The following is a 112,564-nucleotide window of genomic DNA, read 5'->3' on the forward strand; positions in this document are numbered from 1 at the left end:
CGGTGGAGCGGATCTATCGCGATGTGCGCATTTGCCAGATTTACGAGGGGACCAGCGATGTCCAGCGCATGGTGATCGCAAGAAACCTTTGAGGATTGTTTCGCGGTCTGGAGGAGACCGTGACGGGAGGAGTAGAATGGATATAACCGAAACGCCACATCTCAGCCTGCATGTTCCAGAGCCTGCGGTGCGGCCCGGCGGGGAGCCGGATTTCTCCAATGTGAAGATACCGAAGGCCGGTTCCGTGCCGCGCCCGGAGGTTGACGCCGCGCCGGAAAGCATGCGCGATCTCGCTTATTCGATCATCCGCGTCCTCAATCATCAGGGCGAGGCCGTCGGACCCTGGGCCGGGCTGCTTTCGGATGAGGAATTGCTGGTGGGCCTCAAAAACATGATGCGGCTTCGGGCTTTCGATGCGCGTATGCTTATGGCGCAGCGGCAGGGCAAGACCTCTTTTTATATGCAGCATCTGGGCGAAGAGGCGGTGAGCTGCGCTTTCCGCAAGGCGCTTTCCAAAGGCGACATGAATTTTCCGACCTATCGGCAGGCGGGTCTGCTGATCGCTGACGATTATCCGCTCGTCACCATGATGAACCAGATCTATTCCAACGAGCTGGATCCGCTGCACGGGCGGCAATTGCCGGTGCTCTATTCCTCGAAGGAGCATGGTTTCTTCACCGTCTCCGGCAATCTCGCCACGCAATATGTGCAGGCGGTCGGCTGGGCGATGGCCTCGGCCATCAAGGGCGATACGAAGATCGCTGCAGCATGGATCGGCGACGGCTCGACGGCGGAGTCCGATTTTCACTCGGCGATGGTCTTTGCCTCCACCTACAAGGCTCCGGTCGTTCTCAACATCGTCAATAACCAATGGGCCATTTCCACCTTTCAGGGCATCGCGCGCGGCGGCTCCGGCACCTTTGCGGCACGCGGCCTGGGCTTCGGCATTCCCGCACTCCGGGTCGACGGCAACGATTATCTCGCCGTTTATGCCGTGGCGCGCTGGGCGGTGGAACGGGCGCGCCGCAATCTCGGCCCGACGCTGATCGAATATGTGACCTATCGTGTCGGCGCCCATTCCACGTCGGACGATCCGAGCGCTTACCGCCCCAAGACGGAGTCCGAGGCATGGCCGCTGGGCGATCCGGTTCTGAGGCTCAAGAAACATCTCATCCTGCGTGGCGTCTGGTCGGAGGAAAGGCACCGGCAGACGGAGGCGGAAATTGCCGATGAGGTGCTTGAGGCGCAGCGCGAGGCGGAAAGCCACGGCACGCTGCATGAGGGCGGCAAACCGCCGAAAAAGGATATTTTCGAAGGCGTCTACGCCGAGATGCCGCCGCATCTCGCCCGCCAGCGCCAGAAGGCAGGGTGGTAACCATGGCAAGAATGACGATGATCGAAGCCGTCCGCAGCGCCATGGATGTGTCCATGGAACGCAGCGACGACGTGGTGGTGTTCGGCGAGGATGTGGGCTATTTCGGCGGCGTCTTCCGCGCCACGCAGGGCTTGCAGGGAAAATACGGCAAGACCCGCTGTTTCGATGCGCCGATCAGCGAATCCGGCATTGTCGGCACGGCCATCGGCATGGCCGCTTACGGCCTGCGCCCCTGTGTCGAAATTCAGTTCGCCGATTACATGTATCCCGCCTATGACCAGATCACCCAGGAGGCGGCGCGTATCCGCTATCGCTCCAATGGCGATTTCACCTGCCCCATCGTGCTCAGAATGCCGACAGGCGGGGGCATTTTTGGCGGGCAGACGCATAGCCAGAGCCCGGAAGCGCTTTTCACCCATGTCTGCGGGTTGAAGGTGGTGGTTCCTTCCAATCCCTATGATGCCAAGGGGCTGCTGATCGCATCCATCGAAGACCCCGACCCCGTGATGTTCCTGGAGCCGAAGCGGCTTTATAACGGCCCCTTCGACGGGCATCACGACCGGCCGGTAACGCCCTGGTCCAAGCACGAGATGGGGGAAGTGCCGGAAGGGCACTACACCATTCCCATCGGCAAGGCGGAGATACGCCGGCCCGGAAACGCTGTCACCGTCATCGCTTATGGCACCATGGTGCATGTGGCGCTGGCGGCGGCGGAAGAGACGGGCGTGGATGCCGAGATCATCGATCTGCGCAGCCTGCTGCCGCTCGATCTCGATACGATCGTGAAGTCCGTCTCCAAGACCGGCCGCTGCGTCATGGTGCATGAGGCGACGTTGACCTCCGGCTTCGGGGCTGAAGTCGTGTCGCTGGTGCAGGAACATTGTTTTTATCACCTTGAGGCCCCCGTCGTCCGCGTCGCGGGCTGGGATACGCCTTATCCCCATGCGCAGGAGTGGGACTATTTTCCGGGACCTGCCCGTGTCGGGCGCGCGCTTATCGAAGTCATGGAGGCCTGATTATGGCGGAATTTGTTCTCACGATGCCCGATGTCGGTGAAGGTGTGGCGGAGGCCGAACTGGTGGAATGGAACGTCAAACCGGGCGATCTCGTCCATGAGGACATGGTGCTGGCCGCGGTGATGACCGACAAGGCGACGGTGGAAATCCCATCCCCGGTGACGGGCGTCGTCACCTGGCTCGCCGTGACGGTCGGAAATACCGTGCCGGTGAAGGCGCCGCTCCTGCGCATCGAAACCGATGTCGCGGCCGCTGCTCCCAATGGCAGCGTGCCGGAAGCGGAAGCACCGACCCAGATGACGGAAGCGCCTGCCGACATGACGGACACGCCGCCACCTGTTGAAACCCAGCCTGCGGCGCAAGAGGCCGAGGAGGCGCCGCCGGCGCCCGCCGCCGAACCGCATCATAAACCGTTGGCGTCTCCCGCCGTTCGCCAGCGCGCCGACGATCTCGATATCGATCTCACCAAGGTCAAGGGAACGGGGCCGGACGGGCATATCACCCATGCCGATCTCGACGGGTTTTTAACCGTGCGGGGACGGCCGGAACGCCCCGAGCCGATAGCGCCCCACGATAGCGCTGTCGAGGAGGTGAAGGTGACCGGGCTCAGGCGCAAGATTGCCGAGAAGATGGTGCTTTCCGCCTCCCTCATTCCGCATATCACCTATGTCGAGGAAGTCGACGTGACCGATCTGGAGGATTTGCGCGCGACCATGAACGGCAATCGCCGTTCCGGGCAACCGAAGCTGACGATCCTGCCGTTCCTGATGCGCGCGCTGGTGAAAGCCGTTGCCGATCATCCCGGCATGAATGCCACCTTCGACGACGACAAAGGAGTCGTCAGCCACTATGAAGCGGTTCATATCGGCATCGCCACGCAGACGCCGTCGGGCCTCACCGTTCCGGTCGTGCGCCACACGGAAACGCTCGGTCTTTGGGAATGCGCGGACGAAGTCGCGCGCGTCGCGGAAGCCGCCCGCACCGGCACGGCGCATCGGGAAGAGTTGATGGGCTCCACCATCACTATCAGTTCGCTGGGAGCCTTGGGCGGTGTGGTCTCGACGCCCATCATCAATCACCCCGAAGTGGCGATCATCGGCGTCAACAAGATCATGACGCGTCCGGTCTGGGATGGGACGCGGTTTGTGCCGCGCAAGATGATGAATCTTTCCTCCAGCTTCGATCATCGTGTTGTCGATGGCTGGGATGCGGCGGTCTTCATCCAGGCCGTCAAGGCATTGCTGGAGAAGCCCGCGCTTATTTTCATCGAGTGAAGGCGATCCGTGCTCCCTCATCCCTGTGCTCGTCAGAGGGATCCAGCCAGCCCAAGTCTTTGGGCTGAAAGGACTCTCTCCACCGCGCAGACGCGCGGCGGCTGGATTCCCGTGACGAAGCACAGGAGTGAGGGCGCATGCGTGTCATGACCGCATTTCTTAGCCCGCGTTTTCAACCTTCACGGAACTGTTTCGCTGTCGGTATAGGCTTGCGTTCGTGATCTTCGGGTATAGAAGAGAAGAACGAGAAGCATGTTTTCTCATCATGATCATAGTGGCGGAAGAGGGCGCTCCGGTGCCCGGCGGTCCGCCCTCCGCCGGCAACCGAATGAAGAAGAAGGTCCTCCCATGCGCACTCCCAAACCCGTTGTCCTGACTATTCTCGATGGCTGGGGGCTGAACGAGGACACATCCAGCAATGCGCCGGTGCTGGCGAATACGCCCACCATGGACCGGCTTTTCGCCACCTGCCCGAATGCGAGGCTCACCACCTTCGGCCCGAATGTCGGCCTGCCCACCGGGCAGATGGGCAATTCGGAAGTGGGCCACACCAATATCGGCGCCGGCCGCATCGTCGCCATGGATCTCGGCCAGATCGATCTGGCCATCGAGGACGGCAGCTTTTTCCGCAATGCGGCGATGCTTGATTTCGCCACCACGGTGAAGGCCGCGGGCGGTGTGGCGCATCTGATGTGCGTCGTTTCCGATGGCGGCGTCCATGGCCATATCCTCCACGGCCAGGCGGCGGTGAGGCTGATGATCAGCCACGGCCTGAAGGTCGTGGTACACGCCATCACCGACGGCCGCGATGTCGCGCCGCAATCGGCTGAAGATTTTGTTGCGGCGCTGGTGGCAAGCCTGCCGCAGGGGGCAAGCATCGGCACGGTGATCGGCCGCTATTATGCGATGGATCGCGACAATCGCTGGGAGCGCGTCGAGAAAGCCTATGACGCCATGGTTCTGGCGAAAGGCGAACACGCGCGCGATGCGGTGAGCGCCGTTGCCCAGAGCTACAAAAACAACGTCACCGACGAATTCATCCTGCCGACGGTGATCGACGGTTATGAGGGCTTCAAGGCCGGCGACGGCCTGTTCTGCCTGAATTTCCGCGCCGACCGTGCCCGTGAAATCCTGCTCGCCATAGGGGCGGACGATTTCGACGGTTTTTCGCGCGAAAAGCCAGTCCTTTCAGCGCTGCTCGGCATGGTGGAATATTCCACACGGCACAATGATTTCATGACCACGGCCTATCCCAAGCGCGATATCGTCAATACGCTGGGCGCATGGGTGGCGAAGCAGGGGCTCACGCAGTTCCGCCTTGCCGAAACGGAAAAATATCCGCATGTCACCTTCTTCCTGAACGGCGGCAAGGAAGAGCCGGAAGTCGGCGAAGACCGCTTCATGCCGAAATCGCCGAAGGTTGCGACCTACGATCTGCAGCCGGAGATGAGCGCGCCGGAAGTGACGGAAAAATTCGTCGAGGCGATCGGCAAGGGTTACGATCTGATCGTCACCAACTATGCCAACCCCGATATGGTCGGCCATACCGGCGATCTGCAGGCAGCAATCAAGGCCTGTGAAGCGGTGGATCGTGGGCTTGGTGCGGTCGTTGCCGCCCTCGAAAAAGTGGGTGGCGCGATGCTTGTCATTGCCGACCACGGCAATTGCGAAACCATGGTCGACCCGGTGACCGGTGGCCCGCATACGGCGCACACCACCAATCCGGTGCCGGTGATCCTTTTCGGCGGTCCGGAAGGTGCGAAGCTGCATGACGGCATTCTTGCCGATGTCGCGCCCACCCTGCTGCAACTGATGAATGTGCCGCTGCCGCCGGAAATGACGGGCAAAAGCCTGATCGACCTCTAATCACACGCCGTCGCGCGGGAGCGTTCCAGCCCCGCGCGACTGCCCGTTCCCCGCGCGCCGAACGAGCGTTTGCGTTATGGCTGCTTTGAATAGAGGCGGTCGTGGACCAGCATGCCGGCAATCATGGCGCCGACGAAAAGAACGACCGGCATCAGCCCGAGGGCGAGGGCCGATAGTGCCGGGCCGGGGCAGAAACCGGCAAGCCCCCAACCGACGCCGAAAATGGCCGAGCCTGTTATGAGCGGCCGGTCGATGCGGGTTTTTGCGGGAAGGCTGAAACCCTCTGCGAGGACCGGTTTGGCGAGACGTCGGCTGAGCAGCACACCCGGCACGGCGACCATCACCGCGCCGCCGAGAACGAACATAAGGCTCGGGTCCCAATGGCCGCCCGCCACGTCGAGAAAACCGGAAACACGAGCCGGATCGACCATGCCGGAGAGCGAGAGGCCGAAGCCGAACAGCGCTCCCGCGGCCAATGCCAGGACAACACGCGCCACGGCTGGATTTTTCATGACAGGGCTCCGGTTACCGTCGCGGCGCAAATGCCGGTGATCAGGAGGGTGGCAGTCGCGGCGATGGAGCGCCGGGAAAATCGCGCCAGCCCCATGATCCCATGGCCGGATGTGCAGCCGGAGCCCATGCGCGTACCGAAACCCACCAGCAGGCCTGCCACGAGGATGAGCGGCCATGGTGAAACTATGGTGACGGCAGGCAAGCGGCCGAATGCGGCGGCATGGATATAAGGCCCGGCGAGCAAGCCGGCGACGAAGGCGAGATCGGCAAGACGCCGCTCCCTGCCGAGCATTTTTCCCATGATCCCGCTGATGCCGGCAATGCGGCCGTTGAAAACAAACAGCAGAATGCTGGCAAGACCGAGCAGCATGCCACCGAAAAGAGAGGGCCAATAGGGGCTCACGGGGTCTCCTCCGGCGCGCAGAATATGGTGTAAAGGGCCTCGATCAGTTGCGCCGCTTTCGCTTCACTCAGTTGGTAGAAGATTTGCTTGGCATCGCGCCGGGTTTCGACCACACCGGCTTCCCGCAGGACGCCCAGCTGCTGGGAAAGCGTCGGCTGGCGAATATCCAGCTTGACCTCCAGCTCGCCGACGGAAAATTCGCCCTGCGCCAGCGTGCAGGCGAGCATCAGCCGCGCGGGATGGGCAAGCGTTTTCAGAAGCAGCGCGACCTCGACAGCCCGCTCTTCCATGGCGGGGAGAGGGATTTCTGCAATATGCGGGGGCTTTTCCAGCGCGTTTTCCTTTACCATATGCTGCCCTCCAGCACGTCGAGCGGGAATTTCAGGTAACGCTTGCCATTCGCTTCCGGCTCCGGCAGGCGGCCTCCGCGAATATTGACCTGCAGGGCGTGGAGAATGAGTTTCGGCATCGGCAATGTGCGATCCCGCGCTTCCCTGAGGCGGATGAAGCCCTCCTCCGTCATGCCGGCAAGATGCGGATTGCTGCGTTTCTGTTCGCCGACCGTGCTTTCCCATTTAGGCGCGCGGCCGCCTGGCTGATAATCGTGGCCGGTGAAAAGCCGTGTTTCGTCGGGAAGGGAGAGAATGTCCTGGATTGACGCCCAGAGTTCCCTGGCGCTGCCGCCGGGGAAATCGGCGCGCGCGGTGCCTGAATCGGGCATGAAAAGCGTATCGTGCACAAAGGCGGCATTACCGACCACATAGGTCACGGAGGCGAGCGTGTGCCCGGGCGAAAACAGCACGCGCGCTTCAAGGGAGCCGATATTGAACCGGTCGCCCGCCTCGAACAGCCGGTCCCATTGCGAGCCGTCGGTTTCGAGATCCGGCCAGTTATATTTCTCCTGCCAGAGCTTTTGTACGCCGGTGACTTTCGCGCCGATCGCCGTCTGCGCGCCGGTCTTCTGCTTCAAGTAATGGGCGGCGGAAAAATGGTCGGCATGCGGATGGGTATCGAGAATCCATTCCACCGACAGGCCTTGGCTCTCCACATAATCCAGAATGGCATCGGCATTCATCGTTCCGGTTGCGCCGGATTTCTCATCGAAATCATAGACCGGGTCGATAATGGCGCAACGCTTGGTCGAGGGATCGGACACGACATATTGCACGCTCCATGTGCGCGGATCGAAGAATGCCTTGACGTGTGGAACCGCCGCTGCGCGCCGTTCCAGCCAGCGGGTGGCGCCGGAAAGGTCAAAGCCATGCGCCTTGCCGAAAGCCTCGATATCGTCCCTTTCGATGCGCCCATCCAGTGCTTCCCCGAGAACATGAAGGGTGAGCGCGCGGGTGCCGCCTTTGCAATGGGCAAAAACAGGGCCTTCCGCTTCCGCCATTTTCTGCTGGAAGGCGCGGATATCGGCTTCGGTAATGGTAGGGCCGCTGACCGGGATGAAACCATAATCCATGCCCGCCGCGCTGGCGGCGCTTTTTTCCTGCGCATTGCCCGGCTGGCCGGGCTCTTCACCATCAGGCCGGGCGTTGATGATGCTTTTATAACCCTGGGCGGAGAGCGATGGGAAATCGGCGATCATCGGCTGGCCCGCAACTGTCAGACGCTCGTTGATCTTCACGGCATTCATCGGCATCTCCTGTTGTAATAATTTAATATATATTATTATATAATGTATATTGTGTGTTTGCAAGGGCGCGAACCGCCCTCGTTTCCGAATGTCTCCTGCCGTATTTTCAGGAAAGGTTCGGAAGGAAATCCTAGAGACGGGATTTCTTCGTTTTGTGACGGGTGGGTGGAGATTGCCTGTATTTGACATGCAAAAACATGCCTTGCGCCCGAAATATTGGGGCACAAGGCATGTTCGCGAAAACCGGCTCGAATTCAGGCCCGCTTCAGACGGCGAGCCTGCGGCGCGTCGCCTTCCAGCCAAGACAGATGGCTGCAACAAGCAGAACCGTCTGGGCGACCACGAAGGGCGGTTCATTGCCGTTCGGCGCCAGGTTGTTCAGTGTTTCGACTTTCAGAAAAGCCTGAACGATCAACACGAACATATTGAGATAAAGGCTGATCGTGGCGGTGATCGTATAAATGATGCGCGCCCTGCCATTCAGACCGTATCCATAAAGCGCAACCAGTGCGATTGCGAGAACGAGGGTAGAGATGATGCCGACGCCGAGTGCCGGTGTGAAATTTCCGATTGGAAACAGGAAGCCGGTAAGTGTGGTGGCGAGCGTGGTGACGAGGAAAATCGCCATCATGCGGGGCATCCACCGCCCCGCCGCATAAGCGGGCAGGGCGATCAGTCCGGTGGCAATGCCGATGAAGCTTAAGCCCACATGCAATGCCGTGAATTGGGGAATGGTCAGTCCGAGGATCATGATACGTCTCCCTCTATTCGGTTTTGGCTGCACGATACCGGCTGGCGGCAAGTGCATGCGACAGATTGGGCCTTAACGCCGCGCGCGCCGCAAGGAAATTTTCGAGATCGGTCGTATCCGGCAGGGAAGGAATGGTCAGCGCTTCGCCGAGGTCGAGACCTGCAAGAGCCGCATCCACCATCTCGTAAACGTCCATGACCATGGCGGCCGGAATGGCATCGAGCCGTTCCTCTTCCCAGATCGCCGTGCGGGTGATGCCCGGCAGGACGGCCTGAACCCGCACACCGGAGGGCGAAAGCTGCGCCTGCAGCGCCTCGGTGAAGGCAAGCACGAAGGCCTTGGTCGCCGGGTAGACGGCGGTGAATGCCGCCGGCATCAGCGCCGTGACCGAAGTGATGTTGATGATCGTGCCCTTGCCATCGGCGGCAAGGCGCGGTGCGATGGCGGCCGCAAGCCGGGTGACGGCCAGAATGTTGAGGTTGATCATCGTCGTCACATAGGCCGGGTCCAGCGCCGTGATTGCGCCTTCACCGGCAATGCCGGCATTGTTGACGAGACCGGTAATCCGTCGGTCGTCACGCAGCCGCACTTCCACCTTTTCGAGGTCTTCCGCCCTGGAAAGATCGGCGGAGAGAACCTCGACCGCGATGCGATGATCCTTTTCCAGCTGTGCTGCGAGCGCCTTCAGCTTTTCGGCACGCCGCGCCACGAGAATGAGATCATGGCCGCGTTTTGCCAGACGTTCGGCATAGACCGCGCCGATGCCGTCGGATGCGCCGGTGATGAGAAATGTATTCTGTGTCATGTCCGTGTCTCCTGTGTGCGGCGATTTCAGGCGTTGATGAAGGCGAGAAGGTCGGCGTTGAACCGGTCCTGATGGGTCTGCGTCAGGCCATGGTCGGCGCCCTCGTAGATTTTGAGGACCGCATGTTTGACGATTTTGACCGTGGAAAGCGCGGAAGCGCCGACCGGCACGATCTGGTCGTCATCGCCGTGCAGAACAAGCGTCGGTTTGTCGAAGGCCTTCAGATCCTGATGGAAATCGCTTTCCGAAAAGGCGCGAATGCTGTCGAGCTGGCCTTTCAGGCCGCCCATCATGCCCTGCCGCCAGAATTCGTCGCGGATGCCTTCGGATATCACCGCGCCTTCGCGGTTGTAGCCGTAGAAGGGAATGGTCAGGTCTTTGAAGAACTGGCTGCGATTGTCATAGGTGCCCTTGCGAATGCCGTCGAAAACATCGATCGGCAGGCCGATGGCATTGCTTTCCGTCTTCAGCATCAGCGGCGGAACCGCGCCGATAAGGGCGATTTTCGCGACGCGGGCCGTGCCGTGGCGGCCGATATAGCGCGTCACCTCGCCGCCGCCGGTGGAATGGCCGACCAGAATGATGTCGTGAAGGTCGAGCTGTTCGATCAGCTCGGCCAGATCGTCGGCATATTGATCCATGGTATTGTTATGCCAGACCTGATCGGAGCGGCCGTGGCTGCGGCGGTCATGGGCGATGGTGCGGAAACCGTGATTGGCGAAGAACACCATCTGCGCATCCCATGTATCGGCGCTGAGCGGCCAGCCATGGGAGAAGATGATGGGCTGGCCGTCTTTCGGGCCCCAGTCCTTGTAGAAAATATGCGTTCCGTCTCTGGTGGTGATCGTTGTCATGGCTCTCTCTCCTGTTGCAGGGAGCTTGCTTGCGTCCCGTGGGAATAGAGATACTCTGGAGGCCGCCGGGGCTGGATTGGCGCTTCTGACAGAAAACGAGCCGAAACTGACAAAACGGGGTGTGGGGCGCATGGCAGGTGTAACGGGAAGCGCGCTGGAAGTGGGGCTGGTCCTCTATCGGGACTGTCAGATCGCCATGGTGCATGGCATCACCGATCTTTTCACTATTGCGTCGGTATTTTCACAGGATCGCGGCGGGCCGAAATTGCGAGTCAGCCACTGGAGCATGGGCGAGGGTGGGGAATTTTCCCGCTCCTATGACACCGAATCCGGCCGACCCGGGCATCCCGATATCTTCGTTGTACCCGGTCGGTTGACGGGCCCTGCTGAAATCGAGGAAGCCGCGCCTTACGCCCGCTGGCTGCTGGATCGGCATGCGCAGGGGGCGACGCTGGCCGCCAGTTGCGGCGGTTCCTTCATGATTGCAGCCACGGGTCTCCTGTCCGGCCGCCCGGCCACTACCCACTGGCTGTTTGCCGAGCGGTTCCGCGAACGTTTTCCCGATATCCGGCTGGAGATCGACAAGATCGTCATCGAGGATGGCGATATCATCACGGCTGGCGGGCTGATGGCGTGGACCGATCTTGGCCTGCGCATCGTCGACCGACTGCTCGGGCCTTCGGTGATGATCGAGACCGGAAAGTTCCTGCTGATCGACCCTTCTGGGCGTGAACAGCGCCATTACAGCAGCTTCGCCCCGCGGCTGACGCATGGCGATGAGCCTATCCTGAAGGTGCAGCACTGGCTGCAGGCCCGCGCCGGGCGGGCGACGACCGTTGCCGACATGGCCGGCCATGCCGGGCTGGAGGAGCGGACCTTCCTGCGCCGCTTCAAGGCGGCGACCGGCATGAAGCCAATCGAATATGTCCAGCATCTGCGGGTCGGTAAGGCGCGGGAATTGCTGGAATTCACCCGCCGTTCGGTCGACCAGATCGCATGGTCGGTGGGCTATGAGGATGCCGCCGCCTTTCGCCGGGTGTTTCATCGCATTCTCGGCCTCTCACCGGGTGAATATAGAAGCCGCTTTTCCAGCGGTTCGGCCATGGCTGCGGCGTGAGGGCGGCCTGCCGTCCCGGCGGTGCGGAGGCCCGGCCCTTGCAATGTGGCGGGTGTTTGCTAACATGCCAGACAAGTTTAAAACAGGTGGGCCGGAATGGACGTTGAGAGCAGCACGAAACAGGGGGTATCGCTCGCGGCGAAAATCAGTTCGGCATTGCGGCGGGATCTGTCGGAGGGTGTGTTCCGCCCCGGCGACCGTCTTCCGAGCGAAAGCGAGCTGACGCGTGAATATTCCGTCAGCCGAACGGTGGTGCGCGAGGCCATTGCCATTCTGCGCGCCGATGGCCTTGTTGAAGCCCGCAAGGGTGCGGGCGTTTTCGCCGTCGAAGTAAAGCCGGCCAAGGAACTGCCCTTTAACGATCTGGCTGTGGGGCGAATTTCCTCGGTGATCGAATTGCTGGAATTGCGCACCGTCTTTGAGGTCGAATCCGCCGGGCTTGCGGCATCGCGCCGTTCCGCCGTGCAGGTGGAGGCGATTGTGGATGCGCACCGGCGCGTCGGTGATTGCCTCGCCGCCGGCCTGCCGACGCGGGACGCCGATTTCGAATTCCATCTGGCCATTGCACAGGCGACACAGAACAGGCGGTTTCCAGAGTTTCTTCAACTTATTCGCTCCGGCATCATTCCCCGCGGCGAATTGCAGGGTGCTGCGCCAGGGTCGCGTCCGAAGGACTACAACCTGCATCTCCAGGAGGAGCATGCGAGGATCGTCGACGCCATCATCGAAGGCGATGCCGATGCCGCCCGCCAATATATGGCGGCGCATCTGCGCGGCAGTCTTGAGCGCTACAAGGTGCTTCTGCGCTCCCGCACTGCCGCGGAGTGATCCGGAAATGGCCTATGGGCCAATGGGGTACGCGCTCGCTCGCCGATAGAGGGCCAGCGAGGCGGCGAGCGTGAGAAGCGCCCCGCCGCAAATCCGGTCGAGCCACAGGGCTCCGGATTTCCGCAGCAGCTGGACGGCCTGCGAGCCGAGCAGGGCATATCCGAACATCACGATGAAATCGATGCCGGCGAAGATCAGCGCAAGCGCTGCATATTGCTGGAGCTGCGGCGCGGCGGGATCGATGAATTGCGGCAGGAAAGCCGAAAAGAACAGATATCCTTTTGGGTTGGTCACCGCCACGAGAAAGCTCTTGAGGAAAATCGAGCGGGCGGAGGCGGCTCCGCTGGCGTCTGCCGATTGAAGGGCGCCATCGAGCGTGCCTCTGGAACGCAAGAGCATGAGGCCGAGGAAAGCAAGATAACAGACGCCCACCCATTTGACGACGCCGAACCAGAATTCGGAGGCCGCGAGCAGGGCGCCCAGTCCCAGCGCAGCCGCGCCGATCAGGACGAAATCCGAGAGAACAGCGCCAGCCATGCCGATCATGGCGCGGCGTATTCTGAATCTCGAGCCATTGGCAAGCGCCAGCAAAACGGTGGGGCCGGGTGTCGCAATGCCGATAAAGGCGACGACGGCAAATGCCAGAAGCGTCATGTCAGCCATATTTTCCTCCCCCTGAAGGCACGGACGTCATCGGCATCATAGCCGGGGGACAGGTATCCGCGCATTCCGCAAGGCGGAGAATACAGGCTTTGGCGGTTGCGGCAACGCAGGCACCTTTCCTAAAACAAAAACGAAAGCCAGGTGAGCCCGGTCTGAAATTTCCACCCCTGACACATATTTCGGAACCTCGACCAATACGGATTTCGCTGGCATGCGCTTGACAGCCCTCAACACCTGTGACAACTTGCGGATAGTTGTCAGACAGGATTGCGCCTTGGTCACTTGCGCGGTCGATCTCTGGCAAGGGAGGAATCATGTCAAAAAGACGCCTTTCGCTGTATGGTCTGTCCGGCCAGATCGGAAGTATTGCGGTTACGCTGCTTGGATTGCTGCTGCTGACCTTTTTTATCGGCCGCCTGATGCCCGCCGATCCCGTGCGGGCGATCGTCGGCGAGGATGCAACGCGCGAAACCTATGAACAGGTCTATCACGCGCTCGGTTTCGACCGTCCGCTGTGGCAACAGTTCTTCTATTATCTGGGAGACGTGTTCACCGGCGATTTCGGAACCTCGATCCGCACCGGGCGTCCGGTCATCGAAGACATCACCAGGGTCATGCCGGCGACGATGGAGCTTGCGACCTTCGCGATCCTGATCGGCGCCGGCCTCGGCATTCCCATGGGCGTTTATGCCGCTGTCAACAAGGATCGCTGGCAGGATCATCTGGTGCGGGTGCTCAGCCTGTTCGGCCATTCCATGCCGATCTTCTGGACCGGTATGATCGCGCTGATCGTTTTTTACGCGCATCTCGGCCTTGTCGGCGGCGGTGGCCGCATGGACCAGTTCTATATCGGTCTGGTGGAGGAGCGGACCGGCTTCCTGCTGATCGACAGCCTGCTTGCGGGCGATATGGAGGTCTTCTGGTCGGCCATCAACCACCTCATCCTTCCCGCCGCTTTGCTCGGTTATTCCTCCTCGGCCTATATCACCCGCATGACGCGCAGCTTCATGCTGGACCAGCTGGGTCAGGAATATGTGACGACCGCCCGCGTCAAAGGCCTGTCGCAGCGGCAGACGGTGTGGCTGCATGCATTCGGGAATATCCGCGTGCAGCTCGTCACCATTATCGCGCTTGCTTACGGCTCGCTGCTGGAAGGGGCGGTTCTAATCGAGACCGTCTTCGCCTGGCCGGGTTTCGGGCAATATCTCACCAGCAATCTTATCATCGGCGACATGAATGCGGTGATGACCTGCGTGCTCATCGTTGGCGTCATCTTCATCGGGCTCAATCTCCTGTCCGACATTCTCTACCGCTTTTTCGATCCGAGGACCCGCTGATGACGGCCCGTACAGAAACCTCCTTCCGCCTTCCGGTGCCCTTGAACGCGCTGAAGAACATCGTGGTTTTCCTCCTGAAAAGCCCGACATCGGCTTTCGGTCTGGCTGTGCTGCTGCTTCTGGTCATCGCCGCGATTTTCGCGCCCTGGCTTGCGACGCATGATCCCTACGCGCAGGATCTCGCCAACACGCTGCAGGCGCCGGGTAATGGCCACGTCTTCGGCACGGACGAGCTGGGACGCGATATCTACAGCCGCCTTCTCTGGGGCGCACGCATCACGCTCACCATCATCTCGCTGGTCTCGATCATCGTCGGCCCCGTCGGCCTTCTGGTCGGCACGGCTTCCGGTTATCTCGGCGGCAAGTTCGATACGGTGATGATGCGCATCACGGATATTTTCCTGTCCTTCCCGAGCCTCATCCTGTCGCTCGCCTTCGTCGCAGCGCTCGGGCCGAGCCTTAACAATGCGATCATCGCGATTGCGCTCACCTCCTGGCCGCCGATTGCGCGCCTTGCCCGTGCCGAAGCCATGACTTTCCGCAAGGCGGATTACATTGCCGCCGCGCGGCTTCAGGGCGCATCGCCGCTGCGCATCATCGTCAAATCGATCATGCCCATGTGCCTGCCCTCGGTCCTCATCCGCCTGACGCTGAACATGGCGACCGTCATCCTCACCGCCGCCGGCCTCGGCTTTCTCGGCCTTGGCGCGCAACCGCCGCTGCCGGAGTGGGGGGCGATGATCGCCACCGGACGGCGTTACATGCTGGATAGCTGGTGGCTCGTCACCTTCCCCGGCATTGCGATCCTCTCCGTCAGCCTCGCCTTCAATCTTCTGGGTGATGGTCTGCGGGATGCGCTCGATCCGAAGCAGATGAACCGGAGATAGGGCCATGGAAAAACCAATCCTCGACGTCGAAAATCTTCGCATCCGTTATGGCGGCTCACCCATCGAGGCGGTGCGCGGCATCTCCTTCACACTCGGGCGGGAACGGCTCGGCATCGTCGGCGAAAGCGGCTCGGGCAAATCCACCGTCGGCCGCGCCCTGCTGCGCCTTCTGCCATCGGCGACAATCACCGCCGACAGGCTGGATTTCGATGGTCTCGATCTTCTCTCGCTCGATGAGAAGGAGATGCTGAAGGTTCGCGGCCGGCGTATGTCGATGATCCTTCAAGATCCGAAATTCTCCCTCAACCCCATCCGCCGGGTCGGCGATCAGGTGACGGAAACCTATCTGCGCCACTTCAAGGCTTCGAAAGCCGAGGCACGGGAAAAGGCGCTGGCCATGCTCGATGCGGTGAAAATCCGCGATGCCGCCCGTGTTTACGAGCAATATCCGCATGAAATCTCGGGTGGCATGGGTCAGCGTGTCATGATCGCCATGATGCTGCTCGCCGAGCCCGATCTCGTCATTGCCGATGAGCCGACCTCGGCGCTGGATGTGACGGTGCGGCTGCAGGTGCTGAATATTCTCGACGGTCTGGTGCGCGATCGCGGCATCGGCCTCATCATGATCAGCCACGACCTCAATCTCGTGCGTAACTTCTGCGACCGGGTGCTCATCATGTATTCCGGTCGGGTGGTGGAAACGCTCGCCGCACGCGATCTCGATCAGGCGCAGCACCCCTATACGCGCGGCCTTTTGGCCGCGCAGCCACGCATCGGCGGCACGCGTGCGCCGCTTGCGGTTCTGGACCGCCGCCCCGAATGGCTGGAGGAGAACGTATAATGGCCGTTTCCGTTGAAACCCGCGATCTCTCCATCACCTTCGGCAGCGGCCATACGGCGCTGAAAGTGCTGCCTTCGGTGTCATTTCGAGTCGAGCCGGGGGAATGTTTCGGCCTTGTCGGCGAAAGCGGTTCAGGCAAATCCACCGTGCTGCGCTGCGTGTCCATGCTCAACGATTTCTGGACCGGTGACATCCTCATCGACGGCAGGTCGGTACGTGAGATGCCGCTGATCGAGCGGTGCCGCATGCTGCAGATGGTATTTCAGGACCCCTACGGGTCGCTGCATCCCCGCCAGTCGGTGCGCACCGTGCTTTCGGAATCGCTTGCGATCCATAAGCTCGGCGACCGCGAAGAGCGGATGCGCAAGGTCATCACGGATGTCGGCCTGCCCGTAGCCTTTCTGGATCGTTTCCCGCACCAGCTTTCCGGCGGCCAGCGGCAGCGTGTGGCGATTGCCCGGGCGCTGATCCTCGAACCGTCGCTGCTTCTGCTCGATGAGCCGACCTCGGCGCTCGATGTCTCGGTGCAGGCGGAAATCCTCAACCTCCTCCAGCGCCTGCGGGAAGAGCGCGGTTTCACCTATATCATGGTGACCCATGATCTCGCCGTGGTCGATCACATGTGCGACCGTTTCGCGGTGATGCTGCGCGGCGAAATTACCGAAATCCTGCCGCGCGACGCCATCGCCGGCAATGGCGCGACGCATCCCTATGCGCGCGAATTGATCGGCGCCTCGCTGGAATATGAAGGCGCGTGACGGCTTCCAAAACGTGACCGTCCTCCTCCGGGGCGTCACGGATAATAACATCCTCCTTCCTTGCCCGGCCTCCCTGCCGGGCATTTTTTGGGAATGGCTACGGCGGGGATGGCGGGCCGCCAACGACGCCTAGGCTACTGACATAGTGCGAGACCCGCTTCCGTCATGCCGGACTAGATCCGGCATCCAGCCACGGCGCGTCTGCGCCGTGGCTGGACTCTCTCGCGATCAAGGACTTGATCGCACTAGACCCCGGATCTAGTCCGGGGTGACGGAGTGCGGAGGCGTCGCTTGTGCCTAACACATTGGGTGCGTGGGGCTTTGTTACAGCAAAAAGGCGCGGGGTTAGCCGCGCCTTTTCTTATTCGAGCATACGCAGCGGGCTTACCGCTCCTTGCTCACCTCTTCAAACCGCGAAAGCCAGGGGCTGACGATCATGCCCTTCACGTCACTGCGGAAGGCGGCGGTGTCGATGACTTCGGAGAAGGGCTGAATGGACATGACGATCTCGTCCATATAGCCCTGCAGGTCCTCATAAAGCTTCGTCTGTTTCGCCACATCGCGCTCGACCAAGGCTGCCTCGATCATCTTGTTCAGCTTTTCATCGAAGAAGCTGGTGCGCCAGCTTTGGTAATTGGTGAGCTTGGCATCATCGGCGTTGTTGGGGTTATAGGCGATGGAGCGCAGATTGTTGTCCGGATGCGGCTGCTGGCCGCCACCGCCGCGACCGAGCAGCAGTTCAAAGTTGCGCTCGCGCATGGCGCCGTAAATCTGGTCGCCGGAGCCGCTGATCAGCTCGGCCTGAATGCCGGCCTGGGCGAGCGTGTTCTGGATAGCCGTTGCCGCTTTCATGAAGGGGTCTTCCGAAAGCACCCGCAGGGTGGTCTTGAAACCGTTGGGATAACCGGCCTCAGCCAGAAGCGTCTTGGCTTTTTCGATATCGAGCTTGTAGCCCTGATCCGGCAATGCACCCATGACGCCGGTGCTGAGGGAGCGCTGATGCAGCTTGCCGTAATAGGGCATGACCGCCTTGTCGAGACCGTCGTAATCGATCAGGTAACGCAGGGCCTCGCGCACCTTCTTGTTTGCGAATTTCTCATCCTTCATCGAAACGCTGAGGTAATAAAAACCGGAGCCGGGTGTGGATTCGATGGTGACGGCCTTGTCGGCCTCTAGCGATTTCAGGTCCGGGGCCTGCAGGGAATAGGCAACGTCGATATCGCCTTTTTCCAGCATCAGGCGCTGCGACTGCGATTCCGGCAGATGACGCATCAGGATGCGCTTCATCTTGGCCTTTTCACCCCAATAATCGTCGTTGCGGGTGAGGATGATATATTCGTTGGACTTCCACTGCGTCAGCTTGAAGGGGCCGGAGCCGGCGGAATTCAGCGTCAGCCATGCGCCGCCCAGATCGCCGTCCTTTTCATTCTCAAGCGCCGTCTGGCTGTCGATGATCGAGCCGGGACCGTTCTGCGCAAGGATCATCAGGAGCAGGTTGGGGTCGTCAGGCTTCGGAATATTCAGCACGAAGGTCTGGTCGTTTTCGGCGACGAAGAGCTTGTCGGCCTCTTCCAGCTTGAAGCCGCGGGTCTTGAGGAAGGACGATTGCGCCAGATTACGGGCGAGCAGCCGCTTCAGGCTCCACGCCACGTCCTTGGCCGTCACGGCGTTGCCGGAGGCGAATTTGGCATCGGCGCGCAGATGGAAGCGGATCGATTTGCGGTCTTCGGCAATTTCCCAGCGTTCGGCAAGGCGAGGCTGAACGCTGCGATCTTTCGGGGAAAGCACGACCAGCGTGTCATAGACGTTGTTCAAGACCTGCACGGTCTCGCGGCCGGTAATGGCGGCGGGATCGAGGGTCAGGATATTGCTCATGGTCGTGGCGACGATGAGCTGGTCCTTCGGTGTTTCGGCAAAGGTGCTGAGCGGCATCGCGCCGATCAGCAATGCGCCAAGCGCTGCGGTTGCAAGAAAATGTTTCATTTTTCCTCCCAATACGGCCGGTTCATACGGCCTTTCCACGTTTTGATCCACACGCCCGGTTCCTCCTCGGGCGTCGCAGGATCAGCCAAGAATCTCTCTGACCGGAGCTGCGAGCGCCCGGCCGATTGCCGCCGTTGCCGGCGCGTCCAGATGTACGCCATCGACCGGTGAGGCGCTGGCGACCGACCCGGCATCGAAGAAGGCATGTCCGAGTTCGGCAGCGAGTTTGCGGTAAAGCGGCGCAAGCCTGAGCGATTGCCCTATATCCCGCCCGCCGGCAGGTTCTCCGCCCGGGCCTGTGACGCAGGGCGGCGGGGAAACGATCAGCAGTTTCGGCACGGCCTCGCGCGGTTTGTAAATGAAGGTCTCGACGATCTGCGCCAGCCGTCGCATGCCGGAAACCGCCGCTTCCGCCCTTCCGCCATGCACTGGCTTGATATCGTTGGTGCCGAGCATGACAATGACGAGATCAAGCGGCATGTGGCAGGACAGTGCGATTTCCAGCGCCCGTGCGCCATTGCGGCAGGCCGGACCGGCGTGGTCGTCGTAGCAGGTGGTGCGCCCGCCAAGCCCTTCCGGGTGAACCTTCGCCTTCCCGGAAAGCGCGGCCTCCAGAACCTCCGGCCAGCGGTGTTCGGCAGGGTGCCGCAGACCCGTTGCCGGGTCCGCGCCCCAGGTGAGGCTGTCTCCGAAGGCGAGCACCGTCTTCATCGCCCGTTACCTCACCCGGTTGTTGTCGATGAAGGTAAAATCGATGTCCTCGCCAAGACCCGGCCGGTCAGGGACATGCACGAAGCCGTCGCGATCCATCGGGTCGGACAGCGACTTCAGATAATCGTGGCCGTCATCATATTCGAGGAAGGGGTGCAACAGGCCGCGCTCGTACCAGCGGCAATTCTTGGTGGCGGCGACAACGTGCAGGTTCATGGCCGTGTTGCCATGCACTTCGCACTCCATACCAAAGGCTTCGGCCAGATGCATGGTCTTCAGCGCCGGGGTGATACCACCGACATCGTTGACGCCGGTGCGCAGAATATCGCAGGCGCCAGCCTTGATCCATTCGGCGCGGTGCCAATGCTTGCCGGCCGCGCTTTCCGGGCCGACGACCGGAATATCGAGATTGTCGGAGAGCCATTTGTAGGAGGACAGCGACTGCTCATCCATCGGCTCCTCGATCCAGTCGAAGCCGAGTTTTTCGAGGCCACGTCCAAGCGCCAGCGCATCGGTGCGGGAATACCAGTGGAAGGCATCGATCATCAGGCGAATATCGGGGCCGACCGCCTCACGCACGGCCGCGCAGGCCTTGAGGTCCATCTTCACATCCGGCGCCCAGCTGACCGGGGGCATCCAGGTGTGAAGCTTGATGCCCTTGTAGCCGCGCTTCACCAGCGTTTCTGCAAAGCGGCCATAGTCTTCCGGCGTCGCCAGCCCGCCTTCCAGCTCATCGCCGCACATGATGGAGCCATAGGCGAGCACCTTGTCGCGATAACCCCCGATCAACTTGTATACAGGTTGGTTGAGCGAGCGGCCGGCAAGGTCCCACAGGGCGCAATCCACGACCGCCAATGTGCGGTCCGTCAGCTGTGAGGCCGAACCGCGCTGCCAGTGGGCAAGGTCCTGCCACAGCCGTTCGCGGTCGCGATGGTCCTCACCGATCAGGACTTTCTTGACGAATTTTTCGATGACATGCGGGCGAACGATCTCCGGCGCGGTGAAGGAATGGCCTTCCTGCCCATCTTCCGTGCGGATGGTCAGCATGGCCTGTTCCACCTGATGCGCCGGACCCGGATGCGCGTGACCGGCACTGTCCGAGTGCCGACGGGTCGTCGTGCGGAAAACACGGACCTCGACGTCGGTGATGATCATAATTCCTCCCTCATGCAGGTATGGCAGCGTTTGCGGTTGCTGCAATGTCATACATGTATGCGTTATTTGTCAACATATATGATAATCTGTATTACATGTTGAGGCGGAAAATCAAGGCTATTTGCGCACGGTGTTGCACAGGTCATCGGTGAGACCGGGCTCCGGAGGGAGATTTTGCGTCTTGGCGGAAGAAAATCTGAAGGGGGCATGAGAGTGGCCTATGCCGAAGGGGATGTAATCCATAATTTTAGTAGACTATTGAATCGCGCAATGATCTTTCAACAATGGTCGGGACTATAAACGAACATGCCGTGCCAGCCGTGCCCCTCATCATGCATTCTGCGTGAGTATGCGCCGCATTGAACGGCTGTCCGGAACGGGGATGGCCGCATCTGCGCTGCTGAGCTTCAACACTCGTTTCCGGATGTACAGCCATGCCACTTTCCCATATCTCCCACTTTGCCTTTCTCGTTCCCGGCAATTATCAGGACGATGATCCGGCGCGGGGGCTGGAAGAAACCCTGCAGCTTTTCGAAGCCGGGGAGGTGCTGGGTTATCACAGCGCCTGGGTTCGCCAGCGCCATCTGGAACGGGGCGTGTCCTCGGCGGCCACTTTTCTTGCAGCGGCATCGCAGCGCACGAAACGGATCGGCCTCGGCACTGCTGTCATTCAGCTTGGTTACGAAAATCCCTTCAGGCTGGCGGAAGATTTGGCCACGGTGGATGTCCTGTCGCGTGGGCGATTGAATGTCGGGGTTTCGGTGGGCGCACCGCCCTTCGCCCATCTTATTTCGGACTATGTCGATACGGTTCCCGATGCGGATTACAGCCACGCCCGCGCCGAAAAGCTGGCGAGGGCCTTGAGATCGGAACCGCTGTCCAGCGAGACGGAAGCGGGCAATGCGGCGGGTGCACAGGTGCCACGCCTTCGGCCAATCGCCAGTGGGGTGACTGACCGGCTGTGGTACGGCGGCGGGTCGCAGAATTCCGCGCGTTGGGCGGGGAAGGCGGGCTTCAATCTTCTGACGGGCAATATCGTCAGCGGCGAAAATACCGATGATTTCCTGACCGCGCAGGCGGCGCTGGTCAGCCGCTTCCGGCAGGAATGGTCGCATGAGCGCCAGCCGCGTGTCGCTCTTGGCCGCGTGATCCTGCCGACGGATAGCGCCAGCGCCGCGACCCGCCGCCGTTATCAGGAATTCGCCGCCGAGCGTGACAAGCGCACGACCTCGCCGCATGGGGCGCGCCGCACGCTTTTCCTGCCCGATATCGTCGGCACGACGGACGAAATTCTCGAGAAACTGTCGCGCGATCCCGTTCTTCCGCTCGTCTCGGAATTCCGTCTCGAACTGCCTTATGAATTCCAGCCGGAAGATTACCGCCAGATCGTCACGGATTTCGCCTCCGCCCTGCCGCAGCTTTCCGGCGGGCTGCCGGTTTTGAAAGTGGCGACGGGCCAATAATATGTCCCGTTCCCGCCCTTCCCGCTTCAAGCGGGAAACGGCGGGAGATCGACATTGCGATAGCGCCAGCGCTGCTATTCAATCTGGATAAGACAGGCCATAACGGTCGCGGATAGTCGCACCTTCGTATTCGCGCGGATAAACACCGCGATCCTGCAGCACCGGCACGACCTTTTCGACGAATTCAGCAATATCGTCCGGCGCGCGTGGCGGCTGCAGGGTGTAACCATCCACCGTGCCATCCTGCCAGAGGTCGATAATGCCATCCGCCACCTCTTCCGGCGTGCCGAGCAGCAGCCGGTGGTGCCCCTCGGAGCGGCGCACGGCCTCACGGGCGGTGAGCTTTTCGTGGGTCAGCAGTTCGGAAAGGCCAAGCCCCATGCCAACGGCCCATTGCCGGTTCTGGTCGGGAATGAAGCGCTCGCCATCGAGTTTTATATCCGGGTTGAAGTCGCGCGGATCAATGCCGTTTTCTTTGGCGAAACGCACCAGAAGCCCATCTTCCGAGCCTGTCCCGCTGAAGAGTTCATGCTTGCGCAACGCTTCTTCCCGGGTCTCGCCGAGAATGACGACAAGGCCGGGAACGATGCGGATGCCGGAGGGATCGCGGCCGAGGGAGACGGCGCGGTCACGGACCTTCTTGCCGAAGGCCTGACCTGCCGGGCGTGACAGGATGTTGCAATAGATGATCTCGCCATGGCGTGCCGCCAGATCGATGCCGCCTTCGGAGGCGCCGGCCTGCGCGATGACCGGATGCCCCTGCGGCCCGCGCGGAACGTTGAGCGGGCCTTTCACATGGAAATATTGCCCCTCATGATCGATGCTTTCGGCGGTCGCCGCATCCCAGAAACGCTCTTCCGGCACCTCGCCTTCGCGGCGCGGGTCCCAGCTCGACCAGAGTTTTTTCGCCACATCGAGAAATTCGGTGGCCTTGGCATATCTCTCGCTGCGCGGCGGCAGCGGATCGTTGCCGAAATTGGCGGCGACATTCGGGTTGAAGGAAGAGACGATGTTGACGATCAGCCGGCCGCCAGTGACGAGGTCGATGGATTGCGTCCGTCTGGCGAAATTATAGGGCGAATTATAGGTGGAGGACACCGTCGCCACAAAGCCGATATCCGGCACCTGTGCCGCAAGCGATGTCGAGAGAATGAGCGGATCGATGGTGTGAAACGGGCGGCTTGCGGGGTCGGTCAGCAGCGCCGGGTGGTCGGAAAGGAAAACGGCGTCGAACCGGCCCTTATGGGCCAGTTCCGTCAGCCGGCGATAATAGCCTATGTCGTTGATGTCGTGCCGGTCTCCGCTCCGGTATTTCCAGGCATTGGCGAGGTATCCGGTGGTGTTGATGCCGACATTGAGATTGAGCCGGCGTTTGGTCTTGCTCATGCTGCCACGTTTCTTTCAGGTCTGTTGGATTGCCGGCCTGTATGACCGGCGCAATTGCGGAAAGCGTAACAGCCGGGGGTCCGGTCGCGAGTTAAAAATCCTTGCTGCTTGGAGAAGAAAAACTTTCATCCGTGGCAGCCCCCAAGCGGTGCTCGAATGTGAGAAAGGGGTGATTCCGGCTGGGGAATCCGACCCGAAATCTTGCCATTCTCGAAAGGATATTCCGTCTTCTTGGCAAAGCACTCACAAGATGGAAACGAATTTCCCCAATCGCGCGTGAAATAGTACACTTTATCTATAGAAAATATTTTATGGCGTGTAGCGTGCCGTCTAGATCGTAATTTCGAGGACGAACGCCATGGCTGATGCCGCTCTTCGCCAGATAACCCAACCTGTAACCGTGTGGTACACACGCTGCCCGGCACCCACACCGCTTTCCATCGCGGCGCAACTGGGCTGGATCGAGGAACGTTTTGGCGCCCATGGCATCTCTGTTTCCTCCATTCGCGATGCGGCCGATCCGGCCATTCGCCAGAGCCATTTCGATCATCGCCTGGACTGGTCCTTCCGTCAGGGCGGCAATATTCCGCCGATCTGGGCGAAATCAGGCGGCCGGAAAACACGGCTGGTGGGGCTGACGAGGACCGACGAGTTTCAGGCCGTCATCGCCTTGCCGGCAAGCGGAATAAGCAAGGGCAGCGATCTGAAGGGACGGCGCATCGGCCTGCCGAAACGGCCGAATGAAACCATCGATTTCCAGCGTGCGACATCGCTCAAGGGCATCGTTTCGGCGCTGACGGTCTCGGGCCTCGCCGTTGCGGATGTCGAGCTTGTCGATCTCACGGCGAAAGAGCCGGTGTTGCTTAATCCTTCTGACGACAGGTTCCATGGCCTGCGCCGGCGGTTTCCTTATGGCGAGGAGATTGCAGCGCTGCATCGGGGCCAGATCGATGCGTTTTTCGTCAAGGGAGCGGAAGGTGTCACGGTCGCCAATCTAATCGGTGCGCAGGTCGTGGTATCGACGGGGTTTCACCCCGATCCGAAAATCCGCATCAACAATGGCACGCCGCGCCCCTTGACGGTGGACGCCACCTTTGCCGATGAGCGGCCCGACCTGGTGGCGAAACTCGTCGCCACCGTACAGCGGGTTGCCCAATGGGCAAATGACAATCCGGCGGAAGCCGTGCGCTTCATCGCCCGCGAGATCGGCGTCAGCGAGGAAGCGGTTCTGGCTGCGAATGGCCCGGATGTGCATCGCAATCTGAGGCTCGATCTCGATCCGGCCGAGCTGGATGCGCTCAGCCACTTCAAGGATTTCCTGCTGGAATGGAAATTCATCCCCGAAGATTTCGATGTGCAGGACTGGGCCGATCCGCGCGCCCTTTCTCTACAGCAAGATGCTGCGCAACGCAGTGCGGGAAAGTGAGGGCGTCATGGCGGCCACCATTCTTGTGACGGGCGCAACCGGCAAGCTCGGCAGACGTGTCGTCAGCCGTCTTTTGCAGAAAGAGGCGGAGGTTCGGGTGCTGACCCGCAGGCGGGACGATGCGCTGAAGCTTTGGGGCGACAGGGTCGAGATTGCGGAGGGTAATTTTTCCGATCCGGCCAGCCTTAAAGAAGCCGCGCGGAGAATAGACAGGGTTTTCCTGCTTTCCCCCCTCGGAGAGACGCTGGCGGCGGACCAGAGGGCGGTTATCGATGCCGCTCTCTCCGCCGGTGTATCACGGATCGTGAAAATATCCGGCTCCGACTGGACCATTAGAAATGCCGCGCGCTCCATTTCGGGGGCGGCGCATGCTGAAGTCGAACGGCGTCTGGCCGAAAGCGGCATCGCGCATACCGTGCTGCGACCCAATGCCTGGATGCAGGTTGCGCTGGAACCCGTCGTCGCCGCACTGCGCAAGGGGGAGGATGTACCGGCCCGCTTTGGCAATGCGGCCGTTTCCTTCATCGATGCCGACGATATTGCCGATGTCGCCGTTCATGCCCTGACATCGAGCGCACCGGTTTCCGGCACTTTCGTGCTGACTGGCGGCGAGGCCCTGACGGCGCTGGAAATCGCCCGTATCGCTGCGCGCATCCTGCATCGTCCCGTTGGAGTTTCGCATAATGCCGCCCCGGCCTTTCCGCCGCATGTCGGTGCGTTCGAGCAGAAGGCGATCGGGGAATTCGGGCAGCTCATTCGCGAAAATCTCGCGGCATCCGTCAACGACATTATCCAGCAGACTACCGGCCGATTGCCCCGCAGTGTGGAAGATTATCTGCGCGCCCGGCTGGCGGCTGCTGCCCCGCAGGGCGACAATTCCGAAGGAGAAAAGACATGGCGCTGACCGTTCCGCTGCCTGAAGGTCCCGAGCTGAAAGGTCTGGAACTGAAAAGCCCGACCGATTTCGAAGACAGCCCGCTCAGCCGGGCGGTGAAGCAGCCGCTGATGCTGGGCCTGTTCCTTAATCTGCAGGACATCAATTTCTCCAGCCTGCCGACGAGTAACAGCTGGACCTTCGATTATAATGTCGAACTGGTGAAGCGCGCGGAGGAGTTAGGTTTCGAGATCGCCTTCAGCCGCACGCAATGGCTGCCCAAGGGCGGTTACGACGGTGAATCCTCGCTCGACAGTTTCATCGCGCTTGGCGCCATGGCGGCCGTCACGAAGAACATTCTGCTGATCTCCACCATCCACGTGCTTTATGGGCCGCTGCATCCGCTGCATCTCGCCAAATATGGTGCGACGCTGGATCATATCGCCAAGGGACGCTGGGGCATCAACATCGTCACCGGCCACCGCGCCATCGAACATGAAATGTTCGGCTGGCAGCGTATCGACCACGACAAGCGCTACGACATGGCCGGCGAATTGTTCGATGTGCTGCATCGCCTGTGGGGCGAGACCGAGAATTTTTCCTATGAAGGCAAGCTCAATCCCTGGGCGATCAACAATGGCTGGATCACGCCGAAGCCTGCTTTTGGACGCTCGCCGCTGGTGACGGCGACAGGTTCGCCCGCAGGCATCGATTTCGCGGCCCGTCATTCCGATCTGGTTTTCGTCACCTCGCCCGGCGGCGCGCATATAGACAGCGCGCTGGAAACGCTTCCCGATCATGTCGCAAACATTAAAAACCGCGCAAAGGCCTATGGCCGGCAGGTGAAGACGATCATCAACCCGATCATCGTCAGCCGCGATACGGAGAAGGAGGCGATTGCCTATGCGGATGCCATCGAGGGCGGAAAACCGCAGCCCGGCACCCGCGCCTTCGCCACCAATAATTACGACAGCGACGCCCATGCCTGGCGCGGCCGTGGCGATGCGCGCCATAAGCAGGGCCGCAATCTCGGTGGCAATATCGAGATCATCGGTTCGCCCGAGCAGGTGGTCGAGCAGCTTGTCGGTCTGAAAAAGGCCGGGATCGATGGGGTTCAGCTGAATTTCTACGATTTCCGCGAGGACCTCGACTATTTCGCCGAGCGCATTCTGCCTTTGATGAAGGAGGCTGGCCTGAGGCTCTGACACCTCTTCCGCCTCTGCTTTCCAGTTTTGAAGCTTGCACTTCGCAATCGCCGAGATTGCGAGAACGATATTTTTTGCCCTGAGGAGATACCGTGAATATCGCCGTCGATCCCGTCAAAACACCCGCTCCTAAAATCCTGGATCGGATCGGAACCTATGTTCCCGAACTCGTCTCCATTCGCCACGATCTGCACCAGCATCCGGAAATCGGTTTCGAGGAGGTCCGCACCTCCGGCATCGTCGCCGAAAAGCTCGCCTCCTGGGGCATTGAGGTGCATCGCGGTTATGGCACGACCGGCGTGGTCGGCGTGCTGCGCGGCCGCCATGCGGGCAACGGCTCCATTGGGCTTAGGGCCGATATGGACGCCCTGCCGATGCCGGAGGAAACCGGGCTGCCCTATGCGTCGGTCTATCCCGGCAAATTCCACGGCTGCGGACATGATGTGCACACCACCATCCTGCTCGGCACCGCGCGTTATCTGGCGGAAACCCGCGATTTCGCCGGCACGGTGGTGTTCATTTTCCAGCCGGCCGAGGAGGGTCTCGGCGGCGCACGCGCCATGATCGCCGACGGGTTGTTCAAGGACTTCCCCGTCGACGAGATTTACGGGCTGCACAATTCAACCCATGCCGCGCCCAATCACCTCAAGGTTTCGCCCGGCACCATTCTGGCGGGGGCGGATTTCTTCGATATCCGGTTAAGGGGCAGGGGCGCACACGCCGCTCACCCCGATGTTTCGCGTGATCCGGTGCCGGCGACGGGTGAACTCATTCAGGCGCTGCAGACCATCGTCAGCCGCAACGTGCCGCCGACCGATCCCGCCGTCCTGTCGATCACGCGCATCGAGGCGGGATCGGCCTATAACGTCATTCCCGAAACGGCCGCGATTGCCGGCACGGTGCGGGCTTTTTCCGACAGCGTGCGCGAAACCATAAGGGAGCGCATCCGCACGATTTCCGATCACATTGCCGCAGCGCACGGCCTCACCGCCGAGGTGGATATTCGCGACATATTCTCGGTTCTCACCAATGATGATGCATCGGTGGAGATCGTCGCCGGCGTGGCGCGTGAGGTTCTGGGAGACGAGCGCGTTTCCACCGAGCCCGGCCGCTTCATGGGCAGCGAGGATTTTGCCGATCTCCTGAAACACGCGCCCGGCGCGTTTTTCACCCTCGGCCATTCCGGCACGGTGCCCGCCCATAATTCCGGCTTCATCGTTGACGACGCCATCCTGCCGGTTGGCGCCACGCTGTTTGCCCGGCTGGTGGAAACCCGGCTGAAGCCTGCGTGAAGATTTAAAAACAAGCCTGCAAGAGGAAACATCCATGGATATTACAAGACGTAAGACATTGCTTTTGAGTGCAGCGCTAACCGGGGCCATGCTGTTGCCCTCCCTGCCGGCTCTGGCGGCCGAAACGCCGAAAAAGGGCGGGATCGTCACCCTTGCAGGCCTTGGCGAGCCGACGACGCTCGTGCCGCTTTCCGATTCAAATACGCGCACCCGCGCCATTTCCACGAAAATCCTTGAAGGGCTGGTGCGGTTCGACAGCGAGTTCAAACCGCACCCGGTTCTGGCTGAAAGCTGGGAAACATCGGCCGACGGGCTGCGCCACACCTTCAAGCTGCGCAAGGGGGTCAAATGGCATGACGGCAAGGATTTCACGTCGCAGGACGTCAAATTTTCCCTGCTGGCCTTCAAGAAGGTCGGTCCACGCGGGCGCATCACCTTCGCCAATATTGCCGATATCGAAACGCCCGATCCGCTGACGGCCGTGGTGGTGCTTTCCAAGCCCGCGCCCTATCTCCTGCGGGCGCTGACGGGTGGCGAAACACCCATCCTGCCGGCCCATGCCTATGCTTCGGAAAATTACAATGAAAGCCCGAACGGTAACGCGCCAGTCGGCACCGGCCCCTTCGTCTTCGAGGAATGGAAACGCGGCAGCTATGTGAAGCTGAAGAAGAATCCGAACTACTGGCAGGCCGATCTTCCCTATCTCGACGGTTTCGTGGCCCGTTTCGTCGCCGATTCGGCTTCCACCACCATTTCCGTTGAAACAGGCGAGGCGGATTATACCGCCGATGTGTCCTACAGCGATCTGGAGCGTCTGCGGCAAAATCCGAAGCTTGCGGTGGAGGTTTATACCGACTCCTATCTCAACAATGCCGCCGTCTTCGAATTCAATCTGGAGAACCCGATCCTTGCGAAAAAAGAGGTCCGGCATGCCTTGGCCCATGCCGCCGACCGCAATTTCATCAACGACGCCATCTTTTTCGGCACGGCGAAACCCGCCGGTTCGAACATCCCGGCCGTCTTCACCGCCTATAATGACGAGAAGCCTTTCAATTATCCCTTCGATCTCGCCAGAGCGAACGAGTTGCTGGACAAAGCGGGCTATCCGAAGGGTGCGGATGGCACCCGGTTTTCGCTGCGGCTGGCCTTCCTGCCTTCCGACGTCTTTCGCAAAACCGCCGAATATCTCCGCTCATCCTTCGGCAAACTTGGCGTGAAGGTGGATATTGTCGAAGGCGATCTCGCCACCTTCATCAAGCGGGTCTATACCGAGCGCGGTTTTGACCTGACGGTGAATGGCATCAGCCGGCTGTTCGATCCGACAGCGGGCGTGCAGCGCCTCTATTGGTCCGACGGGATCAAGAAACCCGCGCCTTACGTCAACGCCGCTCACTACAACAATCCAAAGGTGGATGATCTTTTCCGTGCCGCCGCGATTGAGGTGGACGAAACGAAACGGGCGGCGCAGTTCCACGATATCCAGAAAATCACCGGCGACGATCTGCCGAATTTCTCGATCGTCGCTTTGCCGACCGTCATTCTGCGCAATACCAGCCTGAAATCGCTCGTGACGACCATCGATATTGCTTATGGCGATCTGGCGACGGCCTGGAAAGACGAGTGAGTGTTTGTCAAAAGGGGGCATCCAAGCTCCGTCACCCCGGACTGGATCCGGCGTCCAGCGCGATCAAGTCCTTGATCGCAAGAGACTCTTCTCACGGCGCAGACGCGCCGTGGCTGGATGCCGGATCTAGCCCGGCATGACGGATGAGGGGGGCTGCGATCATCAACATTAACCCGGCAATTCTGCCGGGTTTTTTATTGCCGAAGTCCGCCTTCCACCCTGTTTGCACCTTCGCGCGGCAAGCCCGTTTTCGAGAAAAACTTTGCGCATGAAACAGGTCGGGCGAAACAGCGATGCCACCCGTGAAAATTTCGAAAAAATAAGTTTCATCAATAATTTAGCGCAAAGCATTTCTTCGCCGCGAAGCAAGAATTGCTTTCTGGACCGACGCTTTGGCGGCCTGCACTGTGAGCTGGAAATCTCACCCTCACATGGATGGATGCCATGGCCAAGGATACGCTTTTTTTGATTGCCCCCGGTTTTGAGGACCCAAAGCACCCCGGTGTCCGCTTCGTCTGCCCGCATTGTAACCAGATCGAAGGCCTGCTTGCCGCCTTTCCTGATCTTGCTGCCGGGATCGATATCCGCCGCGTCGGTTTCCAGCGCCCGCGTGAGGCTGTCATCGCCGCCGTGGGAGAGGAAAACCAGTCGCTGCCGTTGTTCGTCTTTGCCGGCGACGCGCCCGGCGACGCTACGGCCAAGGGCGAGACGCACTTCATTCAGGACACCAAACGCATTTTGCAAATTCTCGCCGAGCGCCAGGGGTTCCCGCAGCTGCACTGAGTTGCCGCGCCCGCATATCGGATTTTTTTCGGAGACAGACATGACCATTTCCAGACGCCAGTTTCACAAAATTGCACTCGCTGTCGGGGCGTTCGTCGCGCTTCCGGGCGGTTCCTTTGCCGCTGCCGAAGAACCGGTTTCGGGCGGTACGCTCAAAATCGTCTATTTTCCCGAGCCGACACAGCTTGTGGCGATCAACACCAGCGCCGGCGGCCCGCAATTCATCGGCTCGAAGATTTACGACGGGCTTTTGACTTACGATTACGAGCTTTCGCCCAAGCCGAGCCTCGCCAGGGAATGGAGCGTTTCGGCCGATGGGCTGGAATATGTCTTCCATCTGCAGCCGAAGGCGAAGTTTCACGACGGCAAACCGGTGACATCGGCAGATGTGGAATTTTCCATTCTGCGGCTGAAGGAAGCCCATCCGCGCGGCCGGGCGACGTTCGCGAATGTCGAGAGCGTCGATACCTCCGATCCGCTGGTCGCGAAGGTGAAGCTTTCCAAGCCGGCGCCGGGCCTGATTACCGCGCTTGCCTCGTCGGAATCGCCAATCGTGCCGAAGCATATCTTCGAGACCTTCAAGCCGACAGATAATCCGAAACCCGCCCAGATCATCGGCAGCGGTCCTTTCGTGCTGAAGGAATGGGTGCCCGGCAGCCATATCCTGCTGGAGAAAAACGCCGATTATTGGGATGCGCCGCGCCCCCATCTCGACCGCGTCATCATTCGCCTCATCAACGATGCGGGCGCCCGTGCTGCCGCACTGGAAACCGGGGAAGGGGACATCGGCCCCAACCCGGTCGCACTAGCCGATCTGGAACGGCTGAAATCCATTCCGACGCTGAAGGTGGATGACCGCATCTATGCCTATGCCGGCCAGCAGAACCAGCTGGTGATCAACCTTGAGAACGAATATCTCAAGGAATTGAAGGTCAGACAGGCCATCGCCCATGCCATCGACGTTCCGGCGCTCATCGATACCGTGCTTTACGGTTATGCCGTGCCGTCGCCGACGCCGATCAGCCCCGGCCTTGCGAAGTTCCACAATCCCGATATCGGTTTTGCCAAGTTCGACGTCGCGCAGGCGGAGAAATTGCTGGATGAGGCAGGCTTCCCGCGCAAGGACGGCGGCAAGCGCTTCAAGCTTCGGGTTACCACCAACCCCTTCAACCCGCAGACCTATTCGGATTTCATCGCGCAGGCGCTGTCGAAGATCGGCATCGAGGCGGATATCCAGAAATTCGATTTCGGCACCTATGTGAAGGTGGTCTATACCGACCGCGCCTGGGACCTTTCGGTGGAGTCCCTCTCCAACACTTTCGATCCAACTGCCGGTGTGCAGCGTGTCTACTGGAGCAAGAACTTCAAGATCGGCCTGCCGTTCTCCAATGCCAGCCATTACGCCAATCCGGAGGTGGACCGGCTGCTGGAAGCGGCGGCAGTGGAGCCGGATATCGAAAAGCGTGCGGCCTTGTTCAAGGAATTTCAGGCTGTCGTTGCCAGGGATCTTCCCGTCATCAATCTTGTCTCTCCCATCCAGCCGGTCGTCGGCAGCGTGCGCATCAAGGACTATGCGACAGGCGCAGAGGGGCTGAGCGGCAATCTCGCCAAAGCCTGGGTGACGAAGGAGGCGTGAGCCTCCTTCGGTTTCAAGCCGCATCAGAGCGAATAAGAGGTCATTTCCATGAGCAGAAAATCCGAAAAGCTGGTTCTCAATGCCTTTATCTATCCTGGCGGACATCATGAGGCGGCATGGCGGCATCCGGATTCAGAGCCCCATCGCGTCACCGATATAAAGCTCTATCAGGATATCGCCCGCAAGGCCGAAGCGGCGAAACTGGATGCCATCTTCTTTGCCGATGCGCCGGTGCTGGACGCCAATATCCGCTACGCCGCCCGCCACCGGCTGGAGCCGATCACCATGCTGGCGGCGCTTGCCGCCGTCACCGAAAAGATCGGTTTCATCGCCACGGCCTCTACCACCTATTACGAGCCCTACAATCTCGCGCGGCTGTTTGCGTCCGTCGATCATATCAGCGGCGGCCGGGTTGGCTGGAACATCGTCACGACTTCGGCCGATGCTGCGGCCGGTAACTTCAATCTCCAGAAACACCCGCCGCATGCCGACCGTTACCGTCAGGCCATCGAGTTCGTCGATGTGGTGACGAAGCTCTGGGACAGCTGGGAAGACGATGCCATCGTCGCCGACAAGGAAAGCGGTCTGTTTGCCGAGACAGACCGCATCCACCCCGCCAATCACGATGGCGAGTTTTATCGGGTACGGGGCGCGCTCAACGTGCCGCGTTCACCACAGGGCCGGCCGGTCTATGTGCAGGCAGGCTCCTCGGAGGAAGGCCGTGGTTTTGCGGCTCACTATGCTGAGGCAATCTTTACCGCGCATCAGACTCTGGAGAGTGCGCGGTCTTTTTATTCTGACATCAAGCGGCGCGTGGCGGCCACGGGGCGCAACCCCGCCCATGTGAAAATCCTGCCTGGTATCAGCCCCTTCATCGCCTCCACCGAAGAGGAGGCGCGCAAGCTCGAGGCCTCCTTCAACGATCTCATCCAGCCCGCTTTTTCGCTGGGGCAGTTGCAGCGCATCACCGGCATAGACCTCTCATCGGCCGATCTCGATCAGCCCTTGCCGCAGGAGGCGGTGGAAGCGACACGGGCGCAGGCGGATAGCAGCCGACACCAGCTGGTTCTTGATGTCATCGACCGGGAAAACCCGACGATCCGGCAATTGTTGCACCGGCTTGCCGGCGGGCGCGGCCACAAGGTGATTTCCGGAACGCCGGAACAGGTGGCGGACTGGATAGAGACCTGGTTCCGCGAAGGCGCAGCCGATGGCTTCAACATCATGCCGCCATGGCTGAATGGCGGGTTCGATATCTTCGTGGATGAGGTGGTGCCGATCCTGAAGCGGCGTGGCCTGTTCCGTGAGGATTACGAAGGCGATACGCTGCGCGACCATTATGGCCTGCCCCGGCCGGATAATATCTACGCGGCCAGAGAGTTGCAAAGGGAACGCGCCTGAGGTGGGACGGGCGTGTTCAGGCGGCGGCTTCGAGGGAGCGTATATCCTCGCGCAACAGAGCGAGTAGAGATGCGACCTCCGGCAGCCGCCGCCTGTCCGGACTGGTCAGCAGGTGGTAACGGCTGGCAGTCGGCTGCGGTGAGCCAAAGGGGGCGATCAGGCGGCCGTTTTTCAGCTCTTCCGAAATCAGCGAGTGGCGCGCGAGGCCGATGCCATGGCCGGACAAGATTGCTTCTATCAGCGCCGTCTGGCGTGAAAAACGCGGACCGGTCGCCGAAAGCCGGAGTGGAATGCGGCAGGCGCGCAGCCAGTTCGCCCATTCGAAGGCGGCGTCCAGGCCATTGCCGCGCAACATCGCAAAGCCGAGATTTCGCAATTGGGCGGGCTCGCCTGCAAGCTCATGGCGGGTTGCGAACTCGGGAGTGCAGACTGCGCTGACGGTGTCGGCGAAAAGCGGCTCATGAATGAAGCCCGGAATTTGCGCGTGGGTGGCGACGATGGCGCAATCGGCATCAAAATGGGTGAGATCGACGGTTTCACCCTCGATGGATTCGATCGAAAGCTCGACGTCTCCGAGTGCCGGAACGATACTGCCCAGCCGCGGCGCCAGCCAGCGTGCGGCAAAGCAACCCTCCGCCAGAACCTTCAGCTGCGGTCGGGCATTCGAAACCATCAGGTCGGAAAGACTGCCGATCATGGTCTCGAAAGCATCGGCAAGGCCGGGATAAAGCGCGCTGCCGGCATCCGTCAGCAGCAATTCACCGCGCTGGCGGCTGAAAAGCGGCTGGCCGAGATGGGTTTCGAGAATTCGGACCTGCTGGCCGATGGCGGCGGTGGAGACATGCAGTTCCTCCGCTGCCCGCGAGAAGCTCGCATGGCGGGCGGCCACGACAAAGGCGCGCAAAGCGGTCAGCGGCGGCAGGCGGGAAAGTGTAGGCAGGCGAAAAGCTGCCCGGCTCGCGGCGGGAGCGACAAACTCCGTTCTCATTGCTGTTCCTCCTTTGCCGCCTGCATCTTCCGCATGGTCAGAACACCCGGCCTTCCCTGAGATGCGTCGTGGTGCCATTGAGGTAATAGTCACCAATCACCCGCGCCTTGTGGGCAAGTGGATTGTGATTGTAGACAGTGCGGATGTTGCGCCAGTGACGATCGAAATTCCGGTCGCTCGAGGTCGCCGAGCCGCCGCCGAGCTCATAGAGGTTGGTGGCGACGGTCAGCGAAAGCTGCGAGGCGATGATCTGGGTGCGGGCGGTGGCGAGCGAGCCTTCCAGCAGGGCTGCCTCAATGGCCTCTTCATCACCATTTGCAAAGGCGGCAGCTGTTCTGTCGAGCGTTCGGGCCGCTTCGCGAATGAGCGTCTTGACGGCGAAAGCGCCGGCACTGATTTCACCCAGCATCTTCTGCACGAAGGGATCCTGATTGGCGGTTTCCGCAGCGCTGTGAAGCGTGGTGCGTGCCTGGCGCAGAACATATTCCACACCGTCATTAAGCGCGCCCTGAACGGCGCCGGCGGCAGACGCGGCGAGATGCAGCTGCCGCATGGCCGAGCTGTGGCGGCCGATCTGGGTGCCGAGCCTGCGGGTTGTCAGCTCATGCGGCAGCACCTCGACATTTTCAAGCAGCACGCCGCCGCTTGCGGTCATGCGCTGGCCCATGCTGTCCCAGTCGTCGAGAATGGTGATGCCGGTGCGATCAAGCGGAATGAGCACGCCGATCGGCTGCTCGTCATCGCCAATGGCGCTGAAGGTGCCGAAATCGGCAAAGGCCGTACCGGTCGCATACCATTTGCGGCCGTTCAGCCGGTAGCGGTCGCCATCGGCACTCAGCCGCGTGGTGATTTCGCCGGGGCGTTTGGTGCCCTGTTCGGTGCTGGCGCCCGCAAAGAGCTTGCCGGCGAGGACCTGTTCAAGATGCCGCCGGTCCTCCAGCTCGATGGGTGCAAGGGCGAGATTTTCGGTGAAATTGAAATGGCTGCGAAGCGCGTGCGGAATATTGCTGTCGGCTTCGCCGAGGATCATCAGCACTTCGATATAGTCGGCAATCGAGCCGCCCGGTCCGCCCTTGGCTTCGGGGACACGCAGCGTGCCGATCTTTGCCTCCTTGATAAGGGCGAAGATATCGAAGGGCATTTCCCGTTGACGCTCGCGGCGGGCGGCATCCCGGGCCGCGATAGCCGCAATGTCCTTTGCCCGGGCCAGGATTTCGTCACGGCTCGGCACGCCGGAATTATCGGTGGTGGTTGTCTGTAGTTTCGGATTGGACATTGCGGTTTTCCCGTGAGCGGATGTGAGGGCCTGCGGCACAATCGCGCCGCAGGCATGTTCGTCTGGACGATCAGGCGACCGCGCGCGGCTTGAGCGCCGGGCGGTGTGCGGCCTCGAGATTGCGCGGCACGCGGCCTTCGACGGGATGGCTCGGATCGTTGAAACCGGGTGTCGAGGGATGGCCTGTCGTCACAAGGCTGTCGACCAGTGCTTCATCTTCGGCATCGATTTTCACATTGAGGGCGCGGATATAGCCATTCCAGTGCTCTTCGGTGCGCGGGCCGGTGATGGCGGCGGTGACGAACTTGTTGTTCAGCACCCAGGCGAGCGCGAAATCCGCCGCCGAAACGCCCTTCGAAGCGGCATGGGCCGCGACCTTCTGGGCGATTTCAACCGATTCCGGACGCCATTCCGTTTCCAGAACGCGCTTGTCGCCCCGGCCAACGCGCGTATCGGCACCCGGCTGTTCGCCTGGCTGATATTTGCCGGTCAGTACGCCGCGTGCGAGCGGTGAATAGGACACGACACCAAGGCCATAATGATTGGCCGACGGCAGCTGCTCGGCTTCGGCGGTGCGGTTGACGATGTTGTAGAGCGGCTGGCTGGCAACCGGCCGGTCGATGCCAAGCTGATCGGCCAGATGCGAAATCTCGGCGATGCGCCAGCCACGGAAATTCGACACGCCGAAATAGCGCAGCTTGCCGGCGCGGATGAGATCGGCGATGGCGCGCACCGGCTCTTCCAGCGGCGCATCGAAGACGGCGCGGTGGAAATAGAGGATGTCGATATAGTCGGTGTTAAGGCGGCGCAGCGAATTTTCGACGGTCTCGATCACCCATTTGCGCGAATGGCCGCCAAGGTTCGGGCCCTTGGTATGGGAATTGACGAATTTCGTCGCCAGAACCCAGTGATCGCGCGTGGACTTGATGCCGCGGCCAACGACCTCTTCCGACTTGCCGTCGTGATAGACATCGGCGGTGTCGATGAAGTTGATGCCCTGTTCGCGCGCCTTGTCGATGATGCGGAAGGCCACGTCATCCGGTGTCGGGCCTCCGAACATCATCGTGCCGAGGCTCAGCGGTGAAACTTTCAGCGCGCTGCGTCCGAGATAGCGATAGTCGACCATTATGGTTGCTCCTTTAAGTTATTGGGCATGGTGGCAGGCCACTGCGTGGTTCTTGCCGAAAAGGGTGTAATCCGGCGCTTTTTCGCGACAGAGATCGGTGGCGAGCGGGCAGCGGGTGTGAAACCGGCAGCCGGATGGTGGATCGTGCGGGCTCGGCAGATCGCCGGAAATGGGCGCGGCCTGCTTGCGGCGGGCGGGATTGGGAACGGCAGCGAGAAGGGCGCGAGTATAAGGATGTTTCGGAGAAGCCCAGAGTTCCGATGTCGGGGCGCTTTCGACGATCTTGCCGAGATACATGACCAGCACGCGGTCGGAGAAATAACGCACCACGGACAGATCGTGGGAAACGAAGAGATAGGACAGCGAAAGCCGTTTTTTCATCTCCACCAGAAGATTGAGGATCTGCGCCTGTATCGACAGATCGAGCGCCGAGACAGGCTCGTCGCAGACCACCAGTTCCGGTTCCAGAACCAGTGCGCGGGCAATGCCGATGCGCTGGCGCTGACCGCCGGAAAATTCATGCGGATAACGGTCGAGCGAATCCGTGGGCAGGCCGACCTGCGCGACGATGGCTTCAACAATCTCCCGCTGGCGCGCCCGGTCGCCGATGCCGTGCACTTTCAGCGGCCCGGTAAGGATGGTGCGCACCGTCTGTCGCGGATTGAGCGAGGCGAAGGGATCCTGAAAGATCATCTGGATGCGGCGGCGTATGCCGCGCAGCTGCGAAGGCGTCATTGCCGTGACATCAGCGCCCTTGAAGGTGATCCTGCCGGATGACGGTTCGACCAGACGCATCAGCGACTTGCCGAGCGAGGATTTGCCGCAGCCAGATTCGCCCACCAGTGCCACGGTTTCGCCCGCCTCGATATCGAGCGAGACGTCATCGACGGCGCGCACGGTTCCGCGTCCGCCCGAGTAGTGGGTGGAAAGACTATGCACTGACAAGAGCGTCATTGGACACCTCCTGGGATGTGGGGGATACGAAGGGGCAGGCGGCGTAGCGGCCTTCCGAAATCGGCCTTAGCGGCGGCACGAACTGCCCGCAGAAACCACGGGCGCTCGGACAGCGCGGTCGGAAGGCGCAACCGCGTTCCCCTGTGGCGGAAACGATGGAGCCGGGAATCTCGATGAGCGGCCCGTCGCGATAATGCTGGCCATCTTCCGCGCGCGGCGAGGCGGCAAGCAGGCCGCGCGTATAGGGATGGTAGGGGTTGGAGAAAACCGGTTCCGGCAGCCCTTCCTCCACTTTACGGCCGGCATACATGACCATCACCCGGTCTGCCCATTGTGCCACGATACCGAGATCGTGGGTGATGAGGATGACCGCCATGTTGAGATCGCGGCGCAGATTGTCGAGCAGTTGCAGGATCTGCGCCTGTATCGTCACGTCAAGAGCCGTCGTCGCCTCGTCGGCGATCAGGAGTTTCGGATTGCAGGCAACGCCGATGGCGATCATCACACGCTGGCGCATGCCGCCGGAAAGCTGGTGCGGATAATCATCCACCCGGCGACTGGCATCGGGAATGTTGACGAGGTCCAGCAGCTCGATGGCGCGTTTGCGCGCCTGATGCCGGTCGATCTTCTCATGGATGCGCAGCACCTCGATGATCTGTTCGCCGACCGTCAGCACGGGGTTGAGCGAGGTCATCGGCTCCTGAAAGATCATGCCGATATCCTGGCCGCGAATGCCGCGCCATTGCCGCTCGGAAAGCGGCAGCAGATCGCGGCCCTCGAGCAGAACCCGGCCGCCGGTATTGGCGTGGGAGGGCAGGAGGCCGATCAGGCCAAGCGCCGTCAGGGATTTGCCGGAGCCGCTTTCGCCGACGATCGCCAGCATTTCGCCGGGGCTGACATCGAAACTGACGCCTTTGACCGGTTGGGTTGAGCCGAAGCTGACGGAGAGATCATGGACTTCGATCAGTTTGCTCATCGGCGTTCCTCCGAAAAACGGGGGTTGAGCGCATCGTTGAGGCCATCGCTGATGAGGTTCAGCGAAATGACGGTAAAGACGATGGCAAGACCGGGAAGGGCGGTCAGATACCAGGCCGTGCGGATGACATCACGGCCGGAACCGATCATCGAACCCCAGGAGACACGGTTGGGATCGCCAAGCCCCATGAAGGACAGCGCTGCTTCCATGAGGATCGCGCCCGCCACCATGACCGAGGAGGTGACGATGATCGGCGGCAGCGCATTGGGCAGGATTTCCTGAAAAACGATGCGCGCATGGCCATAACCCAGACTGCGGGCGGCGAGCACATAATCCTTTTCGCGAATGGCGCGGAATTCCGCGCGGGTAAGACGCGCAACGAGCGGCCAGGTGATGATGCCGATGGCTGACGTGACCGTGGTGACAGACGGCTGGGCGATGGCGACCAGTACCACCAAGAGCACGAAATTCGGCAAGGTCTGGAAGATTTCGATCAGCTTGACGAGGATGTCATCAATGACGCCACCAAAATAACCGGCGAAGGCGCCAACCGCGATGCCGATGGTGAGGCCGATCAGAGTTGCCACGACACCGACGGTGAGCGAGATGCGCGCGCCATGCACGATGCCGGCCAGAACATCCCGGCCCATGGAATCGGTTCCGAGCGGATAGGCCGCGTTCTGGCCCGGCCACAGGAACGGGCGGGCCACCATTTCCAGGGGATCGCCAGGATAGATCAACGGGGCGATCAGTGCGGTGACGATGACGGTGGCGAGAAACAGCAACCCGACGATGGCATTGGGATTGGTGAGGAAGATTTTCAGTTCGCGCCGCAGTCCACGTCGCGGCACGGAGACGGAGCGGGCCGAAAGCGCATCCGGCGCATGGATATAAGGCCAGGTCTTTTCTTCAGGCTTTTTCGGTTTGGGATTGGTCTCTTCAGCGCCAAGTTCCGCCGTGTTGAGAACCGCTGTTGTGTGGGAGGAATTCATCGGCTTTCTCCGATGCGGGGGTCGAGCCATGCCTGCAACAGGTCCACGGCCGCATTGACGATGATGACGACGAGGGAGGAGAGAAGCAGAATGCCGAGCAGCACGCTGAAATCCCGCGCCATGACGGCTTCGAAGGCGAGGCGGCCAAGGCCCGGCCAGCTGAAGACGGTTTCAACCACAACGGCGCCGCCGAGCAGTCCGCCAATATGCATGCCGGCCATGGTGGTGATGGGGATGAGCGCGTTGCGCAGGATATGGCGCGTGGTGAGCCTGAGCGGCGAAACGCCCTTGGCACGCGCTGTGCGTACATAGTCCTGGGATTTCACTTCCAGCATCGCCGCGCGGGTGAGGCGGGCATAAATGGCCAGAAAATAAAGCGCCAGCGACAGGGCGGGGAGCACGATGTAGCGAAGCCTGTCGAGAAAGGCGGCGAAACCGGTAAGGCTGCTGCCGATGGTGCTGTCACCGCCGGACGGAAGCCAGCCGAGCTTGACCGAAAAGGTCAGGATCAGCATCAGGCCGATCCAGAAACCCGGTACGGAATAAAAGATCAGTGAGCCAATCGAAATGATCCGGTCCGGCAGCTTGCCGGAGAAGAGCGCCATGATGGAGCCGAGGAACACACCGACGAAGATCGCGATACCAAGGGCTGCGCCCATCAGCGCAAGCGTGCCGGGCAGGCGCTGGCCGATAAGGTCTGCCACCGGCATGCCGTATCGCGGCGAAAAACCAAGGCTGAACTGGGCCAGATTGCCGAGATAGTTCATCAGCTGATGCAGAACCGGCAGATCAAGCCCGAAGCGGGAGCGGATTTCCGCCATGGTCTCGACGGTTGCCGAACCCGCTTCCGCCGCCAGGACATCGGCGGCATCACCCGGTGCCAACTGCAGCAGGAAGAAGTTCAGGATGACGATACCGAGAACCGTCGGAATGGCCTGAATGGCCACCCGTCTTGCCTGCGATAAAATCCGTTTCGAATTCGACATCGGCTCCAGTCCGTAAGCGTGGGAAACATAAAATCAGCCTCGAAAGGCGCGAGCATTAGTTGACTAATTTTATGGAATTTGTCAAAGAGTAATAGAATTATTTTCTGAAATTTACGGAAATACGCGTCATAAAGAAAAGATAATTCCTAATCATGAGAATGGTTGGTTCTTCATGCCAAACTCACTCTCCTCTGCGGAACAAACTTCTTCCTAAGCGCGACCGTTCAGTTTGCCGGTTTTTCGCCGGTTCAATCAAGGAGAGGGTATCGCATGACTATTTTCAACCAGACGACGCGGCGAGGTTTCCTGCTGGCCTCGGTGGCGCTTGGCGTGGTGTCTTTGCCGGGGCTGAAGCTCCTCGCGGCGGAGCCGGCAAGTGGTGGCACGGCCACCCTGCTCATCTCATCGGAACCGCCGGTGCTGACGACGATCGCGCATACGGCCTATAATTCCGTCTATATATCGCCAAAGGTGACCGAAGGTCTGCTGACCTATGATTTCGATCTCAATCCCAAGCCGCTGTTGGCCAAATCATGGGATGTGAGTGCAGATGGCCTGCGTTATACCTTCAAGCTGAGGCCTGGCGTGAAATGGCATGACGGCAAGCCGTTTACATCAGCCGATGTGGCTTTCTCCATCAATACCATCAAGGAAGTGCATCCGCGCGGCCGTAATACATTCCTGAACCTCACAAGCGTCGAGACGCCTGATGAGTTGACGGCGGTTCTGGTTCTTTCCAAACCAGCGCCATACCTGATAACGGCGCTCGCCGCCGCCGAAACGCCCATCGTGCCGAAACATCTCTATGAAGGGACGAAAGTCACCGAAAACCCGGTCAATCTCGCCCCTATCGGCACCGGCCCGTTCAAGTTCAAGGAGTGGGTGCGCGGCAGCCATATCGTTTTCGAGCGCAATGCCGATTATTGGGATGCGCCGCGCCCCTATCTCGACAAGCTGATCGTCCGCTTCATTCCCGACGCTTCCGCCCGCGCGATTGCCATTGAAACCGGCGAGATCGATCTCGCCCCCAGCACGCCGGTCGCCTATAGCGATCTCGACCGCCTGAAAGAGCTTCCGAGCCTCGGTTTTGAGACAAACGGCTATCAATATTCGAATTCCGTCAGCCGCGTGGAGTTCAATCTCGAAAAGGATGTGTTCAAGGATGTACGCGTCCGTCGCGCCTTCGCGCATGTGATCGACCGCAATGTCATCTTCAACACCGTTAATTACGGTTACGGCGCGACCATCACCGGCCCGATCAATCCGAAGCTGACGAAATGGTTCGTGGATGATCTGAAAACCTATCCGATCGATCTGAAGGCCGCCGAAGCGCTTCTCGATGAGGCCGGATACAAGCGCGGTGCGGATGGCATCCGTTTCAAGCTCAATCTGGATTATGTGCCCAGCACCGAAGCCTATCCGCGCGGCGCGGATTATATTCGCCAGGCGCTGGCGAAAGTCGGCGTCGACGTGACGGTGCGCACGCAGGATTTCGCCACCTATACCAAGCGCATCTACACGGATCGCGATTTCGATTTTGCCTATGAGGGCATGAGCAATCTCTTCGATCCGACCGTCGGCGTGCAACGGCTTTATTGGTCGAAGAACTTCAAGAAGGGCGTGCCTTTCTCCAATGGTGCGGCCTACAGCAATCCGAAGGTGGATGCGCTTCTCGAAGCCGCCGCCATCGAGATCGATCCGGACAAGCGCGTTGCGCAATGGAAAGAAATCCAGCAGATTCTCGTTGAAGACGTGCCTGCAATCGACATCGTCGCAGCACCAGAAATTACCATCTTCAACAAGCGTATCGCCGATCACACCATCGGTGCCGAAGGTGTGGCGGGAAGCCTCGCCTTCGCGCATATCGCCGCATCCTGATCGTTTCACCAGACCCGGCCCCCTTTGCTGCGGGCCGGGACCTTTCCCTTTCATCAAGGACAAAGCCATGAGCACGTCACTTTCTGAAATCTGGTACACACGCTGCCCGGTGCCCACGCCCGTGGGACTGGCGGCGCAGCTCGGTTATCTCGGGCAGACCTTCGAGGAGGTGGGGATATCGCTGAAATCCATCATCGATTCGCCGGATCGCTCGGTTCGCCAAAGCCATTTCAACCACACGCTGGAATGGTCCTTCCGCCACGGCGGCAATGTGCCGCCCATCCGCGCCCGCTCGGAAGGGCGCAATACGCGCCTCATCGGGGTGACGTGGACGGATGAGTTTCAGGCAATCATCACCCTGCCGGAAACCGGTATCCGCTCTGTTGCCGATCTTGTCGGTCGCCGTTTCGGCGTTCCGCGCAGGCCGGAAGGCATTGTCGATTTCATGCGGGCTACGGCGCTGAAGGGCATCGTTTCGGCGCTTTCGCTGGAAGGGCTGAAGGTCGAGGATGTCGAGATCAAGGACATCGTCATCAAGGATTCGGTGCTGGCCTCGCAGGAAGGGCCGTCGCTGTTCGGCCTGAAGCGCCGGCAATCCTTCGGTGAGGAAATCATCGCGCTGCTGCGGGGCGAGGTCGATGCTATTTTCGTCAAGGGAACGGCCGGTATTGCCGCTGCGAACCTGATCGGTGCGGTGCAGGTGGCGGAGTTCGGTTTTCACCCCGACCCGAAGATACGCATCAATTCCGGTTCTCCCCGCGTATTGACGGTCGACGGACGGCTTGCCGATGAGCGCCCCGATCTGGTGCAGCGGCTGGTTGACGCCATCGCCCGGGCCTCGCTCTGGGCAGAACAGCACCCGGAAGAGACGCGCCGTTTCATCGCGCGCGAGGCCGGCGCGACGGAGGAGCAGGTTCTGGCCGCCAATGGCGCTGAGGTTCACCGCCATCTCGGTCTCGGCCTCGATGCCGACCTTGTCGGCGCCGTCGACCATTACAAGGACTTCCTGCATCAATGGGGCTTCCTTGAAAACGACTTCGATCTTGGCGACTGGATCGATGACCGTTTCGTCACGCCAAATGAAAGGGCGGTGGCATGAGCGTTGCACTTTCCGCCGTTGCGACCGCACCGGCGCAGCGGCCAGATCCCGTCGCCGTTGCAACCGCGCTGGCCGGGGATTTCAGCCTGACCGCAGCGGACCACGACAAAAGCGGCGAATTCGCCGCCGGTAATTTCGAGGCGCTTTTCAAGTCAGGCCTGCTGGGTCTCGTCACGGCTGAAAAGGATGGCGGCTGGGGCGAAGGCATGGAAACGGCCCATGCCGTCATTACGGCCATCGCCAGGGGCGATCCGTCGACCGCCCTCATCCTCGCCATGCATTACAGCGTTCATGCCGCGATCCGGCGCGGCAGGTGGCCGGCAGCACTTGCGGCAAGGGTACTGGCCGCCAATAGCAGGGAGCCGGCGCTCCTCAACAATGCGCAGGCGGAGCCGGGTGTCGGTTCGCCGGCCCATGGCGGCCTGCCGGAAACGACGGCGCGGATGGAGGGCGATTTTTGGGTGGTCAATGGCCGCAAGAGCTTCGTCACCGGCCTGCCGGGCCTGAAATGGGCAATCGTGCTTGCCGTGACGACGGAAGAGACGCCGCGTCTCATCCAGCTTCTGGTTCCTCTCGGTGCGGCTGGCATCGCTCAGGAAAAAGCATGGGAGGCGACCGGCATGTACGCCACAGCCAGCCATGATCTGGTGCTGGAAGATGTGAAGGTGCCGCTTGCCGATATCGTCGCCGAACAGCCGGCGGATGAGCCGCTGCGGCGCGATGAAGCGGATGGTTATAATTTCTTCGTGCTGCTGGCTTCCGTCTATCACGGTGTCGCGCTTTCGGCGCGGGACGATCTGTTGCGCCATCTGAATGGCCATGTTCCGGCAAGTCTTGGCGCACCGCTGTCCTCCATCCCCCGCATTCAGGAAGGTCTCGGCCAGATCGAGGTGCTGCTGGCGGCGAACCGACGCCTCCTTCTCTCCGTCGCCCGCGATGTGGATGCGGGGGAGCGGGTGGGAACCGATGCGCTGGCCGTTCGCCATGTGGTCATCGACAATGCGGTGGCGGTGACGGATCTGGCGCTGGAGCTTGGCGGCAATCGCGGCCTGCGCCGGGATTACGACCTTGAGCGCCATCACCGCGATGCCATCACGGCAAGGGCGCATGCGCCGCAGAGCCATATGATCCGAACGATTCTCGGCCGTCAGAGCATCAAGGCGGCGGGCGGTTGAAAGCAAAAGGGCGGCCTTGTCCGAGGCGGGTCGCCCATGTTCAAGCCACGCCCCTCAATCCCGCAGCAGCGGCAGCAAGCTCTCGCCCTGCCGCTCGATTTCCTTGAGATAGGGCGTGTCGGAAAGCACGAAATGGCTGATGCCCAGCGCACGGTATTTGCGCAGCGACGCGGCGACATCTTCCGCCGAACCGACAAGCCATGTGGTTCCCGCCCCGCCGCCGCCGAATTTGCCCGGCGCGGTATAGAGATTGTCGTCCAGCACGTCGCTCTGACGGTGCAAATCCAGCAGGCGGCGCTGGCCGACAGCTACGGCCTGAAGATGGTCGTTCCAGCGTACCCCATTGTTTGCGGCCATTTCGGCAACTTTTGCTTCCGCATCGCGCCATGCCTCGGCTGTGGTGTTTCGCACCAGCGTGGTGATCCGCAGGCCGAATTGCAGCGGCGGGAGATCGCGGCCGAGCTTTTCGCTGAAGTGCCTGAGCCGCTCGATCCTTTCGCGCACGCCGGCGAGCGGTTCTCCCCAGAAAAGCTGCACATCGGCCTCGGTTGCGGCAACCTGCTCGGCCGCTTCGGAAGCGCCGCCGAAATAGAGTTTGGGATGCGGCCGGCCTTCGCGTGCGGCGATGCGCGGCGAAACCGTGGAGTTTGCCACCCGGAAATGATCGCCATTAAAAGTGACGTTTTCCTCGGTCCAGAGCCGCCGCACCAGCCGCATGAATTCTTTCGTGCGGGCATAACGCTGCGCCTGATCGCCTTCTTCATCGCCATAGGCGGCAAGCTCATCCCTGCCGGAAACGATGTTGATCCGAACTCGACCGCCGGAAAGCTGGTCGAGCGTGGCGGCAGCGGATGCGAGGTTGGCCGGCTTCCAGTAGCCGGGACGGATAGCGATCAGCGGCTCGAATGTGGTTGTACGCGCCGCAAGCGCCGTCGCCACCGTAAATGTATCCGGACGTCCCCAGCCGGTGCCGATCAGCGCGCCCTTCCAGCCATGGGTTTCAAGCGCTTTGGCATGGCTCGTCAATGTATCGAGACTATTGTGGTTTTCGCTGACGGCGTCGCCCCGGTGACCGGGTTTGACGTCATTGGGGATGTACCAGAGAAATTCGCTCGTGCTGCTCACATTATCCGCCTGAATTTTCGTTTTATGGTGCGGTGGGTGGCCCTGCTGACGTTTGGCCTTCACCGCTTGTGGCTCCCGGGAGGCGCAAGCCTCCGCAGGTGCGAGAATGGCAAAGCGGCGGCGGCCCGGCGAAGCAGCGACGTTTCTTTTGTCGTGCGGCGGAGGAAAAGCTTTCCGTCTGGAAAGCCTATATTGCACATATTTTCTATATAAAAAATTTGAGGAAATGATTCCCTCTGATCGACATTATCTGCATCGTTGAGAACGCATTTTCTGCATGATTGAAATTGAATGGATCGATTTTTCGCGAGGCTTCGAAAGGTGAGCAAGGCAATAGTCGACGGAAATCGCGAAATTCACCATGCTTGCGACATACCGCCCACAACCCATGGAGCAGGCATGTGTACCACCTTGATTGTCCCTGGCCTGAATGGTTCGGATGAAGGACATTGGCAGCGGCACTGGTTGCTGGATGATCCCGACTCGCAGCTGGTCGATCAGGACAATTGGCAATGCCCTGTTCTCGAGGACTGGCTTGATCGTCTCGAGGCCGCGCTGGAGACAGTCGAAAGCGCTTATGTCGTCGCCCACAGCCTCGGTTGCCTGCTGGTGGCGAATATGGCGTCTCGCCCCTCGGCCGCCAAGATAAAGGGCGCGCTTCTGGTCGCACCCGCTCATCTCGATCACGTGGAGGCGATGCATCCCTGTATCGTCCGGTTCGGTGCGTTTCCGCTGCAACCGCTTGCTTTCCCCAGCCTCGTCGTGGGCAGCATGAACGATCCCTATATGGATTGCGAAGAGCTCGCGCACAGTGCGAGCCTGTGGGGGAGCGATCTCATCAATCTCGGCGCCGTCGGACATATCAATATTGCCAGCGGCTACGGACGATGGCCTGAGGGTTATGCTCTTCTCGAGCGGTTGAAGGCGGAGGGCGCATCGGCAAAGGCGGTGGCCGGATCGAGATTGCGTAGATTGAAAGCCCTGGGCGAAGCACATTTTTGAGGAAATGACTGATCGTTCAGTTCCGTGCCCGATTATCGGCGGCCGGAAACGGATTTTTTCCCACCGCCGCAACCTTAGTCCACATTTGCCGGTGATCCTCCAATTATAGAATAGTAATTTTATGGAAAATATTGACGATTTCGGACAGTCGCCCGAGGATAAGGGGAGTTGAGCAAAGGAGGCGCACATGCCGCAGGGACTTCATGCGTTTACTTTCGATCTGTTCGGTTTGACCCGGCGTCAGCCGCGGGAAGAGGAACAGGTTAGCCTTCATCCTCTGGATCATTCCGGACGCATCAGGCAGGAGAAAAGCGATCTCGAACTCGAACGGGAAGAGATCTGCGAAATGAACTTTGCGATGCTCGGCCTTTATCCGGTCTTCTGACGACCATCAGCGAGGGTTCCTTTTCCCTTCGCAGCGCGGTTTGTCCGGGAGAGAAACTCTCCTCGCCGGATGGAAATTGGAACAAAATTTCTTAAACGCGCCGGGGAATTGGCTACCCTTTTATCATCAAGCGCATTGCCCGAGGGCAGATTGCAAAGGGACCTGCCGATGAGCACATCCGATAAACCACTCGATTTTCTGTGGTTCATACCCACCTCAGGCGATGGCAGCTATCTCGGCTCGGATGATCTTTCGCGTCCTGCCGATCCCGGCTATTTTCGGGAAATAGCCCAGGCCGCCGATCGGCTCGGTTATTCGGGCGTGCTCATCCCCACCGGTGTCGCCTGCGAAGAATCCTTCATCCTTGCGGCCAATCTCGCCGCCTATACCGAGAAGCTGAAATTCCTCGTCGCCATCCGTCCGGGCGTCGCTTCGCCCGCTTATTATGCGCGGCTTGCTTCGACGCTCGATCGCGTTTCCCATGGCCGGCTGCTTCTCAACATCGTGGTTGGCGGCAGTGCGCAGGAATTGGCCGGTGACGGCATTTTCCTGCCGCATGACGAGCGTTACGATCACGCCGATGAGTTCTTCCAGGTTTTCAATTCGCTGATCGAAACCGGCAAGGGGAGCCTCGACGGCAAATATATCAAGGCAGTGGACGCAAGACTCGGCCTGCCGCCGGTGCAGGAACCGCGCCCGCCGCTTTATTTCGGCGGCTCTTCAGATGCCGGCATCGAGTTTTCCGCCGGTATCACCGACAAATATCTCACCTGGGGCGAACCGCCGGCGCAGGTGGCGGAAAAGATCGCCAAGGTGCGCGCCGCCGCCGCCAAAAAGGGGCGCAAGGTTACCTTCGGCATCCGCTTGCATTTCATCGTGCGTGAAACCGATGAGGAAGCATGGGCCGATGCGGAGCGGCTGATCTCGAAGCTCTCCGACGAAACCATCGCATCCGCTCAGGAAGTCTTCTCCAGGGCTTCGGATTCCGTCGGGCAAGCGAGAATGCAGGCACTGCACAATGGCCGGCGCGACCGGCTGGAAGTCTCTCCGAATTTGTGGGCGGGCATCGGTCTCGTCCGTTCGGGTGCGGGCACGGCCCTGGTCGGTTCGCCGAAGACGGTGGCGGCGCGGCTCAGGGAATATCAGGCGCTGGGCATCGATACCGTCATCGCCTCGGGTTATCCGCATCTGGAGGAAGCCTATCGGCTATCCGAACTGCTGTTTCCGGAAATCGGGCTCGGCGGACCCCGCAACCAGATACGATCTTCTTTCGGCGCGAAACAGGTTTTCGGTGGCGGCGGTCATGGCGGCAACGTCAAGCTGGTGTCCGGATCCTGATTCTTCGACGGGAGGCAACCTGTGCCTCCCACCTTTTCGGCAGATATCCTTCCAGCGGGACGAAGTCAGGCGGTAGCACATAAAACATTATTTCTATAGAATATTATCATTATGGAAAACGATGTCTATTTCACCCCCCGCTGCCGCTGCTAGCTATTGAACAATTCAGCTGTTTTCAGGAGCGACCCGATGACATTGCAATATGCGGCCAAGGATCAACAATTCATCAACCTCCGCGACCCGGTCGCCGGCAAGGCGGCGGATGCCGAAAGCCTCAAGGCGGCGCTGAGAACGCTGGGCGGCGGCGTCAGCGTGATTACGGCGGGTGAGGGTGACGAGCGAACGGGCGCGACCGTGACCTCGGCCACCGCTTTGTCGGTCGATCCGCCGCGCATTCTGGTGGCGCTCAACCGATCCTCATCCACATGGCCGGTGGTGCAGCGTTTCGGTCATCTCGCCGTCAACATCGTCGGGGCGAACCACCAGTTCGTCGCCAATCAGTTTGCCGGCATCGGCGGCCTGAAGGGCCCGGACCGGTATCGCGGTGCGGAATGGACGCGGCTGTCGAGCGGTGCGCCCATTCTCGAAGATGCAGTTGCCGCGATCGATTGCACCATTGAAGAGACGATCGAACGGCACAGCCATGTCATCGTCATCGGCAAGGTTGAAGCGATCCGCATCGGCTCCGGCCATTCGCTGCTCTATCAAAACGGGCGTTATCATTCTCTGGACTGAGCGTCGGTCGTTCGGCGCTTTCACTTTGTCATTCTTTGAGGGAGTTGAGCATGGGATCCGTCACGCCTCTCGGCGAAAGACTTCGTTTCGTTCCTCCACGCCTCGGCGCGGATGTCGATGTGCTGACCGTTGCCCGGACGATCGCCGAAAACTGCGCCGTTGAAAGTCCCGGGCAAATTCATGCGCGGATCGCCCGTTCCGGTCTTCTTGCTCTTTCCGTTCCAACGGAACTGGGCGGGACGGACATCACCAATGATGTTCTCTCGCAGGCGCTCGCCATCATTTCCGCAGCCGATGCGGCGGCGGCGCATGATCTCGTCGAACATTTCACCGCGCTTGAATTCATCAGGAATGCGGGTAGCGAAGACCAGCGCAAGGCGCTCTTCGCCCGTCTCGATCTTGGCGAGACCTTCGCATTGGCGATATCTGCCGCGGATCTGGATCAGGCGGTTACGGTGACGGAAGACGACTACGCCCTGCGGCTTCCCCATGACGTTGCGGGGGCGGTGAGGGGCGACGCGGACTGGATTGTGGTGCCGGCCGTCAACACGGCCGGGCAGCCTTTGCTTGTCGTTCTGCGCAACCGCCCCAATACGTCATGGGAAGGTCTGTTACGCGCCGATCAGGTGGTGTTCCTGGCTCAGGGTGCCGGAAATCTGGCCGTTTCCGTTTCTACCCTTTTGAAAGCCGCCGTGGCTCTGGGGCAGAAGCAGCGGGAGCTTTCGGCGCTGCTGATCAACAGGCTGGCCGGCGATGGCGCGGCGCGGCCCGTGATAGGCGAAATATTTCTCGCCATCGAGCTCCTGAAGGCGCAGATATCCAGCCTTGCGGCCAATATCGATGCGGCGCAGGTGGGAGCGGAAAACGTCACCTTTCGCTCGGTTCGCAACAATGCCATCACGCTTGAAATCCTGATGGCGCGCCTCGGTCTTGTCGAAGGCGTCAGTGAAGCCGGGCTGATCGCGTCGCTGGACGACGATCTGCGCAGGCAATAGGCAAAGCTCGAATGAAGGGCCGTGCGGAATCCTACTCGCCGGCCGGAATGGAGCGGGCGTTCTGCCCGTCCTTGGCCACGAATTGTGCAAGCGTCATATTGTCCAGAATGGTTGCGATGGCGTCACGCACGTCCGTCATCGAAACCCTGACCTGACAGGTCTCCGGATCATCGCAGTCGTCGCAGGCTTCAAAGGCCGTGCGGCTTGCACAGCGGATGGGGGCCAGGGGGCCGTCCAGCGTGCGGATGACCTGCCCGATCATGATTTCCGATGGCATTTTCGACAGCGAATAACCGCCATTCGGGCCCTTCTTGGAGCGCAGAATGCCGCTATTGCGCAGCTCCAGAAGAATAGTGTCCAGGAATTTTTTCGGGATATTGTTGCGGGTTGCAATTTCGGTCACGAAGGCGGTCTCGCCCTGGGGCAACCGCGCCAGATCGACAAGAGCCTTTAATCCGTATTTGCCTTTTTTGGTCAACATCGCATGATCCGAAAAGAGAGTCGGCACGTTTTGCAGCGCCGGGCCATATTATTCCTAACTTACTAAGTAGTTTTTAGCGAATTCCGGCGCAAGCCCGTTTCGTCCGGGTTTGGCGCGGAAAACGGCCTGTTGCAGCCTTTTTGGGCCATTCCTTCGGCTCTATCGATGGCTTTGCCAGGGCCGGTTCTCGAAAACATCACTGAAAACAATATTTTCTCTGATCGCGCTGCAACGTGGAACGATCATCCTTTATTAGAATATAAAATCGGTAGACAAAGTATGCATCAAAGACACGCGAGGTGATGATGTATACGCTCAGTTTGCTGGACAAGAGCCCGGTTCCGAAGGGTGAGGACGCGGCGAGTGCGTTCCGCGACACGATCAATCTTGCCAGACGCGCCGAAGAGCTGGGCTACCGCCGTTTCTGGGTGGCCGAACATCACAATTCGCCGGAGCTTGCCGGTTCCGCGCCGGAAGCGCTGGTTGCGTGGATATTGGCGAAGACCTCCCACATTCGCGTCGGCTCGGGCGGCGTCATGTTGCAGCACTATAGCCCTTACAAGGTCGCCGAGGTTTTCAACGTGCTGTCGTCGCTCGCGCCCGGCCGGGTCGATCTCGGCATCGGCAAGACGCCGGGCGGATTGCCGCTGGCGACGTCAGCCTTGCAGCAGGCCTATGATCCCGCCCGTAAACCGGATTTCGAAACGACTTTCGGTGAACTTACCACGTTTTTGTCCGGCGCCGCGCCGCAGGGTCACGCGCAGGCCGGACTGCAGGCGACACCTGCGCCGCCGGTCGCTGCGGAACGATTTCTGCTCGGCGCCAGCCCCGAAAGCGCAAGGCTTGCGGCTTCAAGAGGATGGAATTTCGTTTTTGCCGGCCATCTCAATGGCGATGCGGAGGTTCTTCGCCGCAGCCTCTCGGCATTCCGGGAAGAAAGCGGCGGAAGCGCTCCGATCCTTGCCCTGTCGGCTTTTGCGGCCAGCGACCCTGCCCATGCCGCGAGACAGGTGGAAGGTCAGCGCATCTACCGGGTATTCCTCAGCGACGGCAGGGCGTTCAACCTCGGCCGGCGTGAACAGGCGGAGGAATTCGCCCGCCAGTCCGGCGATACCGATTACCGCATCGAAGAGCGCAAGCCCAACGTCCTGCATGGCGGGCCGGAGGATATTCACAAGGCGCTTCGTGCGCTTTCCGAAGAGCACGGCATCGAGGAATTCATCATCGAGCCGCCGCATGTCGGTGCCGATCAGCGGCTTGCCTCGATAGAACTGCTTGCCACGCATCGCCTTTCCCGGGCGGCGTAATTTTCTCTGAGGAGGGAATGACATGACGAGAAAGAAAATCCGTTTCGGCATCATGCTTCAGGGGCCCGGCGGGCACATGAATGCCTGGCGGCACCCCAAAAGCCCGGTGGATGCCAGCGTCAATTTCGACTTCTTCAGGAAGACCGCGCTGAAGGCGGAAGCGGCGGGCATCGCCTTCGCTTTCGTGGCGGACGGGCTCTATATCAATGACAAGTCGATCCCGCATTTCCTCAACCGGTTCGAGCCGCTGACGATCCTTTCGGCGCTCGCCTCCGTGACCTCGAAGATCGGTCTCGCCGGTACGGTTTCGACCTCCTATAGCGACCCCTTCACCATTGCCCGCCAGTTCGCCTCGCTCGATCTCCTGAGCGGCGGCCGCGCCGGGTGGAATGCGGTCACGACACCGCTCGAAGGTACGGCGAAGAATTACAGCCGCAACCACCCCGAACATGCGCTGCGTTACGAGATTGCCGACGAATATCTCGAAGTGATCAAGGGCCTGTGGGATAGCTGGGACGATGACGCTTTCCTGCGCAACCGCGAGACGGGACAGTTCTTCGACCGCGCCAAACTCCATACGCTTGGCCATAAGGGCCGTTTCTTCCAGGTGGAGGGCCCGCTCAATATCCAGCGTTCGCCGCAGGGGCAGCCGGTCGTATTTCAGGCCGGCTCCTCCGATGCCGGCATCGGTCTTGCGGGCAAACATGCGGATGCCGTCTTCACCAATTCCGCTTCGCTGGAGGAAAACCAGACTTTCCTCAAGCGTGTGAAACAGAGCGCCGTCGCGCAGGGCAGGTCCGCTGCCGATGTGAAGATTTTCCCCGGCATCGGCCCGATTGTCGGCGAGACGCAGGAGGAAGCGGAGGCGAAATACGACGTCATCCGCAACCTCATCACCATCGAGGATGCGCTGGCCTATCTCGGCCGTTTCTTCGATCATCATGATTTCAGCGTCTATCCGCTGGATGAGCCTTTCCCCGAACTCGGCGAGATCGGCAAGAACAGTTTCCGCTCCACGACCGACCGCATCAAGCGGCGGGCCAAGGAAAAGAACCAGACGCTGCGCGAGGCGGCGCTGGAGGCAGCGACCCCGCGTGAAGGTTTCATCGGTACGCCGGACAAGGTGGCCGACGAAATCATCCGCTGGGTGGAGCACGATGCGGCCGATGGCTTCATTCTGGGCTTCCCGGTTATTGCCGAGGGACTGGACGATTTCATCCGCCTCGTCATCCCGGTGCTGCAACGGCGCGGTTATTTCGATCCGCATCTGGAAGGGGCGACGCTGCGCGACCATCTCGGCCTGCCTTTCAGGGAAAGCGTCTATTCCCGCCGCGAAAACGGGTCGGACAAGGCAATCGCCTGAGCTTGCAGCCGGGCGGAGACGATTGCCGCCCGGTGCAGATTTCAAGACGCGGCGCGTAGCGAGCCGCGCAGGAGACAGAACCATGAATATCCGCATTGACGGCGCGCGTCCGCAGGACGACGCCGAACGGGGAATCCTTGCCTTCATCGATGAGAGCATCGCCATCCGGCATGATCTCCACCGGCATCCCGAGCTTTCCCTCAAGGAAAAACACACGGCGGCGCTCATTGCCCGCTATCTCTTGTCGTTCGGATATGAGGTGACGGAAGGTGTCGGCGGCCACGGCGTTGTCGCCACGTTGAAACGCGGTCATGGCGACAAGCGCGTCGGCATTCGCGCCGATATCGACGCCCTGCCGATTATCGAGGAAACCGGCCTTGCCTATGCCAGCCAGACGCAGGGCGTCATGCATGCCTGCGGTCACGATGGCCATACGACGATCCTGCTTGCCGCCGCCCGGTATCTTGCCGAAACATCCAGTTTTTCCGGCACGCTGACGCTGATCTTCCAGCCGGCCGAGGAGATCGGCGCCGGGGCAAGGGCGATGATAAAGGACCGGCTTTTCGAGCGGTTTCCGGTCGATGCCGTCTTCGGGCTGCATAATTGGCCGGGTGTCGACACCGGGCAGTTCGGCTTCGTCGAAGGCCCCGCCATGGCCTCCGTTGATAAGGCGAAGGTGCGGATTGTCGGCAAGGGCGGGCATGGCGCCGCGCCGCATGAGACGGTCGATCCGGTTCTCGCCTCGGCAAGCTTCGTCACCGCCCTGCAGAGCATCGTTTCGCGCAATGTCGATCCGCGCGAGATGGCGGTGCTGACGGTCGGCTCCATCCACGGAGGAACCGCCTCCAACGTCATTCCCGAAAGCGTCGAGCTTCAGATCACCGCCCGGGCTTTTTCGCCTGCCGTGCGTGACAGGCTGGAGGAGCGGCTTCCGGCGCTGGCCAAAGCGCAGGCCGAAAGCTTTGGCGCGAAGGCCGAGGTCGCCTATTCCCGTGGTTTCCCGCCGGTCATCAATCACACCCCTCAGACGGTCTTCGCCCGCGATGTCGCCAAACGGCATTTCGCCGCCGGGCAGATCGCCGAAGCGTTCCAGCCGCGCACGGCGAGCGAGGATTTCGCCTTCATGCTGCAGGAGCGGCCCGGCTCTTATCTCTTCGTCGGCAATGGCGACAGCGCGCCGCTGCACAGCCCTCACTACGATTTCAACGATGCGATCATCGCGCCGGCAGCACGCTTCTGGGTGCGGCTGGCGGAAGCCTATCTCTCCTGACGCGAAAATTAGGACAAGGACATGAGCGACAGTTTTTTCTACACATCGGTCAAGGATCTGCTTGCAACCCCGCTTCTGGAGGAGTTGCTGTTCGAATATGACAGCCGTTACGGCACGTTCTTCAATGCGGAAGGGGCCAAGGCGGAGCTGAACAAATATCCGCCGGAAGCCTTCAGCCCGCCATCGGGCAATTTCCTGCTGCTCCTGCGTGACGGCAAAGCGATCGCCGGCGGCGCCTTCATGCGCTACGACGACGAAACGGCTGAATTCAAGCGGGTCTGGACCCATTCCGCCCATCGCCGGCAAGGGCTTGCGAAAATCGTGCTGCGGGAACTGGAGCAGCAGGCGATCCGGCAGGGTTACGCCCGCGTTTATCTGACCACCGGCTTCCGCCAGCCGGAAGCGGTCGGCCTTTATCTCACCAATGGTTATCGCGCTTTGTTCGATACCGCGGCCGATCCCGAGACGATCCGGTCGTTGCCCTTCGAAAAATGGCTGTCCGAACCCGCACCCGCCTCGGTTCCGGGTGGAGCGCCGATAGCGGCTGTCCGGCCGCAACCCTCTTCCGCCCATCCGTGAAAGGCTTTTTCCGATGACGATAGCCTCTGATTTTCCGCATGTCGCCGTGAGCGACAAGAAGAGTGAACCGATCACGGGCGGTTACTCCCATTTCCGCATCGTTCCGGCCCGCTACCCGCTGCGGACGGTGGGCACGGTTTTCTCCGTCCTCATCATTGCCGCCGTCGTGCATTCCGTTTTCGGCAACCCGCGCTGGGGCTGGGATGTGTTTGCCGAATGGTTCTTCGCCGAACCGGTGCTGGTCGGTCTCGGTCGGACGCTGCTCCTGACCGCGCTCGGTGCGTTGTTTGGTTTTGTGTTCGGAACCCTGCTGGCCCTTGCCCGCGTTTCCCGTTCGCCGCTGCTGGTCGCCGTCTCCTGGACCTATATCTGGATTTTTCGCTCCATTCCGCTGATCGTGCTTTTGCTGATCCTCAATAATCTCGGCTATCTCTATGAAACCGTGACAATCGGCGTGCCCTATACCGGCATCAATTTCTTCAGCTGGAATACGACACAGCTGATGACGCCCTTTGCAGCGGCCGTTTTGGGGCTGACGCTCAATCAGGCCGCCTTCGCCTCCGAAATCGTTCGCGGCGGAATCCTGTCAGTCGATCAGGGTCAGCTTGAAGCTGCCGCCGCGCTCGGACTTCCGCGCAGGCGGCAGGCGTCCCGCATCGTTCTGCCGCAGGCGATGCGCTCGATCCTGCCCACGGCTTTCAACGATATTATCGGCCTCGCAAAGGGCACGTCGCAGGTCTATATCCTCGCGCTGCCGGAGCTGTTCTATACGATCCAGATCATCTATCGCCGCAATCTGGAAGTGATCCCGCTGCTGATGGTCGCCACCGTATGGTATCTGGTGATCCTGACTGCGCTTTCGATCATTCAGCACCACATCGAGCGGCACTTTTCGCGCGGTGCGCTGCGCAATCCGCCGCCCTCGCTGTTTGCCACGCTCTATCGCACCTTTCTGCCGCGCAAGCCTTTGCCGGAAGCGGTGGAGACGCCAGCGCCCGCCATTGAAAGACCTGAACGACCGGCCGCTGCCAGGACGGAAAGTTTCCAGCTCGGCAATCGTGGCGGTTCGGTCAATATCCACGGCGTTTCCAAGTCCTTCGGAACACTGAAGGTGCTGGACGATGTCACGCTCTCCATTCCGGCAGGCAGCGTCACCACCATTCTCGGCCAGTCGGGCTCCGGCAAGTCCACCTTGCTGCGCTCCATCAATCATCTGGAGCGCGTCGATGACGGTTTCATCGCCATAGACGGGGAACTGGTCGGCTATCGTCAAAAGGACGACACGCTTTATGAACTGAAGGAACGGGAAATCCTCAAGCGCCGCGCTGAAGTGGGCATGGTGTTCCAGAGCTTCAACCTGTTCCCGCATCTGACCGCGCTTGAAAACATCATCGAAGCGCCCATCGCCGTTCGAGGCATTTCGAAAGAACAGGCGGAAGCCGAGGCGCGCGATCTTCTGGCCCGCGTCGGTCTGGCCGAAAAGGCAGGCGCTTATCCCCGCCAGCTTTCCGGCGGGCAGCAGCAGCGTGTGGCGATTGCCCGGGCTCTGGCGCTGCGACCGAAGGTGCTGCTCTTCGACGAGCCGACATCCGCGCTCGACCCGGAGCTGGTCAATGAGGTGCTGGATGTCATCAAGGAGCTGGCCCGCTCCGGCGTCACCCTCATCATCGTTACCCACGAAATCGGCTTTGCCCGCGAGGTCTCCGACAGGGTCGTCTTCATGGAACAGGGCCGCGTTCTCGAAACGGGCACGCCGGAGAAGGTGTTCAACAAGCCGGACCATCCGCGCACGGCCGAATTTCTCGCGAAAGTTCTCTAATCAACAACAAAGGAAACACTCACATGGCATTTTCATGGAAATTATTGTCCCTGCTTGCCGGCGGTCTTTTCACCGCCACCGCTGCGCTCATTCCGGCCGCGCATGCGCAGGAGGTCGACCTGTCGCCCGAGCAGAAGGGGCGGGTGCGCGTCGAAAAGGTGCAAGAGGCAATCAAGCTTCTGCCCGCCGGCCACAAATTCATCGCCGACGGAAAGCTGACGGTCGCGACCGTTCCCTTCCGCCTGCCGCTGGTGGATTATGCAAGCGACACGAAAACGCCGATCGGCGTGGAGCCGGATATCGCCCAGCTGGTCGCAGACAGCCTCGGCCTCGAGCTGCAGCTTGTTCCCATCGCCTGGGCGGACTGGCCGCTCGGTCTTGCATCCGGCAAATATGACGCCGTTACTTCCAACATCACGGTGACGGAAGCCCGCAAGGAAAAGTTCGATTTTTCCAGCTACCGCAACGATCTGCTCGGCTTCTACGTCGGCAATAACAGCAAGGTCACATCAATCGGCAAGCCGGAGGATGTCGCAGGGCTGAAGGTCATCGTCGGGGCGGCCACCAATCAGGAGCAGATCCTGCTGAAATGGATCAAGGACAACAAGTCGAAGGGGCTGGCCGATACCGAGGTGCAATATTATGACGATCAGGCCGTGCTTGACGTCGCCCTGCAATCCGGCCGCGCGGATGCCTATCTCGGCCCCAACGCGACCTCCGCCTTTCAGGCGGCAAGCCAGAAGAAGACGAAGCTTGTCGGCACCTTCTCCGGCGGCTGGCCGGAAGCGGCCGAGATCGCCGTCGCTTCGAAAAAGGACGCAGGCATAGCCGAGGCCATCACCGCCGCGCTGAACGCCCAGATCAAGAACGGCAATTACGGCAAGGTTCTCGCCCGCTGGAATCTCGGTTCCGAGGCCATCACCGAATCCCGCACCAATCCGCCCGGCCTGCCCAAGAGCTGAGGCCAGATTTTCCAAAGGCTGAGTTGCCAAAAGCTGAGTTGCCAAAAAGCTGAGTTGAAGGTGGGACATCACTCAGCCGGTAGCGCGGGCATCCTCCCGTCCGCGCTACCTCCGTCCCGCAATTATTCTATCGGGAAACCACAATGACCTTCACCTCTCGTTTCGCCACGGCCACGCTCGGCGTCTTTCTCTCCATCGCCGGTCTTGGGTCGGCTTTCGCAACCGATGTCTTCGACCTCTCGCCGGATCAGCCCGGCCGCATCCGGGTTGAGAAAGACCCCGGCGCAATTGCCGCTGTTCCCAAGGATTTCAAATTCGTTTCGCCGGGCAAACTCACCGTCGCGGTCGCACCCGGCGGACCGCCGCTCGCGACCTATGCGACGGATGCAAAAACGGTAGTCGGTGCAGATCCCGATTATGCGCTTGCGGTGGCTGACAGCCTCGGCCTGGAGCTGGAACTGGTGGCGGTCGCCTGGGCGGACTGGCCGCTGGGGCTCGCCTCCGGCAAATACGATGCGGTGATCTCGAATGTGGGCGTTACCGAGCAGCGCAAGGAAAAGTTCGATTTCTCCACCTATCGTCAGGGCCTGCACGGATTTTTCGTCAAGGCAGACAGCGGCATAACCGCCATCCGCGAGCCGAAGAATGCGGCGGGCCTGAGGATAATCGTCGGCGCCGGCACCAATCAGGAGCGCATTCTGCTGAAATGGAGTGACGAAAACGTCGCCGCCGGATTGAAGCCGATCGAGCTGCAATATTACGATGATGAAGCGACCCGGCTTGTGGCGCTTTCAGCGGGGCGGGCGGATGTGATCGTCCAGCCGCATGCGCAGCTGGTCTTCATCGCCGCGCGCGACAAGACCATCAAGCGTGTCGGGACCCTTTCCGCCGGCTGGCCGGAACGTTCCGATGTCGCCATCACCACCCGCAAGGGATCGGGACTGGCCGATGCGCTGACGCTTGCCACCAACGACCTGATCAAGAGCGGCGCTTACGCGAAGATTCTGGATCGCTGGCAGCTATCGGAAGAAGCCCTGCCGGAATCGCGGACCAACCCTCCCGGCCTGCCGAAAAGCTGACCGGTCGAACATATGCGGCGGACTGCAATACCCGCAGGCTCAGGCCTTGCGGGTATTGTTTTGTCCGTCAATTCTGTGCGGGAAGGGCGCGGAAAAGCTTTCGCAATTCACCGACGAAGGGTTTGAAGAAACGCGAGAGCGGCCGGGCCGTGTTGGTGGAAACGGCGACATTCATCGTTACTTCAGGCATGAACGGGCGCACCGTCACCCCCTCGAAACTGTTCCAGCGCACCAGACCGTCGACAAGGGCGATGCCGATGCCGCCGCGTACCAGCGGCACGGCACCGACCGATGAGGTGACCTGCACCGAAACGTCACGCACAAGCCCGTCGCGTTCGAAGGCTTCATTAAGCTGCGGGCCGATCTCGTCCGCATGGTTGCCATAGGAAATCAGCGGCCTGCCGGCGAGGTCGCGAGGCGTCACCGTCATCATTTCGGCGAGAGCGTCATCATGCCGCATCACTGCCACGACCGGTACGGAGGCGAGAATTTCGCTACGCACCGTCGGCGCCTGAATGGTGGAGAGCGTTACTGCAAAATCGATGTCGCCCAGCAGCAATTGTTCGGCAATCTCTTTTTTGGGCAGGGCGTTGAGGTGGATTTTGACGGTCGGATGCGCCTGCCGGAAGGCAAGCAGCGCCTCGGGCAGCACGGAATAGGTGACCGGCAGGCTGGCGCCGATGCGCAGAAGGCCGAGCTTGCGCTCGCCGATGGTGCGCGTCAGCTTTTTCAGAACTTCAAGTTCGCGAAAAACCCGGTCGGCATCCTCATAGATCAGATGCGCTTCCATCGTCGGCACCAGCCGCCCGCCAATGCGCTCGAACAGCTTGTAACCCAGTTGGCTTTCCAGATGGTGCAGCACCTTGCTGACGCCGGGCTGGGAAACGGCAAGCGAATTGGCGGCCGCCGTCACGGAGCCGTCGCGCATGATGGCGCGGAAAATTTCAAGCTGTCGGGCGTTCATGGAAACCTCCGGCGTCATCTCTTCCATAACCCAAGGTTCTGTTCAAGCGACCATTTGCGATTGGCGGCAAACCTTCTGCCGTGGAAATCTGTGAAGGTGCAGGAGAGGTGCCTGCGAAGGTTTCGGGAAAGGAAACGCGGATGCTGGCGAGATTCAGGCGCATCGCCGAAGAGCGACGCGCGGCTTGCGCAGTCCTGATCGACGGCATGCCGGTCGAGGCGCTGGAGGGAGACACAGTGCTGACGGTGCTGATGCTGTCGCGCGGCTTTGCCCGTTTGTCCGAGTTCGCCGATGGCAAGCGGGCGGGGTTCTGTCTGATGGGCGCCTGTCAGGATTGCTGGGTGTGGACGGGCGAAGGCGAGCGGCTGCGCGCCTGTTCCACCGCCGTACTCCCGGGCATGGATATCAGAACCGAGGTTCCGGAGGGGTTATGGCAGATTTGCGCATCGTGATCGTGGGCGCCGGCCCCGCCGGTACGCGTGCCGCCGAGACGCTGGTGCGGGCGGGGCTCCGCCCCGTCGTCATTGATGAGGGAGATCGCAGCGGCGGCCAGATCTATCGCCGCCAGCCGCAGAATTTCCGGCGTTCCTATGCGGCCCTTTATGGCACGGAAGCGGACAAGGCGAAGGCTTTGCACGAGACATTCGACAGGCTTTCGGACCATATCGATTACCGGCCGCAGACCCTGGCATGGGCAATCCGTGACAATCGCATTCATATTCAGCGGGGGGAGACATCCGAAGCTCTGGATTTCGATGCCCTTTTCATCGCATCGGGTGCGACCGACCGCATCATGCCTTTGCCGGGCTGGACGAGACCGGGTTGTTTTTCTCTCGGTGCCGCACAGATATCGCTGAAGGCGCAGGCCTGCGCGATAGGGCGGCGGGTGGTTTTCATGGGCACGGGACCGCTGCTCTATCTCGTGGCTTATCAATATATGAAGGCAAGCGCGGCGCCCGTGGCAGTGCTGGATACCACGCCGTTTTCCACGCAGATCAAGGGTCTGCCGGGGATGATGGCGCGGCCGTCGCAGCTCCTCAAGGGCATGCGGCTTGTTGCTGCGCTGTTTGCGGGCGGGGTAAGGATTGAGCGAGGCATTGTGCCGATAGAGATTATCGGTGACGGCGAGAGCGGCGTGACCGGCATTCGCTACCGGGATGCGTCCGGTGAGGAAAAGCGCCTCGCCTGCGATGCGGTCGGCATGGGTTATCATCTGCGGGCGGAAAGCCAGCTTGCTGATCTTGCCGGATGTCGCTTTTCCTTTCATCCGTCGATCCGGCAATGGTTGCCGGATGTGGACGATATGGGGCGCAGTTCTGTGCCGAATGTCTATCTCGCGGGCGATGGCGTGCGTATTCTCGGTGCAGACGGTGCGGAAGCCTCCGGCCGGCTTGCCGCCTTCGCGCTCCTTGAGGATCAGGGTTTGAAGCCATCCCGCGCGGAGATCGGCCGCTGCCGGAAGCAATTGAGAGCTGCGAGGCGCTTTGCGCAGGGAATGGCCCGGGCCTTCCCCTGGCCACACCAGTTGGCGCAGGCGCTTGCCGACGACACGATCATCTGCCGCTGCGAGGTTGTGACGGCGGGAGAGCTGCGCGCGAGCGTCACCGGCAAGGGCGCAACGGAAGTCAATCGCTCGAAAGCCTTCTCGCGGGCCGGCATGGGCCGGTGCCAGGGGCGGTTTTGCGGGCAGGCGGGACAGGAGATTGTCGCCGCCGCCTCTGGTCTGCCGGTGGAATCGGCGGGACGGCTGCGCGGGCAGGCGCCGGTAAAACCGCTGCCGCTGACGATTGTGAGGGGAGACGATGATGCGTAACGCGCTTGCGGAGGCGGATGTCATTATTGTCGGCGGCGGCATTGTCGGAACCGCCACGGCGTTTTTCCTGCGGCAACGGGGCGTCAGCGTCATTCTGCTGGAGCGTTTTCTTGTCGGCCAGCAGGCGAGCGGCACCAATTTTGGCAATGTCCGCCGTCAGGGCCGTTATCTCGGGCAGCTTCCGCTCGCCAACAGATCGCGGGATATCTGGAGCCGCATCCCGCAACTGACCGGCGCGGATGTGGAATTCATGCCCGTCGGCCATATCCGGTTTCTCTGGACGGAAGAACAGATCGCCACGGTCGAGAAATACCGCGACGATGCCGCGCAATATGGTCTGGAGTTGCATATCCTCCCGCGCGAGGTCATCCGGCAGAAATTCCCCTTCATCGGACCGGAGGCGGTTGCCGGATCATGGTCGCCGCATGATGGTCACGCCAATCCGCGCCTCGTCGCGCCCGCCTTTGCCCGTGCGGCGCGGCGGGATGGCGCAACGATCGTGGAAAATTGCGAGGTTCTGGCCATCCAAAAGGCCGGCGAGGATTTCCGGGTGGCGACGGCGGAAGGAGATTATCGCGCGCCCGTGGTGCTGGTCGCCAGCGGCGCATGGGGCGGCGGGTTTGCCGGCGCTTTGGGGGAGGCGGTGCCGCTGGAAGTGGCCGGCCCGCAAATGGGCGTGACGGAACCCTTGCCATGGTTCATTCACCCGGTCGTTGGCGTCTCCACCAAAATTCCCGGCGAAGTGATCTATATGCGGCAAATCCCGCGTGGAAATGTCATTTTCGGCGGGGTGAAACGATGCGCCGCCGCGCTGGATGAACGGCGGGCGAAATACGATCCCGCCGGGCTCGATGCCCAGCTGCGTCAGCTTCTGCGGCTGGCACCCGCCTTGCGCCATGCCCGGCTGATCCGCACCTGGTCCGGCGTGGAGGGCTATATGGCCGACGATCTGCCGGTCATGGGAGACAGTGCCGCGACCTGCGGCCTTTATTATGCCTTTGGCTTCAGCGGCCACGGTTTCCAGATCGGCCCGGGTGTCGGCGACGTGATGGCGGAGCTGATAGCGACCGGAAAGACCACGGCGCCGATTGCGGATTTTCACATCGGCCGTTTCCGCCGCGGTGAGCCTGTCGCATCCCACTAAGGGAGGGTCAGAAATCCGCGACCTTGCCCCAGGACGAATTCAGGAAACGGCTGGGGTGATAGGGTGCGGCATCGACGATCGGGTTCGAGCCCGTCACGATATCGGCGATCAGATGGCCGGCGCCCGGTCCGATGCCGAAACCGTGGCCGCTGAAACCGGCGGCGAGGATGAAGCCGGGCAATTCGCTTGTCTCGCCAATGGCGGGCACGCCATCGGGCGTACTGTCGATGAAACCGGCCCAGGCGGCGGAAATCTGCGTTTTGCCGAGGGCGGGCAGAAGCTCAAGCGCCCTTCTATGGGTCTCGCGGATGGCGGCGGCGTTGGGTTTCGGATCGAGAATACGAACCCGTTCCATCGGTGTCGGCGCATCAAGCCGCCAGCGTTTCAGCGTCTCGTGGCCGCCGCGAATGCCTTCCAGCCCGCCCGGCCGCAGGCTTCGCCAGCGCTTGAGGAACATCGGGATGAATTCACGGGCAAACCGCATCTGCTGCGCCGTCGGGTCGATGCGCCCCAGCCCGCTGATGGCGAGCGTGTAACCGCCGTCTTTTCTCTTCGTTGCCGAGACGGCGGCGGTGTGCAGCGCATCCGGCAGCCCTTCCGCACCCGGTGTGACGGAGAGGATGGAAGAGCGGACGGAGGCCTGCGGGAAACGAATGCCGAGCTGCCGGCAAAAGGACGACGCCCAGGCCCCGCCGGACATGATGGCGGTTTTGGTGCGGATCGTGCCTTTTTCGGTGACGACGGCGCTGACCCGGCCACCTTCCGTCTCAAGCCCGCGTGCGGCGCAATTCTGATGCACCGTGCCGCCCAGCTTGATGATGGCGCGCGCCACGGCGGGCGCCGCCATGGAAGGATCGGCCGTGCCGTCCGTCGGCGAAAATACGCCGCCCTTCCAGCGCTTTCCCGTGGATCGGCCGCGTTCGCTCGCTTCATCGGCGCTCAGCATATGGGTCGTTACGCCTGCGGTAATGGCAAAATCGCGCCAGCGCGCCCAGCCGGCAAGCTCGGCTTCATTGTGGCTCAGGTAAAACAGCCCGCAGCGGCGAAAACCCGTGTCTTCGCCGCTCTCTGCGCCAAACTCTTCCCAGAGCGCCAGGCTCTTGGTGGAAATCGGCAATTCGCGGGCGTCGCGGTTCTGCTGGCGGCACCAGCCCCAGTTGCGGCTGGATTGCTCCGCTCCGATCAGACCCTTTTCGACCAGCGCCACCTTCAGGCCGCGCCGGGCGAGATAATAGGCGGCGAAGACACCGACGATGCCGCCGCCGATAATGACGGCGTCTGCGGATGTCGGCAGTTCCGGCGATGTCGTGATCTGTTGCAGCGGGGCGGGCATGGTCGGACTCCTTATATTCGTCCTAATCTACCTCAGCCGGCGTGTAAACGCTGCCAGACTGGGCGTCTTGCCGGAATCTCCTGCTGTTGGGCGACGCCTCTGCAACTCTTTATGCTGCATCAAAAAAATATCCCCACGTCGACAGGGCTCGCCCATGTGGTAAGATTTCCTTTGCCGCGCCAGAATTTTATGCCGCGTCTTCAAAAAACAAAAAAGGGGTTCCGCACGTGATGAAACTTGACCGGATCGATATCAAGATCCTCTACGAATTGCAGAAAAACGGTCGCATCACCAATGTCGAGCTGGCGGAGCTTGTCAATCTGTCCCCCAGCCCTTGCCTGATGCGGGTGAAGAAGCTGCAGGCGGAAGGTTATATCGAGGGTTATTCGGCGCAGATCAACATCAACAAGCTCGGCCAGACGCTGACGGTGTTTACGGAAATCACGCTCAAGAACCATCGCCAGATCGATTTCGCCCGCTTCCTCGGCGTTGTCGAAAAGATCGACCAGGTAGTGGAATGCCACCTCGTTTCCGGCGGTTACGACTACCTGCTGAAATTCGTCACCTCTGGTATCGTCGAATATCAGTCGATCATGGAGCGGCTGACCGATATGGACGTGGGCATCGACAAATATTTCAGCTTCGTGGTGCTGAAATCGCCGATCATCAAGTCGCATATGCCGCTGACCAGCCTGTTTCCGCTGTGAGGTGGAGGGAGCGCCTCAGGCATCCGCAGAACCGATGGATTTGGCACGGGCGTTGCATTCACATTCCGTCACCCCGGACTTGATCCGGGGTCCAGCGCGATCAAGTCTTTGATCGCAATAGACTCATTTCACGACGCAGACGCGTCGTGGCTGGATGCCGGATCAAGTCCGGCATGACGGAGGAGAGGTTCTCATACCTCTTCGGCATTCGTCGAGCTCACCTTTTCGAAAACGCCCGCACCAGCTCCGCATCCTGCTGGAGATTGTCGAGCCATTTCGGGTCGAGTTTCGGCACCGAGGAGAACAGCAGTTTTGAATAGGGGTGGGAGGGCGATTTGATCGCTTCCGTTTCCAGATGCTCCACCTTCTGCCCGCCATACATCACGACGATCTCGTCGCAGATGGTCTCCACCACCGAAAGATCGTGGCTGATGAAGATATAGGAGAGGTTCAGCTCCCGCTGCAGTTCTCCGAGAAGATCGATGATTGCGGCCGCCACCACGGTATCGAGCGCTGAGGTGATTTCATCGCAGATGATGAGCGACGGTTCGGCGGCAAGTGCGCGGGCAAAATTAACGCGTTGTTTCTGCCCGCCGGAAAGGCCGGAAGGGTGGCGGTGACGGACCGAGCGCGGCAGTTTCACCATATCGAGAAGCTGATCGATCCGGGCGTCGCGCGCCTTGCCTTTCATGCCGTGATAGAAGGTCAGCGGCCGGCCGAGAATATCCTCGATGGGTTTCGACGGGTTGAGTGCGGTATCGGCATATTGGAACACGATCTGCATACGCCGTAGCTGGTCGCCGGTTCGACGCCGTGCATCCGCATCCAGTTCCCGGCCTTCGAAGATGACATGGCCGCCGGCCGCCGGCAGAATGCCGGCAATGGCGCGCGCCAGCGTCGATTTTCCGCAACCGGACTCGCCGATGATGCCGAGATTACGGCCGGGATAGACCGAAAGGCTGACGCTATCCACCGCACGCACCAGCGGCATCTTGTCGTCGCCCTTCGTTCCGTAACCGGCGATCAGCTTTTCGATATCCAGCAGTGGCGTTGCCTGCTCCTGTTTGGCGGGTGTGATGACGCGCGCCTTGTCATGAAAGGCCGTCAGCAGTTCCTTCGTGTAGGGATGCTGGGCATTTTCGAGGATATCCTTGGTCGTACCGGTTTCCTGAACCTCGCCGCCTTTCAGCACAACGATCCGGTCGGCGATCTGGGCGACGACGGCGAGATCGTGCGAAACATACACGCCGCCTATGCCGTTCTTGCGCATTGCCGATTTGAAGGCGCGCAGCACCTCGATCTGGGTCGTGACGTCGAGCGCGGTGGTCGGTTCGTCGAAGATCACCAGTTTCGGATTGCCGATCAGCGCCATTGCGGCGGAGAGGCGCTGAAGCTGGCCGCCGGACACCTGATGCGGGTAACGCTCGCCGATGGTCTCGGGGTTGGGCAACGACAGCGCCTTGAAAAGTTCCACCGCACGTGTCCGCGCTTCCTGCGGCGGCATCAGATGGTGGATGCGGGTGACTTCGATGACCTGATCGATGATTTTCTGCGCCGGGTTGAAGGCGGCGGCCGCACTTTGCGGCACATAGGCCACTTTCGTGCCGCGGATTTTGGCGCGTTCGGCTTCGGAAAGCTGCACCATGTCCTGGCCCGCCACCTTGACGCTGCCGCCGGAAATGCGGCAGCCCGGCCGGGCATAGCCCATCAGGGTCAGCGCGATGGTGGTCTTGCCGGAACCGCTCTCGCCGATCAGCGCGACGATCTCACCATCGGCGATGTCGATGTCCACGCCCTTGATGATGTCGATACGGCGGCCGGAATCGGTGGTGGCCTCGACTTTCAGTCCACGGATTTCAACGAGATTGCTCATTATTCGCTCCTGTCGCGGATTTTCTGCGGCAGATTGTCGATCAGCAGGTTGACGCTGATCGTCAGGCTGGCAATGGCCAGCGACGGGAAGATGACGGCAGGGGCCGCAAACGGCAGGCCGCCGATGTTCTCACGCACCAGCGCGCCCCAGTCCGCATTCGGCGGCTGCAGGCCGAGGCCGAGGAAGGAGAGGCCCGACAGAAGCAGCACGATGAACACGAAGCGCACGCCAAGATCGGCCAGTACGGGCCGGACGATGTTCGGCAGGATTTCGGAACCGATGAGGTAGAGCAGGCTTTCGCCGCGCACCCGGGCGACGGTGACGAAATCCATGGTGTTGACGTTGACGGCGAGCGCCCGGGCGAAACGATAGGCGCCCGGAGTATAGATGACCGAGAGCGTGATGATCAGCACCGGAATGGAAGAGCCGACAGCGGCGACGACCACGAGGCCGAAAAGCTTGCTCGGAATGGAATTCACCGCATCGAGAAACCGGCTGAGCGCCGCATCGAACCAGCCGCCGATGACGGCGGCGCACATGCCAAGCACGACGCCGGAGGTGCAGGCAATGGTGACGGCGGCGAGCGAGATGCCGACCGTGAAACGCGCGCCCATGAGAATGCGGGAAAATACGTCGCGACCGAGATAATCGGAACCGAGCCAAAGATCAGAGGTCATCGGCCCGAAATAATCGAGATCGACGATTTCACCGACGGGATGCGGAATGAGATAGGGCGCGAAGATTGCGACCATGGCCCAGAGAAAAATGACGAGAAAGCCGAAAACGCCGACTGCGTTGATCTTGTAACCCAAACGCGAGGTCCCCGAAGTTGTTTTGATATTGTCGGCCATCAGCGCAGCCTCGGATTGGACATGATGGCGATGATATCCGCCGTCGTGATGAGGAGGAGATAACCGACGCAGAAGATCATCGCGCAGCTCTGGATCAGCGGCAGGTCGCGGGTTGCGACGCCATCGACCATCAGTTTGGCGATGCCGGGATAATTGAAGATCGTCTCGACGATGATGACGCCGCCGACGAGATAGGAAAGCGATAGCGCCACCGCATTGACGATGGGGCCGAGCGCATTGGGAAGCGCATGGCGAAGCACGATGCGCATGCGCGGCGCGCCCTTCAAAAGCGCCATTTCCACATAGGGCGTATCCAGCGTCTCGATGACGGCGGCGCGGCTCATGCGGATCATCTGTGCGGAAACGACGAAGGTCAGCGTGATGACCGGCATGGCATAGACCCGCAGAACATCGAAAAGCGTGTGAACTTCGCTGACCAGCGACAGCGCCGGAAGCCATTTCAGATAGACGGCGAAAAGCAGTACGGCGAGTGTGGCGATCATGAATTCCGGCACCGAGATGACGCCGATGGTCAGCACGGTGACGGCCCGGTCATAAAGCGTGCCGCGCAGCATGGCGGAGCTGATGCCGAGGGTGAGCGCCAGCGGCACGGCGATGATGGTGGTAATGCCGGCAAGCTTCATGGAGTTGACGAAGCGCGGGCCGATAAGATCGGCAATCGCCATGTTGTTGGCGTAGGACGTGCCGAGTTCGCCCTGCAGCAGGCCGAGAAGCCAGCGGACGAAACGCAGGAGGGCCGGATCGTCGAGATGCATGGCGGTGCGCAGGCCGGCCACGGCCTCCGGCGTCGCCGCCTGACCGAGAAGGATCGTCGCCGTGTCGCCGGGCAGCAGGCTGGTGGCGGAAAAGACGATAAACGACACGATAAGCAGCGTCGTCAGCATGACGACCAGCCGCCTGGCGATAAGGGATAATATCCGGCTGTTCATTCACATGCTCCTGCGACGTGCCTGATGGTGGAGGCTTTCCGCAATGACGGAAAGGCTGCCGGGCGCATTTTCGCGCCCGGCTCCATGGTCTATCAGGCTTCGAGCCAGACGTATTCCGCAAAGGCATAACCCATCATGCCGCCGAGCGGATTGGCTTCCAGACCCTTGAGCTTGGAGCTGATGGCGTCGACGTTCGAAATATAGGCGGGAATGATGGTGCCGGCTTCGTCGGCGATCATCGTTTCCAGTTCGAAGTAGATTTGCTTGCGCTTGTCCATATCGAGCATGCCGCGCGCTTCCAGCATCATCTTGTCGAACTTCGGCGACTTGTACTGGCTTTCGTTCCACGGTGCGTCGGAAGCGTAGAGCAGGGAGAACAGGATGTCCGGTGTCGGGCGCGGGTTGATGTTGCCGAAATGGACCGGCGCCTTTAGCCAGTAATTGCTCCAGTAACCGTCCGAAGGCACGCGCTGCACATCCAGCTTGACGCCGATTTCGGCAGCCGAAGCCTGAATGATCATCGCCATGTCGACTGAAGAGCTTGCCGCATCCGATGCGATGACCGGAATGGACTGGCCGATGAGGCCGGCCTTCTGGAAGTGGAACTTCGCCTTTTCCGGATCAAAGGCCTTCGGCTTGAGGTCCGGATTGTGATAGGGGCTCATCGGCGGAACCGGCTGGTCGTTGCCGACTTCACCGAGACCGCGCAGGGCCGCCTTGACGATCTGCTCGCGATTGACGATCGACTTCATGCCGGCGATGAAATCGGCATTGTTGCCCGGTGCCTGGTCGAGGCGCATGTTGAGGTTGGTGTAGTTTCCGGATGTCGTCTTGGAAAGAACGACACCGTCCTGCTTGTCGAGCAGGCGCAGCGCACGCGGGTTAATGGAGGCCGCGAGCTGGATATCGCCCGAGAGAAGGGCGTTGACGCGGGCATTGTCGTCCGAAATCGCCATGAATTCGAAGCTGTCGATGTGCGGGCCGCCAGACTTCCAGTAATTGGCGTTCTTGCTCATGATCGAACGCACGCCCGGCTCGAATTTTTCGAGCTTGAAAGCGCCGGTGCCGTTGCCCTTGGAGAAATCCGTGGTGCCGTCGGCGACGATCATGAAATGGTGCAGGGCCAGAATGGATGGCAGGTCGGCATTCGCGTTCGCCAGCGTGATTTCGACCGTGCTCTTGTCGAGAGCCTTGAAGCCGGTCATCTGCGCGGCAATCTTGGCGACCTTGGAACCGACGGCCGGATCGAGATGGCGCTTCAGCGAATAGACCACGTCGTCGGCCGTCAGGGCCTTGCCGTCATGGAAGGTGACGCCTGAACGCAGCTTCACAGTCCAGGTCTTGGCGTCCTTCGTTTCGATGGCTTCGGCCAGCTCCAGCTGCGGTGTGCCGGAAACGTCCAGGAAGCTCAAACGGTTGTAGAGCGCGCAGCAACGAACATAGTCCGTCGAAAGCGAGGCCTTTGCCGGATCGAGCGTATCGGCGGTGGAGGAGGACCAGCCGGCAGCTTTCAGCGTGCCGCCGGATACCGGCGTTGCGGCCACGGCGGCAGAGGCGCGGCCGAGGATGGCCGAGCCGGCGGAAAGGGCGACGCCACCCGCCAGCAGCATGTGAAGCAGCTCACGCCGCGTTGCGCCGCGTCGGATCGCCTGTTCAACGGTGGCGTCGTCGGAGCGGGTCCAGTTTGTAATCCTGTCACTCATGGTCTTCCCCTTTTGTATGATTTGTTGAAATGCGTCTGAAGAAATTTCCGGCATGCCACATCCCAGTTCGCGGCACGCCATTGGCGGGGCGGCTCAGCCGCCCGTCTGTTTCACTGCTTCGGCAAGGCCGGCCATGGAGGTGAAGTGGTAGTCCGGCTCGGTAAAGTTTTCCGGCTCGATCGTGCCGCCATATCCTTTCTGGGCGTGGCGACGTTCGATCCAGCAATTGGTCATGCCCAGTTTTCGGGAAATGCCGATATCGTGGTACTGGCTTTGCGCGACGTGCAGAATGTCGTGCTTCGATGCGCCCTCGCTTTCCACAAAGGCGAAGACCTTTTCGAAAAAGGCGGGATCGGGTTTTTCGGTGCCGGTGTCATCCGCCGTGAAAGCGGCATGAAAGGGATTGCCGAGTTCCTTCGAGAAATATTCGAAGGCCCAGCGCTGGGCGTTGGTCATGGCGATGAGGCGATGCGTCTTGGCAAGCTCGGCCATGGCGGCGCGGCTGTCTTCAAAGCCTTTCCAGCTTTTTGCAGCATCGCGCAGGCGTTCACCGAATGCGCGTTCCGCCGGCAGGCCGAGTTCGGGAGCGATAATCAGGTATACGCGGACGAGGTCATCGGGAAACAGGTCGGTCGCGTCGGAATAACGGGCCGCGCGGTAGAGCGCCAGCGCTTTTTCACCATCGACCTCCACGCCGTTTTCCGCACCGATTGCAGCCAGCGTCGATTTCAGGCCGCCTTCGAAATCGATGAGGGTCCCCACCACGTCGAAGCTCATATATTTGAAGTCGCTCAGTTTTTTGGGCAATGTCGGTCTCCGCTTTGCCGCCTTAAGCCTCTTGGGGAGCCTGCGGCAGATTATTCTGTTCCCGGACGGGATCCTTGCCCCGTTCCCATTTGCGATTACGCCCTTTTTTATGGCGTTTAGTGCCGTTTGCATTAATAGTTTGGCACTTTCGGCACGCCGGATTCGCCGAAATGGATCGGCTCTTCGGCAGAATATTGCGAATATACGGTGCATTGCGACATTTCGAGAGGATGCCGCAACGCCACCCGGCTATCGCCTCAGGCCATGGCGGCCCGTACGGCGGGGTCTTCGAGCGTCTGGTCGAGGGTCTTCAGGGTCCGCTCGATGATGGCGTCGATCTCGCTGTCGGTGCAGCAGAGCGGCGGCGCGTAACCCAGAATACCGTTCGCAAAGGCGCGCACGATCAGGCCGTTTTCCCAGGCGCGGTCGAAAACCTTGCGTGCGGGGGCCGCGGCGGCTGGCAGCGGGGTCTTTTTGTCCTTGTCGGTCACGAGTTCGACGGCGGCGAGCATGCCGCGCCCGCGGACATCGCCGACCAGCGGATGGCTTCTCAGGCCCTCAAGCCCCGCCATCAACCTTTGACCGGCGCGGCGACCGTTTTCCAGTAGCCCGCCCTCGTAAAGTTTCAGCACTTCGAGACCGACGGCGGCGCTGACGGGATGGGCGGAATAGGTGTAGCCATGCCCGATTGCGGCCTCGCCTGCGAAGTCGGCTATTGTATCATAGACGTGGTCCGCCATGAAGACGGCGCCCATCGGCACGTAGCCGGAGGTGAGACCCTTGGCGGTGGTGATGAAGTCCGGCACGATATCCTCGTCGGCACAGGCAAACAGCGGCCCCGTGCGGCCAAAGCCGGTGATGACCTCGTCGGCGACGAAGAGGATGCCATAGGAACGGCAGAGGTCGCGCATGGCCTTGATCCAGCCGGGAGGCGGCACGAGAACCCCGCCGGAACCCTGGATCGGCTCCGCATAGAAGGCGGCGACGCGGTCCGGACCGATGGCCTCGATCTTATCCTTCAGGATTTGCAGGGAGGATGCGATGATGGCGGCCGGGTCGCTTCCCACCGGGTTACGGTAGGCGTAGTGCGACGGGATTTTGTGCTGCCAGTCGTAGGGCACGCCGAAACCGGCATGGAAAGCCGGCAGGGCGGTGAGGCCCGAACCGGCGGTGGTGGAGCCGTGATAACCCTGTTCGATGGAGATGAACTGGTCGCGCTGCGGCTGGCCCCTGGCATGCCAGTAATAGCGGATGAACCGAATGGTGCTGTCCACCGCATCGGAACCGCCGAGTGTGAAATAGACGTGGTTGAGATCGCCCGGTGCGCGGTCGGCAAGCTCGGAGGCAAGCCGGATGGCCGGTTCGCTGCCAATGTCGAAATAAGCCGTAGCATAGGGCAATTCCCGCATCTGCTTTGCCGCCGCCTCGACGATGCTGTCATGGCCGTAACCGGCATTGACGCACCACAGGCCGGCAAAACCGTCGATGAGCTGATGCCCGGTAATATCGGTGACGGTGGCGCCGCTTGCCGATTGCAGCACCCGCACGCCCAGCTTCTCATGGCCGCGGAAGGAGGAGACAGGGTGCACCAGATGGGCGCGATCCAGTTCGATCAGTGAATTGCTTAACATGGGGTCTCTCCGGATTCAGCCCAGCGCCTGGCTGGTCAATGCGAATGTTTTCAGTTTTTTGTCGGCGGGGATTTCGGTTTTCGACCGGCGCATGGCGATGCCGCCGCCGACATGGCCAAGACCGCGTTCGGCAAGCCAGGGGGCAAGGCCCGTATCGGCCGTGGTGTCCACACGAAGGAATGCGCCAGGACGCTCAGAAAACACGAATGCGATCAAATCTTTCGCGATTTCAGCATTTTCCGCCACGACCGGGCCGATGACGTCGCCGCGTCCGAAGGCGCGAAGTGCTGCAAAGCCCTTGATGACGCCCTGTTCCTGGACGAGTGCGAAACGCGCCCTGTCGGCAAGTGCTGCAAATAGGGCCGTGCGATCCGCACCGAAAGCCTGCGCATCGAGCGCGGCGAGTTCGGCCGGATCAATGGTTTCCGCCCAGGTGACACCTTCCGGCCTGTCGGTCGTGGCCGGAATGCCCTGATGCTGGAGCACCTCGCCGCAGGCGGCGAAGCCCAGCTTTTCATAAAGGGGCAGGCCGTCGGCCGTGGCTACAAGACGGCACTCGCGATTTTCTGCTGCGTCCATCGCCGCGCCCATCAACTGGCGTCCAAGGCCGCGGCCGCGCATGCTCTCGTCCACGATCACCATATTGACGGTGGCGCAGGTGTCTCCGAGAAGCGTCGCCATGGCGGTTCCGACGACGCGTCCGTTTTCCAGGGCGACGAAACCCTTGCTCAGGGAAAGGACCAGTGCCCAGTCTTCTTTCCGGTGCGGCCAGCCGGCCTGGCGGGAAAGTTCAACGGCCGCGTCGAGGTGGTCCGGTTGAAACGTTTGGATATCGATCAGGCTCGCCTGCATGCCGGAACTCCGTTTTTCTGCTTATTCATTGATAGACCGATGCCGAAAGAAGATTGTCCCGACAAATGGGAAGGTTCGATATGTTTCGCTGTTGCTTTTATCCGCCGCCGCATCTTATGCCGCATCTTGTCCGCACCCGGCCGTAAACCGGGGACCGGCGGCGGCTTCCGGTTTGCCTCGACGCAACTCTCTGCCAAACTGGCGGCTGCATACGCAACAATCTGCTTCCGCGAATGGCAATTGCGGTGCGTCGACCGGGCAAAGGCTTTCTATGATCAATTCATTCCGGCACGGCCGATCCCCAAGCAAGGATGACGACGACATGACCATCTTCCGCCCGAAATACATCTCCTTCGATTGCTACGGCACGCTGATCAATTTCCAGATGGCAGAGGCCGCCCGCGATCTTTATGGCGATCGTCTCGATGAAGCGCAGATGCAGCAGTTCATCAAGAATTTTGCGGCCTATCGTCTGGATGAGATCATGGGCGACTGGAAGCCCTACGCCCAGGTGGTTCACAATTCGCTGTCGCGCAGCTGCAAGCGCAATGGCGTGGCCTTCAAGGATGAAGACGCCACCTTCGTTTACGAGCGCGTTCCGACCTGGGGCCCGCATGCCGATGTTCCGGCCGGGCTTGCCAAGGTTGCGAAGGAAATCCCCCTCGTCATCCTGTCCAACGCCATGAATTCGCAGATCATGTCGAATGTCGAAAAGCTCGGTGCGCCCTTCCACGCGGTTTACACCGCCGAGCAGGCGCAGGCCTACAAGCCGCGCTTCAAGGCTTTCGAATATATGTTTGACATGCTGGGCTGCGGTCCGGAAGACATGCTGCATGTTTCCTCCTCGTTCCGTTACGACCTGATGTCGGCCCATGATCTCGGCATCAAGAACAAGGTCTGGGTCAATCGCGGTCACGAGCCCGCCAATCCCTATTACGGTTATGTCGAAATCGCCGATATTTCCGGCCTGGCAGGCGTGGTTGGATTGTAAGGAAAGGTCGGGACCATGAAGTTCGTCTCCTATTGGCACGATACCGCGCCGCAATTTTCAGGTGCCGCGCAAGGTCCCGTCGAAGGTCATTACGATGTCGCCGTCATCGGTGGAGGTTTCACCGGTCTCGGGGCCGCGCGCCAGCTGGCCAAGGCCGGCGCGCGGGTGGTCGTTCTTGAAGGGGAGCGGGTCGGCTGGGGCGCCTCCGGCCGCAATGGCGGGCATCTCAACAATGGTCTTGCCCATTCCTATCTCTCCGCCAAGGCCGAGCTTGGCAAGAAACGCGCGATCGCCCTTTACAGGGCGCTCGATTCCTCCATCGATACGCTGGAGGGGCTGATTGCGGAGGAGGGCATCGATTGCAACTTCCGCCGCTCGGGTAAGCTGAAGCTCGCGTCCAAGCCGCAGCATTTCGAAGGTCTGGCGAAGAATTTCGAGGCGCTGCATGCCGAGGTCGATCCCGATACGGCGCTTCTTTCCGCGGCCGATCTCAAGTCGGAGATCGGCTCGCCCTTTTATGGCGCCATGCTCTCGAAGAAGAGCGCGATGATGCATATGGGCCGCTATGTGGCCGGCCTTGCCGAAGCCGCCAGCCGTCATGGCGCGGTGATCTTCGAAAATGCGGCGGTGACGAAGCACATCCAGAACGGCAGGACCCATGAACTGGAAACCCCGAGCGGCAAGGTGACGGCCGACAATGTTCTGGTGGCGACCGGCGCTTACACGCCGTCCGGCTTCGGTTATTTCCGTCGCCGCATCATCGCCGTCGGCAGTTTCATCATCGCTACACGGCCGCTGACGGATGCCGAGGTTCAGGCCTCGGTTCCGGGTAACCGCACCTATGTCAACTCCATGAATATCGGCAATTATTTCCGGCTCGCGCCGGATAACCGGCTGATCTTCGGCGGCCGTGCACGCTTTTCCGCCACGTCGGACCAGCGTTCGGACGCCAAAAGCGGTGCGATACTGACGGAAAGCCTGCATCGCATCTTCCCGCAGCTTGTCCATGTGCCGATCGATTATTGCTGGGGCGGTCTGGTGGACATGACCAAGGACCGTTATCCGCGCGCCGGTTTCCATGACGGCGTCTGGTACGCCATGGGCTATTCCGGCCACGGTGCGCAGCTTTCCACCCATCTCGGCATGATCATGGCCGACGCCATTCTGGGGCGGCCGGATAACAATCCCCTGAAGGGGCTGGACTGGCCGGCGGTGCCGGGTCATTTCGGCAAGCCGTGGTTCCTGCCGCTGGTGGGCTTTTATTACAAGATGCTGGACAAGATTCAGTAGAGTGCGGTCGCTTCCTGTCGCTCAGGCTTCTTACGAACCATCCTCCACATTCAACGTCATCCTCGGGACAGGCCCGAGCATGACGGAGGAGAGGTTTGTGGGCGTTCCATCAGTTTAACAGCAACTGTCCGGCCGTTTTGTTATCTCCACACAAAAAGAAGGGCCGCAGAGCGGCCCTTTAGGCGGGGAGAAGGAAGCGGGCTCAGGAAAGCCCGCCAATATGAAACGTCTTGATCTCCAGATATTCCTCGATGCCGACCTGTGCGCCCTCACGGCCGAGGCCGGATTGTTTGACGCCGCCGAAGGGGGCGACTTCGGTTGAGATCGCGCCGGTGTTGAGGCCGACCATGCCGAACTCCAGCGCCTCGCCCACGCGCCAGGCGCGTTTCAGGCTTTCGGTATAGAAATAGGCGGCAAGGCCGAAGGGCGTGCCGTTGGCGATGGCGATGGCTTCTTCTTCCGTCTCGAAACGGAAAAGCGGCGCAACCGGCCCGAAGGTTTCTTCGCTTGCCAGCCGCATCCCGGTCGTGGCGCCGGTCAGCACCACGGGGGCGGTATATTGCGGACCTTCCGGCAGATCGTGCGGCCTGGTGATGATCTTTGCGCCCTTGGAAACGGCGTCATCGATATGGGCGCGGATCTTGGTGATGGCCGGTTCGTTGATCATCGGGCCGATGGAAACGCCTGCTTCCGTTCCGGGTCCGACCCGCATGGCGTCGACGCGATCCGCCAGTTTTTTGGCGAAGGCGTCATAAACGCTCGACTGCACCAGAATGCGGTTGGCGCAAACGCAGGTCTGGCCGCCATTGCGGAATTTCGAAACCAGTGCGCCTTCGATGGCGAGATCGAGATCGGCATCGTCGAACACGATGAAGGGCGCATTGCCGCCCAGTTCCAGCGACAGCCGTTTGACGCTATCGGCAGCACCGCGCATCAAAAGCGAACCGACGCGGGTGGAGCCGGTGAAGGAAATCTTCCGAACCGTCTCGTTGGCCATGATTTCATTGCCGATTTCCGTCGGCATGCCGGTGACGATGTTGATGACGCCCGCGGGAATACCGGCGCGTTCGGCAAGAACGCCGAGCGCCAGGGCCGAATAGGGCGTGAATTCCGAAGGCTTGATGACCACGGTGCAGCCGGCCGCAAGTGCGGGCGCGACCTTGCGGGTGATCATGGCGTTCGGGAAGTTCCACGGCGTGATGATGCCACAGACGCCGACCGGTTCTTTCAGAACCACGATACGCCGATCCGGCGTCGGGGAAGGAATGGTGCTGCCGCCGATACGCCGGGCCTCTTCCGCGAACCATTTGACGAAGGATGCGCCATAGCGGATTTCGCCCTTCGCTTCATCCAGCGGCTTGCCCTGTTCGGTGGTCAGGATCAGGCCGAGATCGTCGACATTGTCGATCATCAGCGCGAACCATTTTTCGAGAAGCGCTGCGCGCTCCGCGTGGGTCTTTTTCTTCCACGGTCCGAAGGCGGCATTGGCGGCTTCGATTGCCGCACGGGTTTCCGCGCCGCCCATATCCGGCACGGTGCCGATGACCGCCTGCGTCGCCGGGTCGATCACGTCGACCGCCTTGCCCGATGCCGCCGCCTTCCATGCGCCGCCGATCAAGCCCGTCTGGCGAAAGAGTTCCTTGTCCTTCAAGCCCTGCATCATAATTCTCCGAAATCAGTCGAGCGCCGCAAGAACCGCGGCGGTGATGGCGTCTGTCTTGTCTTTGCCCGGCACCGTGCCGATACCCCGGCCGGTCGCCGTTTCCAGCGCCGCCATGATACGCGCGGCCGCGTCCTTTTCACCGAGATGCTCGAGCATCATCGCGCCGGACCATATGGCGGCGATGGGGTTGGCGATGCCGAGATGGGCGATATCCGGGGCCGAACCGTGCACCGGCTCGAACATCGAAGGCGCGCTGCGGTCAGGATTGATATTGGCGGAGGCGGCAAAGCCGAGACCGCCCTGAATGGCCGCGCCGAGATCGGTCAGAATATCGCCGAAGAGATTGGAGGCGACGACGACATCGAGGCTTTCCGGGGCCATAACCATGCGGGCCGCCATGGCGTCGATGTGATAGCTGGAAACCTCGACGTCGGGATACTCCGTGGCGAGCTTGTGGGTCACCTCGTCCCAGAACACCATCGAATATTTCTGGGCATTGGACTTGGTGATGGAGGCGAGCTTGCCGCGACGCTTCTGCGCCTGTTCGAAGCCGAAGCGCAGGATGCGCTCCACACCCTTGCGGGTGAAGATCGAGGTTTCGACCGCAACTTCATCGTCAGTGCCCTGATGCACGCGGCCACCGGCGCCGGAATATTCGCCTTCCGTGTTTTCACGGATGCAGAGAATGTCGAAGCCATCCGCCTTCAAAGGCCCCTGCACACCGGGCAGAAGCCGGTGCGGGCGGATATTGGCATATTGCACGAAAGCCTTGCGGATCGGCAGCAGCAGGCCGTGCAGTGAGACCGAGTCCGGCACTTCCGCCGGCCAGCCGACTGCGCCGAGCAGGATGGCGTCGAAACCGCGCAGGGTTTCGATGCCGTCCTTGGGCATCATCGCGCCGGTTTCCTTGTAGAAGGCGCAGGACCAGGGGAATTCCGTTCCTTCAAGCGCAAAACCGGAGGCTTCGGCGGCGGCGTTGAGCACCTGCCATGCGGCGTCCGTCACGCTTTTGCCGATGCCGTCTCCGGGAATGAGTGCGATGCGATGCGTTTTCAAGACATTTCCCCTGTTACAGTCCGATAAGGACGCTTTTGCTCTTGCGGTTGGCGAGATAGGCCTCGCGTCCGAGATCCTTGCCGATGCCGGAGCGTTTGTAACCGCCGGTTGGCAATATGTGGTCGCGCGAGCGGCCATAACGGTTGACCCAGATCGTGCCCGCCTGAATGGCGCGGGACAGGCGCATGACGCGCGAGACGTCGCGGCTGAAAAGACCCGCCGCCAGACCGTAGGTCGGATGGTCAGAAAGCGCCAGAGCCTCTTCTTCCGTGCGGAAGGTCTGCAGCGTCAGCACCGGCCCGAAGATTTCCTCGGTGACGGCAGGAGAGGTCTGGTCGACATTGGCGATCAGCGTCGGCTGATAGAAATAGCCGGGGCCATCCATCACTGCGCCGCCCGTCAGGCATTCGCCGCCGTGGGCGACCGCCGCCTGCACGATGCCGTCGATGCGCTTGCGCTGCACCTCGGAGATGATCGGCGAATATTGCGTCGTCTCGTCCCAGGTCGGGCCGGGCTTCACCGCCTTCATGCGGGCGATGATGGCAGTGGAAAGGGCATCCGCCGCACTTTCCTCGACGATGATGCGCGAGCCCGCCACACAGGCCTGCCCGGCGTTGGAGAGGATATTGCCGGCGATGGCCGCTGCCGCCTTCTCGATATCGGCATCGGCGAAGACGATTTGCGGGCTCTTGCCGCCGAGTTCCAGCGTCATGGGCTTGATGCCGGTGCGGGCGATATTGGCCATGATGGCGGCGCCCGCGGCCGTGGAGCCGGTGAAGCTGACCTTGGAGATATCAGGGTGCCCGGTGATGGCATTGCCGGTCACGGGCCCGTCGCCCAGCACAATGTTGATGAGACCTGCCGGCAATCCGGCCTTGATCGCCAGCTGCGCCATGAAGATGCTGGAGAAGGGCGTCATTTCAGATGGTTTCAGCACCACGGCATTGCCTGCCGCGAGCGCCGGGCCGAGCTTCCAGCCGGCCATGGAGACGGGGAAATTCCACGGCGTGATGGCGCCGACGACGCCATAGGGTTCGGTCATGATCATGCCGAGGCTCGCATTGTCGGTCGGAACCAGATCGCCGCCTTCCTTGTCGGCAAACTCGGCGAAGAAACGGATCTGTTCGGCGGTGACGGCGATATCGCCGGCGATCAGCTGGCCCACCGGCCGTGTCGAGGAGAGCGCCTCGATTTTCGCCAGCGTCTCGGCTTCCTGTTCGATCAGGTCGGCCCAGCGCTGCAAGACCTTTGTGCGCTCGCGCGGGCGTACGCCGCCCCAGTTGCTGCTCTTCAAGGCGGCCTTGGCAGTCTGCACCGCCTCATCGACCAGCGCCGCATCCGCCTTGGGGCAACCGGCATATTCGATGCCGTCCGATGGGCGGTGCATGTCGATGCCGTTTGCCGCTGGAACCAGCCGGTCGCCGATGAAGTGGCCGATCGGCAGGGATAAGCTGTCTGGATCGAAGCTGAGCGTCATGTGGAATCCTCTTTGGATATGCCCCAACGCTAATCCCTGATGGCAAGCAGCATCGACCGACTGCGGCGCGGGCGGTGAATGAAAATCCTGTTTTGCCACCGGCAGACAGCGCAATCTTCGGCGGCCGGTATATGCCGCAGGTCAAACGCCGTAGCGGGCACTTATACGGTCGAAAATCCCGGTCATCCGCTCGCCAAGGGGGCGGGGATCATCGCCCTCGTTTTCGACCGCTTCAAACACCCGGTGTTTCAGGAAAAAGCGCCATCCCACCGGCGATTTTTGCAGGAATTGCGTCAGAAGATCATAACGTTCCCGGGTCCAGACCGCCTCGAAGGCGAGCCGCTCCGGTCCGTAGCTGATGATATCCTCCGTCTTCCGGCGCGGCGCGGCGCGCAGGGCAGCCGTCGCCTCTTCGTCGATCTCATCGCCGATGAGCGCCACTCCATAGTGTCTTGCAGCATTTTCTGCCGAGACCGCACCACGCCGCACATCGCGCAGCACGGCCTGCGGCGGGCGGGTGAAGGGGTCGCCGTAACCGCCGGCTCCCGGCCCGACGACTCGAATGACATCGCCCGGGCCGCAATGGACAATATCGGTATTGCCGAGCGAGATTTCGCCCTCGGTATCGGGATTGCGGAGGAAGCGGGAAATCAGTCCCGGCGCGGCGCCGTTCACACCCCAGCTCGCCATCAGCGAGCGATTGCGGTTGCGGGCCGTGACCACCGTTTCCGGGGAGGATATTTCAAACTCCATGACAGCCGAAAGCCCGCCGCGAAAACGGCCCGCCCCGCCGGTGTCGCGTTGCAGCCCATAACGGCGGAAAAGGATCGGTACTTCCGCTTCGCTTATTTCAATCGGCGTGTTGCGCAGAAAACCGGTGGCGCCGCCCGCGCCGTCGCTGCCGTCGCAGAAGGGCGTGCCGCCGCCGCCGCCGCCAACCGGGCCGATGGAGGCCATGACCGGGCGGCCGTTCCTGTCGCTGGTCTTGATGTTCATGATGGCGTTTCCGCCGGGTGAGGCGGCGGGAATAAGCTCCGGCAGCGCCTTTGCAAAAGCGCCGATGGTGACGATCTGGGTCATGGCGCAGGTCAGCGAACGCATGCCGACAGCGGCCGGGCGCTGGCAATTGACGATCGTGCCTTCCGGCAGCACGGCCCGCGCCGGGCGCAGGGTGCCGGCATTCAGGAGCAGGCTGTTGTCGAGCGTATAAAGCACATAGGTCAGGCCGACCATGACGAGTGAATGCCGCTCGCGGCCGCCGGTCGGCATGTTCAGCGACGAGCCGAGCTGCGGGTCGCTGCCGGTATAGTCGAGGACGGCTTCGCCGCCGCGGATTTTCAGCGTCAGCGCCACGCGGCATGGCCGGCCGCCGACGGAATCCTCATCGGCATAATCGGCAAAGAAATAGTCGCCATCGGGCACCCGGGTGAGGATTTGCCGGGTCTGCTCTTCCGCATAGTCGAAAATCTGGCGCACACCGTCCAGAAAATCGTCAAAGCCGAAACGGGCGACGATCTCCTGCATCTTGCGTTCGCCGATATTGACGGAGGCGATCTGGGCTTGGAGGTCGCCGATATTCTGCTCCGGCATGCGCACATTGGCCTTCATCATGTCGATGATGAAGGGGTCGAGCCTGCCTTTGCGAACGAGCTTGACCGGCGGAATGCGCAGGCCTTCCTGCTCGATTTCGGAAAGCGAGCGAGACAGCGAGGCGGGAACCGCGCCGCCGACATCGGTATTGTGGATGTGCCCGACCACGAAACAGGCAATTTTGCCCGCATGGAAGACCGGTTTCCAGATGTGGATGTCCGGAGAGTGGGTGGCGACGAAACCGCTATAGGGATCGTTGGTGATGCAGATATCGCCATCTTCATATTCCTCGAACATGGAAAGCAGCGGCGCGTAATCGATGCCGCTATACCAGGGCGCACCGAATTGCCGGGGATTGGCGAAGGCCAGCCCCTCGCGCGTCACCACCTGGCAGGAAAAATCCTCGGTTTCCTTGACGAAGGCGGAATGGGCGGTGCGCATCAGCGTAAAGGCCATGGCATCGGCGGCGGCCGAGCAGAAATTGGCGAGCACCTTGAGATTGCGGCGATCGATGGTCATGGGTCAAAACTCCCGCTTGGTAATGACGAGATTACCGAAACGGTCCACATGGACCGTAAAGCCGGGCGGCACCACGGTGGTGGTATCGTCCTGAAGGACGATGGCGGGGCCGTTGAAATCGTGACCGCTCGCCAGATCGTCACGGTGATAGATCGCCAAGTCGTGCTCCATGCCGCCAAACCAGCCTTTCGTGTGAAAGCGCGGTGTTGCGGGGCTGGTGGCCACGCCTGTCTCGCGAAGCGGCGGCTTCGGTGTTTTCCCGGAGACGACGAGCCTGAGATTGACCATCTGCACGGCCGCCCGTTCATCGGAATGACCATAGAGGCGGGCATGTTCTTCGTGAAATGCCCTGTTGATCGCGCTGGCGTCGCCGCTGCCCAGCCATTCCGGCTGGAGCGTGGTTTCGATTTCGTAGGATTGGCCGCGATAGCGCATGTCGGCGGAAAGCCGCATCTCGCAATCACCGTGAAAACCCTGTTCCTTCAGCCAGTTGAGGCCGGTTTCCTGCATTTCGGCGAGAAGGGGGGCGAGATCGGAGGCCTCCCTGTCGTTCACATCGCAATAGGTGGTGCGGATGAAATCGTTCTTCAGATCGGCAATCAGGCCGCCGAGCGCGGAAACGACGCCCGGGGTGGGCGGCACCACCACACCCTTCATATCCAGTTCGCGGGCGAGGAAACAGGCGAGCATCGCGCCGGCGCCGCCGAAAGCGAAGAGGTGAAATTCGCGGGGGTCGATGGCGAAACGGGAGGTGAGGGCGTTCACCTCCGCATACATGCCGGAGACGGCGATATCGACGATATTGCCGGCGAGCGCTTCGACGGAAAGGCCGAGCTTTTCGGCAAGCGGCGAGAGCGCGGCGCGCGATGCAGCGTGATCGACGGTCACCGCGCCATAACCGAGCGGCATATGGCCGATGAGATTGGCGGCCGCCATGGCATCCGTGATCGTCGGGCGGTCGCCGCCGCGTCCGTAACAGGCTGGCCCCGGCGTCGAACCGGCACTTTCCGGGCCTACCTGCAACAGCCCGAGACTGTCGACCCATGCGACCGAGCCACCGCCCTGGCCAACAGAGCTGACGGAAACGGAAGGGACATGAATCTGGAAATCGCCGATCAGCTCGCCGACCCCATATTGGGCCTCGCCATCAAGGATAACGGCCACATCGGCGCTGGTGCCGCCGATGTCGAGGCTCATCACCCGGTCAAAGCCGCTGGCCTTTGCCAGATAACCCGCGCCGATGACGCCGGAAGCGGTGCCCGACAGGATCATCTGCACACATTCCCGCCGCGCCTGATCGATGCCCATGACGCCGCCATTGGTCTTGGTGATGAGCAGCGGGCAGGCAATGCCTTGCCTGCGCAGCACCGTTTCGAAACGATCGAGGTAATGTGCGACGCGCGGCTGGACATAACCGCTGATGACGGCGGTGACGGTGCGCTCATATTCGCGGATGATCGGCCATGTCTCGGCAGAGGAGACCACCGGCAATTGCGGCGCGATGCGTTCGATCATCGCCTTCACGGCAAGTTCGTTTTCGGGATTGCGGTAGGAATGCAGGAAGGCGAGCACGATACCGTCGCAACCGGCTGCAAGGGCGCCGGCGACGGCCTGCGCCACATTCTCCTCGTTCGGCGCGAGCTTTACCTCGCCGGTCGCCAGCATGCGCTCGGCTATGCCGAAAACCCGTTCGCGCGGGATGAGCGGCTCCGGCCGCACGGAATAGAGATTGTGGATCTGCGGAATTTTCAGGCGTGCGACGCCCAGCACATCCTCGAAGTTTTCGGTGGTGAACAGCGCGACGTTCTGGCCGTTGCGCTGGATGACTGTGTTGACGCCGACGGTGGTGCCATGGGTGAAATAGGAAACGTCCTTCGCTTCGATGCCGTCGCGCTTTTTCAGCGTGTCCAGCGCGAGAAGGATTTCTTCTCCGGGCGCATCGGGGCGGGAAAACACCTTCAGGGTGGAAAGCGAGCCGGTGCCATCGTCGAACACGGCAAAATCCGTGAACGACCCGCCAACATCGACGCCAATGCGATATCCCATCTCTTCCGTCTCCTTTTCCAGTGCGGACGATGCTGTCATCGGGACCGGAAAAGGGCCAAGCATTTATGGGGTAAGGGTCATAGCCCCAGGTTATGAGGATGGCCGATGTGGCCCGTAGGGAGGGTTGCTCAACCCTCGCCGGGTTTCGGCACCGTCATGTAATATTCGGGATGAGGTGCTGCGCGATAACCGGCCTTTTCGTAAACGCCATGGGCGTCGCGGGTCGCCAGCATCCAGCTCGATACCGTCGAAAGCTCCGGGTGTTTGCGTATCTCGGTGGCGATCCAGGACGCAAGGCCGCGACCGCGATGATCCTCCACCGTGAAGACATCGCGCAGATAGCCGAAAACGGCATAATCCGTCACCAGACGGGCAAAGGCGGCCATGGAGCCGTCAGGGGCGTAAACGCCGACCGGCAGCGAATGCGAAAGCGCCCGCTTCAGCCGGTCGGCGGTCATTCCCTGCGCCCAGTAGGAATCGCGGGCGAGAAAACCATGGACCAGATCGAAATCCACCCGTGCCGGATCGGTGCTCAGCACATAGCCGTCGCGGGTGATTTCGAAAATGGCCGGTTCCCAGTTCATCCGTTCACCGTAACATAGATCTTGCGGACGGTTTCAATGGTTTTCCATACCCCGACGAAGCCCGGCTTCATGACGAAACTGTCGCCAGCCGTATAACGCAGCGGTGCGCCGCCTTCCGGCGTGATTTCGATGACGCCTTCGAGAATATGGCAGAATTCGAAGGTTTCTCCCTTGATCGAACGGCTTTCGCCCGGCGTCGCTTCCCAGATGCCGGTGTGGACGGTGCCGTTGCGGGCTTCGTCCAGCGGCCAGGTCTTGAAGGACGGATCGCCGGAGATGAGGCGTTCCGGCAGGGCCTTGGAGGCTTTCGGTTCGAAGGCGGGGTGCGTGTCGATGGTCTTGAGAAGCGGCATGGGTGTCCTTTCCTGGAACGGGATGATCAATATCCGCGATTGCGGTCGACGAGGCCGAGCGGCTCGAGGCCGGACTGGTATCGTTTGATGTTCTCGACAACGGTGCGTGCTGCCGAATGCGGCTGGGTGACGCTGGCGATGTGCGGCGTCAGGAGAATTTTCGGATGCGTCCAGAAGGGATGGTTTTCCGGAAGCGGTTCCGGATCGGTGACGTCGATCACCGCGCCCGAAAGCCTGCCGCTGCCCAGCGCATCGATGAGGGCGTCGTGGTCGAGCTGTTTGCCACGCCCGGCGTGAACCAGCCCCGCACCCTCGGGAAGCATCCCCAGGCGTTCGCCATTCAGAAGTCCCGTCGTTTCGTCGGTCAGCGGCAGCAGGCAAACGAGAATATCGCTGGTCGAAAGCGTCGTGGATAATCCGGCTTCGCCATGATGGCAGGTCACGCCATCGATCTCGCGCGGTGAACGGCTCCAGCCGGAAAGCGGAAAACCGAAGGGTTTCAGCCGTTCCAGCGCCGCAACGCCCAGCATGCCGAGGCCGAGAACGCCCACCCGGCAATCTTCCGCCTGACGCTGCGGCAGGGCCTTCCAGAGTTGCTGGCGCTGCTGCTTCAAATAGACCGGCAGGTTGCGGTGAAGCGCCAGCACGCCGAGGCTTACATATTCCTGCATCATGCGGATGATGCCTTCATCCACCATGCGCACGACTTTTACATGCGCAGGGACGGCATCGATGTGAAATTGATCGACGCCCGCACCGATGGAAAACAGGATTTCGAGATTGCGGTAGCGGCCGATATCCTCCGGCACGGTCCAGGCGATGAGGTATCGAACCGCATCCGGATCGACGCTTTCGGCATCCATCGAAAAGGGCAGTTCCGGCAGGTCGCGGGCCAGAGCCTGCCGGAAAATCTCGCCGCGCTTCGCGTCGGAATTGAAGAAGAAAGTCATCTGAAATCCGTGGTTCCGAAGGTTTAAGCCGTGCAGCGGCTCGCCAGTGTTTCCAGCATTGACTGGCAGGCCGACAGTTCGCCGGCCGTTATGAATTCGTCCGGCTTGTGGGCGCGGCCGATATCGCCCGGGCCGCAGATTATGGCGTCGATGCCGGCCGCCTGAAAAAGTCCGGCCTCCGTGCCGTAACTGACGGCGGCGATGCAGGGCGCGTCGGTCAATTCTTCCAGAAGCTTCACGAGCGGTGCATCGGCGGGAAGGGACAGCGCCGGATAATCGCTCATCGGCGTCCATTCTACGTCGATGCCCTCGGCGGCGAGCGCTTCGACACGGTTGCGCACCGGCTGGAGCAGGGCGACCGGCGATACGCCAGCAATCGCCCGCGCCTCCAGTTCGATGGCGCAGAAATCGGGGATGATGTTGATCGCCTGTCCGCCTTTCACCGTGCCGATCTGCAGGGAGGAATAGGGCGGCTCGAACGTCGCTTCGAAGGGACCCTCGGTGAGAACCTGTGCTGTCTCGACCGCCTTTGCCATGATGCCGGCCATCAGATGAATGGCGTTCACGCCCTGATCCGGCCGTGAGGAATGGCCGGAGCGGCCGCGAATGGTGATGCGTGCGGCGGCCTTGCCCTTGTGGGCGCGGACGGCGCGCAGATTGCTTGGTTCGCCGATGATCGCGCCCGCTGGTTTTGCGCATAGTTCCGGCAATCGGGCAATGAGATGCGGAACGCCGCGGCAGCCCGCCTCCTCGTCATAGGAAAAAGCGATGTGAACGGGCCGCTTCAGCGCCATGCGTGAAAATGCCGGTGCTGCGGCGAGAACCGTGGCCAGAAACCCTTTCATGTCGGTGGTTCCGCGTCCGTAAAGACGCTCGCCTTCGGCTCTGAGGGTAAAGGGATCGGAGGACCATTCCGGCTCACCGGCTGGCACCACATCCATATGGCCGGACAGGATGTATCCGCTGGCATCTGTCGGGCCGAAGCTGGCGAAGAGATTGGCGCGGTCGCCCTCAGGGCCGGCAAGCAGCGATACTTTCGCGCCGTGGCTTTCCAGATAATCGGCGATCCATCCGGCGATGTCGCCATTGGCGGTTCCGACCACCGACGGGAAGCCGACAAGACGCTCCAGAATGTCGATTGCGTTCATGGCTGTCTCCGTCGCTTCAACGCCGAAAAGCTTAGAGCGGCCTGCGGCGTTTATCTGCTGAAATACGGGTGATTTCAGTAGATTGTTGTGTCCTTCCAGCGCTTTCGGAAAATTCCTGCTGACGAGGCTGGTTATCTTTGGATGTCGTGAGCTGGGCTGCCGGGATCAAGGTTCCGCGCCGGAGGGAATGAGAGCCGTTTGTCATGGAGCTGCTCAAAGTCGATAGTTTCGAGTTGCGGACAGTGGATATCGCCGATGTGGAGGCCGATCATCTGCATGCTTTGTCCATGGCTGTCGGATGGCGATATCACGCGAACGAATGGCGTTTCCTGCGGCAGTGCGGCGTCGGGCTTGCCGCGCTTGACGAAATCGATCGCGTTGTCGCAACGGCAATGCTGTTTCCCTATGATGAGGCTTTCGCGACGGTCGGCATGGTCATCGTTTCCCCCCGTTTGCAGGGGCAGGGCGTCGCACCATGGCTGGTGGGTCAACTCATTGCGGGTTACCCTGACGCCGCCCTGCGGTTGAACGCCACGGAAGCCTCGCGACGGCTTTTCGCACGGCTGGGTTTTTCCGGAGATACGGAAAAAGTACATCTCCTGCGCGGCAAGGCGCGCTGCCCTGCCGAGATGCCGGCGCATGGAAGAAAACAGAGAATCGAGCCGCTGTCCGAGGATCATTTGTCCGCCGTGGCGGATCTGGATCGGGTGGCTTTCGGTGTTTCGCGCCGGGGCGTCCTGCAACGCCTTCTCCGGGAAAATACGGGTTATGGCCTGTTTGAGGCCGATCGTCTTGCCGCCTTTGCATTGCGGCGTGCGGCGGGGCGAGGCCATATTGTCGGCCCGGTCGTCGCCGGTGACGAGGCGGATGCGATTGCGCTGGTCAGGCGACATTTTTCCGATCTCGACGATCAGCTTGTCCGTCTCGATGCCGTGCGGGATAGCGGTCTTCTGACCGAGTTCCTGGCGCAATCCGGGCTGGTGGTGATCGAAACGCTCACCACCATGTCGAAAGGCGCGCCGCAACCGGCAGGCTCCGGCTCCGCAAAGATTTTCGCCCTGGCAGGCCCGTCTTTGTGCTGAGGTGCGGCACTATCGCAATTGACGCCCCGCCTCTTGCCCCTTATGTGAGAAAGCGACGGTTCCTGCAGCCGAAAGGCGAAGGGATTAATAGGGAACATGGTGCGGGCGATCTTTTTCGCCCAATGCCGTGGCTGCCCCCGCAACTGTAAGCGGATTGTCGTTCATCCCCGTGACGCTTCAAGGCGTCATGCCACTGTATTCTCCGGAATGCGGGAAGGCAGATGAGTGACGCAGATCCGTGAGCCAGGAGACCTGCCGTCGAAATATAAACCATCGTTACGGGCGGGGAAGCCCGGAAGAGGAGATTGTAATGTTATTTCATAACATTTCGTTTGCGTCCTATTGCCGTTCTCCGTACAAGACGTCCCGCTGTTGCTGCGCGTTCTGACGCCTGCTGCTCTGGAATAAGATTTACTTTCGACTGGAGAACACATGTTTCATTCTAGACGCCTGCCGGTCCATGCCGGCTTTCTGGCCGCTGCGCTTGCAGTTTTGCCTGTCGCCGGCGCCAATGCTGCCGAAACCACCTATCCCCTGACGATCAACAGCTGCGGTCAGGAGATCACCTTCAAGCAGGCACCCGCCCGCACCGTGTCCGTCGGCCAGAGCACGACCGAGGTTCTTTATCTTCTTGGCCTCGCCGACAAAGTGGTTGGCACGGCGCTGTGGATCGGTCCGGTTCTGAAGGGCTACGAGGAGGCCAATGCCAGGGTCGAGCGGCTGGCTGACAATGATCCGAGCTTCGAGGCGGTCATCGGCAAGAAGCCGGACCTCGTGACGACGCAGTTCCAGTGGCAGATCGGCCCGGAAGGCGTTGTCGGAACACCGGCGCAGTTCGCGGAACTCGGCGTTCCCGTTTATACCTCGCCCGCCGATTGCATGGGCAAGGACAATTCCGGCGGCGGCGACGGCGTGCGCAACACCGTCTTCACCATGGATCTGATCTACCAGGAAATCCGCGATCTCGCCAAAATCTTCAACGTGCAGGATCGCGGTGAAGAGGTCGTTGCCGACCTGAAGAAGCGAGAGGAAGCCGCCCGCGCCAAGATCGCCTCGGCAAATGGCAAGCTTTCTGCCGTCTTCTGGTTCTCCAGCGCCGAGCTGGATATCGATCCCTATGTGGCTGGCCGCAATGGCGCTCCCGGCTACATCATGTCCGCGCTGGGCTTAAAGAACGTCATCGAAAGCGATGAAGAATGGCCGACGGTCGGCTGGGAAACCATCGCCAAGGCAAATCCGTCAATCATCGTCGCCGGCAAGATGGATCGCCGCCGTTTCCCGGCCGATGATGTCGCCGTCAAGTTGAAGTTCCTTGCCACCGATCCCGTGGCCAGCATCATGCCAGCCGTCAAGGAAGGACATGTGTTCGAGATGGACGCGCAGGCGATGAACCCGACCATTCGCACCATTGAAGGCATCGAAACGCTGGCCGAGGCGATTTCGGCCGCCGGCCTCGCCAAGTGAACGGCCTTTCCATCCATCTTGGCAGGGCAGGGCTGGCTTTCGCCGCGCTCGCCCTGCTGCTCGTCGCGCTGATGGCCGGGGCGGCCATCGGCGAGACCGCCATTCCTTTCGACGTCGTGGCGAAAACAATCGCCAACCGCGTCTTCCATGCGGCCTATCCGCTGGAACCGCTGGATGAGGGCATCGTCTGGAGTTACCGTCTCAGCCGCGCGGTCGTCGCCGCCTGTTGTGGCGCTTCTTTGGCGCTGGCCGGGGCGGTGCTGCAATCGCTTTTGCGCAATCCGCTTGCCGATCCTTATATTCTCGGCATTTCCGCCGGCGCCTCCACCGGTGCCGTCGCTGTCGCGCTGCTTGGCTTCGGAGCGGGGTTCCTGACGATGCCGGCCGGGGCGCTTATCGGTGCTTTCGTCGCGTTTTCGCTGGTCAGCCTTCTGGCGGTGCGGGCGGGACACGGCAACAGCGCCATTATTCTGGCGGGGGTGGCCGGGTCGCAGCTGTTTAATGCCATGACCTCTTTCATCGTCACCAAATCCGCCAATGCGGAACAGGCGCGCGGCATCATGTTCTGGCTGCTGGGCAACCTCTCGGGCGTGCGCTGGCCGGATGTCTGGCTGGCGCTTCCGGTCAGCCTTGCGGGACTTGCGGTGTGTCTCTGGTATGCCCGGGCGCTCGATGCCTTCGCCTTTGGCGGTCAGGCGGCTGCCTCGCTCGGCATTCCGGTGCGCTGGGTCTATGCCGTGCTGATTTCCGTTTCGGCGATCATGACGGCTGCGATGGTGTCTCTGGTCGGCTCCATCGGCTTCGTGGGCCTCGTCATTCCGCATGCCGCGCGTATCTTCGTCGGGGTTCGCCATGGCATATTGCTGCCGGTAACGGCGCTGACCGGCGCGGTTTTCATGATCGTCGCGGATATTCTCTCGCGCATTGTCATTCCCGGGCAGGTGCTGCCCATCGGTGTCATCACCGCGCTCGTCGGCGCGCCCGCCTTTGCCTTCATCCTCGGGCAGAAGAGGGGGCGTTCATGAAATTATCCGCCCACGACCTGCATTTTCACGCCGGCAATATCGACATCGTGCGCGGCGTTTCACTCGATGTCGGTTCCGGTGAGTTTCTTGGCGTCATCGGACCGAACGGTTCCGGCAAAAGCACGCTGCTTTCCATGCTGGCAGGCATTCGCAAACCACGGCGGGGGCACGTTACGCTCGGGGATGAGCCGCTTGCCTCATTGGGACGGCGAGACCTTGCCCGCCGGCTCGCTTTCGTGGAACAGCAGGCCGAAACCACCGAACGCATCACCGCACGACAGGCGGTGGAGCTTGGGCGCACACCCTATCTCGGGCCGCTTTCCGCCTGGTCGCAGCAGGACGACGCCATTGTTGATGCAGCACTTGCCAATGTCGACATGGCCGACAAGGCGGAGCGCAATTGGCACCATCTTTCCGGCGGCGAACGCCAGCGCCTGCATATCGCCCGCGCATTGACGCAGGAGCCGCATATCCTGCTTCTGGACGAACCAACCAATCACCTCGACATCGGCCACCAGATCGGCCTGCTCGATCTGGTGCGCCGGCAGGGCCTGACCGTCGTGGCGGCGCTGCACGATCTCAATCACGCCGCCATGTTCTGTGACCGCGTCGCCATCATGCACCGGGGCGAGATGATCGCGGTCGGTCCGCCACGGGAGGTTCTGACACCGGCGAGAATAGCCGCCGTCTTCGGGGTGGAATGTGTCGTCACCACGGATGAGGGTGGCTTTTCCCATATTCGTTTTCTGCCGGCCCACGGGCGGGCCGAGCATCCAAGGAAAGTACTGGCACGATGATGCAACTGCTGACACTCGCAAACGCCGCTGCAAAGACCGGACTGTTTTGTGCCGCTGCCGTAATTGCCGTGGCGTTCACGGGCTTTCCGCTTCAGGCTTCAGCCGAGACCTTCGAGGTGAAAATGCTGAACCGGGGCGAAAAAGGCCCGATGGTATTCGAACCGGATTTTCTCGAAATAGCGCCCGGCGACCGCGTGCGCTTCGTGCCCACCCACAAGAGCCACAATGCCGCGACCATCGATGGCATGATCCCGGAAGGTGTCGAAGGTTTCAAAAGCCGGATCAATGACGAATTCGAGACCGGCTTTGAAAAACCGGGCTTTTACGGCATCAAATGCTCGCCGCATTACGGCATGGGCATGGTCATGCTGATCAAGGTCGGAGAGGCCACCCTGCCGCAGAGCTACCGGACGGTGGACGTGCCGGGTCGGGCGAAGCCAAGGTTCGAGGACCTCTTCGAGCAGGCGGAAAAATGAAGCTGCACTGAGCTCTCATCCGTTATGCCGGACTTGATCCGGCATCCAGCCACGGCGCGTCTCCGCCGCGGGAAGAGTCTTTTGCGATCAAGGACTTGATCGCACTGGACCCCGGATCTAGTCCGGGGTTACGGAGTTGTCTCCCGGCTTCACCGCGCACACGGCATAACGATGCTGCAGCCCGCGCAGAATACCTTTCAGCAGGCTGAAGTTTTTCGCCTGGGCACGGTGAATGGCCTGAAGCTCCTGATCGATTGCGACAGGTTCGAAGCCGGTCGCACGCAACAGCGCCGCGACATCGCCGGCCCGTGCGCCCTTCGAAAAATAAACGCGGGAAAGAATGCTGTTGAAGGTGTTTTCCGGGTCCGCCGGCTTGTGCGGCTGGTCCGGCTTGACGAGGCCGATGCTTTCGAGGCCGGCCGCCAGTTTCTTCACCAGTTTTTCGCGCCAGCCGGTATTCACGAAATCGCCGTCGACGATCAGAAGCCGTCCGCCCGGTTTCAGAACGCGGAACCATTCGGCAAAGCTTGCCTGCGGGTCCACCAGCGTCCAGACCAGATGACGGGTGATGATGACGTCGGCACTTTCATCCGGCTCCATCGTGTTTTCGGCATCGCCGACGAAAAAGCGGATGCTGCGGCCACGGCTTTTCGCTTTTTCACGGGCAAGCGCCAGCATGGTTTCCGACCAGTCCATGCCGGTGACCTGAAAACCGAGATCGTCCATCAGGTGCGAGATGACACCGGTGCCGCTGGCAAGATCGAGCGCCCTGCGGCCCTCTCCGTGGCCCAGATGTTTCAGGATAAGCGCGTGCCAGGCCTCGCGCTCGTCCTCGGAGAAAATTTCATGTCCGGGGGAAAGGTCGAAAGTCGCGGCGCGGCCGGACCAATAGGATTTGATTTCGTCTCTCAGACTGTCGTTTTTGCCATATTGGATTGTGTCGATCATCGGTCTTCAACTCATGTACCGGTCAGTTAAGAATGGCTCTAAAACATAAATGTTGACTAGTACAGTCAGAAAATAATACAGCCGCGCCAGTCAACACTGGAGAGCAATATCCGATGCGCATCTCAGCCAAATCTGCGGCACTTGCCCTTGGCCTTCTCGTATCCGCCGCATGGCCGGCATTCGCCGAAAAGGTCACCGTCAAGGATGTGACGGGCCGCGATGTCGAGGTGAATGTGCCGGTATCGCACGTCATCCTCGGTGAAGGTCGCCAGATTTATTTCCTGGCTGCACTCGACAAGGAAAACCCTTTCCAGCACGTGGTCGGCTGGCGCGACGATCTGGCGAAGGCCGACCCGGAAACCTATGCGGCCTATCTCGCCAAGTATCCGGAGATCGCCAAGCTGCCGACTTTCGGCGGCATGAAGGACGGCACCTTCGACATAGAGCAGGCTGTCGCCCTGAAGCCTGACGTGATCCTGATGAATATCGACGCCAAGACGGCGACCGAAGAAGCGGGCTATATCGAAAAGCTCGCCAAGGTCGGCATTCCGCTGGTCTATGTCGATTTCCGTGAAAAGCCGATGGAAAATACCGAGCCGAGCATGCGCCTCATGGGCCAGCTGACGGGCAAGGAAAAGATCGCCGAGGACTTCATCAAGTTCCGCGCCGACTCCATCGCCAAGGTTACCGATACGCTCGAAAAGGCCAATCCGAAGAAGCCTGTCGTGTTCATGGAGCGCGCCGGCGGTTACTCCGACGATTGCTGCATGTCCTTCGGCAACGAGAATTTCGGCAAGATGGTGGAGCTTGCCGGCGGCGTCAACATGGCCAAGGACATCATTCCCGGCACTTTCGGCACCGTCAATCCGGAACAGATCATTGCCTCCAACCCGGAGCAGATCATCATCACCGGCGGTAACTGGAACGGTTATGTTCCGGGCGGCAACTGGGTCGGCGTCGGTTATGGCGCGGATCTGAAGGAAGCCCATCGCAAGCTTGAAAACCTGACCAAGCGCCCGGCTTTCACCGGCGTACAGGCGGTGAAGGACGGTAATGTCCACGCCATCTGGCATCAGTTCTACAACAACCCCTATCAGTTCGTGGCCGTTCAGGAAATCGCCAAGTGGCTGCATCCGGACCTCTTCAAGGACCTCGACCCCGAGGCGACCTTCAAGGAACTGCATTCCCGCTTCCTGCCGCTCGACTACAAGCCCGGCTACTTCGTTTCGCTGAAGGACGCCAAGTAATAAAGGGACGGTGAAGGGGAGCGCCGTCCGACCGATGGATAAAGCCGCAGCCATGCGGCTTTATCGCTTTGTTTTGGAACTCAATGAGGACTTCTCATGCGGCTCAACGCTCTCAGGCATCTTGCGGTGCTGGCTTTCTCCCTTCTCGCCGTGCCGGTTCTGGCGGCCGAGATTACCGATGTCACCGGTCGCAAAGTCGAGCTGGACCTGCCGGCCAGACGCGTCATCGTCGGTGAGGCGCGCCAGGTGCATGTCATTGCCGCGCTCAAGGGCGACAAGACCTTCGACACCATCGTCGGCTGGCGTGACGATCTTCTCAAGAAGGATCCCGACAGCTACGCCGCCTATGTCGAGCGTTTTCCGCAGATCGAGAAACTGCCGCGCTTCGGTTATGTGCCGCAGGGCGATTTCAGCCTGGAAACGGCCATCACCCTTTCGCCCGATGTGATCACCCTCAATCTGGAAGCGGAGAAATCCGCCAAGGAAAGCGGTTTCGAAGAAAAGGCCGCCGCCGCCGGCATCAAGATCATCTATCTCGATTTCCGCATCGATCCTGAAAAGAACAGTGAAGCCTCGGTCGAAATTCTCGGCAAACTCTTCGGCGCCGAAGAGCGGGCGAAGGAATTCATCGCCTATCGCCGTGCCGAAATCGCCCGCGTGACCGACCGGCTCGCCAGCGTCAAGGACCTGAAGCGCCCGAACGTCTTCATTGAACGCGCGCCCGGCATTTCCGGCGAAAACAATTGCTGCCGCACTTTCGGACCGGTCAATTTCGGCGCGATGGTCGATCTCGCCGGTGGCCACAACATTGCCGACGGCATCATCAAGACAACCTTCGGCGATCTCAATCCCGAACAGCTCGTCGTTGCCGATCCGGATCACGTCATCGTCACCGGCTCCAACTGGGCCGCCGAATCCGACATCAACCAGTTCGTTCCTGTCGGACGCGGGGCGGATATGGCTCTCTCCCGTGAGCGACTGGCCAACCTGATGAAGCGCACGCCGTTTCCGGAACTGAAGGCCGTGAAGCAAGGCAATGTCCATGCCGTCTGGCACCAGTTTTATGGCGCGCCCTACGAATTCTTCCCGATCCAGCAATTTGCCAAGTGGTTCCATCCCGATCTCTTCGCCGATCTCGATCCGGAAAAGAATTTTGAGGAGTTTCACCGCAAATTCCTGCCCGTCACCTATAAGCCGGGCTATTTCGCCTCGCTCGAAAAAGGTTTGAACCAATGAGTTCGCTGAATGAAAGCGCGGTTGGCATCAGTGGGCGCGATCAATATCGCGCCCTTGCCGCGCGCAGGATAATCATCCTCTTCGGGCTTTTTATCGCGCTGTGTTTCAGCATGGCCGCCGACATGGCGCTCGGTCCGGCGCGCTATACGCTCTCCGAGGTTCTGGCGACGATTGCCGATCCGGCCGCCGTCGGAAACCAGCTTCGGGTGGTGATCTGGGATATTCGCATGCCGATCGCGCTGATGGCGGTGACCGTCGGAGCGTCGCTTTCGGTCGCGGGTGCGCAGATGCAGACCATCCTGTCGAACCCGCTCGCCAGCCCCTTTACGCTCGGCATTTCGGCGGCGGCAAGTTTCGGTGCGGCGCTGGCGCTGGTTGGCGGCGTGGCGATCTTTCCGGGCGCCGTGCATTACATGGTGCCGATCAATGCCTTCATCATGGCCATGGTCGCGGCTCTCTTCATCCATTTCGCCTCGACGCTTCGCGGGGTGACGGTCGAAACCATCGTGCTGCTCGGCATCGCGCTGGTGTTCACCTTCAATGCGGCGTTGTCGCTGCTCGAATATCTGGCCTCCGAACAGGCGCTTGCCGCCGTGGTTTTCTGGACCATGGGCAGCCTGACGAAGGCGACCTGGGACAAGGTCTATATCACCGCCGCCATCCTCCTCGTCACCGTGCCGCTGTTCATGCGCAATGCCTGGGCGCTGACGGCGCTGAGGCTTGGCGATGACAAGGCGGCCAGCATGGGCATCAATGTCCGGCGGCTGCGGTTGACGACCATGCTGACGGTCAGCCTGCTGGCGGCCATTCCGGTTTCTTTTGTCGGCACAATCGGTTTCGTTGGGCTGGTCGGTCCGCACATCGCCCGCATGGTGGTGGGTGAGGACCAGCGTTTCTTCCTGCCCGGCTCGGTGATCTGCGGTGCGCTGCTTCTGTCGGCAACCTCGGTCATCAGCAAGATTCTCATTCCCGGCGCTATTCTGCCGATCGGCGTCATCACGGCGCTCGTCGGCGTTCCGTTCTTCTTCGCGCTTATTTTCGGCAACAGGAGGCGCGCATGGTAGCGCTCGCACTGAAAGATGTCGGCGCCGCCTATGGGCGCATCACGGTTCTCTCCAAGGTCGGCATCGATACGCTGGAAAGCGGCAGTGTGACGGCCGTTATAGGCCCGAATGCCGCCGGCAAGTCCACGCTTTTCAAGCGCATCGCCAGCCTGATTTCCGGTCCCGGACTGGTCGAGCTCTCCGATACGGCCCGCGGTAACCGCGCCATCTGCTACATGCCGCAGGATACCGGCGCCAACGCCGTGCTGACCGTCTACGAATCCGTGCTTCTTTCCGCCAAGCAGGGCGGCGGCTGGCGGGTCCATGACGATGAGCTTTTCGAGATCGACGCCATTCTCAAGGCGCTGAAAATTCACGACCTGGCTTTCCGGGGGCTTGGCGAATTGTCCGGCGGTCAGCGACAGCTTGTTTCGCTGGCGCAGGCGCTGGCGCGTAAGCCGGAAGTGCTGCTGATGGACGAGCCGACGTCTGCGCTCGATCTTCATCGGCAGATCGAGGTTCTGGGCTTCGTCACCGATCTGGCGCAGAAGACCGGCATGATCGTGCTGATCGCCCTGCATGACCTCAACCATGCGCTTCGTTATTGCGCAAATACGATGGTTATCGCGCGTGGTGAAATGGTGGTGAGCGGCAGCACGGAGGCGGTTATAACCCCGGAGATGCTGCGCGATATCTATCGCATCGATGCCCGTATCGAGCCCTGCTCGCAGGGCAGACCCATGGTCATCGTCGACGGGGCCATCTGACAGGTCAAGACCCGGCCGCCTTCGCTGCCGGGTCCCCTCGATGCGGCCCGCACAAATTCTTGATGATAATAGTCATGAAATATCTGTTCGATCCACGGTTTGGATGCTAGAGCTTTGAGCGGCAGAACTGCGCGGCCATTCGGGGGCGGCAGGGCTCGTCGATCCTTGAAATTTCTCTCGGTTGAGACATGGGCATACGGGAAGATGACAAGCGTTATAACGCTTACGTCGCGCATAGGGTCGACCTGATCAAATACGCCACCCTCATTCTGGGGTCGCGGGCGGATGCGGAGGACGTGGTTCAGGAAGCATTCCTGAAATTCGTTCCCGAAGCCTCCGGCAATCCTTCCAATCTCAAATCCTATCTCTTCCGCATCGTTCGCAATCTTGCGCTAGACAATCGCCGGCGCAGCCGCCAGGACCTTCGGGAACGGCCGGACGATACGCCGTTCTGGGGCATGCCGCAGGACAATGGTACGCCGGAGGAGCATGCCCTTTTCTGTGACGAAGTCCGGCAGATGCGGACTATTTTGGCCGGCCTGCCGGTTCAGGCAAGGGTGGCATTGGAAATGCACAGATTCGGTGGTTACAATATGGAAGAGATTGCGCGTCACCTCGGCGTGTCCGTGGCCAGCGCACATCGTCTGATCAAGGGCAGCATTGCCGCGATTACCAAAGAAATGAAGTAAAATAGTCCCGATTGTCCCGCCCTGTGAAAAAAATCTCTTCCTCAAACGTCTTTATAGCAATGCAGAAGACGACGCTGCTGCTGCGCCCCGCAAAGGAACTGGCCCGGTTCAATGACCATTGATCCAGAGAAAAAAATTGAATTGCCGGCCGGTAAGGCGGAAGAGGCGGCCGACTGGCTGCTGCGTTTGCAGTCTGGCTCGGCGGAACCGCGGCTGAAGGCGGAATTCGAGCAATGGCTGGCGGCAGCGCCGGCAAACCGTCTCGCCTGGGAACGAACATGCAGGACATGGCGGAACCTCGGCCTGGTGGAGCCGGAATTTAAGAACCTCTGGGAAGATGCGCCGCATCTGCCCGGCAAGGCCGCGACAAAGCCGCAACGGCGGCGCTGGTCCGTGCGGCATTATGCCGGCGCGGCCGTGGCGGCGGCGTCCCTCTGTCTTGCGGTGCTGTTCGTTCCGGCATTTTTCGTTCGTCTGGAGGCGGACTATCAGACCACCACCGCCGAAAGCCGCACGATCACCCTCGAAGACGGCAGCAAAGTGCAGCTTGCCGCCGCGAGCGCGCTTTCAACGGATTTCACGAATGACCGTCGCAATGTGACGGTGCTGAAGGGGGAAGCCTTTTTCGACGTCGTGCCGGACAAAACGCGTCCCTTCGTCGTGGAGGCAAAAAACGTGACCGTTCAGGTGCTGGGCACAGCTTTCGACGTCGACCTGACGGATGGCGTAACCCAGGTGGCGCTGGCGCATGGTTCCGTGGAAGCGTCCTTCCGCAATGCGCCGCCAACGCGGCTGGTGCCGGGCGAGATGCTGATTGTCGACGCTTCCGGCGCGATCCGCAAAGAGACTGTTTCCGTCGAGGATATTGGCGGCTGGCGCAATGGCGAACTCTATGTGGTCGATGCGACGATAGGCTCGGTCGTGGAGCAGATCCAGCGTTACCATCCGGCGTGGTTGACCATGGCCGACAAGCGGCTTGCGGAGCAGAGGGTGACAGGGTTTTACGATCTGCGCGACCCGGATCGCGCGCTGGAAGCCCTGGTGGAACCCTATAAGGGCAAGGTGCATGCGATTGGCGGCAGCGCCCGTATCATCACCCGCTTCTGAAACATTCTGAAACAAAAAATCATATTTATTTTCAGTAATTTATAAAATTTCTTCCGAAAGCCTGAAAAAAATCGACGAGGCAATCGTCTTTTTGTTGAGTAATCCGGTCAAGATATATCCGGAGCGAAAGACAGGAAGACAAAAGCAATATGCGCCTCCAGACATGCAAGACCGGTTCAGGGGAAAAAGCAGCAAAGCAGGCTCGCAGGGCCGTGCTGCTGGCGACAACGGCGGTCGTCGTTTCATTCGTGACGCCCGTTCTGGCCCAGACCGGAGCAGATACCGCCAATTCCCAGCGTGCAGGCGGCGAGCAGGGGGTGACGCGGCCGTTCAATATTCCCGCCCAGTCGCTGTCATCGGTCGTGGGTGCTTTCGGGCGGCAATCCGGCCTTCAGGTCACGCTGGCCACGCCGGCGGCGGGCAATGTGCGCACCAACGCCGTCACCGGCAGTTTCACGGTGCGGGAGGCGCTGTCACGGTTGCTGGCGGGAACGGGCGTCAATTTCCGTATCGCCGGCAATGGCAGAACCGTCGTCATCGGCACGGGGCAATCGACCGTCGATCTTTCCGCGGCGGAGGGTACGACGGTTCTGGAGACCATTACCCTGACCGGCAAGACCGGGCGCAACTCCATTGCCGGTTCCGGTTATCAGGGGACGCCCGACTGGGTTTATGAAACGCCCGCCAGCGTCAGCGTGGTCGACCGTGAGGCGATCCAGTCGGCCGGCGTGCGCAACACCCGCGACGTTTTCAACCGGGTTTCCGGGGTTTATGCCGGCGAGGGCAATGGCAGCTTCCCAACCGTTTCGCCCAATGTGCGCGGTTTGCAGGAAAGCGGCCGCGTGGTCGTCTCCATCGATGGCGCGCGGCAGAATGCGCAGCGTGGTGCGGCCTTCGGCGGCGCCACGAGCTACACCGCAAGCGCCGGGCAGGGTTATGTGGATGTCGCTTTCATCCGTGCCGTCGAAATCGAGAAGATAACCAATGCACGGTCGGGTAATGCCGGCTCTCTGGGCGGCAAGGTCGAGTTCCGAACCGTCAGCGCCGACGATCTCATCGCCGAGGGTGAAAACAAGGGCGGGGAAGTGAATGTTTCCCGCGGCACCAATGGTTATGATTTTCAGGGCTCGGTTCTCGGCGCCGTTCGTTCGCCGGATGGTCCTCTATCTTTCGTCGCTGGCTACAGCCGCACGATCATGGATGAATACAAGATCGGAACAAAAGGCGAGGCTCGCAGCACCGCGCTGACGATGAAGGATCTGCTTGGCCGCGACGGCTGGTCGACCTTTTTCAAGGGCGAAGGCGACTTCGGCGACGTGAAGGCCTCGCTTTCCTGGATGCATCAGGAGAATGATTTCGTTCAGGGCGCTTCCACGGTGATCGACCGGGAAAGCGTGCGAAACGACAGCGTCGTCGCGAAGCTGGACTGGGACCCCGAGAGCGAACTCATCGACTTCAAATCATCGCTGTGGCTGAACGATAATATGACGCATGAACTGCGGGCGGAACGAGAGAGATACGCGGCCGAAACGAACCTTGACATGGGCCTGCGCAGCTTCGGTGGCAGCCTGGAAAATACCAGTCGCTTTGATACGGCGGCGGGCGCGCTCAGTCTGAACTATGGGGCAGAAGCCTTCCGGGACATTGCCACATCCCTTGCAACAAGCGCCAAAATCGCGGAAAATCCTTCTTTCGCCAGCAGCTACACGTCATTCAGCCCTGCCGGGCGGCGCGATGTCGCCAGCCTGTTTTTGAATGGTGAGCTTGAGCCGGCCGATTGGATCACGCTGAGTGGCGGCGTGCGTTACGATTGGTCGCGTCTCAAGGGATCGGCGACCTATTATAGCGTTCGCGATTACACGGTGACCACGACCGTACCCTGCGATGCGATCCGCAATCACTATACGGCTCTCGATTATTTCAATCAGGTCTTCGCCCCCGCCAACCCGAGCTGGGCGGCACGTTATGCCCTCTATCTTGCGCGCGTCTGGCCCACGACCTCGGCCAACTGCATGCCGGGCACCGGTACAACCACCAATACGCCGGTCACCGAATACCCTGAGCACAATGTCGATATCGATCGCACCTACAGCGCCTGGCTGCCCTCCGCCACCATCGAACTGAAACCTGTCGACTGGTTCCGCCCCTATGTGAGCTATTCCCAGAGCCTGCGTCCGCCGACAATTCTCGAGGCGTTTTTTGCCGGTGCGCGTCCGGGCGATAGCCCCGGATACGAATACGCTCCGAACCAGGCCCTGCGTGCCGAAAAGGCGACGACCTATGAAGTCGGCGCGAATATGAGCTTCGACGGCGTGCTGCTGGACGACGATTCCATTCGCATCAAAATGGCCGCCTTTCGCCGTGAGGTGAAGGACTATATCGCACTCGGTTATCTCGTTACGGATCAGGTCCTCGACCGCACCTATACCAGCTTCGTCAATCTGGACGGCACGACCTATATGCGCGGGCTTGAATTCGAGGGCAATTACGATGCCCGCAGTTTCTGGATCGGCGGTTCGGCAACCTTTCTGAAAACAGAATGGCCTGAAAAGACGCAGGTTTTTTCCAACGGCACGACCACCACAACGGGCGAAATCGTTGCCTGGCCGGGCGACGTCGCGCCCAAGGTGAAGCTGACGCTCGATGGCGGCATGCGTTTCTTCGATGAAAAATTCTCGCTGGGCGCAAGGCTCAACCATGTCACGCCGACACAGTCGCGTACGCTGGATACGGAAGGCAATCTGCGCGAGGTGACCGATCCCTACACGACGGTGGATCTCTACGGTTCCTATGCCTTCAACGACAAGGCCACGCTTCGCTTTGCCGTCAACAACCTGACGGACCGCAAATACATTCCGGCAGCCAGCGCTTACACGGCGCCGGGCCGCACCTTTATCGCGACGATGAACGTGAAGTTCTGAACCGTGGAAGAAATTCTCCGGGCTGGGTTGCAGCCCGTCCCGGAGATGAAACGCCTTCGCCACAGGACGAAGGTATCGATATTGGCCAGCAAAGGAGTACACCTATGGCTACCACAATTCAACTGACGCAGTCTTCCTCCGATCTGATCGGCTACCTCAACGGTTGGACGAGCGGTTTCGGTTCGACCTATGGTGCGTTCTACGACGCTCAGACCAGCTCTCTCGCCACCACCACCATCGATCCGAACACGACCTATGAGGCGTGGGGCGATGGCAGCTCCGGCGGCAAGGGCATCGTCATGAGCGGCGCTCTGCAGTACTCCCAGGGCAACCTGACGGGTTCGGTCGACAGCATCGTTCTGGGCACCGGCTACAGCCAGTCCACCAGCGGCATCGCCGTCAGCCAGCAGGAACTGCTGATCGATCCCGACAGCGCCTATTCGCTCGCCGGTGCCCGCGATCTTCTCGATCTCGCCGTCTACCAGCTTGCCCGCTTCGGCTCGCTGGCGGGCTTCTATGATTACTTTGCCGCCACCGGCACGGTGATCGAGGACACGGCTGCCTCCAACACCCTGACCGGCTTTGCCGGCGCAGACACCTTCGTATTCTCCGGCGGCAACGATGTCGTGCAGGCCGGCCCGACCGGAACCTACGGCTATCAGGACGGCACGGATACGCTCGATGTCTCCGCCTGGGGCGCAACTTCGGTGGACGATTTGTTGTGGTATAACGATAACGGAAATGCCGTTATCCTTTCGGCCACAGACACGTCCGTCTCCGTCACACTGAATGGCGTCGATGCAAATGTGCTCGACGCATCGGACTTCATTTTCGCCAGCGCATCGGCGCTTGCCGCGTAAAGGAAAATCAGGCTGTGGGCTTTCAAAACCACCAGCAGACGCCGCCGCAGTCCCTCACTGCGGCGGTTGTTTCGCCCCTTAAAAGCACATTTCTCGGCGTTGCGCTGGTCAGCGGCGTGGTCAATATACTCGCGCTCACGTCGCCGCTCTTCATGCTGCAGGTTTATGACCGGGTTCTGGCAAGCGGCAGCCTGCCGACGCTGGTCGGGCTCGCCATTCTCGCGCTTGGCCTTTATGGCTTCCAGTGCCTGCTCGATATAATCCGCGCCCGCGTTCTGATCCGCATCGGTGAAGATTTCGACATGCGTTATTCCGGCAGGGTGCATGATGCGGTGGTGCGTCTGCCGCTCGTCAACCGCATGCCGGGCGACGGTCTGCAGCCGCTGCGCGATCTCGACAATGTGCGCGGTTTTCTCTCAGGCACGGGGCCGACCGCCTTTTTCGATCTACCGTGGATGCCGCTTTATCTCGGCATATGTTTTCTGTTTCACTTCTGGATCGGTGTGACGGCGCTTGCCGGCGCGATAGTGCTTGTCTCCCTGACGATCCTCACCAATATCTTCTCACAGAAGCCGATCCGCGACACCATGGTCGAGAATATGGCCCGTAACCGGCAGCTGGAGGCCTCGCGCCGCAATGCCGAAGTCGTGCAGGCCATGGGGCTTGGCGGCCGGCTCGGAAAACGCTGGCAAAATTCCAACGAGGCCTATCTCGCCGCCAATCGCAAGGCGGGCGATGTGGCCGGGGGTCTCGGTAATATTGCGAAGTCTTTGCGGGTCGTGCTGCAATCGGCCATTCTGGCGGTCGGCGCTTGGCTCGTCATCAACCAGGAAGCTTCGGGCGGCGTGATGATCGCCAGTTCGATCATGATGGGCCGGGCGCTGGCGCCCGTCGATCTCGCCATTTCCAACTGGAAGTCCTTTGTGGCCGCCCGGCAAAGCTGGGCGCGGCTGAGGGAGCTTTTTGCACAGATGCCGGCCAATGCCGCCGCCATGGCCCTTCCGAAGCCTGAAAAGGAATTGAGGGTTGAAAACGTCACCATCGTTCCGCCGGGAGAAAGAAAACCGACTGTCACCGGCCTTGGCTTCATCGTGACCGCCGGAAATGCGCTCGGCGTCATCGGCCCCTCCGGCTCGGGTAAATCCACGCTCGCGCGCATTCTCACCGGCGCGTGGATGCCGGCGGCCGGCAAGGTGCGGCTGGACGGTGCAAGTTTCGAGCAGTGGGATCGTGAGGCGCTGGGCCGCCATATCGGCTATCTGCCGCAGGGCGTGGAGCTGTTCGACGGCACGATCGGTGAAAATATCTCCCGTTTCGAGGATAATCCCGATCCTGACGCCATCATCGCGGCGGCCAGGGCTGCGGGCGCGCATGAACTGATCCTGCGTTTCGAAAAAGGTTATGACAGCGATATCGGCGAGGCGGGTTCGGCGCTTTCCGCCGGGCAGCGCCAGCGCATCGGCCTTGCCCGCGCGCTATACCGCGATCCTTTCATCGTGGTGCTGGACGAACCCAACGCCAATCTCGATGCGGAAGGCGAAGCCGCCGTGGTCAAGGCGATTTCCTCGGTGAAGGCGCGGGGCGGTATTGCCGTCGTCGTCGCCCACCGGCCGAGCGCCATCGGTGCTGTCGATTTCATTCTGATGATGGAAGAGGGACGGATGAAGGCCTTCGGTCCGCGTGACGAGGTGCTTTCGAAGGTACTGCGCGTTCCGCAGGCGCAGGCGGCCAAGGGATTTACCGCATCCGCCCAGACGATCTCGCCCCTGCGCGTCGTCGCCAATACCCAGCCGCAGGCGTTGGTGCTGGAAGACGTCCGTGAAGAGAACAGCCAGGAAGGAGATGCGGATGTCAAACATTGACCAGCGCAGCCATGTGTCCCGCTCCATCCGCAAACATCTTGTTGCTGGCCTTGCCGCGGGTGTAGCGCTGCTGGCCGGTGTCGGCGGATGGGCTGCGACGACCAATCTAGCCGGCGCGGTTGTCGCCTCCGGCCATCTGGTGGTGGATTCCTACAGCAAGAAGGTGCAGCACCCGAGCGGCGGTGTCGTCGGCGAAATTCTGGTGAATGAGGGCGACAGGGTAAAGGCCGGCGATGTGGTCATGCGCCTCGACGCGACCCAGACCCGCGCCAATCTCGCCATCGTCACCAAGCGTCTGGATGAGCTGAATGCGCGCATGGCAAGGCTGGAGGCCGAGCGCGACGATCTGCCGGAACTCGTTTTTCCGCAGGCGTTGATGGCGAGAAAAGACGATGCCGATGTCGCCTCCGCCATGCGCAGCGAGACCAAGCTGTTCGAGTTCCGCAAATCCTATCGCGAGGGGCGCAAAGCACAGCTTTCCGAACGCATCACCCAGTTCGAACATGAGATTGAAGGGCTGAAGGCGCAGGAAGTCGCCTATGATAACGGCCTTGCCGTGCTGCAGGCTGAAATCACCTCGCAGAAATCCCTGCGCGAACAGGGTATCGTTTCGGTGCAGAGGCTGAACAGCCTGCAGACGCAGGCCGCGACATTCGGCGGCGAGCGCGGCGAAAAAATCGCCTATCAGGCGCAGACGGCAGGGCGCATCACCGAAACCAGGCTGCAAATCCTGCAGATCGACCAGGAATTGCGCACCGAGGTCGGGCGGGAACTGCGGGAAATACAGGCGCAGATGGGCGAATTCGTCGAGCGCAAGGTTGCCGCCGAAGACGAGCTGAAGCGCATCGATATCGTCGCGCCGCAATCCGGCATGGTGCATGAAATGGCCGTGCATACGGTGGGCGGCGTGGTGACGCCGGCGGATCCGATCATGCTCATCGTGCCTGACGGAGACGAGCTGGCGCTGGAGGTGCAGATCGTGCCCAAGGATATCGATCAGCTTCAGCTGGGGCAAAAAGCCATGCTGCGCATGACCGCTTTCAACCAGCGTGTCACGCCGGAACTGGAAGGCCATGTCAGCCGCATTGCGGCGGATATCACCACCGACCAGCGCAGCGGTCTCTCTTATTATCTGGCGCGGATTTCCGTGCCGGTTTCCGAGCGGCAGAAGCTGAACAATGCGCCGCTGGTGCCGGGCATGCCGGCCGAGGCGTTCATTCAGACCAGCGAAAGGACGGCGCTGTCCTATATCGTCAAGCCACTGACCGACCAGATCAGCCGCGCCTTCCGTGAGGAGTAGGAATCCGGGTCCGGTTTCCGGGCTTTATCCGCCTTCGCCAAAACGGAAGGCGGCAAAGCCTTTCGTCTGTGTCGGGATTGCCCAGACGCCGCCTGAAAACGGTGCTTTCGCCAGCCGGTCTTCGGACATGTTGTGGCGGTGTGATGTCAGGAAAAGGATGCTGAAATCAGGTCCTCCGAAGCACGGCATGGTGGGGTGCGGGACGGGCGCTGCGAGCACCTCCGCATGCCTGCCGTCTGGCGTGAAAACGTTCAACAAGCCGGCGGAAACGCCCGCGCTGTAATAGGTGCCGCCGATATCGAGACAGCCGCCGTCGGGTCTTCCCGTCTCTTCCGTCATCCGGGCCACCAGCACGCCCTCATCGAATGTGCCGTTTCTGCTGTCGAATTTTCGCCGGCGTATCCATTTCTGGACGGAATCGCTCTGCCACATGATGGAGCCGTCCGGGGAAAAGGCGAGGCCGTTCGGGCATGTCAGGCCGGTCTGCATGCGCTCGGCGCTTTTTTCGGTGATCCGCCAAAGTTCACCATGGGGCTCCATGTCCGTGAGTGGCACATTGTGCATGGTTCCCACCCAGAAGGCGCCGTCGGGGCCGACCCGTCCGTCATTCAGCCGGCAGGGAATGCCGTCCGGTGACGGGAGGGAGTGGAGAAGGCGTGTTTCGCCGCTCTCCGGATTGAGGATGACAATATCCATGCCGCAGGCGACGATGAGGTCGCCGTTCTGACAGAGACCGAGACTCGAGACCGTATGGGGAAACGCCCATTCGCGATAGAGGCCGGGCTCAAGCGCTGCGGACCGCACCGTCCCGCCGAGTATATCGCACCAGAAAAGCACCTGTCGCCGCTCATCCCAAACGGGGGATTCCGCAAGTGTGCTCATCGTATCGCACAGAAGTTTCGCCTGCGACATGGCAAGCGCTTTTTCGGGAGTTGCCGTATTCATGATGCTCGAACCGTTGAAGATGATGGCGCGGAATTATTCGAAATAGTCCTGGTGGTTTTCGAAAACCTGCGAAAGAATGCCGAGGACGCGTCTCAGGTGCTTGCGCAAACCATCGGTCGCACGGGCTTCGTCCCCGGCCTTGATCGCATCGTAAACCGCCTCATGTTCGGAGAGCAGCCGCGCCATATGCGCCTCGTCGGTGATGGCGAGCGCGCGCAGGCGGTCCAGCCCCGCCTTCTCGCGGATCAACAGCGTCTCCAGCCTCTCAAGCCCCGTCGCTGCGGCAAGCGCGCTGTGGAACTGGTCGTCATGCACACGAAAAGCCTTTCTGTCTCCGCGGTGCATGGCTGCGCGCTGGCCGGTGAGGGCGTGTTCGATCTCCTGCTCGGCCTCCGCCGTTATGCCGATCTGGCACAGCCTGCAAACCGCAGCGACCTCCAGCGCCTCGCGGATGAACTGCGCGCTGCGAATGTGCTTTTCCGATAATCTGGAGACATAGGTGCCGCGGCTTGGCAGGGTGACGATCAGGCCATCATCCCGCAGGCGGCTCAGCGCTTCGCGCACTGGCGTTCGGCTGGAATTGAACAACTGTCCGATTTCGTTTTCCGAAACCGCCTGGCCGGGAAAAAGCTCCCGGGACAGGATGGCCGATTTTAGCGCGGAATAGATCTGGTCCACGACCGGACGGTTAAGGTCCAGTCGCTCCATTGTCGGCACGGTGCCACCTGTTACGGGAATTTTCGGCATATACCCTCCAGCGTTTTCATAACCGGTATACCGGAACACAAGTCTGTTGACAACCGGCATACCGGTATGCAAATGATCGCTTATTGGGAAGGAGGCTCCCGAAATGCAAAATATCAAGACCTGCGTCATCGTTGGCGCCGGAATGGTGGCGAAGACGCATGTGCTCGCCTGTGCGGCAAGTCCGGAAAAAATTCGCCTGAAGGGTTTAGTCGATGGCGGCTCCGGCCGCGCCAGGGCGCTGGCCGCCGAAGCGTCGAAATACGCCGGATATGAGGTCGTAGTTTATTCCTCGATCGAGGAAGCCGCACGCGATGCGGATGTCGATTTCGCCATCGTCGCGACGCCGCCGAATGCCCGCATCGATATCGTCGGACAGCTCGCAAAGGCGGGCAAACACATTCTGATGGAAAAGCCCGTCGCCCGGAACACGCAGGAGGCCGGCGGCCTTGTCACCCTCTGTCGTGACGCCGGCGTCACGCTCGGCATCATCTTCCAGCACCGTATGCGGGCTGCATCGCAAAAAGCCCGTGAGTTGGTCGATGGCGGGACGCTCGGAGCGCTCGGTCTCTGCGAAATTTCCGTGCCGTGGTGGCGCGCGCAATCCTATTATGATGAACCCGGCCGCGGCACCCTGGCGCGCGACGGCGGCGGTGTTCTGATCTCCCAGGCAATCCACACCATCGATCTGGCGCTGAGCCTCGCCGGGCCGGTCTCGCGCGTTCAGGCCATGGCGGCGACGACGCGGTTTCATCGCATGGAAACCGAGGATTATGTCGCGGCCGGCCTGCGCTTCAAAAATGGCGCCGTTGGCTCGCTGGTGGCAAGCACCGCAAGTTTCCCCGGTGCTCCGGAAACGATTGTCCTGCATTTCGACAATGCCAGCCTGCGGCTCGCCTCGGGCCTCCTGCATGTCGACTGGCGCGATGGCCGGCAGGAGACCTTTGGCGGCGCGGCATCCGGCACGGGCGGCGGCGCCGACCCCATGGCTTTCACGCATGAATGGCATCAGGGCGTCTTCGAAGATTTCGCAGACGCTATCTCCTCAGGGCGCGCGCCGGTCGTCACCGGTGAAGCGGCTCTTTTGTCTCACAGATTGATCGACGCAATCATCAACTCGGCCGATACCGGCAAGGAAGTGGAACTGCAGGATGACTAAAGCAATCAAGTTCGTCGCTCTCGGGATTGAGCACCGGCACATTTTCGGCATGGCCCAGAACCTGCTGGACGCCGGCGCGGAATTCGTCGGCTGGTGGACCGAAGGCGAACCCGACGTGGTGGAAGGCTTCGTCAAGCGCTTCCCGACCGTGCCGCGCGCGGCATCGAAAGAGGCTCTGCTTGCCGATGGCACCGTCGATCTCGTGGTGATCGCTGATATTCCTTCCAAGCGCGCCGATCTGGCGATCGCCGCCATGGAAGCAGGCAAGGACGTCATGTCCGACAAGCCCGGCTGCACCACTTTCGAACAGCTCGACCGCCTTCGCCAGACCGTGGCAAAGACCAAGCGTATCTGGACCGTCGATTTCTCCGAGCGTTTTGAAGTTCCGAGCGTGACCAAGGCGGCCGAACTCGTTGCGCAGGGTGCGATTGGCCGTGTGATCCAGACCGTCGGCCTCGGTCCGCATCGCCTGAACCGCCAGATTCGTCCGAAATGGTTCTTCGAGCGTGAAGCTTACGGCGGCATCATCACCGATATCGCCAGCCACCAGATCGACCAGTTCATGTTCTTCACCGGTTCGACCGAAGTGGAGATCGTGGCTGCCACCGTTGCCAACTATGCCAACCCGCGCGACCCCGGCCTGCAGGATTTCGGCGAAGTGGTGCTGCGCGGCGACAAGGGTCACGGCTATATCCGCGTCGACTGGTACACGCCCGATGCGCTGCCGACCTGGGGTGACGGCCGCCTGACGATCCTCGGCACCGAGGGTTACATCGAACTGCGTAAATATGTCGATGTCGGCAACAAGGAAGGCACCGACCGCCTCGTTCTCGTGAATGGGGACCGCTGCGAATATATCGACGCCTCCGGTGCCGGCCTGCCCTATTTCGGCCGCCTGTGCGACGACATCCGCAACCGCACCGAAACGGCGATGACGCAGGAGCATGTGTTCAAGGTATGCGACCTGTCGCTGCAGGCGCAGGCCAAGGCCGAAGGAGCAAAGGCATGATCGGCGTCGCAATCGTTGGTGCCGGCATTGGCGCCCTGCATCTGAAGGGTTATCAGGCTCTGCCCGAGCGCTTCTCCGTCAAGGCTATCTGCGACCTCGATCTGGAGCGCGCGCGCTCCGTGGCGGGTGAGGATACGTCCATCCGTCTGACGACCGATCTCGATGAGATTCTGGCCGATGAGAGCATCCAGCTGATCGACGTCTGCCTGCCGCCGCACCTGCATTTCCCCGTAACGTTGAAAGCGCATGCGGCCGGCAAGGATGTGGTCTGCGAAAAGCCGCTGGTCCGCTCGCTTGAAGAGGCAAATGCGCTGATCGACTCCGTAAAGAAGACCGGCCGTGGCGTGTTTCCGGTCTTCCAGTACCGTTTCGGACATGCGATGCGGCAGCTGCGTGCGCTCATCGATGCCGGCCTTGCGGGCAAGGCCTTCGTCGCAAGTTCGGAAGTTCACTGGAACCGTGGCGCCAGCTATTACGACATTCCCTGGCGCGGTACGTGGAAGGGCGAATGCGGCGGTGCGATCCTCGGCCATGCCATCCACGCCCATGATCTTCTCTGCCACGTTCTCGGTCCCGTCGACGAAGTGTTCGCCATGGCCGATACGCGCGTCAACACGATCGAAACCGAAGACTGCGCGGCACTCAGCTTCCGCATGAAAAGCGGTGCGCTGGCGACGAGCTCGGTGACGCTCGGTGCCGCCGAAGATACGTCCCGCCTGCGTTTCTGCTTCGAAGGCTTCACCGCCGAGAGCGGCACGCTGCCCTATCGCCCGGCTGAAGACACATGGCGTTTCATCGCCCGTGCGCCGACCACGCAGGACCAGATCGACGCCGTTCTGGCAACGGTCGCCGATGGCGAAAACGGCTTTGCCGGTTTTGTCGAAGCCATTGCCGACGCGATGGAAGGACGCGGCGGCAAGGAAGTGACTGTGAACGATGGCTTGCAGTCCATCGAACTCGTCACCGCCATCTATCGCTCGGTGCGGGAAGGAAAGCCGGTCCGCTTGTCCGACGCCGCAGAAGGCGAATGGATCAAGGGCTGGGCTCCGCGCGCATCCGCCAACGCATAATCATCTAAGGGAGGAAAAGAGATGATCGGTAAATACAGCATGGCATTGGCGCTCGCCATTGGTGCGGCGTCCTTTGCGGGCGCCGCCCAGGCGGCGCAGGAAGTGCGCTTCACCTGCGCTTATGACGGCAACGGCTGCGAAATTCTGAAAGATATTCTCGCGCGTTACGAAAAGCAGCATCCGGACGTGAAGATCGTCACTGACGTCGTGCCCTACAAGGCGCTGCTGGAAGGCCTGCCCGTGCAGCTCGCCGGCGGCAGCGGCCCGGATTTCGCAACGGTGACCGACCTTGGCGGCCTCAACCGCTATTATCTCGATCTCACGCCCTATGTGGATGCGAAATACTGGGAAGACAATTTCTCCAACGTGCTGAAATGGTATCGTAGCGGCCCTGACGACAAGGGCATCTACGGCATGCATACCCAGCTCACCATTACCGGCGCCTTCATCAACCGCACTTTGTTCGATCAGGCCAATGTGGCGGTACCCGGCAAGGATGCGACGCTGGATGACTGGGCGAAGGCTGCCAATGCCGTCGCCAAGGCAACCGGCACGCCATACCCGATGGCCATCGACCGTTCCGGCCACCGTATCGCCGGTCCGGCCATTTCCTATGGCGCGAAAATTTTCGATGCGGACGGCAAGCCCATTCTCGTCGATGAAGGTTTCACGACTTTCGTGAAGAAATTCGTGGAATGGAACAAGGACGGCACCATGGCGCGTGACGTCTGGGCCGGGCAGGGCGGCAATACCTATCGCGAT

At 61.0% G+C, this 112,564-nt stretch carries 103 protein-coding genes and 1 riboswitch (2 of these 104 only partly in view); of the genes, 61 read left to right on the forward strand and 42 right to left on the reverse strand.

The annotated features are described in order from the left end of the window. The 5 genes from ACIK7D_RS12210 to gpmI all read left to right on the forward strand — a co-directional run. Positions 1-92, forward strand: the final stretch of a protein-coding gene (locus ACIK7D_RS12210; RefSeq protein WP_400156422.1) for an acyl-CoA dehydrogenase family protein. Its footprint begins 1,036 nt before the window's first position; 92 of the gene's 1,128 nt are visible here — the last part of the coding sequence; its start codon lies off the left edge, out of view; the stop codon is at positions 90-92. Between the two features lie 44 nt (positions 93-136). Next, positions 137-1,375: a 3-methyl-2-oxobutanoate dehydrogenase (2-methylpropanoyl-transferring) subunit alpha gene (locus ACIK7D_RS12215; protein ID WP_400156423.1), complete on the forward strand. Its 1,239-nt coding sequence runs from the start codon at positions 137-139 to the stop codon at positions 1,373-1,375. A gap of 2 nt (positions 1,376-1,377) precedes the next feature. Then, a complete protein-coding gene (locus ACIK7D_RS12220) occupies positions 1,378-2,391 on the forward strand; it encodes an alpha-ketoacid dehydrogenase subunit beta (protein ID WP_137453828.1) in 1,014 nt (337 codons plus the stop codon). Between the two features lie 2 nt (positions 2,392-2,393). Then, positions 2,394-3,665: a dihydrolipoamide acetyltransferase family protein gene (locus ACIK7D_RS12225; RefSeq protein ID WP_400156424.1), complete on the forward strand. Its 1,272-nt coding sequence runs from the start codon at positions 2,394-2,396 to the stop codon at positions 3,663-3,665. Positions 3,666-4,013: 348 nt separating this feature from the next. Then, positions 4,014-5,531 (forward strand): 2,3-bisphosphoglycerate-independent phosphoglycerate mutase, encoded by a 1,518-nt coding sequence (gene gpmI / locus ACIK7D_RS12230; RefSeq protein WP_400156425.1) that lies wholly within the window; start codon positions 4,014-4,016, stop codon positions 5,529-5,531. Between the two features lie 74 nt (positions 5,532-5,605). Here the strand turns inward: gpmI and ACIK7D_RS12235 are convergent, their stop codons facing one another. The 7 genes from ACIK7D_RS12235 to ACIK7D_RS12265 form a co-directional block, all read right to left on the reverse strand. Next, positions 5,606-6,043, reverse strand: coding sequence for a YeeE/YedE family protein (locus tag ACIK7D_RS12235; RefSeq protein WP_127755693.1), 438 nt, complete (start codon positions 6,041-6,043; stop codon positions 5,606-5,608). Then, positions 6,040-6,447 (reverse strand): YeeE/YedE family protein, encoded by a 408-nt coding sequence (locus ACIK7D_RS12240; protein ID WP_400156426.1) that lies wholly within the window; start codon positions 6,445-6,447, stop codon positions 6,040-6,042. The genes ACIK7D_RS12235 and ACIK7D_RS12240 overlap by 4 nt, the downstream gene beginning before the upstream one ends. Further along, positions 6,444-6,797, reverse strand: coding sequence for a sulfite-sensing transcriptional repressor BigR (gene bigR, locus ACIK7D_RS12245; protein ID WP_174023075.1), 354 nt, complete (start codon positions 6,795-6,797; stop codon positions 6,444-6,446). The genes ACIK7D_RS12240 and bigR overlap by 4 nt, the downstream gene beginning before the upstream one ends. Next, positions 6,791-8,086: a bifunctional sulfur transferase/dioxygenase Blh gene (gene blh / locus ACIK7D_RS12250; protein ID WP_400156427.1), complete on the reverse strand. Its 1,296-nt coding sequence runs from the start codon at positions 8,084-8,086 to the stop codon at positions 6,791-6,793. Before blh ends, bigR begins: the two co-directional genes overlap by 7 nt. Before the next feature lie 265 nt (positions 8,087-8,351). Beyond that, the gene (locus ACIK7D_RS12255) at positions 8,352-8,837 is read right to left on the reverse strand and encodes a hypothetical protein (protein ID WP_003524730.1); all 486 of its coding nucleotides are present in this window, start codon (positions 8,835-8,837) and stop codon (positions 8,352-8,354) included. Between the two features lie 13 nt (positions 8,838-8,850). Further along, a complete protein-coding gene (locus ACIK7D_RS12260) occupies positions 8,851-9,642 on the reverse strand; it encodes an SDR family NAD(P)-dependent oxidoreductase (RefSeq protein WP_400156428.1) in 792 nt (263 codons plus the stop codon). A gap of 26 nt (positions 9,643-9,668) precedes the next feature. After that, positions 9,669-10,496, reverse strand: coding sequence for an alpha/beta fold hydrolase (locus tag ACIK7D_RS12265; RefSeq protein WP_080819259.1), 828 nt, complete (start codon positions 10,494-10,496; stop codon positions 9,669-9,671). A gap of 130 nt (positions 10,497-10,626) precedes the next feature. Here ACIK7D_RS12265 and ACIK7D_RS12270 point away from each other — a divergent pair, with 130 nt between their 5' ends. After that, entirely contained in the window at positions 10,627-11,613 is a 987-nt protein-coding gene (locus tag ACIK7D_RS12270) for a GlxA family transcriptional regulator (protein ID WP_080820959.1), read from the forward strand. A 96-nt stretch (positions 11,614-11,709) separates the two neighbouring features. Continuing rightward, positions 11,710-12,441, forward strand: coding sequence for a FadR/GntR family transcriptional regulator (locus tag ACIK7D_RS12275; protein ID WP_080854449.1), 732 nt, complete (start codon positions 11,710-11,712; stop codon positions 12,439-12,441). A gap of 12 nt (positions 12,442-12,453) precedes the next feature. Here ACIK7D_RS12275 and ACIK7D_RS12280 read toward each other — a convergent pair whose 3' ends face one another. Continuing rightward, positions 12,454-13,104: a LysE family translocator gene (locus ACIK7D_RS12280; protein WP_400156429.1), complete on the reverse strand. Its 651-nt coding sequence runs from the start codon at positions 13,102-13,104 to the stop codon at positions 12,454-12,456. A gap of 314 nt (positions 13,105-13,418) precedes the next feature. On the opposite strand from ACIK7D_RS12280, the gene ACIK7D_RS12285 reads away from it, so the two are divergent. The 4 genes from ACIK7D_RS12285 to ACIK7D_RS12300 are packed head-to-tail and all read left to right on the forward strand — an operon-like array spanning position 13,419 to position 16,927. Next, positions 13,419-14,441 (forward strand): ABC transporter permease, encoded by a 1,023-nt coding sequence (locus tag ACIK7D_RS12285; RefSeq protein ID WP_400156430.1) that lies wholly within the window; start codon positions 13,419-13,421, stop codon positions 14,439-14,441. Further along, positions 14,441-15,328, forward strand: a complete 888-nt coding sequence (locus ACIK7D_RS12290; RefSeq protein WP_080819256.1) for an ABC transporter permease — start codon at positions 14,441-14,443, stop codon at positions 15,326-15,328. Before ACIK7D_RS12285 ends, ACIK7D_RS12290 begins: the two co-directional genes overlap by 1 nt. Positions 15,329-15,332: 4 nt before the next feature. Further along, complete coding sequence (locus ACIK7D_RS12295) at positions 15,333-16,169, forward strand: ABC transporter ATP-binding protein (protein ID WP_400156431.1); 837 nt, start codon at positions 15,333-15,335, stop codon at positions 16,167-16,169. Further along, a complete protein-coding gene (locus ACIK7D_RS12300) occupies positions 16,169-16,927 on the forward strand; it encodes an ABC transporter ATP-binding protein (protein ID WP_080819254.1) in 759 nt (252 codons plus the stop codon). The genes ACIK7D_RS12295 and ACIK7D_RS12300 overlap by 1 nt, the downstream gene beginning before the upstream one ends. Before the next feature lie 384 nt (positions 16,928-17,311). On the opposite strand, the gene ACIK7D_RS12305 is transcribed toward ACIK7D_RS12300, so the two are convergent. The 3 genes from ACIK7D_RS12305 to ACIK7D_RS12315 form a co-directional block, all read right to left on the reverse strand. Beyond that, on the reverse strand, positions 17,312-18,910 hold the full coding sequence (locus ACIK7D_RS12305; protein WP_400156432.1) for an ABC transporter substrate-binding protein: 1,599 nt from the start codon (positions 18,908-18,910) through the stop codon (positions 17,312-17,314). A gap of 81 nt (positions 18,911-18,991) precedes the next feature. Then, a complete protein-coding gene (locus tag ACIK7D_RS12310) occupies positions 18,992-19,621 on the reverse strand; it encodes an SGNH/GDSL hydrolase family protein (RefSeq protein ID WP_137453842.1) in 630 nt (209 codons plus the stop codon). 6 nt (positions 19,622-19,627) lie between these two features. Then, complete coding sequence (locus ACIK7D_RS12315) at positions 19,628-20,776, reverse strand: mandelate racemase family protein (RefSeq protein ID WP_400156433.1); 1,149 nt, start codon at positions 20,774-20,776, stop codon at positions 19,628-19,630. A 434-nt stretch (positions 20,777-21,210) separates the two neighbouring features. Between ACIK7D_RS12315 and ACIK7D_RS12320 the strand changes: the two genes are divergently transcribed. Next, positions 21,211-22,239, forward strand: a complete 1,029-nt coding sequence (locus ACIK7D_RS12320) for an LLM class flavin-dependent oxidoreductase (protein ID WP_400156434.1) — start codon at positions 21,211-21,213, stop codon at positions 22,237-22,239. Positions 22,240-22,317: 78 nt separating this feature from the next. On the opposite strand, the gene ACIK7D_RS12325 is transcribed toward ACIK7D_RS12320, so the two are convergent. Then, positions 22,318-23,625, reverse strand: a complete 1,308-nt coding sequence (locus ACIK7D_RS12325; RefSeq protein WP_400156435.1) for an NtaA/DmoA family FMN-dependent monooxygenase — start codon at positions 23,623-23,625, stop codon at positions 22,318-22,320. A 358-nt stretch (positions 23,626-23,983) separates the two neighbouring features. Here ACIK7D_RS12325 and ACIK7D_RS12330 point away from each other — a divergent pair, with 358 nt between their 5' ends. From ACIK7D_RS12330 to ACIK7D_RS12365, 8 genes are all read left to right on the forward strand, one after another. Further along, complete coding sequence (locus ACIK7D_RS12330; RefSeq protein ID WP_137453845.1) at positions 23,984-25,051, forward strand: ABC transporter substrate-binding protein; 1,068 nt, start codon at positions 23,984-23,986, stop codon at positions 25,049-25,051. Between the two features lie 7 nt (positions 25,052-25,058). Next, positions 25,059-25,955 carry an NmrA family NAD(P)-binding protein gene (locus ACIK7D_RS12335; RefSeq protein ID WP_400156681.1) on the forward strand — a complete coding sequence of 299 codons (897 nt, stop codon included), beginning with the start codon at positions 25,059-25,061 and terminating at the stop codon, positions 25,953-25,955. Then, positions 25,946-27,130 (forward strand): LLM class flavin-dependent oxidoreductase, encoded by a 1,185-nt coding sequence (locus tag ACIK7D_RS12340; RefSeq protein WP_400156436.1) that lies wholly within the window; start codon positions 25,946-25,948, stop codon positions 27,128-27,130. Before ACIK7D_RS12335 ends, ACIK7D_RS12340 begins: the two co-directional genes overlap by 10 nt. Before the next feature lie 92 nt (positions 27,131-27,222). Then, positions 27,223-28,422, forward strand: a complete 1,200-nt coding sequence (locus ACIK7D_RS12345) for a M20 aminoacylase family protein (RefSeq protein ID WP_400156437.1) — start codon at positions 27,223-27,225, stop codon at positions 28,420-28,422. 34 nt (positions 28,423-28,456) lie between these two features. Further along, positions 28,457-30,046, forward strand: a complete 1,590-nt coding sequence (locus tag ACIK7D_RS12350; RefSeq protein WP_400156438.1) for an ABC transporter substrate-binding protein — start codon at positions 28,457-28,459, stop codon at positions 30,044-30,046. A 444-nt stretch (positions 30,047-30,490) separates the two neighbouring features. Then, positions 30,491-30,829 (forward strand): DUF3088 domain-containing protein, encoded by a 339-nt coding sequence (locus ACIK7D_RS12355; protein WP_400156439.1) that lies wholly within the window; start codon positions 30,491-30,493, stop codon positions 30,827-30,829. A 40-nt stretch (positions 30,830-30,869) separates the two neighbouring features. After that, complete coding sequence (locus ACIK7D_RS12360) at positions 30,870-32,465, forward strand: ABC transporter substrate-binding protein (protein ID WP_400156440.1); 1,596 nt, start codon at positions 30,870-30,872, stop codon at positions 32,463-32,465. Between the two features lie 48 nt (positions 32,466-32,513). Continuing rightward, entirely contained in the window at positions 32,514-33,866 is a 1,353-nt protein-coding gene (locus ACIK7D_RS12365; protein ID WP_400156441.1) for an LLM class flavin-dependent oxidoreductase, read from the forward strand. Positions 33,867-33,882: 16 nt separating this feature from the next. On the opposite strand, the gene ACIK7D_RS12370 is transcribed toward ACIK7D_RS12365, so the two are convergent. From ACIK7D_RS12370 to ACIK7D_RS12400, 7 genes are all read right to left on the reverse strand, one after another. Continuing rightward, on the reverse strand, positions 33,883-34,854 hold the full coding sequence (locus ACIK7D_RS12370) for a LysR substrate-binding domain-containing protein (RefSeq protein WP_400156442.1): 972 nt from the start codon (positions 34,852-34,854) through the stop codon (positions 33,883-33,885). 37 nt (positions 34,855-34,891) lie between these two features. Further along, a complete protein-coding gene (locus tag ACIK7D_RS12375) occupies positions 34,892-36,130 on the reverse strand; it encodes an acyl-CoA dehydrogenase family protein (RefSeq protein WP_400156443.1) in 1,239 nt (412 codons plus the stop codon). Between the two features lie 70 nt (positions 36,131-36,200). After that, positions 36,201-37,256: an aldo/keto reductase gene (locus ACIK7D_RS12380; RefSeq protein ID WP_400156444.1), complete on the reverse strand. Its 1,056-nt coding sequence runs from the start codon at positions 37,254-37,256 to the stop codon at positions 36,201-36,203. Between the two features lie 18 nt (positions 37,257-37,274). Beyond that, entirely contained in the window at positions 37,275-38,210 is a 936-nt protein-coding gene (locus ACIK7D_RS12385) for an ABC transporter ATP-binding protein (protein ID WP_400156445.1), read from the reverse strand. Next, complete coding sequence (locus tag ACIK7D_RS12390) at positions 38,188-39,186, reverse strand: ABC transporter ATP-binding protein (RefSeq protein ID WP_400156446.1); 999 nt, start codon at positions 39,184-39,186, stop codon at positions 38,188-38,190. Before ACIK7D_RS12390 ends, ACIK7D_RS12385 begins: the two co-directional genes overlap by 23 nt. Beyond that, on the reverse strand, positions 39,183-40,178 hold the full coding sequence (locus tag ACIK7D_RS12395; RefSeq protein WP_135397140.1) for an ABC transporter permease: 996 nt from the start codon (positions 40,176-40,178) through the stop codon (positions 39,183-39,185). Before ACIK7D_RS12395 ends, ACIK7D_RS12390 begins: the two co-directional genes overlap by 4 nt. Continuing rightward, positions 40,175-41,164, reverse strand: coding sequence for an ABC transporter permease (locus tag ACIK7D_RS12400; protein WP_080829596.1), 990 nt, complete (start codon positions 41,162-41,164; stop codon positions 40,175-40,177). The genes ACIK7D_RS12395 and ACIK7D_RS12400 overlap by 4 nt, the downstream gene beginning before the upstream one ends. 270 nt (positions 41,165-41,434) lie before the next feature. On the opposite strand from ACIK7D_RS12400, the gene ACIK7D_RS12405 reads away from it, so the two are divergent. The 3 genes from ACIK7D_RS12405 (at position 41,435) to ACIK7D_RS12415 (ending at position 45,316) form a co-directional block, all read left to right on the forward strand. Beyond that, a complete protein-coding gene (locus tag ACIK7D_RS12405; RefSeq protein WP_080819236.1) occupies positions 41,435-43,042 on the forward strand; it encodes an ABC transporter substrate-binding protein in 1,608 nt (535 codons plus the stop codon). A gap of 67 nt (positions 43,043-43,109) precedes the next feature. Next, entirely contained in the window at positions 43,110-44,141 is a 1,032-nt protein-coding gene (locus ACIK7D_RS12410; RefSeq protein WP_400156447.1) for an ABC transporter substrate-binding protein, read from the forward strand. After that, positions 44,138-45,316 carry an acyl-CoA dehydrogenase family protein gene (locus ACIK7D_RS12415; protein WP_400156448.1) on the forward strand — a complete coding sequence of 393 codons (1,179 nt, stop codon included), beginning with the start codon at positions 44,138-44,140 and terminating at the stop codon, positions 45,314-45,316. The genes ACIK7D_RS12410 and ACIK7D_RS12415 overlap by 4 nt, the downstream gene beginning before the upstream one ends. Before the next feature lie 54 nt (positions 45,317-45,370). On the opposite strand, the gene ACIK7D_RS12420 is transcribed toward ACIK7D_RS12415, so the two are convergent. Next, positions 45,371-46,441: an LLM class flavin-dependent oxidoreductase gene (locus ACIK7D_RS12420; protein ID WP_400156449.1), complete on the reverse strand. Its 1,071-nt coding sequence runs from the start codon at positions 46,439-46,441 to the stop codon at positions 45,371-45,373. A 399-nt stretch (positions 46,442-46,840) separates the two neighbouring features. Here ACIK7D_RS12420 and ACIK7D_RS12425 point away from each other — a divergent pair, with 399 nt between their 5' ends. The 5 genes from ACIK7D_RS12425 (at position 46,841) to ACIK7D_RS12445 (ending at position 50,896) form a co-directional block, all read left to right on the forward strand. After that, a complete protein-coding gene (locus ACIK7D_RS12425) occupies positions 46,841-47,443 on the forward strand; it encodes an alpha/beta hydrolase (protein WP_400156450.1) in 603 nt (200 codons plus the stop codon). Between the two features lie 187 nt (positions 47,444-47,630). After that, positions 47,631-47,828 carry a hypothetical protein gene (locus ACIK7D_RS12430; protein ID WP_003524684.1) on the forward strand — a complete coding sequence of 66 codons (198 nt, stop codon included), beginning with the start codon at positions 47,631-47,633 and terminating at the stop codon, positions 47,826-47,828. Between the two features lie 168 nt (positions 47,829-47,996). Next, positions 47,997-49,166, forward strand: a complete 1,170-nt coding sequence (gene ssuD, locus ACIK7D_RS12435) for an FMNH2-dependent alkanesulfonate monooxygenase (protein ID WP_174023095.1) — start codon at positions 47,997-47,999, stop codon at positions 49,164-49,166. 189 nt (positions 49,167-49,355) lie between these two features. Continuing rightward, positions 49,356-49,901: a flavin reductase family protein gene (locus ACIK7D_RS12440; protein WP_080819231.1), complete on the forward strand. Its 546-nt coding sequence runs from the start codon at positions 49,356-49,358 to the stop codon at positions 49,899-49,901. A gap of 50 nt (positions 49,902-49,951) precedes the next feature. Next, positions 49,952-50,896 carry an acyl-CoA dehydrogenase family protein gene (locus ACIK7D_RS12445; RefSeq protein ID WP_400156451.1) on the forward strand — a complete coding sequence of 315 codons (945 nt, stop codon included), beginning with the start codon at positions 49,952-49,954 and terminating at the stop codon, positions 50,894-50,896. Between the two features lie 31 nt (positions 50,897-50,927). Here ACIK7D_RS12445 and ACIK7D_RS12450 read toward each other — a convergent pair whose 3' ends face one another. Beyond that, positions 50,928-51,377: an Rrf2 family transcriptional regulator gene (locus ACIK7D_RS12450; protein WP_059753414.1), complete on the reverse strand. Its 450-nt coding sequence runs from the start codon at positions 51,375-51,377 to the stop codon at positions 50,928-50,930. A 302-nt stretch (positions 51,378-51,679) separates the two neighbouring features. On the opposite strand from ACIK7D_RS12450, the gene ACIK7D_RS12455 reads away from it, so the two are divergent. The 7 genes from ACIK7D_RS12455 to ACIK7D_RS12485 all read left to right on the forward strand — a co-directional run bounded on the left by ACIK7D_RS12455 (position 51,680) and on the right by ACIK7D_RS12485 (position 59,756). Continuing rightward, positions 51,680-52,684 carry an LLM class flavin-dependent oxidoreductase gene (locus ACIK7D_RS12455; RefSeq protein WP_400156452.1) on the forward strand — a complete coding sequence of 335 codons (1,005 nt, stop codon included), beginning with the start codon at positions 51,680-51,682 and terminating at the stop codon, positions 52,682-52,684. A gap of 22 nt (positions 52,685-52,706) precedes the next feature. Beyond that, positions 52,707-54,047 carry an LLM class flavin-dependent oxidoreductase gene (locus ACIK7D_RS12460; RefSeq protein WP_196380572.1) on the forward strand — a complete coding sequence of 447 codons (1,341 nt, stop codon included), beginning with the start codon at positions 52,707-52,709 and terminating at the stop codon, positions 54,045-54,047. 82 nt (positions 54,048-54,129) lie between these two features. Continuing rightward, the gene (locus ACIK7D_RS12465) at positions 54,130-55,317 is read left to right on the forward strand and encodes a M20 aminoacylase family protein (RefSeq protein ID WP_400156453.1); all 1,188 of its coding nucleotides are present in this window, start codon (positions 54,130-54,132) and stop codon (positions 55,315-55,317) included. A gap of 21 nt (positions 55,318-55,338) precedes the next feature. Beyond that, positions 55,339-55,896 carry a GNAT family N-acetyltransferase gene (locus ACIK7D_RS12470; protein ID WP_400156454.1) on the forward strand — a complete coding sequence of 186 codons (558 nt, stop codon included), beginning with the start codon at positions 55,339-55,341 and terminating at the stop codon, positions 55,894-55,896. 13 nt (positions 55,897-55,909) lie between these two features. After that, positions 55,910-57,715, forward strand: a complete 1,806-nt coding sequence (locus ACIK7D_RS12475) for an amino acid ABC transporter permease/ATP-binding protein (RefSeq protein WP_400156455.1) — start codon at positions 55,910-55,912, stop codon at positions 57,713-57,715. Between the two features lie 23 nt (positions 57,716-57,738). Beyond that, positions 57,739-58,677, forward strand: a complete 939-nt coding sequence (locus ACIK7D_RS12480) for an ABC transporter substrate-binding protein (RefSeq protein WP_400156456.1) — start codon at positions 57,739-57,741, stop codon at positions 58,675-58,677. Between the two features lie 143 nt (positions 58,678-58,820). Continuing rightward, the gene (locus ACIK7D_RS12485) at positions 58,821-59,756 is read left to right on the forward strand and encodes an ABC transporter substrate-binding protein (protein ID WP_400156457.1); all 936 of its coding nucleotides are present in this window, start codon (positions 58,821-58,823) and stop codon (positions 59,754-59,756) included. A gap of 67 nt (positions 59,757-59,823) precedes the next feature. Here the strand turns inward: ACIK7D_RS12485 and ACIK7D_RS12490 are convergent, their stop codons facing one another. Then, positions 59,824-60,747 carry a LysR substrate-binding domain-containing protein gene (locus tag ACIK7D_RS12490; protein WP_400156458.1) on the reverse strand — a complete coding sequence of 308 codons (924 nt, stop codon included), beginning with the start codon at positions 60,745-60,747 and terminating at the stop codon, positions 59,824-59,826. 113 nt (positions 60,748-60,860) lie between these two features. On the opposite strand from ACIK7D_RS12490, the gene ACIK7D_RS12495 reads away from it, so the two are divergent. Genes ACIK7D_RS12495 through ACIK7D_RS12505 form a run of 3 tightly spaced genes read left to right on the forward strand, consistent with a single transcriptional unit; the run spans position 60,861 to position 63,677 of the window. Beyond that, complete coding sequence (locus ACIK7D_RS12495; RefSeq protein WP_400156459.1) at positions 60,861-61,172, forward strand: (2Fe-2S)-binding protein; 312 nt, start codon at positions 60,861-60,863, stop codon at positions 61,170-61,172. Beyond that, a complete protein-coding gene (locus ACIK7D_RS12500) occupies positions 61,151-62,533 on the forward strand; it encodes an FAD-dependent oxidoreductase (RefSeq protein WP_400156460.1) in 1,383 nt (460 codons plus the stop codon). The genes ACIK7D_RS12495 and ACIK7D_RS12500 overlap by 22 nt, the downstream gene beginning before the upstream one ends. Further along, positions 62,526-63,677 (forward strand): NAD(P)/FAD-dependent oxidoreductase, encoded by a 1,152-nt coding sequence (locus ACIK7D_RS12505; protein WP_400156461.1) that lies wholly within the window; start codon positions 62,526-62,528, stop codon positions 63,675-63,677. Before ACIK7D_RS12500 ends, ACIK7D_RS12505 begins: the two co-directional genes overlap by 8 nt. Before the next feature lie 7 nt (positions 63,678-63,684). On the opposite strand, the gene ACIK7D_RS12510 is transcribed toward ACIK7D_RS12505, so the two are convergent. Next, positions 63,685-65,010 carry an NAD(P)/FAD-dependent oxidoreductase gene (locus ACIK7D_RS12510; RefSeq protein ID WP_400156462.1) on the reverse strand — a complete coding sequence of 442 codons (1,326 nt, stop codon included), beginning with the start codon at positions 65,008-65,010 and terminating at the stop codon, positions 63,685-63,687. A gap of 230 nt (positions 65,011-65,240) precedes the next feature. Here ACIK7D_RS12510 and ACIK7D_RS12515 point away from each other — a divergent pair, with 230 nt between their 5' ends. Beyond that, on the forward strand, positions 65,241-65,717 hold the full coding sequence (locus ACIK7D_RS12515) for an Lrp/AsnC family transcriptional regulator (protein ID WP_003506856.1): 477 nt from the start codon (positions 65,241-65,243) through the stop codon (positions 65,715-65,717). Positions 65,718-65,934: 217 nt separating this feature from the next. Here the strand turns inward: ACIK7D_RS12515 and ACIK7D_RS12520 are convergent, their stop codons facing one another. The 7 genes from ACIK7D_RS12520 to ACIK7D_RS12550 form a co-directional block, all read right to left on the reverse strand. Continuing rightward, positions 65,935-67,590: an ABC transporter ATP-binding protein gene (locus tag ACIK7D_RS12520; protein ID WP_400156463.1), complete on the reverse strand. Its 1,656-nt coding sequence runs from the start codon at positions 67,588-67,590 to the stop codon at positions 65,935-65,937. Next, positions 67,590-68,441 (reverse strand): ABC transporter permease, encoded by an 852-nt coding sequence (locus tag ACIK7D_RS12525; protein WP_400156464.1) that lies wholly within the window; start codon positions 68,439-68,441, stop codon positions 67,590-67,592. The genes ACIK7D_RS12520 and ACIK7D_RS12525 overlap by 1 nt, the downstream gene beginning before the upstream one ends. Next, a complete protein-coding gene (locus tag ACIK7D_RS12530; protein ID WP_003524664.1) occupies positions 68,441-69,391 on the reverse strand; it encodes an ABC transporter permease in 951 nt (316 codons plus the stop codon). Before ACIK7D_RS12530 ends, ACIK7D_RS12525 begins: the two co-directional genes overlap by 1 nt. Before the next feature lie 92 nt (positions 69,392-69,483). Then, a complete protein-coding gene (locus ACIK7D_RS12535; RefSeq protein ID WP_400156465.1) occupies positions 69,484-71,094 on the reverse strand; it encodes an ABC transporter substrate-binding protein in 1,611 nt (536 codons plus the stop codon). Between the two features lie 93 nt (positions 71,095-71,187). Beyond that, positions 71,188-71,901 (reverse strand): HAD-IA family hydrolase, encoded by a 714-nt coding sequence (locus ACIK7D_RS12540; RefSeq protein WP_162936840.1) that lies wholly within the window; start codon positions 71,899-71,901, stop codon positions 71,188-71,190. A gap of 257 nt (positions 71,902-72,158) precedes the next feature. After that, entirely contained in the window at positions 72,159-73,532 is a 1,374-nt protein-coding gene (locus tag ACIK7D_RS12545; RefSeq protein ID WP_400156466.1) for an aspartate aminotransferase family protein, read from the reverse strand. A gap of 15 nt (positions 73,533-73,547) precedes the next feature. Next, positions 73,548-74,384, reverse strand: coding sequence for a GNAT family N-acetyltransferase (locus ACIK7D_RS12550; protein ID WP_400156467.1), 837 nt, complete (start codon positions 74,382-74,384; stop codon positions 73,548-73,550). On the opposite strand from ACIK7D_RS12550, the gene ACIK7D_RS12555 reads away from it, so the two are divergent. The 3 genes from ACIK7D_RS12555 to ACIK7D_RS12565 are packed head-to-tail and all read left to right on the forward strand — an operon-like array spanning position 74,358 to position 76,665. Next, the gene (locus ACIK7D_RS12555) at positions 74,358-74,699 is read left to right on the forward strand and encodes a hypothetical protein (RefSeq protein ID WP_400156468.1); all 342 of its coding nucleotides are present in this window, start codon (positions 74,358-74,360) and stop codon (positions 74,697-74,699) included. The genes ACIK7D_RS12550 and ACIK7D_RS12555 overlap by 27 nt on opposite strands. Positions 74,700-74,706: 7 nt before the next feature. Next, positions 74,707-75,375, forward strand: coding sequence for a haloacid dehalogenase type II (locus ACIK7D_RS12560; RefSeq protein WP_035221404.1), 669 nt, complete (start codon positions 74,707-74,709; stop codon positions 75,373-75,375). 15 nt (positions 75,376-75,390) lie between these two features. Then, positions 75,391-76,665, forward strand: coding sequence for an NAD(P)/FAD-dependent oxidoreductase (locus tag ACIK7D_RS12565; RefSeq protein WP_400156469.1), 1,275 nt, complete (start codon positions 75,391-75,393; stop codon positions 76,663-76,665). A gap of 202 nt (positions 76,666-76,867) precedes the next feature. Here the strand turns inward: ACIK7D_RS12565 and ACIK7D_RS12570 are convergent, their stop codons facing one another. The 9 genes from ACIK7D_RS12570 to argE form a co-directional block, all read right to left on the reverse strand. Then, positions 76,868-78,325, reverse strand: coding sequence for an NAD-dependent succinate-semialdehyde dehydrogenase (locus ACIK7D_RS12570; protein ID WP_137453879.1), 1,458 nt, complete (start codon positions 78,323-78,325; stop codon positions 76,868-76,870). A 15-nt stretch (positions 78,326-78,340) separates the two neighbouring features. Then, the gene (locus ACIK7D_RS12575) at positions 78,341-79,384 is read right to left on the reverse strand and encodes a tartrate dehydrogenase (protein ID WP_400156470.1); all 1,044 of its coding nucleotides are present in this window, start codon (positions 79,382-79,384) and stop codon (positions 78,341-78,343) included. Between the two features lie 13 nt (positions 79,385-79,397). Then, positions 79,398-80,861, reverse strand: coding sequence for an aldehyde dehydrogenase family protein (locus ACIK7D_RS12580; protein ID WP_400156471.1), 1,464 nt, complete (start codon positions 80,859-80,861; stop codon positions 79,398-79,400). A 141-nt stretch (positions 80,862-81,002) separates the two neighbouring features. After that, a complete protein-coding gene (locus ACIK7D_RS12585; protein WP_400156472.1) occupies positions 81,003-82,970 on the reverse strand; it encodes a hydantoinase B/oxoprolinase family protein in 1,968 nt (655 codons plus the stop codon). A gap of 3 nt (positions 82,971-82,973) precedes the next feature. Next, entirely contained in the window at positions 82,974-85,016 is a 2,043-nt protein-coding gene (locus ACIK7D_RS12590; protein ID WP_400156473.1) for a hydantoinase/oxoprolinase family protein, read from the reverse strand. A 128-nt stretch (positions 85,017-85,144) separates the two neighbouring features. Further along, complete coding sequence (locus ACIK7D_RS12595; RefSeq protein ID WP_078053503.1) at positions 85,145-85,600, reverse strand: GNAT family N-acetyltransferase; 456 nt, start codon at positions 85,598-85,600, stop codon at positions 85,145-85,147. Further along, positions 85,597-85,953 (reverse strand): cupin domain-containing protein, encoded by a 357-nt coding sequence (locus tag ACIK7D_RS12600; protein ID WP_003524651.1) that lies wholly within the window; start codon positions 85,951-85,953, stop codon positions 85,597-85,599. Before ACIK7D_RS12600 ends, ACIK7D_RS12595 begins: the two co-directional genes overlap by 4 nt. 26 nt (positions 85,954-85,979) lie before the next feature. After that, on the reverse strand, positions 85,980-86,903 hold the full coding sequence (locus tag ACIK7D_RS12605) for a 2-hydroxyacid dehydrogenase (RefSeq protein ID WP_400156474.1): 924 nt from the start codon (positions 86,901-86,903) through the stop codon (positions 85,980-85,982). A 23-nt stretch (positions 86,904-86,926) separates the two neighbouring features. After that, the gene (argE, locus tag ACIK7D_RS12610) at positions 86,927-88,051 is read right to left on the reverse strand and encodes an acetylornithine deacetylase (protein WP_400156475.1); all 1,125 of its coding nucleotides are present in this window, start codon (positions 88,049-88,051) and stop codon (positions 86,927-86,929) included. Between the two features lie 203 nt (positions 88,052-88,254). Here argE and ACIK7D_RS12615 point away from each other — a divergent pair, with 203 nt between their 5' ends. The 5 genes from ACIK7D_RS12615 (at position 88,255) to ACIK7D_RS12635 (ending at position 92,895) form a co-directional block, all read left to right on the forward strand. After that, positions 88,255-89,133, forward strand: a complete 879-nt coding sequence (locus ACIK7D_RS12615) for a GNAT family N-acetyltransferase (RefSeq protein WP_400156476.1) — start codon at positions 88,255-88,257, stop codon at positions 89,131-89,133. 39 nt (positions 89,134-89,172) lie between these two features. Further along, positions 89,173-89,408, forward strand: a riboswitch (cobalamin riboswitch). A gap of 157 nt (positions 89,409-89,565) precedes the next feature. Next, complete coding sequence (locus ACIK7D_RS12620) at positions 89,566-90,597, forward strand: ABC transporter substrate-binding protein (protein ID WP_137453887.1); 1,032 nt, start codon at positions 89,566-89,568, stop codon at positions 90,595-90,597. After that, the gene (locus ACIK7D_RS12625; RefSeq protein ID WP_065657203.1) at positions 90,594-91,622 is read left to right on the forward strand and encodes an iron ABC transporter permease; all 1,029 of its coding nucleotides are present in this window, start codon (positions 90,594-90,596) and stop codon (positions 91,620-91,622) included. The genes ACIK7D_RS12620 and ACIK7D_RS12625 overlap by 4 nt, the downstream gene beginning before the upstream one ends. Further along, positions 91,619-92,419 (forward strand): ABC transporter ATP-binding protein, encoded by an 801-nt coding sequence (locus ACIK7D_RS12630; RefSeq protein WP_137453888.1) that lies wholly within the window; start codon positions 91,619-91,621, stop codon positions 92,417-92,419. Before ACIK7D_RS12625 ends, ACIK7D_RS12630 begins: the two co-directional genes overlap by 4 nt. Next, on the forward strand, positions 92,416-92,895 hold the full coding sequence (locus ACIK7D_RS12635) for a pseudoazurin (RefSeq protein WP_080820958.1): 480 nt from the start codon (positions 92,416-92,418) through the stop codon (positions 92,893-92,895). Before ACIK7D_RS12630 ends, ACIK7D_RS12635 begins: the two co-directional genes overlap by 4 nt. 117 nt (positions 92,896-93,012) lie before the next feature. Here the strand turns inward: ACIK7D_RS12635 and ACIK7D_RS12640 are convergent, their stop codons facing one another. Then, positions 93,013-93,843: a class I SAM-dependent methyltransferase gene (locus tag ACIK7D_RS12640; protein WP_400156477.1), complete on the reverse strand. Its 831-nt coding sequence runs from the start codon at positions 93,841-93,843 to the stop codon at positions 93,013-93,015. A 113-nt stretch (positions 93,844-93,956) separates the two neighbouring features. On the opposite strand from ACIK7D_RS12640, the gene ACIK7D_RS12645 reads away from it, so the two are divergent. The 10 genes from ACIK7D_RS12645 (at position 93,957) to ACIK7D_RS12690 (ending at position 106,875) form a co-directional block, all read left to right on the forward strand. Continuing rightward, positions 93,957-95,090, forward strand: a complete 1,134-nt coding sequence (locus ACIK7D_RS12645) for an ABC transporter substrate-binding protein (RefSeq protein WP_269313454.1) — start codon at positions 93,957-93,959, stop codon at positions 95,088-95,090. 96 nt (positions 95,091-95,186) lie between these two features. Continuing rightward, positions 95,187-96,326: an ABC transporter substrate-binding protein gene (locus ACIK7D_RS12650; protein WP_080854511.1), complete on the forward strand. Its 1,140-nt coding sequence runs from the start codon at positions 95,187-95,189 to the stop codon at positions 96,324-96,326. Further along, on the forward strand, positions 96,323-97,390 hold the full coding sequence (locus ACIK7D_RS12655) for an iron ABC transporter permease (protein ID WP_020813248.1): 1,068 nt from the start codon (positions 96,323-96,325) through the stop codon (positions 97,388-97,390). Before ACIK7D_RS12650 ends, ACIK7D_RS12655 begins: the two co-directional genes overlap by 4 nt. Beyond that, positions 97,384-98,136 (forward strand): ABC transporter ATP-binding protein, encoded by a 753-nt coding sequence (locus ACIK7D_RS12660; protein WP_003524635.1) that lies wholly within the window; start codon positions 97,384-97,386, stop codon positions 98,134-98,136. The genes ACIK7D_RS12655 and ACIK7D_RS12660 overlap by 7 nt, the downstream gene beginning before the upstream one ends. Positions 98,137-98,324: 188 nt before the next feature. After that, positions 98,325-98,825 (forward strand): RNA polymerase sigma factor, encoded by a 501-nt coding sequence (locus tag ACIK7D_RS12665; protein ID WP_127755757.1) that lies wholly within the window; start codon positions 98,325-98,327, stop codon positions 98,823-98,825. Between the two features lie 111 nt (positions 98,826-98,936). After that, entirely contained in the window at positions 98,937-99,932 is a 996-nt protein-coding gene (locus tag ACIK7D_RS12670; RefSeq protein ID WP_135397214.1) for a FecR family protein, read from the forward strand. A 149-nt stretch (positions 99,933-100,081) separates the two neighbouring features. Further along, entirely contained in the window at positions 100,082-102,853 is a 2,772-nt protein-coding gene (locus ACIK7D_RS12675; RefSeq protein ID WP_400156478.1) for a TonB-dependent hemoglobin/transferrin/lactoferrin family receptor, read from the forward strand. 104 nt (positions 102,854-102,957) lie between these two features. Continuing rightward, positions 102,958-103,713, forward strand: coding sequence for a hypothetical protein (locus ACIK7D_RS12680; protein WP_006698641.1), 756 nt, complete (start codon positions 102,958-102,960; stop codon positions 103,711-103,713). 14 nt (positions 103,714-103,727) lie between these two features. Next, positions 103,728-105,575, forward strand: coding sequence for a type I secretion system permease/ATPase (locus tag ACIK7D_RS12685; protein ID WP_400156479.1), 1,848 nt, complete (start codon positions 103,728-103,730; stop codon positions 105,573-105,575). Next, positions 105,562-106,875, forward strand: a complete 1,314-nt coding sequence (locus tag ACIK7D_RS12690) for an HlyD family type I secretion periplasmic adaptor subunit (RefSeq protein WP_137453895.1) — start codon at positions 105,562-105,564, stop codon at positions 106,873-106,875. The genes ACIK7D_RS12685 and ACIK7D_RS12690 overlap by 14 nt, the downstream gene beginning before the upstream one ends. A gap of 24 nt (positions 106,876-106,899) precedes the next feature. On the opposite strand, the gene ACIK7D_RS12695 is transcribed toward ACIK7D_RS12690, so the two are convergent. Together ACIK7D_RS12695 and ACIK7D_RS12700 are read right to left on the reverse strand one after the other, a co-directional pair. Then, positions 106,900-107,820, reverse strand: coding sequence for an SMP-30/gluconolactonase/LRE family protein (locus ACIK7D_RS12695; protein WP_170985940.1), 921 nt, complete (start codon positions 107,818-107,820; stop codon positions 106,900-106,902). A gap of 33 nt (positions 107,821-107,853) precedes the next feature. Beyond that, positions 107,854-108,567, reverse strand: a complete 714-nt coding sequence (locus ACIK7D_RS12700; RefSeq protein WP_035240481.1) for a GntR family transcriptional regulator — start codon at positions 108,565-108,567, stop codon at positions 107,854-107,856. Between the two features lie 103 nt (positions 108,568-108,670). On the opposite strand from ACIK7D_RS12700, the gene ACIK7D_RS12705 reads away from it, so the two are divergent. The 4 genes in view from ACIK7D_RS12705 to ACIK7D_RS12720 are tightly spaced (at most 21 nt apart) and all read left to right on the forward strand, a layout consistent with a single transcriptional unit that may run on beyond the window. Next, the gene (locus ACIK7D_RS12705) at positions 108,671-109,723 is read left to right on the forward strand and encodes a Gfo/Idh/MocA family protein (protein WP_400156480.1); all 1,053 of its coding nucleotides are present in this window, start codon (positions 108,671-108,673) and stop codon (positions 109,721-109,723) included. Further along, complete coding sequence (locus ACIK7D_RS12710) at positions 109,716-110,732, forward strand: Gfo/Idh/MocA family protein (RefSeq protein WP_135397224.1); 1,017 nt, start codon at positions 109,716-109,718, stop codon at positions 110,730-110,732. Before ACIK7D_RS12705 ends, ACIK7D_RS12710 begins: the two co-directional genes overlap by 8 nt. Continuing rightward, positions 110,729-111,802, forward strand: coding sequence for a Gfo/Idh/MocA family protein (locus tag ACIK7D_RS12715; protein WP_020813259.1), 1,074 nt, complete (start codon positions 110,729-110,731; stop codon positions 111,800-111,802). The genes ACIK7D_RS12710 and ACIK7D_RS12715 overlap by 4 nt, the downstream gene beginning before the upstream one ends. Positions 111,803-111,823: 21 nt before the next feature. Further along, a protein-coding gene (locus ACIK7D_RS12720; RefSeq protein ID WP_046801403.1) for an ABC transporter substrate-binding protein crosses the window boundary here: on the forward strand, positions 111,824-112,564 show its 5' portion. Its footprint extends 531 nt past the window's final position; 741 of the gene's 1,272 nt are visible here — the first part of the coding sequence; it begins with the start codon at positions 111,824-111,826; its stop codon lies off the right edge, out of view.

It is taken from the genome of Agrobacterium sp. P15N1-A, assembly GCF_044626815.1.
Lineage (GTDB): Bacteria > Pseudomonadota > Alphaproteobacteria > Rhizobiales > Rhizobiaceae > Agrobacterium > Agrobacterium leguminum.

Excerpts from the sequence above, each read along its gene's own strand:
- ACIK7D_RS12260 (WP_400156428.1), bottom strand. The coding sequence starts at position 9,642 with ATGACACAGAATACATTTCTCATCACCGGCGCATCCGACGGCATCGGC.
- ACIK7D_RS12235 (WP_127755693.1), bottom strand. The coding sequence starts at position 6,043 with ATGAAAAATCCAGCCGTGGCGCGTGTTGTCCTGGCATTGGCCGCGGGA.
- ACIK7D_RS12450 (WP_059753414.1), bottom strand. The coding sequence starts at position 51,377 with ATGTTGACCAAAAAAGGCAAATACGGATTAAAGGCTCTTGTCGATCTG.
- ACIK7D_RS12550 (WP_400156467.1), bottom strand. The coding sequence starts at position 74,384 with ATGCAGGCGAGCCTGATCGATATCCAAACGTTTCAACCGGACCACCTC.
- ACIK7D_RS12300 (WP_080819254.1), top strand. The coding sequence starts at position 16,169 with ATGGCCGTTTCCGTTGAAACCCGCGATCTCTCCATCACCTTCGGCAGC.
- ACIK7D_RS12425 (WP_400156450.1), top strand. The coding sequence starts at position 46,841 with ATGTGTACCACCTTGATTGTCCCTGGCCTGAATGGTTCGGATGAAGGA.
- ACIK7D_RS12605 (WP_400156474.1), bottom strand. The coding sequence starts at position 86,903 with ATGACTTTCTTCTTCAATTCCGACGCGAAGCGCGGCGAGATTTTCCGG.
- ACIK7D_RS12310 (WP_137453842.1), bottom strand. The coding sequence starts at position 19,621 with ATGAAGACGGTGCTCGCCTTCGGAGACAGCCTCACCTGGGGCGCGGAC.
- argE (WP_400156475.1), bottom strand. The coding sequence starts at position 88,051 with ATGAACGCAATCGACATTCTGGAGCGTCTTGTCGGCTTCCCGTCGGTG.
- ACIK7D_RS12335 (WP_400156681.1), top strand. The coding sequence starts at position 25,059 with ATGGCGGCCACCATTCTTGTGACGGGCGCAACCGGCAAGCTCGGCAGA.
- ACIK7D_RS12715 (WP_020813259.1), top strand. The coding sequence starts at position 110,729 with ATGATCGGCGTCGCAATCGTTGGTGCCGGCATTGGCGCCCTGCATCTG.
- ACIK7D_RS12265 (WP_080819259.1), bottom strand. The coding sequence starts at position 10,496 with ATGACAACGATCACCACCAGAGACGGAACGCATATTTTCTACAAGGAC.
- ACIK7D_RS12395 (WP_135397140.1), bottom strand. The coding sequence starts at position 40,178 with ATGAATTCCTCCCACACAACAGCGGTTCTCAACACGGCGGAACTTGGC.
- ACIK7D_RS12560 (WP_035221404.1), top strand. The coding sequence starts at position 74,707 with ATGACCATCTTCCGCCCGAAATACATCTCCTTCGATTGCTACGGCACG.
- ACIK7D_RS12445 (WP_400156451.1), top strand. The coding sequence starts at position 49,952 with ATGGGATCCGTCACGCCTCTCGGCGAAAGACTTCGTTTCGTTCCTCCA.
- ACIK7D_RS12585 (WP_400156472.1), bottom strand. The coding sequence starts at position 82,970 with ATGACCATCGATCGCCGCAATCTCAAGGTGCTCGCCAATTTCTGCTCG.
- ACIK7D_RS12570 (WP_137453879.1), bottom strand. The coding sequence starts at position 78,325 with ATGCAGGGCTTGAAGGACAAGGAACTCTTTCGCCAGACGGGCTTGATC.
- ACIK7D_RS12595 (WP_078053503.1), bottom strand. The coding sequence starts at position 85,600 with ATGAACTGGGAACCGGCCATTTTCGAAATCACCCGCGACGGCTATGTG.
- ACIK7D_RS12280 (WP_400156429.1), bottom strand. The coding sequence starts at position 13,104 with ATGGCTGACATGACGCTTCTGGCATTTGCCGTCGTCGCCTTTATCGGC.
- ACIK7D_RS12295 (WP_400156431.1), top strand. The coding sequence starts at position 15,333 with ATGGAAAAACCAATCCTCGACGTCGAAAATCTTCGCATCCGTTATGGC.
- ACIK7D_RS12350 (WP_400156438.1), top strand. The coding sequence starts at position 28,457 with ATGGATATTACAAGACGTAAGACATTGCTTTTGAGTGCAGCGCTAACC.
- ACIK7D_RS12380 (WP_400156444.1), bottom strand. The coding sequence starts at position 37,256 with ATGGTCGACTATCGCTATCTCGGACGCAGCGCGCTGAAAGTTTCACCG.
- ACIK7D_RS12315 (WP_400156433.1), bottom strand. The coding sequence starts at position 20,776 with ATGATCATCACCGACGTCGAGGTCCGTGTTTTCCGCACGACGACCCGT.
- ACIK7D_RS12510 (WP_400156462.1), bottom strand. The coding sequence starts at position 65,010 with ATGCCCGCCCCGCTGCAACAGATCACGACATCGCCGGAACTGCCGACA.
- ACIK7D_RS12635 (WP_080820958.1), top strand. The coding sequence starts at position 92,416 with ATGATGCAACTGCTGACACTCGCAAACGCCGCTGCAAAGACCGGACTG.
- gpmI (WP_400156425.1), top strand. The coding sequence starts at position 4,014 with ATGCGCACTCCCAAACCCGTTGTCCTGACTATTCTCGATGGCTGGGGG.
- ACIK7D_RS12470 (WP_400156454.1), top strand. The coding sequence starts at position 55,339 with ATGAGCGACAGTTTTTTCTACACATCGGTCAAGGATCTGCTTGCAACC.
- ACIK7D_RS12225 (WP_400156424.1), top strand. The coding sequence starts at position 2,394 with ATGGCGGAATTTGTTCTCACGATGCCCGATGTCGGTGAAGGTGTGGCG.
- ACIK7D_RS12615 (WP_400156476.1), top strand. The coding sequence starts at position 88,255 with ATGGAGCTGCTCAAAGTCGATAGTTTCGAGTTGCGGACAGTGGATATC.
- ACIK7D_RS12670 (WP_135397214.1), top strand. The coding sequence starts at position 98,937 with ATGACCATTGATCCAGAGAAAAAAATTGAATTGCCGGCCGGTAAGGCG.
- ACIK7D_RS12620 (WP_137453887.1), top strand. The coding sequence starts at position 89,566 with ATGTTTCATTCTAGACGCCTGCCGGTCCATGCCGGCTTTCTGGCCGCT.
- ACIK7D_RS12290 (WP_080819256.1), top strand. The coding sequence starts at position 14,441 with ATGACGGCCCGTACAGAAACCTCCTTCCGCCTTCCGGTGCCCTTGAAC.
- ACIK7D_RS12255 (WP_003524730.1), bottom strand. The coding sequence starts at position 8,837 with ATGATCCTCGGACTGACCATTCCCCAATTCACGGCATTGCATGTGGGC.
- ACIK7D_RS12340 (WP_400156436.1), top strand. The coding sequence starts at position 25,946 with ATGGCGCTGACCGTTCCGCTGCCTGAAGGTCCCGAGCTGAAAGGTCTG.
- ACIK7D_RS12700 (WP_035240481.1), bottom strand. The coding sequence starts at position 108,567 with ATGCCGAAAATTCCCGTAACAGGTGGCACCGTGCCGACAATGGAGCGA.
- ACIK7D_RS12215 (WP_400156423.1), top strand. The coding sequence starts at position 137 with ATGGATATAACCGAAACGCCACATCTCAGCCTGCATGTTCCAGAGCCT.
- ACIK7D_RS12500 (WP_400156460.1), top strand. The coding sequence starts at position 61,151 with ATGGCAGATTTGCGCATCGTGATCGTGGGCGCCGGCCCCGCCGGTACG.
- ACIK7D_RS12270 (WP_080820959.1), top strand. The coding sequence starts at position 10,627 with ATGGCAGGTGTAACGGGAAGCGCGCTGGAAGTGGGGCTGGTCCTCTAT.
- ssuD (WP_174023095.1), top strand. The coding sequence starts at position 47,997 with ATGAGCACATCCGATAAACCACTCGATTTTCTGTGGTTCATACCCACC.
- ACIK7D_RS12390 (WP_400156446.1), bottom strand. The coding sequence starts at position 39,186 with ATGAGCAAACTGATCGAAGTCCATGATCTCTCCGTCAGCTTCGGCTCA.
- ACIK7D_RS12305 (WP_400156432.1), bottom strand. The coding sequence starts at position 18,910 with ATGAAACATTTTCTTGCAACCGCAGCGCTTGGCGCATTGCTGATCGGC.
- ACIK7D_RS12460 (WP_196380572.1), top strand. The coding sequence starts at position 52,707 with ATGACGAGAAAGAAAATCCGTTTCGGCATCATGCTTCAGGGGCCCGGC.
- ACIK7D_RS12465 (WP_400156453.1), top strand. The coding sequence starts at position 54,130 with ATGAATATCCGCATTGACGGCGCGCGTCCGCAGGACGACGCCGAACGG.
- ACIK7D_RS12385 (WP_400156445.1), bottom strand. The coding sequence starts at position 38,210 with ATGACGCTCTTGTCAGTGCATAGTCTTTCCACCCACTACTCGGGCGGA.
- ACIK7D_RS12515 (WP_003506856.1), top strand. The coding sequence starts at position 65,241 with ATGAAACTTGACCGGATCGATATCAAGATCCTCTACGAATTGCAGAAA.
- ACIK7D_RS12485 (WP_400156457.1), top strand. The coding sequence starts at position 58,821 with ATGACCTTCACCTCTCGTTTCGCCACGGCCACGCTCGGCGTCTTTCTC.
- ACIK7D_RS12640 (WP_400156477.1), bottom strand. The coding sequence starts at position 93,843 with ATGATCGACACAATCCAATATGGCAAAAACGACAGTCTGAGAGACGAA.
- ACIK7D_RS12710 (WP_135397224.1), top strand. The coding sequence starts at position 109,716 with ATGACTAAAGCAATCAAGTTCGTCGCTCTCGGGATTGAGCACCGGCAC.
- ACIK7D_RS12630 (WP_137453888.1), top strand. The coding sequence starts at position 91,619 with ATGAAATTATCCGCCCACGACCTGCATTTTCACGCCGGCAATATCGAC.
- ACIK7D_RS12275 (WP_080854449.1), top strand. The coding sequence starts at position 11,710 with ATGGACGTTGAGAGCAGCACGAAACAGGGGGTATCGCTCGCGGCGAAA.
- ACIK7D_RS12220 (WP_137453828.1), top strand. The coding sequence starts at position 1,378 with ATGGCAAGAATGACGATGATCGAAGCCGTCCGCAGCGCCATGGATGTG.
- ACIK7D_RS12695 (WP_170985940.1), bottom strand. The coding sequence starts at position 107,820 with ATGAATACGGCAACTCCCGAAAAAGCGCTTGCCATGTCGCAGGCGAAA.
- ACIK7D_RS12370 (WP_400156442.1), bottom strand. The coding sequence starts at position 34,854 with ATGAGAACGGAGTTTGTCGCTCCCGCCGCGAGCCGGGCAGCTTTTCGC.
- ACIK7D_RS12675 (WP_400156478.1), top strand. The coding sequence starts at position 100,082 with ATGCGCCTCCAGACATGCAAGACCGGTTCAGGGGAAAAAGCAGCAAAG.
- ACIK7D_RS12690 (WP_137453895.1), top strand. The coding sequence starts at position 105,562 with ATGTCAAACATTGACCAGCGCAGCCATGTGTCCCGCTCCATCCGCAAA.
- ACIK7D_RS12475 (WP_400156455.1), top strand. The coding sequence starts at position 55,910 with ATGACGATAGCCTCTGATTTTCCGCATGTCGCCGTGAGCGACAAGAAG.
- ACIK7D_RS12655 (WP_020813248.1), top strand. The coding sequence starts at position 96,323 with ATGAGTTCGCTGAATGAAAGCGCGGTTGGCATCAGTGGGCGCGATCAA.
- ACIK7D_RS12440 (WP_080819231.1), top strand. The coding sequence starts at position 49,356 with ATGACATTGCAATATGCGGCCAAGGATCAACAATTCATCAACCTCCGC.
- ACIK7D_RS12330 (WP_137453845.1), top strand. The coding sequence starts at position 23,984 with ATGGCTGATGCCGCTCTTCGCCAGATAACCCAACCTGTAACCGTGTGG.
- ACIK7D_RS12705 (WP_400156480.1), top strand. The coding sequence starts at position 108,671 with ATGCAAAATATCAAGACCTGCGTCATCGTTGGCGCCGGAATGGTGGCG.
- ACIK7D_RS12535 (WP_400156465.1), bottom strand. The coding sequence starts at position 71,094 with ATGAGTGACAGGATTACAAACTGGACCCGCTCCGACGACGCCACCGTT.
- ACIK7D_RS12645 (WP_269313454.1), top strand. The coding sequence starts at position 93,957 with ATGCGCATCTCAGCCAAATCTGCGGCACTTGCCCTTGGCCTTCTCGTA.
- ACIK7D_RS12365 (WP_400156441.1), top strand. The coding sequence starts at position 32,514 with ATGAGCAGAAAATCCGAAAAGCTGGTTCTCAATGCCTTTATCTATCCT.
- ACIK7D_RS12525 (WP_400156464.1), bottom strand. The coding sequence starts at position 68,441 with ATGGCCGACAATATCAAAACAACTTCGGGGACCTCGCGTTTGGGTTAC.
- ACIK7D_RS12490 (WP_400156458.1), bottom strand. The coding sequence starts at position 60,747 with ATGGAAGAGATGACGCCGGAGGTTTCCATGAACGCCCGACAGCTTGAA.
- ACIK7D_RS12285 (WP_400156430.1), top strand. The coding sequence starts at position 13,419 with ATGTCAAAAAGACGCCTTTCGCTGTATGGTCTGTCCGGCCAGATCGGA.
- ACIK7D_RS12355 (WP_400156439.1), top strand. The coding sequence starts at position 30,491 with ATGGCCAAGGATACGCTTTTTTTGATTGCCCCCGGTTTTGAGGACCCA.
- bigR (WP_174023075.1), bottom strand. The coding sequence starts at position 6,797 with ATGGTAAAGGAAAACGCGCTGGAAAAGCCCCCGCATATTGCAGAAATC.
- ACIK7D_RS12405 (WP_080819236.1), top strand. The coding sequence starts at position 41,435 with ATGACTATTTTCAACCAGACGACGCGGCGAGGTTTCCTGCTGGCCTCG.
- ACIK7D_RS12660 (WP_003524635.1), top strand. The coding sequence starts at position 97,384 with ATGGTAGCGCTCGCACTGAAAGATGTCGGCGCCGCCTATGGGCGCATC.
- ACIK7D_RS12600 (WP_003524651.1), bottom strand. The coding sequence starts at position 85,953 with ATGCCGCTTCTCAAGACCATCGACACGCACCCCGCCTTCGAACCGAAA.
- ACIK7D_RS12495 (WP_400156459.1), top strand. The coding sequence starts at position 60,861 with ATGCTGGCGAGATTCAGGCGCATCGCCGAAGAGCGACGCGCGGCTTGC.
- ACIK7D_RS12580 (WP_400156471.1), bottom strand. The coding sequence starts at position 80,861 with ATGACGCTCAGCTTCGATCCAGACAGCTTATCCCTGCCGATCGGCCAC.
- blh (WP_400156427.1), bottom strand. The coding sequence starts at position 8,086 with ATGAATGCCGTGAAGATCAACGAGCGTCTGACAGTTGCGGGCCAGCCG.
- ACIK7D_RS12400 (WP_080829596.1), bottom strand. The coding sequence starts at position 41,164 with ATGTCGAATTCGAAACGGATTTTATCGCAGGCAAGACGGGTGGCCATT.
- ACIK7D_RS12455 (WP_400156452.1), top strand. The coding sequence starts at position 51,680 with ATGATGTATACGCTCAGTTTGCTGGACAAGAGCCCGGTTCCGAAGGGT.
- ACIK7D_RS12520 (WP_400156463.1), bottom strand. The coding sequence starts at position 67,590 with ATGAGCAATCTCGTTGAAATCCGTGGACTGAAAGTCGAGGCCACCACC.
- ACIK7D_RS12505 (WP_400156461.1), top strand. The coding sequence starts at position 62,526 with ATGCGTAACGCGCTTGCGGAGGCGGATGTCATTATTGTCGGCGGCGGC.
- ACIK7D_RS12565 (WP_400156469.1), top strand. The coding sequence starts at position 75,391 with ATGAAGTTCGTCTCCTATTGGCACGATACCGCGCCGCAATTTTCAGGT.
- ACIK7D_RS12665 (WP_127755757.1), top strand. The coding sequence starts at position 98,325 with ATGGGCATACGGGAAGATGACAAGCGTTATAACGCTTACGTCGCGCAT.
- ACIK7D_RS12650 (WP_080854511.1), top strand. The coding sequence starts at position 95,187 with ATGCGGCTCAACGCTCTCAGGCATCTTGCGGTGCTGGCTTTCTCCCTT.
- ACIK7D_RS12415 (WP_400156448.1), top strand. The coding sequence starts at position 44,138 with ATGAGCGTTGCACTTTCCGCCGTTGCGACCGCACCGGCGCAGCGGCCA.
- ACIK7D_RS12320 (WP_400156434.1), top strand. The coding sequence starts at position 21,211 with ATGCCACTTTCCCATATCTCCCACTTTGCCTTTCTCGTTCCCGGCAAT.
- ACIK7D_RS12410 (WP_400156447.1), top strand. The coding sequence starts at position 43,110 with ATGAGCACGTCACTTTCTGAAATCTGGTACACACGCTGCCCGGTGCCC.
- ACIK7D_RS12545 (WP_400156466.1), bottom strand. The coding sequence starts at position 73,532 with ATGTTAAGCAATTCACTGATCGAACTGGATCGCGCCCATCTGGTGCAC.
- ACIK7D_RS12325 (WP_400156435.1), bottom strand. The coding sequence starts at position 23,625 with ATGAGCAAGACCAAACGCCGGCTCAATCTCAATGTCGGCATCAACACC.
- ACIK7D_RS12590 (WP_400156473.1), bottom strand. The coding sequence starts at position 85,016 with ATGGGATATCGCATTGGCGTCGATGTTGGCGGGTCGTTCACGGATTTT.
- ACIK7D_RS12530 (WP_003524664.1), bottom strand. The coding sequence starts at position 69,391 with ATGAACAGCCGGATATTATCCCTTATCGCCAGGCGGCTGGTCGTCATG.
- ACIK7D_RS12480 (WP_400156456.1), top strand. The coding sequence starts at position 57,739 with ATGGCATTTTCATGGAAATTATTGTCCCTGCTTGCCGGCGGTCTTTTC.
- ACIK7D_RS12680 (WP_006698641.1), top strand. The coding sequence starts at position 102,958 with ATGGCTACCACAATTCAACTGACGCAGTCTTCCTCCGATCTGATCGGC.
- ACIK7D_RS12430 (WP_003524684.1), top strand. The coding sequence starts at position 47,631 with ATGCCGCAGGGACTTCATGCGTTTACTTTCGATCTGTTCGGTTTGACC.
- ACIK7D_RS12375 (WP_400156443.1), bottom strand. The coding sequence starts at position 36,130 with ATGTCCAATCCGAAACTACAGACAACCACCACCGATAATTCCGGCGTG.
- ACIK7D_RS12360 (WP_400156440.1), top strand. The coding sequence starts at position 30,870 with ATGACCATTTCCAGACGCCAGTTTCACAAAATTGCACTCGCTGTCGGG.